The organism is Bradyrhizobium sp. LB11.1 (genome assembly GCF_040549385.1).
In the GTDB taxonomy this organism is placed as follows: domain Bacteria; phylum Pseudomonadota; class Alphaproteobacteria; order Rhizobiales; family Xanthobacteraceae; genus Bradyrhizobium.
Genome location: NZ_JBEPTH010000007.1, coordinates 56644 through 169040 on the forward strand (window position 1 = coordinate 56644; position 112397 = coordinate 169040).

Annotated in this window: 112 protein-coding genes and 1 pseudogene (2 of these 113 only partly in view); 59 read left to right on the plus strand and 54 right to left on the minus strand. The window is 63.6% G+C overall.

All coding sequences use genetic code 11. From position 1 onward, the window contains the following. Both hutH and hutU read left to right on the plus strand, forming a co-directional pair. Positions 1-836: the 3' portion of a histidine ammonia-lyase gene (gene hutH, locus ABIA96_RS19540; RefSeq protein WP_354138676.1), read on the plus strand. 724 nt of this gene lie to the left of the window's left edge; 836 of the gene's 1560 nt are visible here — the last part of the coding sequence; its start codon lies off the left edge, out of view; it ends in the stop codon at positions 834-836. Positions 837-846: 10 nt separating this feature from the next. Next, complete coding sequence (gene hutU, locus ABIA96_RS19545; protein ID WP_354138677.1) at positions 847-2517, plus strand: urocanate hydratase; 1671 nt, start codon at positions 847-849, stop codon at positions 2515-2517. On the opposite strand, the gene ABIA96_RS19550 is transcribed toward hutU, so the two are convergent. Then, positions 2518-3138 (minus strand): TetR/AcrR family transcriptional regulator, encoded by a 621-nt coding sequence (locus ABIA96_RS19550; protein WP_354138975.1) that lies wholly within the window; start codon positions 3136-3138, stop codon positions 2518-2520. It abuts the gene before it with no gap. A 252-nt stretch (positions 3139-3390) separates the two neighbouring features. On the opposite strand from ABIA96_RS19550, the gene ABIA96_RS19555 reads away from it, so the two are divergent. The 8 genes from ABIA96_RS19555 to ABIA96_RS19590 are packed head-to-tail and all read left to right on the plus strand — an operon-like array spanning position 3391 to position 11777. After that, a complete protein-coding gene (locus tag ABIA96_RS19555) occupies positions 3391-4251 on the plus strand; it encodes an FAD binding domain-containing protein (protein ID WP_354138976.1) in 861 nt (286 codons plus the stop codon). Continuing rightward, positions 4248-4784 (plus strand): (2Fe-2S)-binding protein, encoded by a 537-nt coding sequence (locus ABIA96_RS19560; RefSeq protein ID WP_354138678.1) that lies wholly within the window; start codon positions 4248-4250, stop codon positions 4782-4784. Before ABIA96_RS19555 ends, ABIA96_RS19560 begins: the two co-directional genes overlap by 4 nt. Then, entirely contained in the window at positions 4781-7156 is a 2376-nt protein-coding gene (locus tag ABIA96_RS19565; RefSeq protein ID WP_354138679.1) for a xanthine dehydrogenase family protein molybdopterin-binding subunit, read from the plus strand. Before ABIA96_RS19560 ends, ABIA96_RS19565 begins: the two co-directional genes overlap by 4 nt. A 34-nt stretch (positions 7157-7190) precedes the next feature. Continuing rightward, positions 7191-8432, plus strand: coding sequence for an ABC transporter substrate-binding protein (locus tag ABIA96_RS19570; RefSeq protein WP_354138680.1), 1242 nt, complete (start codon positions 7191-7193; stop codon positions 8430-8432). 10 nt (positions 8433-8442) lie between these two features. Further along, a complete protein-coding gene (locus ABIA96_RS19575; RefSeq protein ID WP_354138681.1) occupies positions 8443-9318 on the plus strand; it encodes a branched-chain amino acid ABC transporter permease in 876 nt (291 codons plus the stop codon). Next, positions 9315-10313: a branched-chain amino acid ABC transporter permease gene (locus tag ABIA96_RS19580; RefSeq protein WP_354138682.1), complete on the plus strand. Its 999-nt coding sequence runs from the start codon at positions 9315-9317 to the stop codon at positions 10311-10313. The genes ABIA96_RS19575 and ABIA96_RS19580 overlap by 4 nt, the downstream gene beginning before the upstream one ends. After that, positions 10310-11065 (plus strand): ABC transporter ATP-binding protein, encoded by a 756-nt coding sequence (locus tag ABIA96_RS19585; RefSeq protein WP_354138683.1) that lies wholly within the window; start codon positions 10310-10312, stop codon positions 11063-11065. The genes ABIA96_RS19580 and ABIA96_RS19585 overlap by 4 nt, the downstream gene beginning before the upstream one ends. After that, positions 11058-11777: an ABC transporter ATP-binding protein gene (locus ABIA96_RS19590; protein WP_354138684.1), complete on the plus strand. Its 720-nt coding sequence runs from the start codon at positions 11058-11060 to the stop codon at positions 11775-11777. Before ABIA96_RS19585 ends, ABIA96_RS19590 begins: the two co-directional genes overlap by 8 nt. Before the next feature lie 185 nt (positions 11778-11962). Here ABIA96_RS19590 and blaBJP read toward each other — a convergent pair whose 3' ends face one another. Together blaBJP and ABIA96_RS19600 are read right to left on the minus strand one after the other, a co-directional pair. Continuing rightward, positions 11963-12853 carry a BJP family subclass B3 metallo-beta-lactamase gene (gene blaBJP / locus ABIA96_RS19595; RefSeq protein WP_354138685.1) on the minus strand — a complete coding sequence of 297 codons (891 nt, stop codon included), beginning with the start codon at positions 12851-12853 and terminating at the stop codon, positions 11963-11965. A gap of 67 nt (positions 12854-12920) precedes the next feature. After that, positions 12921-13067, minus strand: coding sequence for a hypothetical protein (locus ABIA96_RS19600; RefSeq protein WP_354138686.1), 147 nt, complete (start codon positions 13065-13067; stop codon positions 12921-12923). A 50-nt stretch (positions 13068-13117) separates the two neighbouring features. Here ABIA96_RS19600 and ABIA96_RS19605 point away from each other — a divergent pair, with 50 nt between their 5' ends. Then, complete coding sequence (locus ABIA96_RS19605) at positions 13118-14434, plus strand: alpha/beta hydrolase (protein ID WP_354138687.1); 1317 nt, start codon at positions 13118-13120, stop codon at positions 14432-14434. Between the two features lie 14 nt (positions 14435-14448). On the opposite strand, the gene ABIA96_RS19610 is transcribed toward ABIA96_RS19605, so the two are convergent. From ABIA96_RS19610 to ABIA96_RS19620, 3 genes are all read right to left on the minus strand, one after another. Then, complete coding sequence (locus tag ABIA96_RS19610) at positions 14449-14733, minus strand: TonB-dependent receptor plug domain-containing protein (RefSeq protein ID WP_354138688.1); 285 nt, start codon at positions 14731-14733, stop codon at positions 14449-14451. 63 nt (positions 14734-14796) lie between these two features. Then, positions 14797-15780, minus strand: coding sequence for a hypothetical protein (locus ABIA96_RS19615; protein ID WP_354138689.1), 984 nt, complete (start codon positions 15778-15780; stop codon positions 14797-14799). 161 nt (positions 15781-15941) lie between these two features. Continuing rightward, positions 15942-16226, minus strand: coding sequence for a hypothetical protein (locus tag ABIA96_RS19620; RefSeq protein WP_354138690.1), 285 nt, complete (start codon positions 16224-16226; stop codon positions 15942-15944). 355 nt (positions 16227-16581) lie between these two features. On the opposite strand from ABIA96_RS19620, the gene ABIA96_RS19625 reads away from it, so the two are divergent. Further along, positions 16582-17388 carry an ABC transporter substrate-binding protein gene (locus ABIA96_RS19625; RefSeq protein WP_354138691.1) on the plus strand — a complete coding sequence of 269 codons (807 nt, stop codon included), beginning with the start codon at positions 16582-16584 and terminating at the stop codon, positions 17386-17388. On the opposite strand, the gene ABIA96_RS19630 is transcribed toward ABIA96_RS19625, so the two are convergent. From ABIA96_RS19630 to ABIA96_RS19640, 3 genes and pseudogenes are all read right to left on the minus strand, one after another. Then, the gene (locus ABIA96_RS19630) at positions 17362-18060 is read right to left on the minus strand and encodes an ABC transporter permease (RefSeq protein WP_354138692.1); all 699 of its coding nucleotides are present in this window, start codon (positions 18058-18060) and stop codon (positions 17362-17364) included. The genes ABIA96_RS19625 and ABIA96_RS19630 overlap by 27 nt on opposite strands. Beyond that, positions 18057-18320 (minus strand): annotated as a pseudogene (locus tag ABIA96_RS19635) (ArsC/Spx/MgsR family protein); the annotation flags it as partial. The gene ABIA96_RS19630 and the pseudogene ABIA96_RS19635, both read right to left, overlap by 4 nt. 280 nt (positions 18321-18600) lie before the next feature. Continuing rightward, positions 18601-19911 (minus strand): NRAMP family divalent metal transporter, encoded by a 1311-nt coding sequence (locus ABIA96_RS19640; protein ID WP_354138693.1) that lies wholly within the window; start codon positions 19909-19911, stop codon positions 18601-18603. 561 nt (positions 19912-20472) lie between these two features. Between ABIA96_RS19640 and ABIA96_RS19645 the strand changes: the two genes are divergently transcribed. The 19 genes from ABIA96_RS19645 to ABIA96_RS19735 all read left to right on the plus strand — a co-directional run bounded on the left by ABIA96_RS19645 (position 20473) and on the right by ABIA96_RS19735 (position 35212). Beyond that, positions 20473-21324 (plus strand): 3-hydroxybutyryl-CoA dehydrogenase, encoded by an 852-nt coding sequence (locus ABIA96_RS19645; RefSeq protein WP_354138694.1) that lies wholly within the window; start codon positions 20473-20475, stop codon positions 21322-21324. 134 nt (positions 21325-21458) lie between these two features. Next, positions 21459-21923: a group III truncated hemoglobin gene (locus ABIA96_RS19650; RefSeq protein ID WP_354138695.1), complete on the plus strand. Its 465-nt coding sequence runs from the start codon at positions 21459-21461 to the stop codon at positions 21921-21923. 263 nt (positions 21924-22186) lie between these two features. Continuing rightward, a complete protein-coding gene (locus ABIA96_RS19655) occupies positions 22187-22840 on the plus strand; it encodes a QcrA and Rieske domain-containing protein (protein WP_354138696.1) in 654 nt (217 codons plus the stop codon). Positions 22841-22977: 137 nt separating this feature from the next. Further along, the gene (locus ABIA96_RS19660) at positions 22978-24702 is read left to right on the plus strand and encodes a methanol/ethanol family PQQ-dependent dehydrogenase (RefSeq protein ID WP_354138697.1); all 1725 of its coding nucleotides are present in this window, start codon (positions 22978-22980) and stop codon (positions 24700-24702) included. Between the two features lie 233 nt (positions 24703-24935). Then, positions 24936-26168 (plus strand): tyrosine-type recombinase/integrase, encoded by a 1233-nt coding sequence (locus tag ABIA96_RS19665; RefSeq protein ID WP_354138698.1) that lies wholly within the window; start codon positions 24936-24938, stop codon positions 26166-26168. Positions 26169-26386: 218 nt separating this feature from the next. Continuing rightward, on the plus strand, positions 26387-26713 hold the full coding sequence (locus ABIA96_RS19670; protein ID WP_354138699.1) for a helix-turn-helix domain-containing protein: 327 nt from the start codon (positions 26387-26389) through the stop codon (positions 26711-26713). Further along, positions 26710-27003: a hypothetical protein gene (locus ABIA96_RS19675; protein ID WP_354138700.1), complete on the plus strand. Its 294-nt coding sequence runs from the start codon at positions 26710-26712 to the stop codon at positions 27001-27003. The genes ABIA96_RS19670 and ABIA96_RS19675 overlap by 4 nt, the downstream gene beginning before the upstream one ends. After that, on the plus strand, positions 27000-27497 hold the full coding sequence (locus ABIA96_RS19680; RefSeq protein WP_354138701.1) for a hypothetical protein: 498 nt from the start codon (positions 27000-27002) through the stop codon (positions 27495-27497). The genes ABIA96_RS19675 and ABIA96_RS19680 overlap by 4 nt, the downstream gene beginning before the upstream one ends. A 336-nt stretch (positions 27498-27833) precedes the next feature. Then, the gene (locus tag ABIA96_RS19685) at positions 27834-28790 is read left to right on the plus strand and encodes a hypothetical protein (RefSeq protein ID WP_354138702.1); all 957 of its coding nucleotides are present in this window, start codon (positions 27834-27836) and stop codon (positions 28788-28790) included. A 184-nt stretch (positions 28791-28974) separates the two neighbouring features. Beyond that, positions 28975-29337 (plus strand): hypothetical protein, encoded by a 363-nt coding sequence (locus tag ABIA96_RS19690; RefSeq protein ID WP_354138703.1) that lies wholly within the window; start codon positions 28975-28977, stop codon positions 29335-29337. Between the two features lie 167 nt (positions 29338-29504). Then, on the plus strand, positions 29505-29792 hold the full coding sequence (locus ABIA96_RS19695; protein WP_354138704.1) for a hypothetical protein: 288 nt from the start codon (positions 29505-29507) through the stop codon (positions 29790-29792). After that, positions 29785-29994, plus strand: coding sequence for a hypothetical protein (locus tag ABIA96_RS19700; RefSeq protein WP_354138705.1), 210 nt, complete (start codon positions 29785-29787; stop codon positions 29992-29994). The genes ABIA96_RS19695 and ABIA96_RS19700 overlap by 8 nt, the downstream gene beginning before the upstream one ends. Beyond that, positions 29991-30170 carry a hypothetical protein gene (locus ABIA96_RS19705; RefSeq protein WP_354138706.1) on the plus strand — a complete coding sequence of 60 codons (180 nt, stop codon included), beginning with the start codon at positions 29991-29993 and terminating at the stop codon, positions 30168-30170. The genes ABIA96_RS19700 and ABIA96_RS19705 overlap by 4 nt, the downstream gene beginning before the upstream one ends. A gap of 466 nt (positions 30171-30636) precedes the next feature. Further along, positions 30637-31317, plus strand: a complete 681-nt coding sequence (locus ABIA96_RS19710) for a hypothetical protein (protein ID WP_354138707.1) — start codon at positions 30637-30639, stop codon at positions 31315-31317. A gap of 99 nt (positions 31318-31416) precedes the next feature. Beyond that, complete coding sequence (locus tag ABIA96_RS19715; protein WP_354138708.1) at positions 31417-33831, plus strand: hypothetical protein; 2415 nt, start codon at positions 31417-31419, stop codon at positions 33829-33831. Positions 33832-33874: 43 nt separating this feature from the next. Continuing rightward, positions 33875-34138 (plus strand): hypothetical protein, encoded by a 264-nt coding sequence (locus ABIA96_RS19720; protein ID WP_354138709.1) that lies wholly within the window; start codon positions 33875-33877, stop codon positions 34136-34138. Then, positions 34135-34641, plus strand: coding sequence for a DUF5681 domain-containing protein (locus ABIA96_RS19725; protein WP_354138710.1), 507 nt, complete (start codon positions 34135-34137; stop codon positions 34639-34641). The genes ABIA96_RS19720 and ABIA96_RS19725 overlap by 4 nt, the downstream gene beginning before the upstream one ends. Next, on the plus strand, positions 34638-34985 hold the full coding sequence (locus ABIA96_RS19730) for a hypothetical protein (protein WP_354138711.1): 348 nt from the start codon (positions 34638-34640) through the stop codon (positions 34983-34985). Before ABIA96_RS19725 ends, ABIA96_RS19730 begins: the two co-directional genes overlap by 4 nt. Then, positions 34982-35212: a hypothetical protein gene (locus ABIA96_RS19735; protein ID WP_354138712.1), complete on the plus strand. Its 231-nt coding sequence runs from the start codon at positions 34982-34984 to the stop codon at positions 35210-35212. Before ABIA96_RS19730 ends, ABIA96_RS19735 begins: the two co-directional genes overlap by 4 nt. Positions 35213-35315: 103 nt before the next feature. Here the strand turns inward: ABIA96_RS19735 and ABIA96_RS19740 are convergent, their stop codons facing one another. The 7 genes from ABIA96_RS19740 to xoxF5 form a co-directional block, all read right to left on the minus strand. After that, a complete protein-coding gene (locus ABIA96_RS19740; RefSeq protein ID WP_354138713.1) occupies positions 35316-35579 on the minus strand; it encodes a hypothetical protein in 264 nt (87 codons plus the stop codon). A 52-nt stretch (positions 35580-35631) separates the two neighbouring features. Continuing rightward, positions 35632-37944, minus strand: coding sequence for a xanthine dehydrogenase family protein molybdopterin-binding subunit (locus tag ABIA96_RS19745; protein WP_354138714.1), 2313 nt, complete (start codon positions 37942-37944; stop codon positions 35632-35634). 1 nt (position 37945) lies between these two features. Next, the gene (locus ABIA96_RS19750) at positions 37946-38398 is read right to left on the minus strand and encodes a (2Fe-2S)-binding protein (protein WP_354138715.1); all 453 of its coding nucleotides are present in this window, start codon (positions 38396-38398) and stop codon (positions 37946-37948) included. Between the two features lie 611 nt (positions 38399-39009). After that, complete coding sequence (gfa, locus tag ABIA96_RS19755) at positions 39010-39570, minus strand: S-(hydroxymethyl)glutathione synthase (RefSeq protein ID WP_354138716.1); 561 nt, start codon at positions 39568-39570, stop codon at positions 39010-39012. A gap of 33 nt (positions 39571-39603) precedes the next feature. Continuing rightward, a complete protein-coding gene (locus ABIA96_RS19760; RefSeq protein WP_354138717.1) occupies positions 39604-40713 on the minus strand; it encodes an S-(hydroxymethyl)glutathione dehydrogenase/class III alcohol dehydrogenase in 1110 nt (369 codons plus the stop codon). Positions 40714-40774: 61 nt separating this feature from the next. Beyond that, on the minus strand, positions 40775-41263 hold the full coding sequence (locus tag ABIA96_RS19765) for a c-type cytochrome, methanol metabolism-related (RefSeq protein ID WP_354138977.1): 489 nt from the start codon (positions 41261-41263) through the stop codon (positions 40775-40777). A gap of 111 nt (positions 41264-41374) precedes the next feature. Then, positions 41375-43180: a lanthanide-dependent methanol dehydrogenase XoxF5 gene (gene xoxF5 / locus ABIA96_RS19770; RefSeq protein WP_354138718.1), complete on the minus strand. Its 1806-nt coding sequence runs from the start codon at positions 43178-43180 to the stop codon at positions 41375-41377. A gap of 516 nt (positions 43181-43696) precedes the next feature. Between xoxF5 and ABIA96_RS19775 the strand changes: the two genes are divergently transcribed. Continuing rightward, positions 43697-44665 (plus strand): helix-turn-helix domain-containing protein, encoded by a 969-nt coding sequence (locus ABIA96_RS19775; RefSeq protein WP_188104829.1) that lies wholly within the window; start codon positions 43697-43699, stop codon positions 44663-44665. A gap of 84 nt (positions 44666-44749) precedes the next feature. Here the strand turns inward: ABIA96_RS19775 and ABIA96_RS19780 are convergent, their stop codons facing one another. The 4 genes from ABIA96_RS19780 to ABIA96_RS19795 form a co-directional block, all read right to left on the minus strand. Continuing rightward, entirely contained in the window at positions 44750-45772 is a 1023-nt protein-coding gene (locus ABIA96_RS19780; protein ID WP_354138719.1) for an FUSC family protein, read from the minus strand. A 232-nt stretch (positions 45773-46004) separates the two neighbouring features. Further along, positions 46005-46931, minus strand: coding sequence for a substrate-binding periplasmic protein (locus ABIA96_RS19785; protein ID WP_354138720.1), 927 nt, complete (start codon positions 46929-46931; stop codon positions 46005-46007). After that, positions 46928-47281, minus strand: a complete 354-nt coding sequence (locus tag ABIA96_RS19790) for a c-type cytochrome (protein WP_354138721.1) — start codon at positions 47279-47281, stop codon at positions 46928-46930. Before ABIA96_RS19790 ends, ABIA96_RS19785 begins: the two co-directional genes overlap by 4 nt. A 13-nt stretch (positions 47282-47294) precedes the next feature. Then, positions 47295-48959, minus strand: coding sequence for a methanol/ethanol family PQQ-dependent dehydrogenase (locus ABIA96_RS19795; protein ID WP_354138722.1), 1665 nt, complete (start codon positions 48957-48959; stop codon positions 47295-47297). A gap of 332 nt (positions 48960-49291) precedes the next feature. Here ABIA96_RS19795 and lanM point away from each other — a divergent pair, with 332 nt between their 5' ends. The 4 genes from lanM (at position 49292) to ABIA96_RS19815 (ending at position 51180) form a co-directional block, all read left to right on the plus strand. Continuing rightward, the gene (gene lanM, locus ABIA96_RS19800; RefSeq protein WP_354138723.1) at positions 49292-49684 is read left to right on the plus strand and encodes a lanmodulin LanM; all 393 of its coding nucleotides are present in this window, start codon (positions 49292-49294) and stop codon (positions 49682-49684) included. Positions 49685-49853: 169 nt separating this feature from the next. Continuing rightward, positions 49854-49934 (plus strand): pyrroloquinoline quinone precursor peptide PqqA, encoded by an 81-nt coding sequence (pqqA, locus tag ABIA96_RS19805; protein ID WP_012029362.1) that lies wholly within the window; start codon positions 49854-49856, stop codon positions 49932-49934. Positions 49935-49959: 25 nt separating this feature from the next. Beyond that, positions 49960-50865, plus strand: a complete 906-nt coding sequence (locus tag ABIA96_RS19810) for a DUF6662 family protein (RefSeq protein ID WP_354138724.1) — start codon at positions 49960-49962, stop codon at positions 50863-50865. Positions 50866-50970: 105 nt separating this feature from the next. Continuing rightward, positions 50971-51180, plus strand: a complete 210-nt coding sequence (locus ABIA96_RS19815) for a hypothetical protein (RefSeq protein ID WP_354138725.1) — start codon at positions 50971-50973, stop codon at positions 51178-51180. 4 nt (positions 51181-51184) lie between these two features. On the opposite strand, the gene ABIA96_RS19820 is transcribed toward ABIA96_RS19815, so the two are convergent. The 4 genes from ABIA96_RS19820 to ABIA96_RS19835 are packed head-to-tail and all read right to left on the minus strand — an operon-like array spanning position 51185 to position 53957. Next, positions 51185-51538: a hypothetical protein gene (locus ABIA96_RS19820; protein ID WP_354138726.1), complete on the minus strand. Its 354-nt coding sequence runs from the start codon at positions 51536-51538 to the stop codon at positions 51185-51187. Positions 51539-51585: 47 nt separating this feature from the next. Next, a complete protein-coding gene (locus ABIA96_RS19825; RefSeq protein ID WP_354138727.1) occupies positions 51586-52296 on the minus strand; it encodes an ABC transporter ATP-binding protein in 711 nt (236 codons plus the stop codon). Next, positions 52286-53023, minus strand: coding sequence for an ABC transporter permease (locus ABIA96_RS19830; protein WP_354138728.1), 738 nt, complete (start codon positions 53021-53023; stop codon positions 52286-52288). Before ABIA96_RS19830 ends, ABIA96_RS19825 begins: the two co-directional genes overlap by 11 nt. A 1-nt stretch (position 53024) precedes the next feature. Continuing rightward, positions 53025-53957: an ABC transporter substrate-binding protein gene (locus tag ABIA96_RS19835; RefSeq protein WP_502918841.1), complete on the minus strand. Its 933-nt coding sequence runs from the start codon at positions 53955-53957 to the stop codon at positions 53025-53027. 135 nt (positions 53958-54092) lie between these two features. On the opposite strand from ABIA96_RS19835, the gene ABIA96_RS19840 reads away from it, so the two are divergent. Then, positions 54093-54452 (plus strand): hypothetical protein, encoded by a 360-nt coding sequence (locus ABIA96_RS19840; RefSeq protein ID WP_354138730.1) that lies wholly within the window; start codon positions 54093-54095, stop codon positions 54450-54452. 200 nt (positions 54453-54652) lie between these two features. Here the strand turns inward: ABIA96_RS19840 and ABIA96_RS19845 are convergent, their stop codons facing one another. Beyond that, a complete protein-coding gene (locus tag ABIA96_RS19845) occupies positions 54653-55471 on the minus strand; it encodes a quinoprotein dehydrogenase-associated SoxYZ-like carrier (RefSeq protein WP_354138731.1) in 819 nt (272 codons plus the stop codon). Positions 55472-55523: 52 nt separating this feature from the next. Further along, entirely contained in the window at positions 55524-56450 is a 927-nt protein-coding gene (locus ABIA96_RS19850) for a quinoprotein relay system zinc metallohydrolase 2 (RefSeq protein ID WP_502918836.1), read from the minus strand. 150 nt (positions 56451-56600) lie between these two features. Here ABIA96_RS19850 and ABIA96_RS19855 point away from each other — a divergent pair, with 150 nt between their 5' ends. Beyond that, positions 56601-57482 (plus strand): substrate-binding domain-containing protein, encoded by an 882-nt coding sequence (locus ABIA96_RS19855; protein WP_354138732.1) that lies wholly within the window; start codon positions 56601-56603, stop codon positions 57480-57482. Further along, positions 57479-58036, plus strand: a complete 558-nt coding sequence (locus ABIA96_RS19860) for a PQQ-dependent catabolism-associated CXXCW motif protein (RefSeq protein ID WP_354138733.1) — start codon at positions 57479-57481, stop codon at positions 58034-58036. Before ABIA96_RS19855 ends, ABIA96_RS19860 begins: the two co-directional genes overlap by 4 nt. A 131-nt stretch (positions 58037-58167) precedes the next feature. Here the strand turns inward: ABIA96_RS19860 and ABIA96_RS19865 are convergent, their stop codons facing one another. The 6 genes from ABIA96_RS19865 to ABIA96_RS19890 form a co-directional block, all read right to left on the minus strand. Beyond that, the gene (locus ABIA96_RS19865; protein WP_354138734.1) at positions 58168-58467 is read right to left on the minus strand and encodes a copper-binding protein; all 300 of its coding nucleotides are present in this window, start codon (positions 58465-58467) and stop codon (positions 58168-58170) included. A 135-nt stretch (positions 58468-58602) separates the two neighbouring features. Beyond that, positions 58603-59217: a hypothetical protein gene (locus ABIA96_RS19870; protein WP_354138735.1), complete on the minus strand. Its 615-nt coding sequence runs from the start codon at positions 59215-59217 to the stop codon at positions 58603-58605. Beyond that, positions 59214-60062 carry a lanthanide ABC transporter permease protein PedC gene (locus tag ABIA96_RS19875; protein ID WP_354138736.1) on the minus strand — a complete coding sequence of 283 codons (849 nt, stop codon included), beginning with the start codon at positions 60060-60062 and terminating at the stop codon, positions 59214-59216. Before ABIA96_RS19875 ends, ABIA96_RS19870 begins: the two co-directional genes overlap by 4 nt. Then, positions 60059-60865: a lanthanide ABC transporter ATP-binding protein PedB/LutE gene (locus tag ABIA96_RS19880; protein WP_354138737.1), complete on the minus strand. Its 807-nt coding sequence runs from the start codon at positions 60863-60865 to the stop codon at positions 60059-60061. The genes ABIA96_RS19875 and ABIA96_RS19880 overlap by 4 nt, the downstream gene beginning before the upstream one ends. Continuing rightward, positions 60862-61821, minus strand: coding sequence for a YVTN family beta-propeller repeat protein (locus tag ABIA96_RS19885; protein ID WP_502918837.1), 960 nt, complete (start codon positions 61819-61821; stop codon positions 60862-60864). The genes ABIA96_RS19880 and ABIA96_RS19885 overlap by 4 nt, the downstream gene beginning before the upstream one ends. A gap of 8 nt (positions 61822-61829) precedes the next feature. Next, the gene (locus tag ABIA96_RS19890; RefSeq protein WP_354138739.1) at positions 61830-63011 is read right to left on the minus strand and encodes a lanthanide ABC transporter ABC transporter substrate-binding protein PedA1; all 1182 of its coding nucleotides are present in this window, start codon (positions 63009-63011) and stop codon (positions 61830-61832) included. Positions 63012-63138: 127 nt separating this feature from the next. On the opposite strand from ABIA96_RS19890, the gene ABIA96_RS19895 reads away from it, so the two are divergent. Then, positions 63139-63642, plus strand: coding sequence for a DUF3280 domain-containing protein (locus ABIA96_RS19895; protein WP_354138740.1), 504 nt, complete (start codon positions 63139-63141; stop codon positions 63640-63642). A gap of 176 nt (positions 63643-63818) precedes the next feature. Here the strand turns inward: ABIA96_RS19895 and fghA are convergent, their stop codons facing one another. Next, positions 63819-64664, minus strand: a complete 846-nt coding sequence (fghA, locus tag ABIA96_RS19900) for an S-formylglutathione hydrolase (RefSeq protein ID WP_354138741.1) — start codon at positions 64662-64664, stop codon at positions 63819-63821. Between the two features lie 88 nt (positions 64665-64752). Next, positions 64753-65373 (minus strand): response regulator, encoded by a 621-nt coding sequence (locus ABIA96_RS19905; RefSeq protein WP_354138742.1) that lies wholly within the window; start codon positions 65371-65373, stop codon positions 64753-64755. Positions 65374-65558: 185 nt separating this feature from the next. Between ABIA96_RS19905 and ABIA96_RS19910 the strand changes: the two genes are divergently transcribed. After that, positions 65559-66917 (plus strand): histidine kinase, encoded by a 1359-nt coding sequence (locus ABIA96_RS19910; RefSeq protein ID WP_354138743.1) that lies wholly within the window; start codon positions 65559-65561, stop codon positions 66915-66917. Positions 66918-67096: 179 nt separating this feature from the next. After that, positions 67097-69565 carry a TonB-dependent receptor gene (locus ABIA96_RS19915; RefSeq protein ID WP_354138744.1) on the plus strand — a complete coding sequence of 823 codons (2469 nt, stop codon included), beginning with the start codon at positions 67097-67099 and terminating at the stop codon, positions 69563-69565. A gap of 93 nt (positions 69566-69658) precedes the next feature. Here ABIA96_RS19915 and ABIA96_RS19920 read toward each other — a convergent pair whose 3' ends face one another. Genes ABIA96_RS19920 through ABIA96_RS19930 form a run of 3 tightly spaced genes read right to left on the minus strand, consistent with a single transcriptional unit; the run spans position 69659 to position 73182 of the window. Beyond that, a complete protein-coding gene (locus ABIA96_RS19920; protein WP_354138745.1) occupies positions 69659-70684 on the minus strand; it encodes an ABC transporter permease in 1026 nt (341 codons plus the stop codon). Next, positions 70681-72198, minus strand: a complete 1518-nt coding sequence (locus ABIA96_RS19925) for a sugar ABC transporter ATP-binding protein (RefSeq protein ID WP_354138746.1) — start codon at positions 72196-72198, stop codon at positions 70681-70683. The genes ABIA96_RS19920 and ABIA96_RS19925 overlap by 4 nt, the downstream gene beginning before the upstream one ends. Positions 72199-72228: 30 nt before the next feature. Beyond that, positions 72229-73182, minus strand: a complete 954-nt coding sequence (locus ABIA96_RS19930; RefSeq protein WP_354138747.1) for a sugar-binding protein — start codon at positions 73180-73182, stop codon at positions 72229-72231. 547 nt (positions 73183-73729) lie between these two features. Here ABIA96_RS19930 and ABIA96_RS19935 point away from each other — a divergent pair. The 4 genes from ABIA96_RS19935 (at position 73730) to ABIA96_RS19950 (ending at position 77742) form a co-directional block, all read left to right on the plus strand. Continuing rightward, positions 73730-74137 (plus strand): hypothetical protein, encoded by a 408-nt coding sequence (locus ABIA96_RS19935; RefSeq protein ID WP_354138748.1) that lies wholly within the window; start codon positions 73730-73732, stop codon positions 74135-74137. 155 nt (positions 74138-74292) lie between these two features. Next, complete coding sequence (locus ABIA96_RS19940; protein ID WP_354138749.1) at positions 74293-75756, plus strand: GH1 family beta-glucosidase; 1464 nt, start codon at positions 74293-74295, stop codon at positions 75754-75756. 168 nt (positions 75757-75924) lie between these two features. Next, complete coding sequence (locus ABIA96_RS19945; RefSeq protein ID WP_354138750.1) at positions 75925-77157, plus strand: acetyl-CoA C-acetyltransferase; 1233 nt, start codon at positions 75925-75927, stop codon at positions 77155-77157. Positions 77158-77439: 282 nt separating this feature from the next. Then, the gene (locus ABIA96_RS19950; protein ID WP_354138751.1) at positions 77440-77742 is read left to right on the plus strand and encodes an HU family DNA-binding protein; all 303 of its coding nucleotides are present in this window, start codon (positions 77440-77442) and stop codon (positions 77740-77742) included. Positions 77743-77812: 70 nt separating this feature from the next. On the opposite strand, the gene ABIA96_RS19955 is transcribed toward ABIA96_RS19950, so the two are convergent. The 4 genes from ABIA96_RS19955 to ABIA96_RS19970 form a co-directional block, all read right to left on the minus strand. Next, positions 77813-77968, minus strand: coding sequence for a hypothetical protein (locus ABIA96_RS19955; protein ID WP_354138752.1), 156 nt, complete (start codon positions 77966-77968; stop codon positions 77813-77815). Between the two features lie 4 nt (positions 77969-77972). After that, the gene (gene lon, locus ABIA96_RS19960; protein ID WP_354138753.1) at positions 77973-80366 is read right to left on the minus strand and encodes an endopeptidase La; all 2394 of its coding nucleotides are present in this window, start codon (positions 80364-80366) and stop codon (positions 77973-77975) included. Positions 80367-80374: 8 nt separating this feature from the next. Next, positions 80375-80758 (minus strand): Hsp20/alpha crystallin family protein, encoded by a 384-nt coding sequence (locus ABIA96_RS19965; protein ID WP_354138754.1) that lies wholly within the window; start codon positions 80756-80758, stop codon positions 80375-80377. A 188-nt stretch (positions 80759-80946) separates the two neighbouring features. Further along, positions 80947-81516, minus strand: a complete 570-nt coding sequence (locus tag ABIA96_RS19970) for a YciE/YciF ferroxidase family protein (protein WP_354138755.1) — start codon at positions 81514-81516, stop codon at positions 80947-80949. Between the two features lie 148 nt (positions 81517-81664). On the opposite strand from ABIA96_RS19970, the gene ABIA96_RS19975 reads away from it, so the two are divergent. The 9 genes from ABIA96_RS19975 to uraD all read left to right on the plus strand — a co-directional run bounded on the left by ABIA96_RS19975 (position 81665) and on the right by uraD (position 90565). Beyond that, positions 81665-82288 carry a MarC family protein gene (locus tag ABIA96_RS19975; protein ID WP_354138756.1) on the plus strand — a complete coding sequence of 208 codons (624 nt, stop codon included), beginning with the start codon at positions 81665-81667 and terminating at the stop codon, positions 82286-82288. Between the two features lie 172 nt (positions 82289-82460). Further along, positions 82461-83114 carry a class II aldolase/adducin family protein gene (locus ABIA96_RS19980; protein ID WP_354138757.1) on the plus strand — a complete coding sequence of 218 codons (654 nt, stop codon included), beginning with the start codon at positions 82461-82463 and terminating at the stop codon, positions 83112-83114. A gap of 12 nt (positions 83115-83126) precedes the next feature. Next, positions 83127-84914: a chloride channel protein gene (locus ABIA96_RS19985; protein WP_354138758.1), complete on the plus strand. Its 1788-nt coding sequence runs from the start codon at positions 83127-83129 to the stop codon at positions 84912-84914. Positions 84915-85029: 115 nt separating this feature from the next. Next, positions 85030-86349 carry an alpha/beta hydrolase gene (locus ABIA96_RS19990; protein WP_354138759.1) on the plus strand — a complete coding sequence of 440 codons (1320 nt, stop codon included), beginning with the start codon at positions 85030-85032 and terminating at the stop codon, positions 86347-86349. A 141-nt stretch (positions 86350-86490) separates the two neighbouring features. After that, positions 86491-86886 carry a hypothetical protein gene (locus ABIA96_RS19995; protein ID WP_354138760.1) on the plus strand — a complete coding sequence of 132 codons (396 nt, stop codon included), beginning with the start codon at positions 86491-86493 and terminating at the stop codon, positions 86884-86886. A gap of 1065 nt (positions 86887-87951) precedes the next feature. Continuing rightward, a complete protein-coding gene (locus ABIA96_RS20000; RefSeq protein WP_354138761.1) occupies positions 87952-88230 on the plus strand; it encodes a hypothetical protein in 279 nt (92 codons plus the stop codon). Between the two features lie 90 nt (positions 88231-88320). After that, positions 88321-88734 (plus strand): DUF3830 family protein, encoded by a 414-nt coding sequence (locus ABIA96_RS20005; protein ID WP_354138762.1) that lies wholly within the window; start codon positions 88321-88323, stop codon positions 88732-88734. Then, positions 88735-89670, plus strand: a complete 936-nt coding sequence (gene puuE / locus ABIA96_RS20010) for an allantoinase PuuE (RefSeq protein ID WP_354138763.1) — start codon at positions 88735-88737, stop codon at positions 89668-89670. A 7-nt stretch (positions 89671-89677) separates the two neighbouring features. After that, a complete protein-coding gene (uraD, locus tag ABIA96_RS20015; RefSeq protein ID WP_354138764.1) occupies positions 89678-90565 on the plus strand; it encodes a 2-oxo-4-hydroxy-4-carboxy-5-ureidoimidazoline decarboxylase in 888 nt (295 codons plus the stop codon). On the opposite strand, the gene ABIA96_RS20020 is transcribed toward uraD, so the two are convergent. Together ABIA96_RS20020 and ABIA96_RS20025 are read right to left on the minus strand one after the other, a co-directional pair. Beyond that, a complete protein-coding gene (locus ABIA96_RS20020; RefSeq protein WP_354138765.1) occupies positions 90562-93288 on the minus strand; it encodes a molybdopterin-dependent oxidoreductase in 2727 nt (908 codons plus the stop codon). The two genes, uraD and ABIA96_RS20020, sit on opposite strands and share 4 nt — an antisense overlap. Beyond that, complete coding sequence (locus tag ABIA96_RS20025; RefSeq protein ID WP_354138766.1) at positions 93285-94112, minus strand: FAD binding domain-containing protein; 828 nt, start codon at positions 94110-94112, stop codon at positions 93285-93287. The genes ABIA96_RS20020 and ABIA96_RS20025 overlap by 4 nt, the downstream gene beginning before the upstream one ends. Positions 94113-94266: 154 nt before the next feature. On the opposite strand from ABIA96_RS20025, the gene ABIA96_RS20030 reads away from it, so the two are divergent. Continuing rightward, a complete protein-coding gene (locus ABIA96_RS20030) occupies positions 94267-95616 on the plus strand; it encodes an 8-oxoguanine deaminase (RefSeq protein ID WP_354138767.1) in 1350 nt (449 codons plus the stop codon). Between the two features lie 100 nt (positions 95617-95716). Here ABIA96_RS20030 and ABIA96_RS20035 read toward each other — a convergent pair whose 3' ends face one another. The 4 genes from ABIA96_RS20035 to ABIA96_RS20050 form a co-directional block, all read right to left on the minus strand. Continuing rightward, positions 95717-96793, minus strand: coding sequence for a BMP family ABC transporter substrate-binding protein (locus tag ABIA96_RS20035; protein WP_354138768.1), 1077 nt, complete (start codon positions 96791-96793; stop codon positions 95717-95719). Between the two features lie 79 nt (positions 96794-96872). Further along, the gene (locus ABIA96_RS20040; protein WP_354138769.1) at positions 96873-97790 is read right to left on the minus strand and encodes an ABC transporter permease; all 918 of its coding nucleotides are present in this window, start codon (positions 97788-97790) and stop codon (positions 96873-96875) included. Then, positions 97777-98868 (minus strand): ABC transporter permease, encoded by a 1092-nt coding sequence (locus tag ABIA96_RS20045; protein WP_354138770.1) that lies wholly within the window; start codon positions 98866-98868, stop codon positions 97777-97779. Before ABIA96_RS20045 ends, ABIA96_RS20040 begins: the two co-directional genes overlap by 14 nt. Beyond that, positions 98852-100423 carry an ABC transporter ATP-binding protein gene (locus ABIA96_RS20050; protein WP_354138771.1) on the minus strand — a complete coding sequence of 524 codons (1572 nt, stop codon included), beginning with the start codon at positions 100421-100423 and terminating at the stop codon, positions 98852-98854. The genes ABIA96_RS20045 and ABIA96_RS20050 overlap by 17 nt, the downstream gene beginning before the upstream one ends. A 521-nt stretch (positions 100424-100944) precedes the next feature. Here ABIA96_RS20050 and ABIA96_RS20055 point away from each other — a divergent pair. Further along, positions 100945-102051 (plus strand): hypothetical protein, encoded by a 1107-nt coding sequence (locus tag ABIA96_RS20055; RefSeq protein ID WP_354138772.1) that lies wholly within the window; start codon positions 100945-100947, stop codon positions 102049-102051. 176 nt (positions 102052-102227) lie between these two features. On the opposite strand, the gene ABIA96_RS20060 is transcribed toward ABIA96_RS20055, so the two are convergent. The 6 genes from ABIA96_RS20060 to ABIA96_RS20085 form a co-directional block, all read right to left on the minus strand. Then, positions 102228-102710 carry a nucleoside deaminase gene (locus tag ABIA96_RS20060; RefSeq protein WP_354138773.1) on the minus strand — a complete coding sequence of 161 codons (483 nt, stop codon included), beginning with the start codon at positions 102708-102710 and terminating at the stop codon, positions 102228-102230. 70 nt (positions 102711-102780) lie between these two features. Then, positions 102781-104313 (minus strand): ABC transporter ATP-binding protein, encoded by a 1533-nt coding sequence (locus tag ABIA96_RS20065; protein ID WP_354138774.1) that lies wholly within the window; start codon positions 104311-104313, stop codon positions 102781-102783. Then, positions 104310-104993, minus strand: coding sequence for a biuret amidohydrolase (gene biuH / locus ABIA96_RS20070; protein WP_354138775.1), 684 nt, complete (start codon positions 104991-104993; stop codon positions 104310-104312). Before biuH ends, ABIA96_RS20065 begins: the two co-directional genes overlap by 4 nt. Positions 104994-105004: 11 nt before the next feature. Then, the gene (locus tag ABIA96_RS20075; protein WP_354138776.1) at positions 105005-105931 is read right to left on the minus strand and encodes an ABC transporter permease; all 927 of its coding nucleotides are present in this window, start codon (positions 105929-105931) and stop codon (positions 105005-105007) included. Between the two features lies 1 nt (position 105932). Then, entirely contained in the window at positions 105933-107045 is a 1113-nt protein-coding gene (locus ABIA96_RS20080; RefSeq protein ID WP_354138777.1) for an ABC transporter permease, read from the minus strand. Continuing rightward, positions 107042-108154, minus strand: coding sequence for a BMP family ABC transporter substrate-binding protein (locus tag ABIA96_RS20085; protein ID WP_354138778.1), 1113 nt, complete (start codon positions 108152-108154; stop codon positions 107042-107044). The genes ABIA96_RS20080 and ABIA96_RS20085 overlap by 4 nt, the downstream gene beginning before the upstream one ends. A gap of 403 nt (positions 108155-108557) precedes the next feature. Between ABIA96_RS20085 and ABIA96_RS20090 the strand changes: the two genes are divergently transcribed. Together ABIA96_RS20090 and ABIA96_RS20095 are read left to right on the plus strand one after the other, a co-directional pair. After that, positions 108558-109817 (plus strand): allantoate amidohydrolase, encoded by a 1260-nt coding sequence (locus ABIA96_RS20090; RefSeq protein ID WP_354138979.1) that lies wholly within the window; start codon positions 108558-108560, stop codon positions 109815-109817. A gap of 99 nt (positions 109818-109916) precedes the next feature. Then, complete coding sequence (locus tag ABIA96_RS20095; RefSeq protein WP_354138779.1) at positions 109917-111290, plus strand: hypothetical protein; 1374 nt, start codon at positions 109917-109919, stop codon at positions 111288-111290. A gap of 10 nt (positions 111291-111300) precedes the next feature. On the opposite strand, the gene ABIA96_RS20100 is transcribed toward ABIA96_RS20095, so the two are convergent. Next, a protein-coding gene (locus tag ABIA96_RS20100; RefSeq protein ID WP_354138780.1) for a dicarboxylate/amino acid:cation symporter crosses the window boundary here: on the minus strand, positions 111301-112397 show its 3' portion. The gene runs 223 nt beyond the window's last position; 1097 of the gene's 1320 nt are visible here — the last part of the coding sequence; the start codon falls outside the window, past its right edge — the gene reads right to left on this strand; the stop codon is at positions 111301-111303.

Below are 112397 nucleotides of genomic sequence, written 5' to 3' on the forward strand. Positions count from 1 at the left end.
CCGAGATCCAGGTGCTGCGCGGCCATCCCGGGCAGGTCGCCGCGGCCGCAACGCTGATCGCGTTGCTCGACGGCAGCGATATCCGCCTGTCGCATCTCGAAGGCGACGAACGCGTGCAGGACCCCTATTGCCTGCGTTGCCAGCCGCAGGTTGCGGGCGCCGCGCTTGACCTGATCACGCAGGCCGCGCGCACGCTGATCGTCGAGGCGAATGCCGTCACCGACAATCCGCTCGTGCTGGTCGAGACCGGCGAGATCGTCTCCGGCGGCAATTTCCACGCTGAGCCGGTGGCCTTTGCCGCCGATACGATCGCGCTTGCACTCTCGGAGATCGGCGCGATCAGCGAGCGGCGGATCGCGACGTTGGTTGATCCCGCACTCAATTTTGGCCTGCCACCGTTCCTGACGCCGGACCCCGGCATCAATTCCGGCTTCATGATCGCCGAGGTGACGGCGGCTGCACTCTATGCCGAGAACAAGCAGCGCGCGGCTGCCTGCTCGATCGATTCAACGCCGACCAGCGCCAATCAGGAAGATCACGTCTCGATGGCTGCTCATGCCGCGCGACGTCTCTCCGACATGGCCGACAATCTAGCCGCGATCTTGGGCATCGAGCTTCTGGTTGCCGCGCAAGGCATCACGCTGCGGGCTCCGCATGCTACGAGCGCGCCGCTTGTTGCCGTGATCGCCTTGCTTCGCGAGCAGGTGCCCGCGCTCGGTGCTGACCGTTACATGGCCGGCGATCTCGCCAAGGCCGCCGCGCTGATCGAAGCCGATGCACTGCCGGCCGTGGCGCTCGCTGCGCTTCCAACTGATCCGTTTCCGAGACTTGACTAAGAGGGTCCCCATGAACCGCCGACTGGACAACGACCGCACCATCCGCGCTCCCCGCGGTAGCGAGATCAGCGCCAAGAGCTGGTTGACGGAGGCGCCGCTCCGCATGCTCATGAACAATCTCGATCCTGATGTCGCGGAGCGTCCGAGCGAACTCGTCGTCTATGGCGGCATCGGCCGCGCCGCGCGCGACTGGGAGAGTTTTGACCGGATCACAGCCGCGTTGCGCAAGCTCGAGAATGACCAGACGCTGCTGGTTCAGTCCGGCAAGCCGGTCGGCGTATTCCGCACCCATGCCGATGCTCCGCGCGTGCTGATTGCGAACTCCAACCTCGTGCCGCATTGGGCGACGCTCGACCATTTCAACGAGCTCGACCGCCAGGGCCTGATGATGTACGGCCAGATGACCGCGGGCTCGTGGATCTATATCGGCAGCCAGGGCATCGTGCAGGGCACGTACGAGACCTTCGTCGAGGTCGGTCGTCGTCATTATGGTGGCAGTCTTGCCGGTAAATGGATTCTCACGGCCGGTCTCGGCGGCATGGGCGGCGCGCAGCCGCTGGCGGCGACCATGGCGGGCGCTTCGATGCTTGCGGTCGAATGCCAGCCCAGCCGCATCGAGATGCGCCTGCGTACTGGCTATCTCGATCGCCAGGCAGCAACCCTCGACGAAGCGCTTGCGATCATGGCGGAAGCTGCGCAGACGAAGAAGGCGGTTTCGGTCGGCCTGCTCGGCAATGCCGCTGAGATTTTCCCCGAGCTGGTGCGCCGCCGTGTCAAGCCCGACATCGTCACCGACCAGACCAGCGCGCATGATCCGATCAACGGGTATTTGCCGAAGGGTTGGACGCTCGCCGATTGGGAGGCCAAGCGCACCTCCGATCCGAAGGCGGTGGAGCGTGCGTCGAAGACCTCGATGGTCGAGCACGTCCAGGCCATGCTCGATTTCCATGCGCAGGGTATTCCGACGCTCGACTATGGCAACAACATTCGCCAGATGGCGCAGGACATGGGCCTCAAGAATGCGTTTGATTTCCCCGGCTTCGTGCCCGCCTATATCCGTCCGCTGTTCTGTCGCGGCGTCGGCCCGTTCCGCTGGGCCGCGCTGTCAGGCGATCCCGAGGACATCTTCAAGACCGACGCCAAGGTCAAGGAGTTGATGCCCGACGACAAGCATCTGCACAATTGGCTCGACATGGCGAAGGAGCGCATCAAGTTCCAGGGCCTGCCGGCGCGGATCTGCTGGGTTGGGCTCGGCGATCGCGATCGGCTGGGTCTCGCCTTCAACGAGATGGTCGCGCGCGGCGAGTTGAAGGCGCCGATCGTCATCGGCCGCGATCATCTTGACAGCGGCTCGGTGGCCAGCCCGAACCGCGAGACCGAGGCGATGAAGGACGGGTCCGATGCGGTATCCGACTGGCCCTTGCTCAATGCGCTGCTCAATTGTGCCAGCGGCGCGACCTGGGTGTCGCTGCATCATGGCGGCGGCGTCGGCATCGGCTATTCGCAGCATGCGGGCATGGTGATCGTCGCCGACGGCACGCCGGAGGCCGCCAAGCGCATCGAACGCGTGCTGTGGAACGATCCGGCCAGCGGCGTCATGCGCCATGCGGACGCGGGCTACGACACCGCGATCGACTGCGCCCGTGCCGAGGGGCTCGATCTGCCGAGCCTGGCGAAGTAGTCAGTCGCGCACCAGGAGCATGGGCATCGTGGTCTTCGCGCCATCCATGAACGTCTGGACGGCATCGCGCACGATCGCGTCGAGATCGGACGGGATCGGCGTCTCGTAGACGAATTTGCGGATGGCGAGATAGAAGATGCGGCCGTGCAGGCCCCAGAACAGCTCGGTCTCGCGTTCACCGAGCGGATGGGCCTTCGCATCTGGCAGCTTCAAATCGTGGCGCAGCTCGGCCGCCGCGGGCTCGATGATCTCGCGGCGCACGATGTCGAGATAGCGGCCGGTGATGCCGAACGACTTCATGCCGGACGAGACGAAGATCCGCACCCAATTGTATTCGAACACGCGTTCGACATAGTCGAGATAGAAGCGTGTGAGCCGCGCCTCCAGCGAGAGTGAGCGGTCGCGGATCAGAGGGCCCCAATCGGGTGACCAGCGGCTGAGATAGACCTCCTGGTAGACCCGCTCGATCAGCGCTTCCTTGCTCGGGAAGTGGCGATAGATCGCCGAATGAGTGATGCCCATGCGCTTGGCGAGCTCGCGGGTCTGGCCCTCGAAGCCGCGCTCGGCAAAGAAGCGGATCGCCTCGTCGAGGATTGCGCGCTCGCGGTCGGCCGCGCGCATGTTGCGGCGCTTTGGCGCGGTCGCCTCGCGCGTCTCGGTCCGCCGCCGCGGTCGTTTTGCCGTCTTCTGCGTCGTTTTCGCCATTGTGCCGTGAATCGCGATCTCTTCTGCCTTCTTAGCCTAAAGGTGCATTTGTGACCAAATGGTCATTTCCTGTTGACCGCTCTCCGGCGGCGTGTCAGGATTTTGAGACCAGATGGTTACAAATCTGGCATCCCGGCTGATGAGCCGATGGATATTGAGGAAACAGCGGTGAAGGCGAGGGCTTTCAGCTATTTTCGTGCTGCGACGATCGACCAGGCGCTGGATGCTCACGCGCGCGCTGGCGACGACGCGCGCTTTATCGCCGGCGGCCAGAGCCTCGTGCCGGTACTGTCACTGCGGCTGCAGGCGCCGCGGCTTCTGATTGACATCACCCACATCGACGAGATGCGCGGCGTCCGGCGCGAAGGCAGTTACTTGCGCATCGGTGCGCTAACGCGCCACTGCGAGATGCTCAGCGAGCCGTTGATCGCCGAGTTCGCGCCGTTACTGCACGCCGCGGCGCCCTTCGTTGCCCATCCCGCGATCCGCAACCGCGGCACGTTCGGTGGCAGCGTCGCGCTCGCCGACCCCGCGTCCGAATTTCCCGCGATGACGCTGGCGCTCGATGCAGAGATCGAGATCGCCGGCTCTTCGGGCACCCGGCGCGTCAAGGCCGACGACTTCTTCCTCGATCTGTTCGAGACCGCGTTGCAGCCCGGCGAGCTGATCACCGCGGTCCACGTTCCGCTGTTCAAGGCCGATCAGCGCTTTGCGTTCGACGAATTGGCGCGCCGGCGCGGCGACTATGCGCTGGTCGGTTGCGGCATGCTTGCGACTTGCACAGGCGACCGCATCGACGGCATCCGCATATCCTTCTTCTCGGTCGGCAATACGCCGACACGCGCGATGGGAGCGGAAGCCGCCCTGATCGGATCGAGCCTGGACGCCGAACGTATCGTCGCCGCACAGGCCGCGCTCGAACGCGATCTCGCGCCGCCGGACAGCGATGAGGTTCCGCCCGCCATGCGGCTGCATCTCGCGCGCGTGCTGCTGGGACGCCTGCTCGGGCGTTTGAAGGAGGGCGCATGAGCGGCTTTGACGAGAGCCTGCTGGACGACAATGAGGCGACCATGCGGGTCCGCTTCATTGTGAACGCCCGCAAGGTCGCCTGCGAGGTCGCACCGCGCGAGACGCTGGTCGATTGCCTGCGCAACGCGCTCGAGCTGACCGGGACCCATGCCGGCTGCGAGATGGGCGCCTGTGGCGCCTGCCTGGTGCAGCTCGACGGCCGCGCCGTGCATTCCTGCCTGATGTTCGCCGTGCAAGCCGATGGCGCGAGCATCAACACCATCGAGGGCCTCACCGAGAGCGGCGTGATCGCCGATCTCCAGGCCGAATTCCATCGCCGCAATGCGTTGCAATGCGGCTTCTGCACCCCGGGCATGCTGGTCAACGCGCAGGAGCTACTCTCGCAGGTGGCGCGGCCGAGCCGCGAGGACATCCGCGACGCGCTATCGGGCAATTACTGCCGCTGCACCGGCTATGAGGCGATCGTCGATGCGATCGACGCGGTGGCCAAGGAACGTACGAAGGCACGCAGCACAAGCGGAGGCGCAGCATGAGCGCGCCGCTGACCTCGCTCGACCGTCCGAACTCCCATATCGGCCGCTCCGTGCCGCGGCCCAACGCCAAGCGGCTGTTGGCCGGGCGCGGGCGTTACATCAGCGACCTCAGGCTGCCGCGCATGCTCTATGCCGCGTTCCTGCGCAGCCCGCATGCGCATGCGAAGATACTTGCCATCAACACTGACGCGGCCCGCGCGCTCGAAGGCGTGCATTTCGTGGCGACGGGCGCTGATCTCGCCAAGCTATGCACGCCCTGGATTGGGACGCTCGACCATTTCAAGGGCATGACCTCGGCGCCGCAATTGCCGTTGCCGCTCGATCGCGTGGTCTGGGCCGGGCAGGCGGTGGTCGCGGTGGTCGCCGAGAGCCGGGCGGTTGCCGAGGATGCGCTGGAGCTGATCGATGTCGACTACGAAGACCTTCCTCTCGTCGTCGACATCGACGCTGCGCGCCAGGCCAACGGTCCGCTGATCAATCCCGGCAGCACTAACAATGTCTGCTTCCGCAGTCAGCTCGACAATGGCTCGGTCGACGATGCCTTCGCGCATGCCGCCCACGTGGTGGAAGAAGAATTCACCTTCGGCCGCCACACTGCGGTGACGCTGGAGCCGCGAGCCATCGTCGCCGACTACGATCCTTCTGCCGGCATGCTCACCGTGCATCACGCCACGCAGACGCCGTATCAGTTCCAGGATCTCTATTCGCGACACTACGGCATCCCAGAGCCCCGCGTTCGGGTGATCGCGACCGACATCGGCGGCTCCTTCGGGATGAAGCTGCATGTCTATCACGAGGACATGGCGGTGGTCGGCCTCTCGATCCTGCTCGGCCGCCCCGTCAAATACGTCGCCGATCGCATCGAGTCCTTTGTCTCCGACATCCACGCTCGCGACCATCGCGTCCGCGCCCGCATGGCGCTGGATGCCAAGGGCGAGATCCTGGCGATGGACGTGCTGGACTTGACCGCGATCGGCGCCTTCTCGACCTATCCGCGCACCAGCGTGGTCGAGGGCAACCAGGTGATCCGCCTGATGGGTGCGCCCTACCGCTTCAAGAACTATCGCGCCACGCTGGAAGTGATCTTCCAGAACAAGGTGCAGACCAGCCAGTATCGCGCCGTCGGTCATCCCATCGCCTGCGCCGTTACTGAGCGGCTGGTCGACATGGCAGCAAGCAAGATCGACCTCGATCCCTTCGCGATGCGCGCGCAGAACGTGATCGCCGACGATGCCTATCCGCAGACCTCGCCGACCGGCTACCGCTTTGAGGCGCTGTCGCATCAGGCGTGCTTGAAACGCTTGTACGAGATGATGGACTATGACGCGCTACGCGCCGAGCAGGCCGACTTGCGCGAGCGTGGTGTCTATCGCGGCATCGGTATTGCAACCTTCGTCGAGATCACCAATCCCAGTCCGGCCTTCTACGGCGTCGGCGGCGCGCGCATCTCCTCGCAGGACGGCGCTATTCTCAGTCTGACGCCGTCGGGCGAAGTGCGCTGCCTGATCTCTGTCACCGAGCAGGGGCAGGGCACCGAGGCGATCATCAGCCAGATCGTCGCCGATCAGCTCGGCCTCGCGCAGGAACACGTCAAGGTCATCACCGGCGACACGGAAGTGACGCCACATGGCGGCGCCACTTGGGCCTGCCGCGGCGCCGGCATCGGCGGCGAAACCGCGCTACAGGCGACGCGAGCGCTCAAGCGCAACATTCTGGAGATTGCCGCGCTCATTCTTCAAGAGCAGCCATCGGCGCTCGACATCGTCGATGGCCAAGTGGTGGACGCGGCGACCCAGAACCAGCGGATGCCAATTTCCGAGATCGCCCGCATTGCCTATTTCCGCTCCGACACGCTGCCACCGGGCACGCAGGCGCAGCTCACGGTCAGCCATCACTTCGCGCCGCAGGGCTATCCCTTTGCCTTCACCAACGGCATCCAGGGCTGCTCGCTGGAGGTCGATGTCGAGACCGGGTTCATCAAGCTGTTGAAGCACTTCATCGTCGAGGATTGCGGCCGCGTCATCAATCCGATGCTGGTGGACGAGCAGCTCCGCGGCGGCATCGTGCAGGGGCTGGGTGCAGCTCTGTTCGAGGAGTGCCGCTACGGCGACACCGGCCAGCTCACGAACGGTTCGCTCGCCGACTACCTCGTTCCGATGCCGATGGAAATGCCGGACATCATGATCGCGCATGTCGAGACGCCAACGGCCGACACCGAGCTTGGCGCCAAGGGGGTTGGCGAGGCGGGCACGGCGGCCGCGTCAGCCTGTGCGCTTAACGCCGTCAACGATGCGCTCACGCCGTTCGATGCCACGATCAATTCGATTCCGATCACGCCCGTAAAAGTCCTGACCGCCCTGAAGCGTTTCTAGAAAAAACCCTTGAAAAAGACACCTGGAGGAAATCATGTCAAAATCCGGTTCGACCCCGAAAATAACCCGACGCACGACTCTCGCAGGTCTGTCGGCAGCCGCGGCCCTGCTTGCTATGCCCCGCCTCGGCCGCGCGGCGGATGAAACGATCCGCATAGGCTTCCCAACGCCGCTTACCGGCCCGTTCGCAGCGGAAGCACGCGACCAGGTCAAATGCGCCGAGCTCGCAGTCAAACTCGTCAACGACAAGGGCGGCATTGGCGGCCGCAAGGTCGAGCTGCTGGTGCGCGACGACAAGCTCAATGCCGGCGAAGCCGCGACCCGCACGCTGGAGCTGATCGAGAAGGACAAGGTTCATGCCGTGGTTGGCGCGCTCTCCAGCGCGGTGCAGCTCGCGGTCAACGAGGTCACCCGCGCCCGCGGCGTGATTTTCGTCTCGATCAGCCAGTCCGACACCATCAACGAGGTCAAGGATTTCAGCAAATACACCTTCCACGAGGCGCTGAACCCGCACATGACGACCGCCGCTGTGGCGGGGCAGACGCTGAAGAAGGGCATGAAGGTCGCTCATCTCGTCGCGGACTATGCCTACGGCCATGAGATGCTGCGCGGTTTCAAGCGGGCACAGACTGCGATCGGTGCGGACAACGTCGGCGAGATCCTGCATCCGTTTGGTGCCGCTGATTACTCGACCTTCATGCCGCGCCTGATGTCGATGCGGCCGGACGTGCTCTGCATCTCCAATTTCGGCCGCGACCAGGCCAACGCGATCAAGCAAGCCGTCGATTTCGGCGTCAAGCAGCAGATGAAGATCGTGGTCCCCGTGATCCTGCACAACCAGCGTCTCGCCGTCGGCCCCGACGTGTTCGAGGGCGTGGTCGGCGGCGCGAACTATTATTGGGGCCTGGAGTCGCAGAGCAAGTCGGCGGCCGCTTTCAACGCGGCGTTCAAGGGTGCCAATGGTGGCGCGATCCCGACTGATTACGGCGCCTACGGCTATTCCGGCGTCGGATCGTTGCTGGCAGCGATGCAGACCGCGGGTGGCACCGACACCGACAAGGTCGTCGATGCCCTGGAGAAACTGCAATATGATCTGACCAAGGGCCCGCAGCATTACCGCAGATGCGACCACCAGTCGGTGCAGTCGGTGCTGGTACTGGAGTCCAAAAAGAAGTCCGCCATGGCGAACGACAACGATCTGTTCGCCATTCTCGCCAACGACACGGGCTCGGACGATATGCTGCGCAGCTGCAGCGAACTCGGCCACGCCACCTAAGTCTTAACCGATGGACCTGTCGCTGATCATCATGCAGCTTCTCTCCGGGATCGCCCTTGGGGCGGTCCTGGTGATCACTGCGCTCGGATTGACGATCGTGTTCGGCATGCTCGGGGTGGTCAATTTCGCCCATGGTGCGCTGTTCATGATCGGGGCTTATGCGGGGCTTTATCTTGCCTCTCTCACCGGAAGCTTCTGGTGGGGATTGCTGCTGGCGCCCATCCTGATGGGCGCCTTCGGCATGCTGATCGAGTTCGTCCTGATCCGCAGGCTCTATGGACGTTCGATCGACGATCCGCTGCTGCTCACCTTCGGCCTCAGCTACATCCTGGTCGAGGGCGTACGGATCGTGTTCGGCAGCGACGGCATCCCGTTTCCGACCCCGCCGCAACTGGTCGGCGTGCTCGATCTCGGCGTCGGTTTCTTTCCCCGCTACCGTCTGTTCGTCATTGCGCTGGTGGCGGTGGTGCTGCTGGTGCTTTGGTTGACGCTGGAGAAAACCCGCATCGGCCTCATCGTGCGTGCCGGCGCGCGCGATCCCACCATCATGCAGGTGCTCGGCGTCGATATCGGCCGGGTCTGGCTTGCGATTTTCGGGCTTGGCGTCGGGCTCGCCGCGCTCGGCGGTGTGCTCGCAGGTCCCATGCGCAGCGTTAATCCGGAGATGGGCTCGCTGGTGCTGGCGGAGGCCTTTGTGGTGACCGTGATCGGCGGACTAGGCTCGATCGTCGGCGCCGTCGTCGCCGGCCTTATGGTCGGCATTTCCATCAGCCTTGTCGCATTGTTCGCGCCAGAAATGGCGACCATCGTCATGTTCGCGCTGATGGCGGTGGTGCTGCTGATCCGCCCGCAAGGCCTGTTCGGCGTGAGAGGGAGGACCGCGTGACGGTACCATCGAGCGGCGAAGCGGTCGCCAAACCTTCGTCCAGCGGGCTCGGCTGGCTTCTCGAGCAGCGCGTGCTGCTGTCAATCGCGGTACTGGCCGTGCTGCCATGGCTGCTGCCATCGCAGGCGCTGGCCGTCAATGTGCTGATCTATGGCGTCGTGGTGATGGGCTACAATTTGTTGTTCGGCTACACGGGACTGCTGTCGTTCGGCCAGGCGGCGTTCTTCGGCGCCGGTGCCTATTTTACGGGAATTGCGATCGGCCGCTATGGCGTGCCCTGGTTCGCGGCGGTGCCGATCGCCATGCTCCTCAGCACCTGCCTTGCGGGGGCGATCGGTATTGTCTCGACGCGCACCCGCGGCATCTATTTCTCCATGGTGACGCTCGCGCTGGCGCAGCTCGTTTATTATATCGCGCTCCAGGCCTCGTCCTTCACGGGCGGCGAGAATGGTCTGCGCGGCTTCACCGTCGACCACATCAGCCTGTTTGGGCTCCCGGTCAATTTCCTCGACCCCGTCAACAAATATTATGTGCTGATGGCTCTCGCCGCCCTGGCCATGTGGTTCCAGTCGCGCATCCTGAACTCGCCGTTCGGTGCGGTGATCGAGGCGATCCGCGAGAACGAGCAGCGGGCGCGGGCCTGCGGCTACAATGTCGAGCGCAGCAAGCTGATCGTATTCATGCTGTCGGGGGCGATCTCCTCGCTTGGCGGCTGCATGCTGGCGCTGCATCTGTCGATCGTGCCGCTCGACATGCTGCACTACCAGACCTCGGGCATGATCGTGATGATGGTGCTGCTCGGCGGCGCCCGCAGCTTCTTTGGGCCCTTCGTCGGCGCCGCCACGTTTCTGATCCTGGAGGACGTCATCTCGGTCTGGACGCCGCATTGGCAGCTCTTTGTCGGGACGATCTTCGTGCTGTTCGTGCTGTTCCTGCCCAAGGGCATATGGGGGACGCTGCTCGACACGCTCGGCATCGGAAAGACGCGGCCATGAGCGGTGAGCTGCTTCGCGCCGAAGGGATCGGCAAGCACTTTGGCGGCTTCGTCGCGCTCGAGGGCATTACCGTGTCCTTTGCGGTGGGACAGCTCACCTCGATCATCGGGCCGAACGGCGCCGGCAAGAGCACCTTCTTCAACATCCTCTCTGGCGCGCTGACGCCGACCTCGGGAAAGCTGCATTTCCGCGGGCGCGAGCTGAACGGCTTGCCGCAGCACCGCTTTGTGCATCAGGGTATCTCGCGCTCCTACCAGATCACCAACATCTTCCCGGACCTGTCCGTGCACGAGAATGTGCGCGTGGCAGCGCAGGCGCTCACGGTGAGCTACGACATCTGGCGCAACCGCGCGCAGCTGCCGGAGCTCAATGCCAAGGCCGATGCCGCGCTCGACGCGGTAGGGCTACTCGGCAAGCGCGGCGCGCTGGCAAAATTCCTGTCGCATGGCCAGCAGCGGGCGCTGGAGATCGCGATCGCACTGGCCTCCGAGCCGGAGCTGTTGCTGCTCGACGAGCCGACCGCCGGCATGGGGCCGGAAGAGACCAAGGACATGGTCGCGCTGCTTGAGCGGCTCGCCGACAGGCGCACCGTGCTGCTGGTCGAGCACAAGATGAAGATGGTGCTGGGCCTGTCCAAGCGCGTCGTGGTGCTGCATCACGGTCGGCTGCTGGCGGACGGCGCGCCCGACGAGATCAGGAGCAATCCGGAGGTCCGCCGGGTTTATCTCGGACAGAGTGAAGGCTATGGCTGAGACCGCGCTGCTCGAAATCAATGATCTTCACGCCTGGTATGGTGCGAGTCACATCCTCCACGGCATCTCCCTGCACGTGAAGGAGGGCGAGGTGGTTGCGCTCGTCGGTCGCAACGGCGCCGGCAAGACCACGACCCTGCGGACGATGATGGGCCTGATGCCAAAAGCGACCGGCCGCGTGCGCTTTGCGGGCAGGGAACTGCTGCCCCTGCGCGCGCATCAGCGCTTTCATCTCGGCCTCGCTTACGTGCCCGAGGAGCGCCGCGTCGTGCCCGGCCTCTCCGTGCGCGAGAATCTTCGGCTCGGCCTCGTCGCCGCCGGCCGCGAGATCGAGGAGCGCGCCGCGATCGACGAGATCGCCGAGACGTTTCCGCGGCTGAAGGAGCGGCTCGACCAGGAGGGCGTGACGCTGTCCGGCGGCGAGCAGCAGATGCTGGCCATCGCCCGCGCGCTGATCGCCGACCCTAAGATGATCCTGCTGGACGAGCCCTCGGAGGGCATCATGCCGGTGCTGGTCGAGGAGATGGGCGCGCTGTTCCGCCGCCTGCGCGACGCAGGTAAGACGCTGCTGCTGGTCGAGCAGAATGTCGAATGGGCCTTACGCCTGGCCGACCGCGCCGTGATCATCGATCAGGGCGAGGTCGTGCACGAGAGCAGTGCTGCCGCGCTGCTCGCGGACAAGGATATACAGGAGCGCTATTGCGCGGTGTGAGTCCTCAGGCAACAACCTTGGCCCTGCGCGCGACTTCCCCGTCGAGCCGCTGCCGTTCGTTCGCGAGGTAGTCGTCGATCGCAGCGCCCGGCATGGGTTCTGAGAAATAACAACCCTGGATGAGATCGCGTCCTCGGCCGCGTACATCTGCCAAGTGTCGCTGCCAAGTGTCGCGGCGGCGGCCTTCACTTTGCTGACTGAAGCGCAGCCGTCTGTTTGGCGAGCGCCTGGTCGAAGGCCTCCGACAGGCCGGTGGCGTAGGTCGCAAGCTCACCCGGCTTCACGAACGGATTTGGCGTCTCGCTCTTGATCTGCTGGGCGCGCTTGTCGTGCATGCCATAGACCTCAGGGTGCGGCCCGAGCAGCACGTCGATCTTCATCGCCTTGGCCTTGGCGAAGGTCGCGCGGTAGTCGTCGACGATGCCGGGATAGGTCGGCTGGCCGACCAGCCGGTTCAGCGCAACGGTGCCGCTGCAGAAGAACAGCACCTCGCGGTCCTGGCCGCCGTCCTTCACTGTCATCTCCCAGCTGGTGCAGCCCGGCGAATGACCGGGCGTTTCGTGCGCCGTCAGTGTGGTGTCGCCGAGCGTGACCTTGTCCCCTTCCTTCACCGCCCGATCGACCTTCACCGGCGGAAAGCCGAGGTCCGCGTTCTTCTCGTCGCCGGGATAATAGCCGCCTTCGAGCAGCGCCTTGTCGCGCTCGCCGGCGACGAGTTGCGCCCCGGTGTCCTTCTTGATTTCGGCAAAGCCGCCGGTGTGGTCGAGATGGGCATGGGTGTTGAGAATGATCTTGATGTCGGCCTCCTTGAGGCCGAGCTTGGCGATGTTGTCCTTGATCATGCCGGTCGACTGCCGCATCGCGGTGTCCATCAGGATCAGCCCCTGCGACGTCTTGATGACATAGACGGCGATGCCGTCAGTGCCGACGTAATAGATGTTGTCGATGAGATGGAACGGCTCGAACGGCGCGGTCCATTTCACCATGACCGCCGCCAGGAAGTCCTTGATGGTCTGCGCCTGCGCAGCTGGTGCGAAAAGTGCCAGCGCGCAAAGCGCGGCCGTGAGCCTTCTCATGGATTGTCCTCCCTGATGTTGTTGTCTTGCGACCGCGGGTGAGGCCCGCCGATCGACCAGCCGCACGCTAGATGTTGCGCGATGCCGCAGCAACGGCTGCACGCGCGAAAAACTCCGCGTCATGCGCGGAATAATAGTCGCTGTCCGGTTTGAGCATGGCGGCGCTTTTTGCAATGCGGGCTATCGCGTTGACCGCGCCCGGGCCGCCCGTCATACTTTTGCTTCAAGACGGGCCAGCAAGACCCGTCATCACCGGGAGCTCACATGGCTAGATCATTATCCGTCCTCGCGGGGACGCTGATTTCCGTCGTCTCCTTCACTTCGATCGTATCGGCGCAGCCGGCTTGCGTGACCCAGAACATGGCCGTGCCGCCGGGCGCCAACAGCACCGACAAGGCGGCGCCCTTCTTCATCGACACCACCGGCCTCGACTTCAAGACCGCGCCGCCGACGCGCGATCCCTCCAACCCCAATTATCCGCGCGCGACCGAGCTGCCAGACGGTACGCTGCCGCCGCCGGGTGCCGAGGGCAATTTCATCATCGGCCCCACCCACAATCCGGCGCCCGAAACCATCGCGAAAGAGGGCGTGCCGCGCGGTACGACCAAATCCTTCACGCTCTCGTCGAAGGAGAGCACGATCTACAATCCCGGCCTGATCCGCGACGACGTCGCCGGCTGCACCAATTCCTCGATCATGACGACCGTGACCGCGCCGGACGACAAGTCCAACATGATCGTCACCACCAGCCATCCCGGCATCTGGTCGCGCACCATCGACGTCTATGTGCCGGCGCAATATGTACGCGGCACCGAGGCGCCGTTCATCGTGGTCGGCGACGGCGGCTCCGCTGCCTACAAGGATCTCGCCACCACGCTCGACAATCTGATCGCGCAGCGGCGCGTGCCGCCGATGATTGCGATCCAGATCGGCAATGGCGGGCAGGACGCGCAGGGAAGCCAGCGCGGCCGCGAATATGACGCTGTGTCGGGCGCCTATGCGCAATTCGTCGAGCGCGAGGTGCTGCCGCTGGTTGAGGCCAACGCGGACGTCAAGCTGACCAAAAATCCCGATGGCCGCGCCACCATGGGGCTGAGCTCGAGCGGCGCTGCGGCCTTCACCATGGCGTGGTTCTATCCTGATCTCTATCACCGCGTGCTGGCGTTCTCGCCGACCATGGTCAACCAGCAATGGCCGCATGATCCGTCACTGCGCGGCGGCGCCTGGGAATATCACAGCGCGTGGACGGGGCCGGCGAGCCCGAACCTGATCTCGAAGGCGGGCGTGTTGACGCCGGCCGAGCCGCCCGGCGTGCCGCTGATCGTCGCCGCGCCGACCAAGCCGATCCGCTTCTGGTACTTCGGCGGCGACCAGGACCTCTACTATCCCAATCCCACCATTCCCGATGGCATGCACGACTGGACCCTATCGAACGAGCTGATGGCCAAGGTGCTGGCGGAGAAGGGTTACCACTACCAGTTCCTGTTCGTGCGCAACGCCAAGCATGTCGATCGTCCCACGATCGCGCAAACGCTGCCGGCCGCGTTGGAATGGGTCTGGAAGGGCTATCCGATCCCTTGAGCGCGAAGCGCAGCTCAGCGCCCGATCGTCACCCCGGCGGTCGAGCGCATGGCGTCACGCAGGCTCGTTGCGTTCATGTCGTCGAGCGCCTGACGCGTCAGCACGGTGGTCTGGCCGGGCGTGTCGAGAATGGTCTCGCCGCGCGAGGACGAGAGCCGGTTGGCCTTGTAGGGGGCAGCCGGATCGGTGGCGGGCGGTGCCGCATGGACGTGGCGTGCCCGTTTTCCGGACGCGGCGAGCGCGCCTTGTGAAACGCTGAGAGCGGCGATCACGATCAGGCTTTGCAATTTTGCGGACATGCGATCTCCCATATCCAGGGCGTCAGCTTAGCATATCGGGAGCGTCATCGCAGAGGAAAACGATCAGGCGAGGGCGGGCTGGCGTTCCAGCAGGGGCTCGCGGGTGCGATCGGCACCACGCGGCTCGGCGAGCCGGGTGAAGCTGCGCTGGCCCGCATGCACGGGTGCCTCGACGATCACGCCTTCGCAGACGATCTGGCCGCCGAGCATCTTGAATTCGAGCTTGTCGTAGCGCGGCATCGTCTCGCCGGATTCGGGCGGCAGCAGCCCGATGCGCCCCTGGATATTCAGCGTGGCATCGCCGGTGCCGTGAAGCCGCGGATTCCACATCCTGATCCCGGTCTCGGCCCAGCGTTGCCGGATCAACGCGGTGCGATCGGCGGGCTCCACGCTCTTTGCAAGAGCCTTCGGCGCGCTGGGGTTCATCGGGGCGGGCGATACGGGCGCCGTATCCGGTTCGATCTCTGCGGCGACGCCGGGAGCGGGCTCGCTGTCGATGCTCGCCTCAATGACGACAGGCGCGGAGGTTTCGGTGTCGACCAAGACAGCGGGCGTCTCGACGGCGACGACCGGTTCGCTTTCGACGGAAACGGTAGGTTCGTCTTCGGCGACGAGCTCGGAGGGCGCAACCGGAACCGTCGCCGTCTCGGCAGGCGTGATGAAGACTTGCTCGGCGACGACCGGTTCAACATCGACCAGGAGTTCCGGAGGCGCATCGCAGCTGATGACGGGCTCGCGAGCATCGACCGCCCCGGCCTCGATAGACGAGACCGGCGCCTCTTCCACAATTTCGGGTTCGACAGTCTTAAGAAGTTCCTCAGGCGGATCGCTGCTGATGAGTTCGGTAGCATCAACCGGCTCGCTCTCATCCTCAACCTGAGAGGGCAGAAGCTCTTCCACGACGACAGGCTCTGCCTCTGCCGGTGTCTCCAGGGATGAATCCTTGCCAACACTGATATCAATCGGCGCCACGTCGAGACTGCCGCTGTGCGGCGGAGGCCGAAGCCGGTTGAACGCCCATTTCACCGCAGAGATGCGGCTCAGCAACGATATCAGTCTCGAAAGCACTGGGAGTTGTCCAAGAGGTACGCAGGCCGTAGGCAATCGCTGATTCGCCAGCAATGTGAAAAATTGCCCCGGCCGTCACACCCCTGTCAATCTGGGCGGGACCAATTGCAGAACATCTGCACAGCCTCGCGCCATAGCGTTCATTCGAAATGCATCGAAGCCAGCGGATCTTCGTCGCGATCCGGCTGGTGCGTTGACGCAAGCGGGATGGCCGCGTGCCCCGCTCTGCGGATATGCGAATGCGCGAGGGCGTGCTTGTGGGCGAGCGCCATGGTGAGCGCTTCGCATTCCGTTGGTTCGCCGCCCCACGCGCAGTCGATGCCTGGAGACTGTTCAGGCCAGGCCTGCGCCGGGCCAGCGATCGCAAGCGACAAAATAAGCCGCAAGGCGGCGACGATGCTTGTCTTTGTCATGGCACGCTCCAAACCGTTCCATCGACTGGATCAGGTGGAACGGGCGATATTCCGCGCCGCTGCATGATCGCGCCGCAGTTCACGCGGGTTTCAACGGCCGTGAGACAGGCGTGAGGGCCTTCCCTTTCGCAACCGGTTTGTTTGGCAACCCGGATGCGACAAGCACCGCCGCGGCGTTCTGAGCTGCCGCGCCTAGGATGCCCGGGAAGGCCCAGCTCGACGAGGTCTCAGCCATCATCGCGAAGCTGCGACCGCCATGACGTCATGCGGTACTGCCCCCGGTCGCCGATCCCTGCACCGAACGTCGGGCTTTCCAGCATCCTCCTCCCCGCCTAGTTTGGAACATCCGGGGAGTGAGGACGACGCAATGAAGAAGCTTGCCGCCATCGCAGCGGTTCTGATCTGGTCGACATGCGCCTACGCGCAGGACCGCGCCATCACCGTGGCCTCGACGACGTCGACGGAGCAGTCCGGCCTGTTCGGCCATTTGCTGCCGCTGTTCTCCAAGGCCGAAGGAATTGAGGTGAAGGTCGTTGCCGTTGGCACCGGCCAGGCACTGGACATCGGGCGGCGGGGCGATGCCGACGTGGTATTTGTCCATGACAGGCCGGCCGAAGATAAGTTCATTTCCGAAGGGCAGGGCGTGAAGCGCTTCGACGTCATGTACAACGATTTCATTATCGTCGGTCCGAAGAGCGACCCTGCAAAAATTGCCGGCGGGAAGGATGTCGCTGATGCCTTGCGCAGAATCGCGGCAGCAAAGGCGCCGTTCATCTCGCGCGGAGACAAATCCGGCACGCATGCCGCCGAACTGAGGTTGTGGAAGGAAGCAGGCATTGATGTCGCCGGAAAGGACAGCTGGTATCGCGAGATCGGTCAGGGCATGGGGCCCGCGCTGAACATGGCGTCGTCGTCGAACGCCTACCTTCTGTCAGACCGCGGCACTTGGCTGTCGTTCAAGAACAGAGGCGAGCTTGCAATCCTGACCGAGGGCGACAAGCGGCTATTTAATCAGTACGGCGTCATGCTGGTCAATCCGGCAAAGCATCCGAATGTGAAGGCGAAGGATGGACAGGCCTTGATCGACTGGCTGATCTCGCCGAAGGGGCAGGATGCGATCGCCGGCTACAAGGTCGGCGGCGAGCAGCTATTTTTCCCCAACGCGTCCCACTAGCAGGAAGGCGACGGTCGAAACCGCGACGCTGAGCGCGAGCAGGATCAGCCCGAGCCCGAGCGCTAGCGGCAGGTCGCCCTTGCTGGTCTCCAGCGCGATCGACGTCGTCATTGTGCGGGTAAAGCCGCGAATGTTGCCGCCGACGATGATGATAGCGCCGACCTCGGCGATCGCACGTCCGAACGCCGCCAGAAAGGCCGTCAGCAGCGAGGTTCGGCCGAGTGCGAACAGCAGGCCAATGCTACGCAACGTCGACAGCCCGTCGATCCGCGCGAGGTCGCCGTATTCCGCCCACAGCAGGCTTGCCGGCCGGTGCACCAGCGCAACCACGATCGGCGTCGCCAACAGCGTCTGCGCGATCACCATGGCTGTTGGTGTGAACAGCAGGCCGGCCGCCCCGAGCGGACCGGACCGCGACAACATGAGATAAAGCGCGAGCCCGACCACGACCGGCGGCAGGCCAAGCAGCGCATTGGTCAGCACGATGACGACCTGCCGCCCGCGAAAGCGGGTGATCGCAAGCAGGGCGCCGAATGGGGCGCCGATCAGGAGTGCGACGATGCTGGCAGTCAGGCTGACGCGCACCGACAGCACGACAATGCCGAGCAGCTCAGGATCGGCTTCGCCAATCAGCGTGAACGCGGCAACGATGGATCGTGCGAAATCGTTCATCCGGCCCGACACGGTTGCGACGGCAGCAGGTCGAGCGCCAGCTCGGAGGGAGGGCAAAGCCTCACGCGTTTCGGCGTGACCACGATCGGCCGGTTGATCAGGATGGGATGTGCCATCATTGCGTCGAGCACGTGATCGTCCGTCAGTGCCGGGTTGTCGAGCCCAAGCTCCGCATAGGGCGCAGCCTTCTCGCGAACTGTCTGGCGCAGCGAAATCTCCATGCCGGCGATCAGCTGCCGCGCTGCGCGTGACGGCGATGTCGTGGCGGATAGATCTCCTGGAGTTCGTTGGTCAATCTGATCCACCATCATCGGGTAAAGCCATCGGCCGACCTTGGTCTTCGTCCGGCGTGTGTGCTGAATCTTACACACAAGTCTTTACCGGTTCCATGCGGAATTCAGCCCTTGAAAGCTTGAACTGAACGTGTCCCACTCGTCGTGGATGAGCGGACTTGGGTCGATATCGAGCGCAGCGCTGAAGTTCTAGAGCATGATCCGGAAAAGTGCGCAGCGGTTTTCCGACAAGACCATGCTCAATAAACTAGGACACGCCCATGAACATGGTGGCGACCATGCCGACGATGCAGAAGGCCATCGCAATCGTCGACGCCCACCCCAGCCAGTACAGCGGTCCGGTGACCACGAGCTCGCCCATCACCTTCGGCTTCCGCACCAGCAGCATCAGGATCACCATGACTGGCGCTGCGAGTACGCCGTTGACGACCGCACTCCAGTACAGCGCCTTGATCGGATCGATCGGCGTGAAATTCAATCCGATGCCGCAAAGACCTGAAAGGCCGAGCACCGTATAGAAGGCGATCGCCTCCTTGGGCTTGCGGGAGAGGCCGACTTTCCATCGGCGGCCTTCACCGATCGCATAGGCGGTCGAGCCCGCGAGCACGGGGATCGCGAGCAGGCCCGTGCCGATGATGCCGAGCGCGAAAATGAGCTCCGCGAACGGACCGGCAATCGGCTTGAGAGCTTCCGCCGCCTGCGCCGAGCTCTGAATGTCGGTTTTGCCCTGCGCATGCAGGGTCGTGGCCGTGGTGATGATGATCGAGATTGCAATCAGATTTGAGAACGCCATTCCAATCAGCGTGTCCAGCCGGATGCGGCGGAACTCTTCGCCTGCCGTCGAAGCATCTTTCTTCAGCGGGGCCTTTTTGTCGTCGATCCGCTGCTCTTCGGCTTCCTGCGAAGATTGCCAGACGAACAGATATGGCGAGATCGTCGTGCCAAGGATGGCAACGAGCGTGGTGAGGAATGCAGCGTTCCAGCTCACCTGCGGAATCAGGAGGCCCTTCAACGCCTCGGTCCAGGGGACTTTCACGACGGCAAGCGCGATGACATAGGCAAACAGGCTGAGTGTCAGCCATTTCAACACGGCGACGTAGCGGTCGTAGTTGAAGAAAATCTGGGCAAGCACCGAGGCGCCACCGAAAATCACGACATAGACGATGCCGGGACCGCCGATCAGCAGCTTGAGAGCATCTGCCATCGCACCGAGATCGGCTGCAATATTGATGGTGTTGGCGGTGAATAGCAGGACCACGAGGCTCCAGACATAGGCCGCACCGAAATTGCGGCAGACATTGCCCGCAATGCCATGGCCCGTGACGCGCCCGATCCGAGCCGAGATTTCCTGGATTGCGGTCATGAGCGGATAGGTCAGGAGCATGGTCCAGCCGATCCCGAAACCGAGTTGCGCGCCGGCCTGGCTGTAAGTCCCGATACCTGATGGATCGTCGTCCGAAGCGCCCGTAATCAGCCCCGGCCCGAGCGTGGAAAAAAAGTTGCGAAAACGAAAGATCCCGCGCTTCTGCAGCTTTGGTCCAAGCGCCGACGTGTCCATTGCCGCTCCTCAGCTCTGCCTGTGCGACATAACGGAGCGAGTTGCCCCGAGTTCCAGACTCGGAACACCGTCGAGCACTATTTGGGTTGCCGAGGTCTTTGCTTCCCGGTCGATGGCGCAAACCAGCCCGCGCGCTTGTCAAGCCGCCATTCCAGAATATTCCTATTTCCAGAAATCCGGAAATTGCGCATTCATCTGGCCCGGCACGGTGGACGGATCGCGAGTCGTCCGGTACGTGGGCGAGTTGCGGTGAATGCGGGCTTGCGTCGGCACGCGAAGGCCGGGAGCAGGGCGAGCGGAGGATTGAGTCGAACCTCCTGAGCGCTCGACCGCGCGTGACGAACGGCGCGGGCGGCATACGGTAAAAACTCGGGCCGAAACGGCCGCGAGACCGCGAAATCATGCCCTTGCAAGGGGAAGGCGACTTTATTCTCGCCACGGATGCGTTAAGGAAGAGCCTGGATGCGGTGCAGCACTCGGGCGGCCGCGGATCGAAATTTAGGCCAAATCGGGCAGGCCGCCGTCGCGGCCGGGCCCGCTGAACGAGAAGGACGTCAGGCTATGATCAATACCGTTGGCATCATCGGAGCAGGGACCATGGGCAACGGCATAGCCCAGATCTGCGCCGCGGCTGGGCTTTCGGTCGTGATGGTCGACATCTCCGATGCGGCGGTGAGCCGCGGTGTTGCGACCGTCGGCGGCAGCCTCGAGCGCTTGGTCAAGAAGGAGAAGATGTCTGCGGCCGATCGCGATGCGACGCTCAAGCGCATCACCGGCACGACGGACCGTGCCAAGCTTGTCGATTGCGATCTCGTCATCGAAGCCGCAACCGAGAACGAGGAGCTCAAGGTCAAGATCCTGAAGGATCTGTGCGCCACGCTGTCGCCGCGCACGCTGCTCGCGACCAACACCTCGTCGATCTCGATCACCAAGCTTGCCGCCGCGACCGATCGCCCCGATCGCTTTATCGGCATGCACTTCTTTAACCCGGTTCCGGTGATGGCGCTGCTGGAGTTGATCCGCGGCTTGCAGACTTCGGACGACACCCACGCCAAGGCGCTCGATTTCGCCCAGCGCGTCGGCAAGGTGGCGATCACCGCGAAGAACAGCCCAGGCTTCGCCGTCAACCGCATCCTGTGCCCGATGATCAACGAGGCGATCTTTGCGCTCCAGGAGGGCATTGCGACCGCGGAAGAAATCGACGTCGGCATGAAGCTTGGCTGCAACCATCCGATCGGGCCGCTGGCACTGGCCGACCTCGTCGGTCTCGACACCATGCTGTCGGTGATGGAGGTCTTTTATAAGGGCTTCAACGATCCTAAATACCGTCCGGCCCCCTTGCTCAGGGAAATGGTCGATGCCGGCCATCTCGGCCGCAAGACCGGGCAGGGCTTTTACACGTACGGCGCCTGATCGTGCCGCGGACGACGGGCTTTAGCGCCCGGCGTTCGATCTCGCAATTTGCGCTGCGACAAAGACGTCGCGCACAATTGGCCCGACAATGTCGAACGGACGGCTCGCGGGAACAACAAGCGGAAAACGAAGGTATGTCTGATCGACTGAAGGCCGAGCGCGAGGCGGCGGCCGAACGGCGGAATCTGCTGACCCAGGATGCGATCGAACGCACCGGGATCACCGAAGAGATGATCGGGGAACTCGTCACCCGCTTCTACGGACGCGTCCGCGAGGATGCGTTGCTCGGGCCGGTGTTCGCCGTCGTGCAGAATTGGGACGAGCATCTCGCCAAACTGAGGGGGTTCTGGTCATCGGTGGTGCTGATGAGCGGCCGGTACCATGGCTCGCCGATGCGGGCGCACATGCCGCTCAGCCTGGTCGGCGATCATTTCGACCGTTGGCTCGACCTGTTCGAGCAGACCGCGCGCGAGGTCTGTCCGCCGCCGGCAGCTGCGCTTTTCATCGACAGGGCGCGACGCATCGCCGACAGTTTTGAGATGGCGTCGGCAACCATCGCCGGCCGCATTGCGTCGCCACGTCACGTGCTCAGGTCTTGACGGCGGCTGATCTGCCCGCAAAACGTGCAGTTGTACCGCCTCAAAGTTGTGCTGCGCGCCAATAGCGCGCTGCACCAATTCCCACATCATCGGTCTGATCTGCAAAATCATCATGCGGATCGCGCGGCATGACGTTGAAACGGCAAAAACGCGTTGGCATGCGTTCAATCGTGTTCAATCAAAGCGAGTAAAGCCATATTGATGCGCTGCGGCGCCAATTCTTCGCCTTCATTTCGGCAGAGTCCCAGCGCCTGCTACTGTGCATGTCACGCGCATCATTCAGCATCACTTCATCATCCACCGACAGCATTGCGGAATTCGGAGCCGATGCAAGCGCGGAGCAAACGCGGCGAACGCTGCTGCTTGGTGCACTAGCCACCACGGCCTGTCTCGGGTGTTCCGCACAGACGCGTGCGGGCGAAGATCCGCCGGGCTCCGACGAGCGGCCGCAGAAGGGCGATCTGCTCGTCTTCTCCGAAGGTGACAAAGAGGGAAAGCTCATCGCTGCGGCTGATCTGCCGGCCGGCGGTCCGCCGGTGCATGCCTGGCCGCAGGATCCCAAGACATCGGTGGTGCGCAGCGCCTCGCGGCTCAACGCGATCCTGATCATCAGGCTCGATCCCGCCGAGCTCGACGAGCAAACACGCGCACGCGCCGTCGACGGCATCATCGCCTATTCGGCGATCTGCGCTCATGCCGGCTGTCCTGTCACCGCCTGGGTCAAGAGCGATGTCGGCGACAAGGAGGTCTTCAAGTGCGTGTGCCACAACTCTGAATATGATCCCCGTTCGGGCGCGCAGGTGGTGTTCGGGCCGGCGCCGCGTCGGCTCGCCGCGCTGCCGCTGGCGTTGGCTGACGGCTCGCTCAGTGTCGCGGGCGGTTTCATCGGAAAGGTAGGTGGCGCGCAGCAGGGATGACGGTGCGGGATGTGCCCGCCTCACGAGAGGCCGCATCCGCCGAGGGGCGGGCGCCGGGACGAACGACAAGAATTCAAAACAAGAATTCAATCGGATGAACAAGGGGAACGTCCATGAAAACGTCCAAGGAATCGTCCATGGCCAAGAAGCAAGCATTGCTATCCGGCTTCGTCGCCTTCACGTGTCTTGTCTCGACCGCCGCGATAGCCGGCCCGGTCGAGAGCTACGCGCCAGTCACTCAACAGCGCCTGGAGAATCCGGAACCCGGCAACTGGATGCTCTATCGGCGGACCTATGACGGGCAGGGTTATAGCCCGCTCGACCAGATCAACACCTCGAATGTAAAAGACCTGACGCCGGTCTGGACGTTTGCCACCGGCGTGGTCGAAGGCCACGAGGCGCCGCCGATCGTCAACAATGGCGTGATGTTCGTGGCGACTCCGATGGGGCAGGTGATCGCGCTGAACGCGAAAACCGGCGATGAATATTGGCGCTACAAGCGGCAGCTCCCTGACGATCTGTTCCAGCTTCATCCGACCAGCCGCGGCGTCGGCCTGTGGGAGGACAAGCTCTATCTCGCCACCACCGACGACCATGTCGTCGCGCTCGACGCCAAGACCGGCAAGGTGGCGTGGGACACCAAGGTGCAGGATTACAAGAAGGGTCAGTACATGACCCTGATGCCGCTGATCGTCGACGGCAAAGTCATCGTCGGCGGGTCCGGCGGCGAGTTCGGCGTGCGTGGCTATATCGCCGCCTTCGATGCCAAGGACGGCAAGGAATTGTGGCGGACCTTCACCATTCCCGGCGAGGGCGAGCCCGGTCACGAGACCTGGCAGGGTGACGACTGGAAGAATGGCGGCGGCTCGGCCTGGATGACCGGCACCTACGACAAGGAGACCAAGACGGTCTATTGGGGGGTCGGCAACGCCGCGCCGTGGCCCGGCGAGATGCATCCCGGCGACAATCTCTACACCTCGTCGGTGCTCGCGCTCGATCCGGGCAACGGCAAGATCAAGACCTATCACCAGTACCACCAGAACGATTCCTGGGACTGGGACGAGGTCGACGCGCCGATGCTGATAGACCTGCAGCGCGACGGCCGCAGCGTCAAGAGCCTGGTCCATCCTGGTCGCGACGCGATCTTCTGGGTGCTCGAGCGGACGCCGACCAAGATCAACTACATTGCCGGCTGGCCGTTCGTCGCAACCGACGTCTGGAAGGGTATCGACGAGAACGGCAAACCGATCCTCGATCCCGCGCACAAGCCGGTGGTCGGCAAACGTGTCGAGTTCTGTCCGTCGCTGTGGGGCGGCAAGGACTGGCCGTCAGCGGCCTACAGCCAGAGGACCGGCCTCGTCTACGTGCCCGCCAACGAGAACTTCTGCGGCGGCTTTACCGGCGAGAAGATCCCGCTCAAGCCGGGCGAGCTGTGGCTTGGCACCAAGCCGGAGGATATCGGCCTGAAGACCAAGCCGGGCGCCGATCATTTCGGCGAACTCCAGGCCTGGGATCCTGCGACCGGCAAGAAGGTGTGGCAGCACAACTTCCCGAAGTCGCAGATGTTCGGCTCGGTGACGGCGACCGCGGGCGATCTCGTCTTCGCCGGTGGCACCAATGACCGCAACTTCCGCGCCTTCAACGCCAAGACCGGCGAGCTTTTGTGGGAGCAGAAGACCAACTCCGGCATCATGGGTATGCCGATGTCCTATGAGATCGACGGCACGCAATACATCGCAATCCAGTCGGGCTGGGGCGTCGACGCGCAGCGCATCCAGGATGCACTCGCGACCAACAATATCGGCATCGAGTCCAACGTGCCCCAGGGCGGCGTGATCTGGGTGTTCGCGCTGAAGAAATAAGCTCCGCAGGCGGATCGAAGACGGCGGAGCGCGTGGGGGCAAATGCGGCGGACGGCAACGTCCGTCGCACCCCTTGCCGCACACGTCCGCACCGGTCCGATGGTGCGCTTGTTACCACTGTCATTGCAGGGGTTTTTTCCACCATCAGTCTTTCGCCGTCCGTAGGCGTTCGCTACAAGCGGGACCATGCGCATGGGAAGGCGCTGGGGAACGCTGCAGGGAGAACGACGACGATGGCTCGCAAGATCAACCGACTCAACGCGCGCGCGGTGGCGACGCTGAACAAGCCCGGGCGGCATGCCGACGGCGGCAATCTCTATCTGTCGATCTCGCCGAACGGCGGACGAAGCTGGGTGTTCATGTATCGATGGCACGGCCGCACCGTTGAGCTGGGTTTCGGATCAGCGCGTGACGTCACCCTGGCCCGCGCTCGCGAGCGCGCCACTGAGGCGCGAGCGGCCATTGCCGAAAGGGTCAATCCGAAGGGCATCAGGGTGGCCAGCGCGGGCGTCACGTTCGGCGAGGCGGCCGATCAGCTGATAGAGGCCATGCGACCGTCATGGCGCAGCGCGAAGCACGCGGCGCAATGGGTGATGACGCTGAAGACGTATGCAGCACCGCTGCGCCGGCTGCCTGTTGATGCTGTCTGCACCGATGACGTGCTGGGGGTGCTGAGGCCGCTCTGGAACGCGACGCCCACAACAGCGGGGCGCGTGCGTGGCAGGATTGAGCGGGTGCTCGACGCCGCCAAGGCGCAGGGGTTTCGCAGCGGCGATAACCCTGCCCGGTGGCGTGGGCATCTGGATCAGCTATTGCCGAAGCGACAGCGCATCACGCGCGGCCACCATGCCGCGATGCCGTACAGCGAAGTCCCGGCCTTCATCATCGACTTGCGGGCGCGCGAGGCTGTCGCAGCGATCGCGCTGGAATTTGCGATCCTCACGGCGGCGCGGTCCGGTGAAGTGCTGGGAGCGACATGGCCGGAGTTTGATTTTGACGGCGCACTGTGGACGGTGCCGGCGTCGCGCATGAAGGCCGGGACTGAGCACCGCGTGCCGCTGGCTGCACGAGCGCTGGCGATCGTACGGGAGATGCACGAGCTGCGAACCTGCGAATACGTTTTTCCGGGGTACAACGGCAGGCGGGCGCTATCGGCGCGGGCGTTCGGGCAGGTGCCCAGCCGCATGAACATCGAGGGGGCAACGGTGCACGGCTTCCGCTCCAGCTTCAGGGATTGGGCGAGCGAGCAAACCACCTTCAGCGGCGAGGTTTGCGAGATGGCGCTGGCTCACACGATCAGGAGCGTGACCGAACGGGCCTATCGACGGGGCGACCTGCTCGACAAGCGCCGCGAGTTGATGGCCGCGTGGGGGAGCTACTGCGCCAAGCCGCCGGCCAAGGTGATAGAGTTCGCAGGCCGCGAGGTGACAGTGATCGGCAAGCATGGGTTTGCGTTCGGCTCATAGCGGGGCGCGGATCATGTGTCCGCCGTCACCGGCGCGCGGTACCGCTTGATTTGCAGGGGGGCGCCGCGCGCGCCCGGCACCGTCCCCAGTATCCTCCCCAGCTTTGACAGCCGGGGCGATCCTTTCTAGAACGTAGCCGTCCAGAAGGCTTTGCCGCCCGTCATGCCAGCCCGCCCACCGAGGCGCCGGCCGCGCATGAAGATGTCGCAGGCGCACCTATGGACGTTCCCCTGACTGAAAAGCTCGCGCTCAACATCCGCGAGGTGACCGCGCTGACCGGCGTGTGTCGCACTGAACTGTACGAGGCCATTGCGGCCGGCGCGTTGCTGGCGCGGAAGCGCGGCGCGTCGACGCTGGTGCTGCAAGCCGATCTCCGCGCCTGGCTGGACCGGTTGCCGGCCATCGGGCCCAGCGGCGCTGGCAAGGCCGCTGGTGCGGGCGAGGCGGAGCCGGCTGCCGAGATGGGTGCCGCGCCCGCGCCCGCACCAGCAAGCCGCCGCCGCCGCCGTCTGGAGCTGATTGCAGCCGGAGGGCAACGCACATGAGCGAAGCCGTCGAGCTGGTGACCGATTTGAATTCCGACTTTCGCGTTGTCACCTTGCCGATAGCACCATGGCGACGGGCCAAGGTGTGGAGCCTGCAACAGCGCGTGGCCCACTGCGTGGCCGGTGACTTCTGGGAAGGCAGGGGATTGGCGCGGACCGCGGAGAAGCTGCGCGAGCTTGTTCGAGGCCGTGCCGGGCCTGTTGATCCGTTGGCTGCTGCTGTCCTGGCCGCGTTGCCGGTGCGCGTCGATATCCCCGCAGCCGTGAAGCCGAAGCGCCGGGTGCCATGATCAAAGCAGCCGAAAGAACCTGCATCGAGTGCGGCGCCCCGTTCCTGAAGAGCGAGCGGCCAGTTCGAACAATCACATGCTCCGAGGCATGCGGAAAAGAGCGGCACCTAGCGAACAAGCGCAAGTCGCTGCGGGAGTGGCGCCGGCAACGAAGGGAAAGATCCCCGGCAGCACCGGGACCGGCATCGCTGGCACCGCTGGCGCCGCGCCAATGCGATTTCTGCTTTCAGATGTTCACGCCAGCGACGGGAAGTCACCGCGCCCGCCGCTGTTCTCCGGAATGCCGGCGAGCTTTTGCGCGCCGATACCTGCAAGAGCTGCGCGGCCGCGATCCTGGCTGGCGAGAGCGGTCGCGTCTGGATGAAGCGGCGCGTCGTGCCGCTCGCAAGGCGTATCGGGAGGCTCGAGAAATCGAGCTGGCCAACCGTGCCGCGCAGCCGCTCGCGCCGGAGGCCGCGGAATATTTCCGCGTCTATCATGGCATCAGGTTGTGAGCGCGCCATCGCTGTCGCTGGGTAACAAGCGAAACGCACAGAATGGCGCTTGGTAGGATGATGGCGCCACCGTTGATAGTAAAGCACACCGCCGCGCGATCGACGATCTACAGGGTAACAAGAAATATGGTTTGTCTATCGCGCGCGTGATTCATGCGATACAAAAGAAACGGCCTCACAGTGTGCAGACTGCAAGGCCGTTTGAAATGCCCGATGATGCTTAGCAGGCGCGATCGGACACAAGACGGTAGTTAGGGCATCCGCCGACTCGCCGTCAAGAGTCTGGTCTTCCACCTCGAAAATTTCATCGGCCCGCAACATTGAAGGCGGCCGAACGTGTCTTCTGATCTGCACCACCGCACTACGCCGAAGCGCGCGCTGCTCGCCCGCTGCCTGCTCAAAGAGGCAAGGGACATATTCGCCTATCGCGGCTGGAAGCAGTTGCCGCAAACGGAGCGCGGCCGGGCGATCCTGATCTGGGGCGCCGATCATGCTTGGCTGGCATCATCAGGCAATCCCAAGCGCAGCGTTGAACGATGGTGCAAGCGTTGGGCGCCATGGCTGACTGATGCCGAGCTGCGGGCGCTCATCGCCGACACCGTGACATCGAACAAGCGCTGGTCCACCGACCAGTCCGCCATTGTGCTGGAGATTTCCCTCGCCGAACGCACGGCGCGCAATCTGCGCCACATCGGCGCCAACGATGACCCGAACTATGACGCGCGCCGCAGCATCAATCGCCGTAAGACTGCCGAACGGTCGCGCAAGTACCGTGCGAAGCACAGCACCGGAGCGAAACCCGGTAGGCCCTCGCTCAATCTATCGCCGGATGAAAGGATCGCGAGGCAGCGGGAACAGAAAGCGGCGAGTGCGAGACGACGACGCGCGACGGAAAACCCGTCACGTCACTTAAAGGAAATAGATCGCGTGACGGAGTTAAATTCTACGCACAGCCCGGCATCGCCGCGATCTCGCCCCGTCGACATAGAAGCTCCGGCATCGCCGCGGACACCGTCGCATCGCCAAGCCTCTTGCCTTAACCAACCGCAGGAACAGCAGGCCATCGTTTCCGACGTTGCCGCCGATCATGCGGCGCCGAACGGTCTTGAACGTGAGCGGCTCCAATCGCGGGAGCGCGCGCGGCTGCACCTCAATGAGGTGATGGCGCAGGTGATGTGCTCCGACGATCCGGCAAGCTGGCAACCGCGTTTAATTGCCGCGACCAGTGAATGGCGCAGGCATAGCCTTCTCGACGACGACGACCACGCGCACGCATATGAGCCGCGCGGATGACCTCCTCTCCGCCGCATGGGTGGCGATGCTTGCTGAAACTGTCGTGCGGTTGCGTGGGGGCTCTCGACCGTTCCCCAGCAAAGGCCCCATCGGCGCGCAACTGGCGATGCGACAAGCGACTGCGCCGCTGTCGTGCTCTCCGAACTCAGTGTAAATACTTCAGCATTAAACAGGGGCGACCACCATGCCGGTAAAATCCTTACTGACGATCAACGTCGTTGCGGCTCTGGTGCTGTCTCTCTTCTTCACGTCGTCGGCGCGGGCTCAATCCGGAAACGACCCGGTTTGGGCCAATAGCGCCGAAGGTCAGGCGCTCGTTCCGTGCAAATTCATCACAGCGACCGTCAACATCAAGCGGTATGTTTGCATAGAGATGGTCAGCGAGGCATTCGCACTCAGCCAGAAATTCGGCACCGTGCCTCGCGAGAGATTGGTGAGCCAGTGCGAGGTTAGTTTGGCGAAGAGGCTACCAGGCAGAGACGGTCCATCGTATCACAATGCCTGCACCGACCTCCTGTCACTGATGAACTACGATCTTGTCCGCTGATCTGGGAGTCTTTGTTGGACACATTAAATTTTCAGTGGGAGTCTAATGTTGGACATAGGTTGGACGTTCTAATTTTGCAACTTGCGCGATTCGCTCTATAAAAGGCGGACCTGACCGGTGCTACGAACACCAGCCAGGCCCTAACTCTAACCAGATGGGTTATCATCATGGCCAAAGCTGCATCGGACATTAGGTCCGAACACCCGACATTTCCACCCTTCGCGCTCTTCGTCTTCATGACCTCTCTCCGCGAGGAGATCGGCGCGCGCAAAGTCGCTCGCACGGCCGAGCGCCTGCCAAGGTACGTCGAGCGCGATTGTAGTGGAAATCTATCCTTCCGCGTCGACCGCTCCCCGCGCGTTCGGCTGCCGAACGATCCGACGACGTCGGAATTTCGCGCCGCGTATAACGCGGCCTTGGTCGATGCAATCGCAGCGGAGGACGACCATGAATGAAGCAATCACCGTCGAGCGCCTGGAGCGCGCTGTCGCTCTGGCCGCGTATCTTGTGGGGCTGGACGGCCCTAAAAGGGTCCCTCTATTCGAGAGGTTGGAGCGCGAGCTGACGGCGATGCGACAGACCGAAGACGCGATGGATCGCGCGAGGCGGTTGCTGGAAAACTTGCGCTCTCCGATGCGGATTGGAAACGGACGATGACTGAACCTGTAACGATCGAGCGCCTTGAGCGCGCGCTCGCGCTCTGTGCGCATCTTGTCGTGCGCGATGGTCCGGTGGTGGTCCCGCTGTTCGAGAGACTGGAGCGGGAGCTGGCCGCGATGCGGCAAACCGAAGATGCCATGGGGCGGGCCAAGCGGCTACTGGAGGCCCAATGAGCCGGGTATCGGTGTTCACAGCACCGCGCCCCAACCATAACGGTTCCAGTAAGTAAAAAAATGAAAGAGGCCCCGGAGATGATCCGGGGCCTCTTTACGTTGGGCGGAAACCAACTCCGCCGCACAGACGGCGCGCCGCGCTTCAATTGCTGTTGATCGCGTTGGTCTCGTTCTGATTCGTCGACATCGCACGTGCTCCGATGTTGAGACGGACTCCGATGAGCCCTCACAAAAACAGAACCGCCCACGCTCGGGAGATTAAGTCGAGCATGGGCGGCCGAGACACTGCAACAACCACACGCGCACCATGCATCAACCGATCAGCCAATGCAACGCGATCTAGTTGTTACCTCTTGTTACCGCTTACCCCTTGAATTGCAGTGTTTTCGCGCACGATCTAAAATTTTCCGCTATGGTTCAGCCACACAGGGACCGCAACACTCACAGACTCAGGATTGAAAAAACCATGAACGAAGAGCAGCTCAAGACCATCATGGCCGCGTTGGACGAATTGCGCACCGGCTTCACCGCGATAGCAAAGCGTTGCGACAGCCTCGACGCCAAGCTTTCCAAAAAGGACAACGAAGAAGAAGCGGCCGAACGCGTCGCAGCCGACTCGGTGTCGCGCGCCGAATTCCGCGCGCTTTCGGATCGCGTGAACGGCGTCACCATCAAACAGATGGAGCGCACGCCGGGCGATCGTGATGCTCTCGCAGAGCTGCAGGCCCGCGCTGATGTCGCTTATCGTGCGCTCGGCGAAGGAACGGCGCCCGCCCCGCACCAAGGGGAATCCGTTGTGGACTTCGCTTGTCGGATTCACAGGCCGCTTCAAAAGCATTCAAGTCGCTTTGCCAAATCGGAACTGGCTGTGATCGCGCGCGATCCGGCCACCTTCAATACGGTGCTGGACGGCATCCGGAGCGACGCTTATCAGCGCGGTCTGAACCCGGTTGATCTGGCGCCGTATATTTTTAGGGAAGTCAAAACCCAGGGCGCTGGCGGGCATCAAGTGACCAGTTTCGTCGGAAGCCGCGGTACATTCATAGGCGCCATGGCCCGCCCAGTTCGAAAGATAGTTGGCTTCCACAACGAACCCCGCCTTGGTCGCCCTGGCGTCCCCTCGTCATCCGGCGGGGCGTTGAACTAGCGAGCGCGATCAATCTTCGAGAAGACCAGGGCCACCGGCACCGCTGCCGGTGGCGTCTCGATTCCTAACGTCGAAACGAACGTCCACTGGGGCACAAAAATGGCCGCACCAATCTATCAATTCGCGAACAACGCAAACACGATCTTGCGCGCACTCAGGCTTTCTCTTCTCGCGCTGGCTTTGTCGGGCCAGATTGCTTTTGCTGCTGGGCCTGGCGGCGGAGGTCCAGGGCCGAGCCCGGCGCCAAATCCGTGGATCGTCCTCGGTCCATCTATCACTTACAGCAATGGTAGCGTTTTGCTCCCCCAGGGCGTTACAGGCGGCGATAAAGGCATCGGCAGCATCAACATCGCCGGCAATTACTACATCAACGGTGTGAGCATCGGCTCTCTCCCTTGCGCGCAATGCGCGGTGAAGAATGCCACCAACACCTTCAGCGCCAATCAGATCATCAACATTAATGGCGGGGCTACGCCGGCCGCCCAAAGCGGCATGATTCTGCAAGGCGTCGCAGCTTCCGCAGCCACGGGCCGCGTCGAGATCGATACCTTTGGCGCGGCCACCATCGTGACCGGCGTCCGAGCCAATGGCACCTTGGCGTCACCGACAACGTTGGTGGCCAACGATGAGATCCTTTCGCTCAACGCGTGGGGCTATGACGGCACGTCGCGCGCCGGACCGGCAGGAGCGGTTCGCCTCTATGCCGGCGCGACGTGGTCGAACACGAGCCACCCAACCTATATCGATTTTTCGACGACGATTGCCGGGAGCACGACCCTTACATCGCGCGGGCATATGGAAAACGATGGAGGCTTGACCTGGCCATCAACCGTGATTGGCGGCAGCAAGGGCAGCGGCACCATCAACGCTAGTGCGCTCTATGCGGCTGGCGCGCAGGTACCTGCCGGCCCCGGCGCTGCCGTGGTCGGAAACATCGCCTATTGGAGCAACACCAGCGCCTCTACGCTCGCGGCGGCGCCTGCATTCCAGGCGGCAAATCCAGGCAACGCGGCGCTGTACTCGATCATCGCCAGTCCTGGCGCCGGCAACGGCGTGTGGAATGCGATGACGGTATCGATCGGTGCTGCGCTGAGCACGGCCGAGCAGTTCGGGGCAACCCGATTGCAGCAGGCCATCGTGGGTACGGCCACTATCGACGTCGCCGACACCACCGCAAGCGCCTATGGCGTGACAGGATTTGGAAAATCGAACTCCGGTTTGAACGCCAATATCATCGGTGTTGGCGGTTGGGGCTTCTGCAACGGCACGAATTCGAGTTGTTGGGCCGGTGCTGATTCCACCCACAATCTGTCGCAGATCGTGACGAACGGCGGCCATGATGCGAATTCCCAGATCGGTCGAGAGATCGACATGAATATCTGGAAAAAGGCCGCAGGAGCTGAGCCAGTCATCGGTCAGCTCCAGGGCCTCCTGATCACCGGTAGCGGCGATTCGACAACCAACCAGGGCGACGCCATCCTGATCAACAAGTTGAACGTTAACACTGGCGCAAAGTGGTCAAACGCCTTCAACAGTGAAGCTGGCGCTGCTGTGAACGCGTTTGTCGTCGGACCTGTCGCTTCCAGCGGCACAACGCTCAATTCGCAGAACCTCATTTTCCAAGGCGTGAACGGTTCTGGCGCTATCCTCACGTCCACGATTTTTGCTGATGGCGGCGGCGATATTTTCGTCAGGTCTCCGACGAGCGGGTCTGTCGTTCTCGGCGACTCTGCCGGAAACTACTTGGTGACAAGTCCGGGCGTCGGCGGAGCTAAGATCACGTTTCAAGCACTCAACGGAGGCTCGGCCGGCATCATCAAGAATGATACGGCCGGCAATCTTTCGTCCGTTGCGCAAGTGGCCGTTGCACAGGGTGGCACGGGCATCGGCAGCGGCACAAGCGGCGGCATCCCATACTTCAACAACACAAGCACGATGGCATCCAGCGGGCTTCTGGCTGCTAATGCGGTCGTCGTCGGCGGCGGTGCCGGCGCGGCTCCGGCTACGGTCACCACCGGAACAAGCGTTATCACTGCTCTTGGTGTGAACATCGGGTCGACCGGATCTATGTTGTTGCAGGGAAGCGCCGCTGCCTTGAACGCAGCGCCTGGCAACCCAACCGGGACCACCAGCCTCAGCCCGACTGCAAAGATGATGGGCCTGGGGTCGACCTGCGTCATCACTCCCGTGCGCGGCACGCGCGTCAGGTTCACGATCACCGGCTCGATCAACAACAACACGGCCGGCGATACGGCGACTTACCGCCTCGCCATGGGCGCCGGAGCTGTTCCAAACAATGGTGACGCGGCGACCGGGACCACATTCGGCAGCGCCGCAGTTGTCACGAACCCGGCATCGGGAGGTGGTGCAGTATCTCTGCCCTTCACCGCAACCGGTCTTGGAACGGGCCTCACCCCTGGGTCGGCATATTGGTTCGATATGCAGATTGCCGCGATCACAGGCGGCACCGCCTCGATCCAATCGCTGGGATGCGTGGCAGAAGAAATGCAATAACGGAGAATTCGAGATGAGACCTTTTATCGCAGCGGCGATCTCGGTGATCGCGACCACCGCGCTGGCTCAGATGCCAGACCAGATCGGGAAAGCCGCACAGGTTTGTGCGGCCCATCGCCTTCCGATAGCGAAAGGCCCGGTCAGCGCGCAACGCTTCTGGCAGGACGGTTGGGAACGTTGCCAGAAGGTTGTCCAGACCGTCGCCGATTGGGAGCGCTTCAACAACGGAAATGATTCCACGCCTACCGTAGCGCTCTCCGATCAAGACAACGAGTGGATCAAATCGATAATCGCGGACGTGAAATGACCGACCTTTCTGCCATGGCCAACATCATCGCACTCGCCCCTCCAGACGATGCGCCAGCACCGCCGGTACCGGTAAACAACAGGTCGAAAACCGGACGTTTTCAAAAAGGAGCGGCCAGCGCCAATCCATCCGGCCGGCGGAAAGGCACACGGAACCGCCGGACACTCTTGATCGAGGCCATGACGGAGGACGACCGCTCGGACATCGTCGCCAAGATCATCAGGCAGGCCAAGCGCGGGGACCGGGCATCGCAAAAACTAATCGTTGACCGTATCGAACCACCGCGCAGGGGGCGCGCAGCGCCGTTCCCGCTGCCGGCAATCAAAACCACCGGTGACGTCGTGGCCGCACTGCAAGCCATCACAACGGCGATGGCTGCCGGCCAACTGTCACCGGCTGAGGCTGTCGAGATCAGCGCTGTCGTCGAGTTGCAGCGGCGCGCCATCGAGACTGCCGAGATCGAAACCCGCCTGAAGGCGATCGAACAAAGGATCGAACAATGAGCGACATCGAGAAGAGACTCGCGGCAATCGAGCGCAAGCTCAACATGCGGCTCGCGCCAGACGGAAAGCCACCGTTCCGAATTCTGCTCATTGAGGGCGGATTGCCGGGGCCGATAAATTTCGCCTATGCGGGCGAGACCCGGTGGGAACGCGATGACAGCGAAGAGCTGGAAGCGTTTGTCCAGCGGACCGCGCAAGCCGCCCTGGCCGCAGGCGAGGCAAGGCTGAACGTTGGCGGGTTGCCGCGAAGTGACGAACTGGAGAGGTTTGGAAGCTTCGAGGAATGGTGGGCGACGATCGCGCCGCACTATTCGGACGTTCCGCCGGTGGAGCCGCGCCGATGAGCGAGGCGGAAGAGGCTCCGGCCAAGCGTAAGCGCATACGGCAGCGCACTTACGATGCGAAGGGCCGCCAGCTTCACCAGTTCAAAGACACAGGGCCGCCTATCGACGAACGGGACTTCAAGCCCCGCGTCTACGGCGATCCTGATCAGGCCCTTGCCGCTGCCTTCACCAAGGCGGGGGCTGACTATGGGGGCGCTCTGCCGCCCGGTGCACTGGGGAACGGTTAGGGGACGCGTCCCGGGCTGGTCGGCTGTAGCATTGATATTGCTACAAATTATCGACCTTAGCGGCGGACGGCAACGTCCGCCGCATTTTGCGCGCGACCCTGGCCTACTTGCCCTCGCGTTCGACCTTGTCCTTTTCTTTCTGATTCATCTCCCGAATTTTGGAATCGGTGCTGCTCTGCCCGGTGGTCTGGGTCGTGGAGGCGGGTGGAGCGCTGGCGTTGGGAAGCGAATTCTGCTCCGGCGTGGTGGGCCGCGTCGCCGTAGTCGGCGGCGTGGCGGTGTTGCCCTGGGCGAACGCGGTGGCGGTCGTCAAAAGAAAGGCGCTCGACAGTAGCGAGACTGCGAGCGCCCTTGGGATGTCTGTCATCGATCTGCTCCTGTCAGATCGATGGAAACGGCGCGAGCCGTCTAGTGTTCCGTTACGCCTCCAATTGCTTGCCGAGCGGCAGCGCGCGGATGCGCTTGCCGGTCGCCGCGAAGATCGCGTTCATCAGCGCCGGTGCGAACGGCGGCACGCCGGGCTCGCCGACGCCGCTCGGCGGAGTGTCTGATGCGGGCGGAACGATGTAGACATTGGTCACCAGCGGAGCCTCGTCGATCCTGACGACCTGGAAGTCGTCAAAATTCTTCTGCTCCACCTTGCCGTCCTTGAAGGTGACCGCGCCATATTTGGCGAGGCTCAGTCCCATGATCGCGGCGCCCTCGATCTGCGAGGCGATGCGCTCGGGGTTGACATAGGTACCGCAGTCGATCGCGGTGTCGACCCGCGGCACAGTCAGCTTGCCCTTGTCATCGACGGCCACCTCGACGATGGTCGCGATGTAGCTGACGAAGCTGCGGTGCACGGCGATGCCGAGGCCGTGGCCCTTCGGAACCTGCCGGCCCCATTCGCCCTTCTCGGCGACCAGCTCGACCACCTTGCGCAGGCGCGCGGTGTCGATCGGGTAGCTGTCATAAGGCTCGCCGTAGTTCCAGAGGTCTTTGACCGCCGGCTTGACGATGCGGGGACTTCCAATCAACGAAAGGAGCGTCTCTTTCTGGTCGCGCCCGGTCGCATTCGCGATTTCGCCGACCATCGACTGCACCGCGAAGGCACGCGGGATATTCGAGACCGAGCGGAACCAGCCGATGCGGGTGAACGCCGCGGCTTCCGGGTTCTCGCAAGAGATGTTGGCGATCTCGAACGGCATGTCGACAAGCCCCATGCCGAGCTCGAATGCTGCTGCGTGCTTGGCGCCCGCTGCGAAGGTCGAGGCGATGGTCGGCGCCACACTGCGGTGGCGCCAGGCGATCACCTTGCCGTCCTTGTCCAGTCCGGCCTCGATCCGCTCGACCGAGACGGTGTGCAGGAAGTCGTGATGAAGGTCGTCCTCGCGCGTCCACTGCACCTTCACGGGCGTACCGAGCTCTTTCGACAGCAGCGCTGCCTCGAGCGCGAAATCGCATTTCGACTTGCGGCCGAAACCGCCGCCGAGCAGCGTGACATTGACGGTGACATTGTCCTCGGGGATGCCGAGTGTCTTGGCGACGTCCTCGCGGGTACCACCCGGGCTCTGCACCGGCGCCCAGATCTCCGCCTTGTCACCCTTGACGTCGGCGACCGCGACCGGCGGCTCCATGCTGACATGGGCGAGGTGCGGCAGATAATATTCGCCGGTCACGACCTTGGCGGCGGTCTTCAGCGCGGCGTCGGCATCGCCCTCCTGGCGCACGACGAGACCGGGCTTGCGCGCGGCCTCCTCGAGTTCCTTGCGGTAGGCGACCGAGTCGTACTTGCCGTTGGCGCCGTCGTCCCAGACGAGCTTCAGCGCGTCGCGGCCCTTGATCGCAGCACCGGTGTTGCGCGCGATCACCGCGACGCCGCCGAGCGGCTGGAACTTCGAGGGCCACGGCCAGCCGCGCACCTGCATCACCTTCTCGACGCCGGGCACTTTCAGCGCCGCGTCCGGATCGAACGAGGTGAGCTTGCCGCCGGTCACCGGCGGGCGCGCGATCACGGCGTATTTCATCCCGGGCAGGCGCACGTCGGCGCCGTAACGGGCCTTGCCGGTGGTGATGTCGTGGAGATCGACGATGCCGATCTGGCCCTTGCCGAGGTAGCGGAAGTCCTTGGGGTCCTTCAGCTTGAGGCGTTCGATGCTCGGCACCGATTCCTTGGCAGCGTCCGCCGCGATCTCGCCGAAGCCGAGCTTGCGTCCGCTCGCGCTGTGGACGACCTCGTGATTGACTGCCTTCACTTCGGTGGCCGGCACGCCCCAGCGCTTGGCTGCGGCCTGCTCCAGCATGGTGCGGGCAGAGGCGCCGATCTGGCGCATCGGCATCAGATAGTGCCGCGTGCTGCGCGAACCGTCCGTATCCTGGTTGCCGAACTTGACCTCGTCGCCATGGGCCTGCTCCACCTTCACGCGTGCCCAGTCGGCCTCCATCTCCTCGGCCACGACCAGCGGCAGGCTGGTGCGCACGCCGGTGCCCATCTCGGAGCGGTGGGCGAAGATGGTGACGGTGCCATCAGGCGCGACCGCGACGAACACGCGCGGATCGACCACGACGCCATGCGGCATCTTGCCGGCACCGGTCTCATAGGCGAAGGCCTGGCGCGTCATCACGGGGGCGGCGAGCACGAAGCCGCCTGTGACGCCGAGCCCCTTCAGGATGCTGCGGCGCGAGATCTTCTCGACCTTGATGTTCTTCTCGAAGCCTCGAAGCTTCCGGGGATTGTCGATGAAATTCATGTCACACTCCCGTCGATGCGAGATGGACCGCGTTCTCGATGCGCTGGTAGCAGCCGCAGCGGCAGATGTTGCCGGACATCGCCTCGCGGATCTGGTCGTGCGACGGCTTCGGATTTTCCAGCAAGAGCGCCGCGGCCTGCATGATCTGGCCAGCCTGGCAGAAGCCGCATTGGGGAACATTGACCTGGCGCCAGGCCTTCTGGACGGGATGATCGCCGTCCGGATGCAGCCCTTCGATCGTGGTGACCTCGCGTCCGGCGACGTCGTTGATCGACGTGATGCAGGAGCGCACCGCCTCCTTGTCGACGATGACGGTGCAAGCGCCGCACAGGGCCTGGCCGCAACCGAACTTGGTGCCGGTCAGCCCGGCCTCGTCGCGCAGGAACCAGAGTAGCGGGAGATCCGGGTCGCCGTCCCAGCTCTGTTCCTGGCCGTTGATCTTTACCTTGATCATGATCGTCCCTCGCTCTTCATAAGCTCGATGATTTCAGGATTTGCCGATCTCGATCGGCGAAATGGTCCGTACGTCGTGCCGCCGCATCTCCGCCCGTTATCCTCCGCGGGCAAATCCCGGCAGGAAGCTCGAATGCGAATCGTCATGTGCGGATGTGCTCGATACCTCCCGTTTTGTTCTTAATTGATTGAATGTCGCGCGGCATCATCACAGCGAAATCGTAGCAGAAATCGCGCCGGGCCAGCGTTCACAGCCCGGTGTTCTCGATGGGAAAAGATTGCAACGAAGGTTGTCAAAAGCAGGGCGCGGCAACAGGTAGCGCGTTGCACAATTACAGAATCTGAGGCGCGGTGAAAAAAGCTTCGTCCGCCAGAGGGACTGTGCGGACGAAGCAGTAATCCTCAGTCGAGGGAGGGAGAATCGCAAGACGCGCTGACTTCAAGCAAGAAGAGGGCGGCACTGCGCAGTCATTCAGAGACCAGGACTGAGGGAGCGGAACGCGCTCGCATACGCAAAGTGCACGGGCGACGAACTCGCCGCAAATCATTCGAGAGCTGTCCGTTCCCTTGCTGGCGACCAGCGCGGGAACGGACAATTTCTGGCGGCTTTGCTCAGGCGGCCTTGGCCTTTGCCACGTGGGTCGCGATCGCATCCATCAGTGCCGGCGACAGGCAGTCATAGGGCTCGAGGCCGATCTCCTTCAGCCGCGAGCGAATGCCGGCCATCTGCTCGGGCTTCACACCCGATTCGATCACCGAGGAAACGAAGGCGGCGAATTGCGGCGCCTGCGAGCCCTGCTCCTGGAATAGCTCCGGATGGATGAAATCGAGCCCATAGAACGGATGGTTCTTGTTCTCGATACGGCCATACATATGGGTGCCGCAGGCCTTGCAGGCGTGGCGCTGGATCACTGCAGACGCGTCGACGATCTGAAGCTTGTCCCCGTTCTCGAGCACGGTGACGTTCTGGCGCGGCACCACTGCAACGACAGAGAAGTTCGCACCCTGCGGCTTCCAGCACTTGGTGCAACCGCAGGCGTGGTTATGCGCCACGTCGCCCTTGATGCCGACTTTGACCTGGTGGTCCTTACATTTGCAGGCGAGTGTGCCGCCGGCAAAATGGCCGGTGCCTTGTTTGAGACCGTTGTCGATCGAGGGATGCAGTGCAGTCATGGGTCGATCCTCCTTGGGTATGACGCTTGCGAGCTAGAACACGACGACTGAACGAATAGATTTCCCCTCATGCATCAGATCGAAGCCCTTGTTGATGTCTTCGAGCTTGAGCGTGTGGGTGATCATCGGGTCGATCTGGATCTTTCCGTTCATGTACCAGTCGACGATCTTCGGCACGTCGGTGCGGCCGCGGGCGCCGCCGAAGGCGGTGCCGCGCCAATTACGGCCGGTGACGAGCTGGAACGGGCGGGTGGCGATCTCCTTGCCGGATTCGGCAACGCCGATGACGATCGATGTCCCCCAGCCGCGATGGCAGGCTTCCAGCGCCTGGCGCATCACGGTGGTGTTGCCGGTGCAGTCGAAGGTGTAGTCGGCGCCGCCGTCGGTCAGGGTGACAAGGTGCGGGACGATGTCGCCGGTGATCTTCTTGGGATTGACGAAGTCGGTCATGCCAAACCGGCGGCCCCATTCCTCCTTGGAGTCGTTGATGTCGACGCCGATGATCTTGTCGGCGCCGGCCATCTTGGCGCCCTGGATCACGTTGAGGCCAATTCCGCCGAGGCCGAACACGACCACGTTGGAGCCCGGCTCGACCTTCGCGGTGTTGACGACGGCGCCGACGCCGGTGGTGACGCCGCAGCCGATGTAGCAGCTCTTGTCGAAGGGGGCGTCCTCGCGGATCTTCGCCACCGCGATCTCCGGCAGCACCGTGAAGTTGGAGAAGGTCGAGCAGCCCATGTAGTGATAGATCGGCTTGCCCTTGTAGGAGAAGCGGCTGGTGCCGTCAGGCATCACGCCCTTGCCTTGCGTCGCACGGATCGCGGTGCAGAGATTGGTCTTCTGGCTCAGGCAGCTTTTGCACTGCCGGCATTCCGGCGTGTAGAGCGGAATGACGTGATCGCCCGGCTTTACCGAGGTCACGCCTGCGCCGATCTCGCGGATGATGCCAGCGCCCTCATGGCCCAGGATCGACGGGAAGATTCCTTCGCTGTCGAAACCGTCGAGCGTGTAGGCGTCGGTATGGCAAATGCCCGTCGCCTTGATCTCGACCAGAACCTCGCCGGCCTTCGGCCCTTCCAGATCGACCTCGACGATTTCGAGCGGCTTCTTGGCTTCGAAAGCGACGGCGGCACGTGTCTTCATCGGTAACTCCTCAAATTCTCGCAGGATGCCGAGTCTTAGGTCTCGGCCGGGCTCCAAACGTTCACTTCCTGCCCATGCACGAATCTTCATTCTTGGTATAGGCGTCGTTCTTGTCCTCGTGTTTACCCGGACGGGCGCGACCCCAGGCCTCGTTGGAGCGGGCGCGCAGATAGACGTAGAGATCATCCATGTAGCAGGCGACGTTCGGATTATCGCCGAAGGCCGGCATCACGTTCTCCGCGGCAGTCGAGATGTTCTTGCGGCCGGAGGCCACGACGCCGAGAAAATCGGCATAGCTCATCGTCTTGAGCGAATCCTTCAGTGCGGGCGCATAGGTCGAGCCCATGCCATCCGGGCCATGACACACATGGCAGTCCGAGTGGTAGCGGCGGTATCCGGAATAGGTGTACCAGTCGACGGAGTCGCCATTGATCTTGTAGGTCGGGTTACCGTCCTTATCGAGCCATTCGCCAGTTTCGTTCTGCTTGACGGCGGTCGGGTCACCCGAGCCGTCCGCGACAGCAATTCCTCCGGACGCAACGAAGATCATCGCAGCAATGATAGAGCAGATTTTACGCAAGAGGTGTTCCTCGAAGGCGTTCGGTGGAGACGAGCCGGCGCGTGGAGTTGATCCACGCGCCGGAGCGATACGAAGGTGAGGCTAGTTCGCCGGCAGCGAGAACACGGTCAGCGTGCCGCCGAGTGCCGTGTAGTTGCTGAGCGCGGCGTAGCCACCGACTGCGCCGAGACCTGCGGTCGGATCGGTCAGGCCTGCTGCCAGACCGATGCCGGCCCAGCCGCCCACGCCGGAGAGCACTGCGACATACTGTTTGCCGCCGTTCTCATAGGTGGTGACGTTGCCGATGATGCCGGAGGGAGTCTTGAACTTGTAGAGCTCCTTGCCGGTCTTGGCGTCGACTGCCTTCAGGTAGCCTTCGAGCGTGCCGTAGAACACCACACCGCCGGCGGTTGCGAGCGCACCCGACCAGACCGAGAACTGCTCCTTGTTCGACCAGACGATCTTGCCGGTCTTGCCGTCCCAGGCGATGAAGTTACCCATATTGGTATCGCCCTGCGGCGGATACATCGAGAGCGTCGCCCCCACATAGGGCTGGCCCGCGGTGTAGCTCACCTTGAACGGCTCGTAGTCCATGCAGACGTGGTTGGTCGGAACATAGAACAGTTGCGTGTCCGGCGAGTAGGCCGCCGGCTGCTCGTCCTTGGTGCCGAGCGCGGCCGGGCAGATGCCCTTCACGTTGTGATCTTCGCCGGCCTTGTCGGTCGAAGCTGCGTCGAGCACCTTCGGACGGCCATAGGTGGCGGAGTTCTTGTCCATGTCGACGCCGGAGGTCCAGTTCACCTTCGGGTCGTACTTCTCGGCGACGAGCAATTCGCCGTTGGTGCGATCGAGCGTATAGCCGAGGCCGTTACGATCGAAATGCGTCAGCAACTTGCGCGGCTGGCCGTTGATCGACTGGTCCGAGAGGATCATCTCGTTGACGCCGTCATAATCCCATTCGTCATGGGGCGTCATCTGATAGACCCACTTGGCCACGCCGGTGTCGGGATTGCGCGCCCAGATCGTCATCGACCATTTGTTGTCGCCGGGACGCTGCTTCGGATTCCAGGTCGAGGGGTTACCTGATCCGTAGTAGATGAGATTCAGTTCGGGATCGTAGGAGATCCAGCCCCATGTCGCGCCGCCTCCGATCTTCCACTGATCGCCCTGCCAGGTCTTCAGGCTGGAATCCTTGCCGATCGGCTTGCCGAGCGCGGTGGTCTTGTCGTCGACCAGAAGCTGGTCATCCGGCCCTTCCGAATAGCCGCGCCAGGCGATCTTGCCTGTCTTGATGTCGTAGGCGGTCATGTGGGCTTGAACGCCGAACTCGCCACCGGAGATGCCGACCAGCACCTTGTCTTTGACGACCATCGGCGCCGAGGTGCCGGTCTCGCCCTTGCTGGCGTCGCCATTCTTCGCGCTCCATGCAACCTGGCCGGTCTTGGCGTCGAGCGCGACCAGGGTGGTGTCAGCCTGATGCAGGAATATCTTGCCGTCGCCGTACGCCAGACCACGGTTAACCGTGTCGCAGCACATCACCGGGATGACGTTCGGATCCTGCTTCGGCTCGTACCTCCAGACGATCTTGTTCTCCTGCGAAAGGTCAATGGCGTAGACCTTGTTCGGGAACGGCGTATGAACGTACATCATGTTGCCGATGATCAGCGGGCCGCCTTCATGGCCGCGCAGCACGCCGGTCGAGAAGGTCCAGGCGACCTGGAGCTTGCCGACGTTTTGTGCGTTGATCTGGTTCAGCTTGGAATAACGGGTATTGGCGTAGTCGCCCGTCGGCATCACCCAATCTTTCGGGTTCTGCGACATCTTGATCAGCTCATCATTGGCTGAGGCGCCGCCGACAGCGAGAGCCGCCGCGGAGCCAAGTAAGGTCGCCAGTAGCACCTTGCGCATAGTCATTCCTCCGTTGATCTCGTTTTATTGTTTCCGAAGCATTGCTCAATCGCCGGGCTTTGAGTCCAGCGTCTGCTCGTGCAGGGCGGTCACGTTTGGGACCAGAAACGATGCTGTGCTGTTTCCTCCTCCTGGATGAGAGCTACGGGTCCACGTGCAGGAGCGGCCCGTTCTTTTTGTTCCTGCAGCAATCCCTAACGACTTCGCCATCGGGAAACTTGCCCAAGAGTGAACCCGCTTTGCTCGACAGCGCACGAATGCGAAGTTTTTGATTTTGCGGTAGCGAATTCAGCGGCTTCCATGCGGCTCGGCGCCACGCTCAGCGCTCAGGTTCCCCTTGACGGCGCTGCAACTAAGGCGGAGGATTAACTTCCAAGAGTGGCAATGGAACGATGGCGCTCGTTTCAAAAGACCGCCCGAATTTGAGGTAAACGTCACGCAATCAAGGCTGAGGGCTCCGGCAGCGCTGGTCGCGATTCGCGTCGAATCTCCTGACAACACCCAGCGGCTGGATTAATGTCCGACACAATTCATACGCTCTCGACGACAGGACTGACGCCGAAGCGGCAGATCCAGAGTTGGATCGACGGGCTGACGAGTCTGTGCGGACACTTCGATGTCGATCCGCTGGAAGCGTCATCGCTCGAAGGGCGCATCGACTACACCAGCGTTTCGCGTCTGAAGCTCTGTCAGATCGAGGTCAGCCAGCATCGCATCGCGCACACACTGGCGCGCGCCAAGGCCAATGAACATCCCTACATAAAAATTCACTTCCAGACGTATGGCGTATCGTATTTCGAGCAGGAAGGTCGCCACATCGAGCTGAACCCGGGCGACATCATCGCCTATGACGTCTCCTGTCCGCATCTGATCGTCAGCCCCGCCTTCACGCGCCACGACGTGGTGATCGTGCCGAAGGCGCTGCTGCGCGATCGCGGCTTCCCGTCGCAGCGCATGCCGGCCTGCAAGCTGTCGGCGAAGACGGGAACGGGACGGATCGCCCATGATTTCGTCCATGCCACGTTCGACGAGGCGGCGAAGCTCTCGGCCAACAGCGCGGTCGGCGTCGCCGATTCGCTGATCGACCTGTTGCTGCTGCCGCTGCGCGAAGCCGACACGATGTTCGATCGGGTCGGGCCCGAGGCGATGTATGTGCGTGCCCAATTTTTCATCCGTGAGCATCTGCGCGATCCTGATCTGTGCATCGACCAGATCTCCGCGGAGCTCGGCTGCTCGAAGCGCTATCTGCACATGTTGTTCTCGGAGCGCGGCACCACGGTGAGCGATTACATCTGGCAGGCGCGTTTGCAGAACTGCCGCCAGGAGCTCGAGGCCCACGCGGGCAAGACCATCACCGACGTCGCGTTCTCCTGGGGCTTCTCCAGCTCATCGCATTTCAGCCGCGTGTTCCGGAAATATTTCGGCGTGGTGCCGTCCTCGATCCACAAGGCGCAGCAGGGCGCCGTTGCCGCGGACGAGAATTAGGCCGCGCAGGACGGCGCGTCGTTGTCGCCGGTCATTCATTTGTCTCGAAGGTGTTGCATTGCGTGGCTTCGCCATGGCTGCGCCTTATCCCGATGACGGGGCTCTCCGCACCACACGCTGCCAGACGATATTGGTCAGGACGACGGCGATGAGACCGAATGTGCCGCCGATGATCACATTGGCAACGCGCTCCTCCGCAATTCCGCTGGCGCCGCCGGCAAAGGATGCAGCGACCGCAATGAAGAAACAGCGTAGGCCGAAGCCGACGATATAGCGGGAGAACGAGATCAGCGTGAGCGTCGCCGCGAGAACCGCAAGCGCATAGCCGACGCGGTTTTGCGTCAGCGCGAGGCCGGCGAGGAAGCCTAAGGGCACGCCGACGAACGCGCCGATGGCGCGTTGCTTCAGCTTGTCGGTGGAGGCGGAGAGATCGCCGACCACGACACTCGCGGCCGACCACATCACCCATTGCCCCTGCGCAAGATCCAGAATCTCGACCAGCGCCGCCGCGGCGAACACCGCCGTGGCGGTGGCCGCTGCCGGCAGCAGCCACTCGGTGGCCGGCGATCCGAACGACGTCGCGGCGTTGGCGCGCCGCCGCTGGTCGTAGATCTGGATGCCGCAGACCAGCGCCAGCGCAACCGGAGAGGAGAGGATGATGATGCCGGCGTGTCGGAACGCTTCCGATGCGCGCACGCCCTCGCGTACCTCGCAGGCAAGATAGACGGCCGGAATGAACACCCAATTGCCAAGCGTGCGGAAGTGCTCGCCATGGCGTGTTGCCGCGACCGCAAGGAAGCCGGTGAGCGCTGTCAGGACGACGAACAGTGGCTTGATCGGGGCCGCAAGGAAGAGCGCGGCGAACGCCAAGAGGATCGCAAGGTAGTGCCACGCGATCACTTTAGGCGGAAAGTGCAGCCGCAGCGCGGGAATGAGCAGCGACACCGCGATCAATCCCAAATTCAGCAGCGCCGTCTCGCGCAAGACGAAATAGGCGGCAACGAACGGGCCGACGACGATCAGCGCGCGCAGGAGCTCGCCGGTCTTGATTTCCCGGGAAAGAAGATCGCGCAGGCCGGCGGAGGGTGGGATGCTGGGGACGTTCACTGGGCACCGATGGGCGGATGAAAGGTCCGCATCATACGGATCGGGCCGCAGCCAGGCGAGTCAATGTCGCTGCTCCCCACTCCGTCATTGCGAGGAGCTCTTGCGACGAAGCAATCCAGAAACCCTCCCGGAAAAGAGTCTGGATTGCTTCGCTACGCTCGCAATGACGACGCTGATGCAACTGTGCGCGAAGACTTCAGCTTCGTGCGTCCGAGACACGAGAGCGTCTCCGTCACCGCTGAATGATCTTCGTCCAGACGTCCCCGAGGATCGCGGGCTCACGCGGCTGCAGATAGGTCAGGCCTGCTTGTTTGCCGAGTTCGGCGATTTTGCCCTGGGCCGCAAGATCCGTCAGCGCCTTGTTGGCGGCCTCGATCAGGGCAGGATCGCTGGCGAGCCCGACATAGCCGCGATTGGCGCCGATCGGATAATAATAGCCGGACGCCGTGATCGCCGTGTCGGGACGCGCGGCGCGATGTGCGTCGTAGCGCGCGAGATCGATCAGGGTCGCATCATAATCGCCGCGATCGAGCGCGCCGAGGAGGTCGTCGCGGGCGGGCACGAGATGGGTGATGCTGTCGATCAGCCGTCCCTTGTCGAAGGTCATCAGGATGGCGTCGCCGAGGGATCCGCTTTCGATTGCGAGGCGCAGGCCCGCGAGGTCGCCGATATCGCTGATCTTGCGGTCGCGCGCCTTCGGCCCGAGCACCACTGTCATCGGCGAATAGACATAAGGCCGGCTCGGCGCGAGCTCGCCGAGCGCGACGCGGCGGCGCCGGTCATCGCGCGTGGCGCCCGCGAAATCCGGCAGGCGCGCCGTCTTCAGGCCGGGCTTGACGAGGGAATCCGTCGTCAGCGCGTAGCCGCCAACCAGTGAGCAACGGCCGTCGGACAGCAGCGCGTTGGCCTCGAGCTGCGGGCTCGAATCTTCATCCAGCTTGCTCTCGAACCACTGGATCCTGAGTGGACGTCCCATTCGGTCAGCGACCGCCTGCGCCAGCAGCACGTCGAAGCCCGAATCCGGCTTGCCGCGGTGATGCGCCGAGAGCGGCGGGTGGTCCTCGTCGAGACAGATGCTCAACGGATCGGCCGCCCACGCCGCTGTCGCCGGTGCTGCGAGCATTATGGTGAGACCGAGTGCTGCCAGCCGACCTCTCATGGCTTCCTCCGGCTCGAGATGAAGGCCCAGAGATTTCCGATCTCGTCGTCGTTCAAAATATCGCCCCAGGGAGGCATCTTGTTGTTCTTGCCGTTCTTCACGGTGGTGACGAAGCGCGTCTTGTCGTTGGGAAAGGCGCGCAGGTCCGGCGTGATGGTGCCGGAATTCATCATGTTGGGGCCGTGGCAGTGCGAGCACTTTTCGGCATAGGTCGACTTGCCATGGTCGATCTGCGCCTGCAGCGGATTGCCGTTCGAATCATCCGCGGCACGAACGGTCGCCGCAAGCGCGACCGTCAGCACCGCGACGGTGGCGAGGATCGCCACCGTCCTGTGAGGTATGTCTTTCAACGTGTCTTGCCGCTTACTGCTTGACCGCAAAGACCCACAGCGAGCCGCCGGGCGGCACCTTGGCCAGCCGCTCGTCGCCGGAGAACAGCGAGTAGACGCCGCCATAGCCGCTGGTCACTGCGACGTATTGCACGCCGTCCTGCTGCCAGGTCACCGGCTGTCCCTCGATCCCGGAGCCGGTCTGGAACTGCCAGAGCTTCTTGCCGGTGTCGGCGTCGAAGGCCTCGAACTCGCCGGTCAGCGCACCCGTGAACACGACGCCGCCCGCGGTCGACAACACGCCGGAGAAGCGCGGGATGTCGCTTGCCGCCTCCCACTTCGCCTTGCCGGTCATCGGATCGATCGCCTTCAGATGGCCGCGCGCGCCGTCACCCCATTCCCAGGGATCGGTGAGGTCCATGCCGAGATACCATTCACCCTGCTTGAAGGTGACCGGCTCCGACTTGTACTTGCCGCCGAAGGCGAGCGTGTTGGCGTAGGCGAGGCCGGTCTGCGGGTTGAACGACATCGGCTCCCAGTTCTTGCCGCCGAGGATCGACGGATAGACGGTGACCTTCTTGCCCTCGCGCGCATCCTTGACGACATCGGTTTCCATCGGGCGGCCGGTCTTCAGGTCAACGCCGGTTGCCCAGTTCACCTTCACGTAAGGATTGGCCGCGAGCAACTTTCCGTTGGTGCGGTCGAGCACGTAGAAGAAGCCGTTGCGGTTGGCATCCATCAGCACCTTGGTCGGCTTGCCGTCGACGTTCATATCGGCGAGGACCATCTCGGCCACGGAGTCATAGTCGAACGGATTGTTCGGCGAGAACTGGTAGTGCCACTTGATCTTGCCGGTCTTGGGATCCATCGCCAGCACGGAACAGGTGTAGAGATTGTCGCCGGGGCGCACGGCCGCGTTGAACGGACCGGGATTGCCGATACCCCAATAGACCGTGTTCAGCTCGGGATCATAGGAGCCGGTGATCCAGGTCGAACCGCCGCCGAGCTTCCAGGTGTCGCCCTTCCAGGTGTCGCCGCCGGGCTCGTCCGGCGAGGGGACCGAATGGGTGCGCCAGAGATGCTTGCCCGTTGCCGGATCCCAGCCGTCGATGAAGCCGCGGGTGCCGAACTCGGCGCCGGAAATGCCGGTGATGACGACGCCGTCGGCAACCAGCGGCGCGACCGTCATCGAATAGCCTTCCTTGATGTCGGCCGCCTTCTGCCGCCACAGCTCCTTGCCGTCCTTGGCGTCGATCGCGATCACGTTGGCGTCGAGCGTGGTGCGGAATAGCTTGCCGTCGAAGAGAGCGGCGCCGCGGTTGATGATGCCGCAGCAGACGATGCGCGGTGTCTCGGCCGGATATTCGATCTTGGATTTCCAGATCTGCTTGCCGGTCTTGGCGTCGACCGCCATGGTCGCATTGTGAGAGGTCACGTAGATCACGCCCTGGTACACCAGCGGCTGCGATTCCTCGCTGCGATCGTCGTTGAAGGAATAGTTCCAGACCGGGACGAGGTTCTTGACGTTGTCCTTGTTGACCTGGTTCAGCGTCGAGAAGCGCTGGAGATTGTAGCCCATCCCGTAATTGAGAACGTTCGACGTATCGGTTGCGCCTTTGACCAGTTGATCGGTCGTCTGTGCGCTCGCAACCGAGCATGCGGATATGACGAGGCTCGCGGCCATCGCAAAACGTTTCATCCGTTCCTCCCAATACGCGCGCCTTTTGGCGCTGCGGCAGCAACACTCGGTCCGAATGCAAAACCCGTCAATACGAAAGTCGAAAGCGCGCGGCCGATATGTTGGACGCCAGATGCCAGGCTTCACGCGGTAATCTTCGAGGATTTTTATTCGTCTTGCGCGAATGCGCTGCAGCAATTTCCACCGTGCGAAGATTGACGCAGCGCGAAATTTTGGCGCGACCCGGTCCCGTCGCGCGTGAGCATGACAATTCGACTTGAACCGACTTGGGCGTGCGGACTTATGTTGTCGCGATCCCCTGCGAATCGGGGCTCATGATCAGGGAGGTCTCAATGATATCGCGTCGCTCAGTTGCGCTTGCGTTCACGCTTGCCGTGTTGTCCGGTCCGGCCTGGTCGGTATCCGGCGGCGCCGTCAAGATGTTCGACACCGACAATGACGGCACGCTCGATCTCGCCGAGGTGAAGAAGGCGGCAGCGGCACTGTTTGCAAAGCTCGATCCCGATCACGATGGGACGCTCGATGTGCGCGAACTGCACGGACGGTTAACGGCGAAAGAACTCGCCGCTGCCGACCCCGATCATGATGGTACGTTGACGCTCGACGAATATCTTGCCGTGGTCGAGCAGCGCTTCAACGCGGCGAATCCTGACAAGGATGGAACGCTGGATGCGAAGGAGCTGAATTCGCGTGCCGGTCGCTCGCTCCTTCGATTGTTGCGGTGAGGGCGGCTGTGCTTGACTGGGAGCGAAGGCGATTTGCCCGAGAGTGATCTGTGCGCGTGTCACACGCCAGTTCGCTGTGTTCGTGGTCCGATTCCAGACTTGCGCGGTGACTGAGGCAGCCCTAGGTTTTGCCGGCGCGATGTCGCGCTCAATACTTGGGGAGACCCGAATGGCTTGGAAAGCTCCGAAGATCGTGGAAGTGCCGGTCGGCATGGAAATCAACATGTACGCCTGCGCTGCGCGCAAGTAAGACTGACGAACCTGCTGCGGCTTCGATGGCAAACGCCGTCGAAGCCGTGATAGTATCGGGGATGCGCGCGAGAGCCCATCTCTTCTGGACCATAGCTGCCTGCACGCTTGCGCTCGTACCGGCGCGCGCGAGCGCCGAAGAGGGGTTCGACACCGAGCATATTTTCGGCTTCACGATCGGCAGCGATGTCGGCAATCCCGGCGAGCGCGAACTGCAGACCCAGACGACGGGACGGTTCGGCAAGGGCGGCGGCACTTATCGCGCCATTGGCCAGGAGGTCGAGATCGAAATCGTGCCGCTGCCGAATTTTCGCATCGAGGTCGGCAGCACCGCCACGTTGCACGACATCACCGGCGTGCCCGATATCAATGATCGCCGCCAGTTCAATTTTCAGGGCCTCTCGCTCGACCTGCGTTATCGTTTGCTCGACCGTGAGAGCGCTCCGTTCGGGTTGACGATCGCCTCCGAGACCCATGGCGATCGCATCGACGAGATCAGTGGTGCGAAAGGGCGGATGTACGGCACCGACTTCACGCTCGCTCTCGATTGCGAGCTGATCCCGAATTTCGTGATCGGCGCGTTCAATCTGATCTACCAGCCGGAATGGGCGCGCTTCGAGGTGTCCGGGCTGTCCGAAAAGAGCTCCACCATCGGTGCCGCCTTCGCCGGCATGGTGCGCGTGAGCCCAAATGTGCTGCTCGGCGGGGAGATGCGCTACTTCCGCCAATATGAGGGCATCGGCCTCGGCGAGTTCTCAGGCCAAGCCCTGTTTGTCGGGCCGACCGCCTATTTCCAGCTCTCCGAGCAATCGCGACTCACGTTGAGCTGGAGCATGCAGGCCTGGGGGCGAGCGGCCGGATCAGGAGGTAATCTCGACCTCGTCAATTTCGAGCGCCATCAGGCAAGATTGGTGTTTGGAATTAACTTCTAGCAAAACGGGTTCCTTGCCATTTCTCACGCGTGTTTGAAACTTTCCCGCTGCGCCGAACGTAGCCTTTCGTGCTAATCTCAATCGCCCTGCGCGAGGATTCCCGGCATGAACCCGATCGACCTGGTGGTGACTGTGTGTGCGGTGCTCTCGCCTGCGACCTGCGAGGAGCAGCATCTGGTGTTCAACTATGCGGGGTCGCCGACGCAATGCGCAATGGCCGCGCCGCCCTATATCGCGCAATGGGTCGGTCAGCATCCGAAATGGCAGGCGGTGCGCTGGCGTTGCGAATATCCGCACCCGAACGACAAGGCGTGACGCGCTACTTCGTGCAGTCCTTCAGATCCTTGTCGGCGATCGAGAACACCGCGTCTGCCCCGATGTCGATGTCGCGGACCACGCACTGCCTTGAACTGGGATAGCTGACCTTGGCGTCGTAGCGACCGGGCTCGACCCCGGTGATGCGCAGCCGCTCGTCGTGGTCGACTTCCTTATCCTTGTCGTTCAGGCACTGGTTCGGACCCCAGTCGGTCTTGCCGGAGGGTGCAAGCTGGAATCCGGAGATCGTCTCGCTCGTCAGATTCCAGAGACGGATGCCTTTGCCCTTGGTTTGCGCAAGCGCCGCGCCCGGCATCGCGACCAACAGGATGCCGATGGCAATCAGCGCGCGCCGCATGGTGACCTCCCTCGACAATCTCGTTGGGTCCAGTTGACCACGAGTTCTCATTTCGATTCAAGCGGCAAGGCTGCGAGCTCCGCCCTGATCCTGGCAAGCTCGGCCTCGCTGCGCTCCGCGCGCGGGATCGCAATCGGCACCTCCTGCACGATGCGCGCCGGGCGCGGCGACAGGAAGAACAGGCGGTCGCCAAGGCGGATCGCATCATCCAGGCTGTGGGTGACCAGCAGCGTCATCACGGAACGGCTAGCCACCAGCGTCGCGATCTCGTCGCGCAATCGGCCGGCGAGCGCGTCGTCGAGTGAGGCGAGGGGCTCGTCGAGCACGAGCAGGTCGGGTTCCACTGCAAAGGCGCGGGCCAGTGCGACGCGCCGGGCGAGGCCTAGCGACAATTCTCCGGGAAAATGGCTGCGATGCGCGTCCAGCTCCAAAACTCTGAACAGCTCAGCGAGCTTCGCGTCGGTGACGTCAGGCGCAGCTAATCGCACGTTCTGCTCGACCGAGCGCCACGGCAGTAGCCGAGGCTCCTGGAACACCATGCCGATCCGCGCCTGCGGCGGACGCGCGACGTGGCCGTCGAAATCGTGGTCGAGCCCGAGGATGATGCGCAGCAAAGTGCTCTTGCCGCAGCCGGACGGGCCGATCAGCACGCCGACCTCGCCGGACTGAAGCGCGAATTTGACCGGCGCCAGCACCTCGTGCTTCTCGCCCGCGGCACTTTTGAACGTTTTGCCTGTGATCTCGACCTCAAGCCGCACGGGGCCGCCACCGCGTTGCGCGGGCCTCGAACGGCTGCACCAGTGCCGTCTCGATCACGAGCACGACCGCGGCGAATGTCAGGGAATAGGCGAGCAGCCGCGGCGTATCGAACAGCTGAAAGGCAACGCCGATCTCGAAGCCGACGCCATTCGGCCGTCCCAGCAGCTCGGCGACCAGCACGATCTTCCACACCAGCGACAGGCCGGAGCGGGCGGAGGCCGCGATATAAGGAGCGAGCTGCGGCAGCACGACGTGGCGGAACGCGCGCCAGCGCGGCATTGCGAATACGGCCGCCATCTCGTCGAGCGAACGGTCGAGCGCACGCGTGCCCTCGCGCAAGGTGACGACCGCGGTCGGCAGCTTGTTGATGGCGATGGCAGCGATGGCCGCGGCCTCAGTGAGCCCGGCCCAGATATAGGCCAGTACGATCACGACCAGCGCGGGCAGGTTGAGCAGCAGGATCAGCCAGGGATCGCCGAGCCGGTCGGCGAGTTTGACCCGCCCCATCAGATAGCCGATGGCGCTGCCGAGCGACATCGCCAGCACAAAGGAGAGAGCGACGCGCGCAAGCGTAGCGCCGAGATGCAGGAACAGCGCGCCGCTCGCAGCTTCCGCGATGATGACGTTGAAGACGGCCGGCGGGGAAGGCAGCTTTGCGCCGCCGACGAACAATGCGGCGGTCCACCAGATCACGAGAAACAGAGCGAAGGAGAGAAGTCGCAGCATCTCAGTCTCCGGGGACTGCATGATAGAACGTGCCGGGATCGAGCTCGGCTGCCGGTCCGACCAGGTCGCGACCACCAATCCCAGCCAGCACACGATAGAGCACGCGCGCATCCGCCTCCTCATCGGAGATGCTCCGGCGCGGAATTCCGTCGCGATAGCGATCGCGATAGGTCTTCAGCATGGCCGGATCGCTCGCGCCGGTGAGTGGGGCGATCTTGTCCCAGGCCGCATCCGAGGTGACCAGCAATTGTTTGGCCTTGCGGGTCATGGCGATGAAACGCGCCAGGGCGTCGCGATGGCTCGCGGCCCAGCCCTCATCGAAGACGTAGCCGACGGCGGACACCGCGCCCTTGGCGCCGAGTTTCGGCAAAATCTCTTCGATGCCGGCGAGGCGCCGAAAACCTTTGGCCTCGAGCTGGGCGCAGAAATTCCAGAAATTCAGGCTCGCATCCATCTCGCCGTCGAGCGCCTTGGCGGCGATCAGAGGCGGCGCGCCATAGACGATCGTCGCATCCGACTTCAGGTCGATGCCGTCCTGCTTCATCCGCGCCTGCAGCAGCAGCCAGCTCTTGTCGATGGGGCCGCCGCCGACGGCGAGCTTGCGGCCCTTCAGATCGGCAAGCGTCTTGATCGGCGAGGCCGCGGGCACCATCACGGCGCCGAGCGCGCTGGAATAAGGATAGAAGGTGAGCTTGGCGCCGAGCGCGCGCTCGCGCGACACCCAGAGCCAGTCCGACAGCATGATGTCGGCATTGCCGGCGCGCAGTGCGATTTTGCCGGCCTCGGGGCTCGCGAGCTCGGTGACTTCCAGCGCCAGATTGGCCTCCTTGTCGAGCCCGGCCTCGCGGATGGTCGCCAGTTCCCAGGAGAACGTTCCGGTCTTCTGCACCGCCAGGCGGATGGTGTCCGCGGCGTGGGCGGCCGAGCCCAGCATCAGCGCCAATGTCGTTGCGAGCGCCAATATTCGTGCCAAAACTCTCATCACCTTGTGAGCCATTTCCTCGAAGGGAGTGCTTTTCAGGACAATAGGCATAGCATAGCTTCCATCGCAACCAGCGGGAGGACGCTCATGAGTTTTGCGGGACAGGTACGACCGATTGTCGCCGCTGTGGTCGTGCTCGCGGCGACCGTCTACGCGGCCCGGGCCGAGGAAGCCAATGATTATCCCACGTCGGCGCGCGCGGAATATGTCTATGGCTGCATGAAGGCCAATGGCGAGACGCGGCAGGCGATCGAGCAATGCTCCTGCTCGATCGACGTTGTCGCCTCGATCGTCAGCTACGAGCGCTACGTCACCGCCGAGACCGCGCTCAGCATGTCGCAGGTCCGAGGCAATCTCGGCACCCAGTTCCGGACATCAGAGCAGGCGAATTCGGCTGTGAATGATCTGCGGCGGGCGCAGGCGGAAGCCGAGGTAAGGTGCTTCTAGAGCTTGCTGCGTAGACGGTGCCCTCTTCCTTCTCCCCTTGTGGGAGAAGGTGGCGCGAAGCGCCGGATGAGGGGTATGTCTCCTCATACTCAGACATTTGATGGCGTCGCTCGCGGAGAGGTACCCCTCACCCGTCTCGCCGCTGTGCGGCGATCCACCCTCTCCCACAAGGGGGGAAAATCAGCGCGAGCCTTAGGAAACTAAGTGCCCGGCTTCTCCACGTCCCACTCATTGCGGAACACGTGCCCGTCCGTGTCCTTGGCTTCCGCGCGAAAGCGCTTCGCGCCGTTGGAGACATAGGTGAAGCGCAGATTGGGATCTTCCGAGATCGAGATTCCGCCTTCCATCGACAGCACGGGGCTGTCGTCCTGCGTCAGCTTCAGCTGGTTGATGAAGAAGGCGGGAATATAGAGCTGCGTGACCTGATCCATCTGCAGGCCGGAATTATTGGGATGGCCGATCATGATCTGCGCTTCGCGGATGCGGCTCGCCGGCGCTTCCTCGCGCGCGAATTGCCGGTAGCGCATCTGGCCGCGGTGGTTCTGCGCCTCCTCCGCGTTCTTCCCCGCCGGGGCCGAGCAGCCGCCGGAGGCCTTCACATAGGTCTTGGAAACATAGAGCTGGCCGTCGCTGAGCTCGGCAACCGCATGTACGTCGGTATAATTGTTGACGCGCACACGGGTGGAGATCTCGGTGACGTTGGCATCCGACCCGAGTTCGAATTTCGCGGCCATCGGCGCCGGATTGCGATCGATCACCAGTGTGATCGAGCGGATGCGGCGGGCATCGCCCGGTGACAGCTTGCTGCGCAGGGTGACGGGTACGATCGCCGCATCCTCGGCGCGATAAGGCATTTCGATCGCGATGACGTTGCTGCCGTCATTCATCGGACGGCTGTTGAAGATGTCCTGCACCAGGCCCGGCCAGGGATCGTACGCCTCTTCGGCACTCGCCGGCACGGCAAAGACGATGCCGAGGAGCGCGGCAATCAGGGGCAGGGGGCGTATGCATCCCGTCATGGTTATGGTCCCGTACGGACGAAGCAGTTATCCGACTAGCGTAGCGCGCCCGCTACTCCCATTCAATTTCAGAAAATGCTGCGGTTGCGTTGCGCGCGTTGTAGTCGTCGAACAGTTCCCAGTGCGACCGCTCGGTTGCAGCCGCCTTATCGGCGGCGGTCCGGATCGGCTCTCCCTTCTTGTTCGAGGCACGAACGTCCGACAGCAGCGTCGAGAGATAACGCCGTTCGTCAGCCAGCGCGCCAGGCCATTCGCTCACAGGGCCGTGACCGGGAATGACGCGCACCGCCGGAACCGTCTCCAGCTCTTTCAGCAGGGTAAGCCAGCCGCGGATGCTGCCATCCATCACCGGAACGTGGCGGAGAAAGACCAGATCGCCGGCAAACAGCGTCTTCGTCGTCTCGTCGAATACCGTCAGATCGTTGTCGCTGTGCGCGGCCGGCCATGCCCGCAAGGTCAGCCGACGCGATCCGAGATCGAGCGTCATGGCGTCCTTTACCAGTACAGTGGGCGGCACGATCTTTACGGGATCGATCAGTTCGCCGCCCATGATGCGCTTGAAATTGTCGAGATAATACGGCCCGCGCGTCGCCAGCGCCTGCGGCAGCTTGCTGTGGCCGACGAAGCTCGTTCCGTCGGCGACGAACGCGCCATTGCCGAAAACATGATCGGGATGGCCGTGAGTGTTGATGACATAGCGGATCGGCTTCTTGGTGCGGGCGCGCACCGCGGCCAGAAGCGCCTCGCCTTCACGAAGGCTGCCTCCGGTATCGATCACCGCCACCGCATCCTCGCCGACAATGAAGCCGACATTGGCAATGTCGCCCTCGTTCTCGCGGGTCATCAGGGCAATGGTCCCGGAGTGCACGAAGATTCCTTGTGCGACTTCGCTCACAGGCAATTCGGTTGCCCCAGCGCGTGCTAGCGTCGCGAGTCCGAGCAGCGACAAGGCTGCGATCTTTGATGTGAGGTGCGACACTTTTCCGCCTCAGTTCAGGGTTTGCGCATTGCACTGCAACACAACAAACCAACGCCAGGTTTGGTAGAACATGGTGCGTCCATGCGTTGCATGGATAGCATTCGGACGAGTTGCATGGATAGCATTCGGACGAAATGAGGAGGAAGCGCGATGACGGAGGCCGGACGACATCGTCGCTGGTTGTTTTCACTGTGTCTGATGACGGCGTCTTGCGTGATCGGTGACGCTGCCGTCGCGCAGACGACTGATAGTGGAGATCTCTCGTTCGAGCTGGTCGACCCCAAGGTGCTGCGCGTCTGCGCCGATCCGCGCAATCTGCCGTTTTCCAACGAGAAGGGCGAAGGGATCGAGAACAAGCTCGCCGAGCTGTTCGCGGACAAGCTCCAGAAGAAGCTCGACTACGTGTTCTTCCCGCAGGCCACGGGCTTTGTGCGCATGACGCTGGGTGCGCATCGCTGCGACGTCATCATGGGGTTTCCGCAGGGCGACGAGCTCGTGCAAGGCACCAATCCTTACTATCGCACGTCGTATGCGCTGGTCGCGAAATCAGGCGGCGGACTTGAAGACGTCGACACGCTCGAGGACGCCAGGTTGAAGGGCAAGCATGTCGGCATCGTCGCCGGCACGCCGCCTGCGACCAACATGGCACTCGCCGGCCTGATGGGCGATGCCAAGCCGTATCCGCTGATGATCGACACGCGCTACGACAATTCGGCGCAGGCCATGATCGATGATCTCGCCGCTGGCAAGATCGACGCCGGCGTGCTGTGGGGACCCATGGCGGGGTACTACGCCAAGAAGGCCGGCTCGCTGCACGTGACGCCGCTGGTGAAGGAAACCACCGGTCCAAAACTGGTCTATCGCATCGGCATGGGTGTACGTGCCGCCGACCAGAATTGGAAGCGGCAGCTCAACAAGCTGATCCAGGAGAACCAGGGCGAGATCAACAAGATCCTGATCGATTTCGGTGTGCCGCTGCTGGACGAAAGCGATCGGCCACTTGGCGCGGAGGCGGCTAAGAAGGCGCCATGAGATGGCCTCTTGCCGCAGCGCTCGTCGCCGCCATGTTGGCGGCGCCGCTCTTGGCGCAGCAGCAGGAGCCGTTTGAGCCCGAGGGCTATCGCACCGATAACTACCGCGCGCCGGTTCCGGCAACGCTGGAAGGCGCACGCGTGCTCACGACCGCTGAAGTGGAAGCGATCTGGCGGTCGAAGAGCGGTGCTTTCATCGACGTGCTGCCGCGTGCGCCGAAGCCGAAGAACCTTCCCGCAGGCACGGTGTGGCGTGACATGCCGCGCAGAAACATCCCGGGCAGCATCTGGCTGCCTGACACCGGCTATGGCGCGCTGGCTCCGGCCATGGACGATTATCTTCAGCGCGGTTTCATACAAGCCTCGCACGGCAACAAGGCCACGCTGCTCGTGATCTATTGCCTCGCCGATTGCTGGATGTCCTGGAACGCCGCCAAGCGCGCGCTGGCTTACGGTTATTCCAACATAGCCTGGTACCCCGAGGGGACCGACGGCTGGGAGCATGCTAAGTTGCCAACGGAAGACGCACAGCCGGAGCCGCGGCCGGAGCAGTAGTTGTTGTCGTCATTGCGAGCGCAGCGAAGCAATCCAGAGTCCCTCCGCCGAAAGATTCTGGATTGCTTCGCTGCGCTCGCAATGACGATGTGGGTAGAGCTTCGTCAACGAAGCGCGACGAAAGCCTAGTCCTATTGCTTCTGCAACTTCGTCAGCGTGCCCGTGCCATCCGCATCCGTCGCGGTGTAGGTCACCCTATCGCCGGCGTGGACGGCATCCAGCATCACGGCGTCCTTGGCCTTATATTGCTGGAGCGCGCCGGCGCCGCCCGTACTGCCGCCGACCGTGCCCTTCTGCATCTGCTGTATCGAAATCGTGTTGTTGAGCCGATTGATGCTGGTGACCATTCCGGTCATGTCGTCAGCAAATGCGCTGGATGCGAGCATGGTGATGGCTGCAGCGCCTGCGAAGATGAATTTTGCTGTTCCCATCGAGGCCTCCCGGCGTTCGAGATTCACGGGACAAGCAATCCTAGTTCGATTTGGTTCCGGCAGAAAGCGCTTCCAACATTAACGATCGCGTTGATATTGCGGGAACTTTTACGAAAGCTGTCAACAGGGCTGACGCTATTCCATTTCCTGCTGGATGACACGGCCAAGCGCGAACAGGCGCTGGTCGATCGTGGTGGGAACCTCGCAGACGAAGCGCACCACCTTGCGGCGATCCTCGAAGATGCGAGTCTCCCAGATCAGCTGGTTGCTCATGGCATCGACCTTGGTGTCGTCGCGCGGCGTTGCGTCCTGTAGCGCCTGGAGCTGGACGGTCTCCTCGCGAATCTTGTCGGCCGCCTCGCGTTGCTTGTGGCTGACGCGTTCGAGCCCGCGCATGACCTGGGAGCGCTGGGCATTCAGCGTGTCGAAAAGGCCGGCGAACAACAGCTTTGCGCTGGCGGTCTTGTCGGCGGCCGAGCCCGCGAGATACTCCTTCACCGACTTTTCGGCTTCGTCCAGCGGCGTCTTGCGTGCCGCGAGCTTCGAGACCAGCGCGCTGACCTTGCTGTCGTCCTTCCACTTGCTCTCGACATCGTCGAGCGCAGGACCGGCCCAGACCGCGGCGAGCGAGATGTCGGGCACCTTAGCCTGTGCACAGGGCCAGTCGGGATAGCGCGGATCGGCTGCGCGTGCGGCCGTGCCCGATACCGCGAACGCAAGAGCCACAACGGCAAACGTCCGAACCATCATCCTTCGCCTCCCGCAGGCCCACGCCGCGCCAGCCCTCGCGACGGATCATAGGCGAAAATCGCGCCGACCATGAAGATGATTGTGCAAGCTCCGACCACGGCCAGCGAGATCCAGTTGATCTGCCCATACAGCGCGAAGCGGATCAGCTCGACCGCGTGGGTGAACGGATTGGCCTGGCAGACATAGTAGAGATATGGGCTGCCCTCCTGTACCCGCCACAGCGGGTACAGCGCTGAGGAGGCAAAGAACATCGGGAAGATCACAAAATTCATCACGCCGGCAAAGTTCTCCAGCTGCTTGATGCCGGAGGAAATCAGCATGCCGAGCGAGCCCAGCATCAGCCCGGACAGGATCAACGCCGGCAGCACGGTAAGATAGCCGATCGGGGGAGGCGTAATGTCCCAGAACCAGGCGATGATCAGGAACGCATAGACCTGGAGCAGCGACACCGCGGTGCCCGCGAGCAGCTTGCAGAACAGCAGGAATCCGCGCGGCAGCGGGCTCACCAGCAGCGTGCGCATATTGCCCATCTCGCGGTCATAGACCATCGAGAGCGAGGACTGCATGCCGTTGAACAGCTGGATCATCGCCATCAGCCCGGGCGCGATGAAGACCTCGTAGAGGATGTAGGTTTCGTAGGGCGGTATGATGGAGATGCCGAGCACCTGGCGGAAGCCGGCAGCGAAGATGAACAGCCAGACCAGGGGCCGCACCAGCGCCGAGATGAAACGCTCGCGCTGATGCAGGAAGCGCAGCCCTTCGCGCCAGACGATGCCGGTCAGGCAGGTCATGTACTCGGAGGTTGAGAAGCCGCGCGGCGCGTCGCGCGTGGCGATGCTGCTCATGCGCCTCCTCCCAGCATCGTCTGCGCGCCGGTCAGGCGCATGAAGGCGGTGTTGACGTCCTGCGCGCCGGCCTCGGTGACGACGCGGCTCATCGGGCCCTGCGCCAGCACCTTGCCCTGGTGCAACACCACGAGGTCGTCGCCGGCCATGATCTCGTCGAACAGATGCGTGGCCCAGAGCACGCCGATGCCTTGCTCCGTGACGAGCTGGCGGACGTGGCTGATGATGTCGGCGCGCGCCTTGACGTCGAGACCGACGGTCGGCTCGTCCAGCAGCAACAGCCGCGGTCGATGCAGCAGCGCGCGGGCGATCTCCAGCCGCCGCATCTGGCCACCGGAGAGATCGCGCACCTTGCTGCCGGCGCGGTCGGAGAGGCCGATGCGCGCGAGCAGCTCGGCGCTGCGCGCGGCCGCCTCGCGACGGCTTATGCCGTGGAGGGCTGCGTGATAGAGCAGATTCTGCGTCAGCGACAGATCGAGATCGAGCGTGCGCGGCTGGAACACGACGCCGAGCAGGCGCAGTGCCTCGCCCGGCGTGCGGCTGATGTCATGGCCGAAAATGCCGACGCGGCCGGTCTGGATGCCGAACAGCCGCGTGATCAGCGAGAACAGCGTGCTTTTGCCCGCGCCGTTAAGGCCGAGCAGGGCGGTGAAGCTCGCAGGCTGCACGTTGAAGGAGACGTCGATCAGCGCCCGGCGCGGGCCGTAAGAATGGCTGACGCCATCGATTGACAGCGCCGGCACCGCGGCCGGATCAGGCCGTAGCGTCTCGCGTGGTTCGGCGATGGGAGCAGGGCTGGTCATGGCGCGATCGTGATGCCCCAGGGCAGTTCGCCCACCTGAATGGTCTTGATCACCTTCTGCGCGGCGACGTCGATGACGGAAACGTCGTTCGACACGCCGTTGGTGGTGAGCAGATATTTCTCGTCCGGCGTGAATGCCATGTGCCAGACCCGCTGGCCCACCAGCAGATATTTCGTCACCTTGCGCGTGGCGGTGTCGACCACGGCAACGCGATTGGCGGGGCCGAGCGCGACGAAGGCGGTCTTGTCATCCTTGGTCATGCCGATACCGACCGGCTGGATCGCCTCCTTCCTCAAACCTGGAATCTCGAAATTGACCTTGCCGATCACCTCATGCTTGTTGGGATCGATGATCGACACTGTGCCGCCGATCTCGGACGACACCCACAATTCGGAGGCGTCGTGCTTGAATTCGGCAAAGCGCGGCCGCGGATCGACCAGCACGTTGGCGACGATCTGGCGCGACGATGTGTCGATGAAATGCGCCATGTTGGTCGTCTCGGAGGTGTTAATCAAAATCTTGCCGTCGGGGCTGATGGTCATGCCCTCGGGCTCGACGCCGACCTGGATGTCGCCAAGGCGGGCGCGCTTCTCGAGATCGATCACGGTCACCGTGTTGTCGTTCTCGTTGGCGACATAGAGCGTCTTGCCGGCAGCATCTTGAGTGAACAGCTCGGGGTCGGGACCGGAGGGCAGGGTGTCCACCACTCCTTGCGTCTTGGCGTCGATGACCTGGATGGTGTCGTCGTCGCCGACCGCGACCATCACGAATTTGCCGTCGCGGGTGAACTCGATGCCCCGCGGGCGCTGGCCGACCTTGATGGTCTTGGTCACGGTCCAGCTCTCGGTGTCGATCACCGACACCGTGTTGCTCTTTTCGTTGGAGACATAGGCCACGAAGGCATGGGCGGGCGCTGCCGCGAGCACCAGTCCGGACAGCAATCCGACACGCAACATCCGTATTCTCATTTTAGCTTGCATTTGCTCTCCGGGCGATCGTAGCCGAGCGTGTCGAGCTCGGAGACCTGGTGCAGAAACCCTTCCTGCGGCGACACCGACACCACCATGCGGCCGTCGACCAGCAGGATCGGCTGGCGCAATTGGAGATTCCAGTCGCGCAGTGTCAGCCTGGTGCCCTTGAAGGCGGCGACCTCGAAATTCGGCCCCTTGATGAAATCGGTCACCTTCTTGACGTTGCCGGAATTGGTGCGCGAGGCGGCCTCGCCGATCATCCGTACTGCCGTCCAGACCTGCATGTCGAGCGCGGTCATCCGCCGCGCGTTCAGCTTCGTGAAGCGGTTCTGCATCTGCGTCGCGCCCCATTGATCCTGCGCGGCGTCCCAGCTCCGCGGCACCAGGCCGGCCGAGCCCGCGACGGGCCGCGGATCCCACGTGCGGTAGGGCAGATAGGCTGCGAACACTTCGCTCTCGTCGGCGGCGACCAGCACGTCGTAAGCGGGAGCCTGTTGCGTGAACACCGGCATCTGGCGCTGGATCAGCGTCACGCCGGAGTCCGTGCGGCGCGCGCCGCCTTTGTCCTCGAACGTGCGCTCCTGCACGATCTTGGCACCGAAGCGCGTGGCGGCCCGGCGCAGTGCATCGGCGTAGAGCTTGTCCTCGTCATGCGAGCCGACCACGAGCAGCCAGCGCGACCATCGCTTCCACACCAGATACTGGCCGAGCGCATCCGCCAGCATCGACCGTGTCGGCGCGGTGTGGATCACGTTGGCGCGGCAATCGGCCTCGCGTAGCCGCTCGTCGATGGCGCCGGCGTTGAACAGCAGCGTGCCGCGATCACGCAATGCGTCGGCCACTTTCAGAAGCGCATCGGCTGGCAGGTCGGCGATGATGAAGCCGTTGTGCTCAGCGAGCGTGGATGCGGCTTGGACCGGGTCCTCGCCCTCCTTGACGCGGCGCTCTTCCAGCGTGAAGCGCTGATTGAGGAATTTTCCGGTGGTGTTGTTATCCTCGATCGCGAGCTTCGCGCCGGCAACGCCGTCATTGTCCGCGGGCTGCTCAACCAGCGACAGCGTCGATCTGGTGCCGGCTACACCGAGATAGCCGACGCCGATCGTGACCGGGTCGGCCGCGAGCGCTTGCATCGCTGCCAGACACAGGCCGATCGGGCCGAGCAACCATCGGATCATGCTTCCTCCCGACGTTCTCCCCGGCTTGACCGCCGGTGGAGAATTGTCTCTCTTGAAGCATGACCGATTTGGCAGGGCTTGCAACCCCGCATTTGGTCATCGCGACACGACAAGCGGAATCACGATCATGCGAGCACTCATATGTTTCGCGGCTTTGCTGCTGACGGGTTCGCCGACGCTCGCCGCTTCGCCAAAGCTAGCCGTGTTCGATTTTGAGCTGATCGACACAAGCCTGCCCGGCGAGTTCTACGGCTCGAAGCCGGAAGAGGTGCGGCTCGCGCATATCAGCGACCAGCTGCGCAAGGAACTAGCAGATTCAGGCCGGTTCCAGATGCTCGATATCGCGCCGGTCAGGGATGCTGCACATCACGCCAATCTGCAGGCCTGCGGCGGCTGCGATCTCAAACTTGCCGGGCAACTCGGTGCCGACCTCGAAATCACCGGCATGGTGCAGAAGGTCTCGAACCTGATCATCAATCTGAACATCTATTTGCGGGACGTGAAGACTGGCAAGATGATCACGGCGGCCAGCGCAGACATGCGCGGCAACACGGATGAATCCTGGTCGCGCACGATGAGCTATCTGATCCGCAACCGCCTGCTGGCGCCGAATTACGGCAAGCCGGAGTAGATCCTTCTCTCCGCGAGTCGAGAATCGTAGGGTGGGCAAAGGCGCACTTGCGCCGTGCCCATGATCAATCAATAATTCGAGAGAAATCGTGGGCACGCTTCGCTTTGCCCACCCTACTACGATACTGCGGTCGCGGAGAGATCCCCCTCATCACAGGGGGGAGAAGGGAGGAAAAATCACCCCTTCAATCGCTCTGCATGCCAGTGCAGATGGTCGCTCATGAACGTCGAGATGAAGTAATAGCTGTGGTCGTAGCCCGGCTGACGCCGCAGCGTCAGCGGGATGTTGGCCTTGGTGCAAGCCGCCTGCAGCAGCTCCGGCTTGAGCTGCTCTTTGAGGAAATTGTCGGCCTCGCCGACGTCGACGAGGAAGCCGGAATATGTCGCGCCGTCCTCGATCAGCGCCACCGTGTCATGGCTGCGCCAGGCATCTTTGTTCGACCCGAGATAGCCGGTCAGCGCCTTGATGCCCCAAGGCACCTGCGACGGCGCAACGATCGGGGCGAAGGCGCTCGCCGCGCGATAGCGGTGCGGGTTGCGCAGCGCCACGGTCAGCGCGCCGTGGCCGCCCATGGAATGGCCCATCACCGATTGCCGCCTGGCATCGACGGGAAAATTTCCCGCCACGAGTTTGGGCAGCTCGTCGGTGACATAGCTCCACATGCGATAATTGCGCGCGAACGGCGCTTCGGTCGCATCGACATAGAAGCCGGCGCCGAGGCCGAAATCGTAGGCGTTGTCGGCGTCGCCCGGCACGTCGGGTCCGCGCGGGCTGGTGTCGGGGGCGACGAAGATCAGGCCGAGCTCGGCGCAGGCTTTGCGGAATTCGCCCTTCTCGGTGACGTTCGCATGGGTGCAGGTGAGGCCGGAGAGATACCAGACCACGGGCAGCTTGGCGCCGTCGGCATGCGGGGGAACATAGACCGAGAACACCATGTCCGTCCCGGTCGCCTGGCTCGCATGGCGATACACGCCCTGGACGCCGCCATAGGATGTATTGGTCGAGACAGTCTGGATCGTCATGCCGTTTTGCTCCGTGGCATCTCACCACATCAAGAATGCAATGCCTGTGTGACCGAATTAGTGCGGGCGCGCAAACTCTGACCCAAGATCAGGCCACGCCGCTGTCGATCGCGAGCCGCACCAGCTCGACCGAGGTCTTCACCCCGAGCTTCTGGCGCATGATCGAGGAGGTGTTGGCGACCGTCTTGTAGGACGATTGCACCAGCCAGGCGATCTCGGACAGGCTTTTTCCCGCGCTGAGTAACCGTAAAATCTCCATCTCGCGCGCATTCAGCTTCGACAACGGGCTCCGCGCCAGCGTCGGTCCTGCGAAAGCGATGCTACGGGCGATCGCGCTCGGAAGGTAAGTGCCGCCGCCGCCGACGGTGCGGATCGCCTCGACGAGATCGTCGGGATCGCCGGTCTTGGAGACGTAGCCCTTGGCGCCACACTCGATCGCGCGCGCCGCGAAGGCCGGGTCGTCATTCATGCTGAACATGATGATGCGGGCCTCGGGCGCGCGCTCGAGGATGCGGCGCGCCAGCTCGAAGCCGGACACGGTTGGCAGGTTGATGTCGATCACGCAGAGATCGGGGCGCTCAACGATGAAGATGCACTCGCCATCTTCGGCGTCGGCGGCCTCCAAAATCTCGATCTCGCCTTCGTCGGCCAGCACGGCACGGCAGCCGGAGGCAACAATGGGATGATCGTCGACGATCAGAATGCGCATAGGCGTTCCCCGCGACAGCGCCCACATGTTTTGCGCCGCATGATTCCGGATGAGACAGACAGGCATCTCATGTCGGGTCATGCAACCCGGCCGGGATTGCTGTACGCTTTCGATTAGATATCGGGCGCTTCGTCTCTGTCAACGCCATCGGACAGGCGGGCGAACCTTCGTGGGGTAGGCGAACAATGTGGCAAAATCTATCCTTGCGCGGGCGCATCAACCTCCTGCTGGCGCTGCTGCTTGCACTCGGGCTCGCCGTCAACATCGCCCGCCAGGTCGCGGAGGCCGGTCCCCGCGTGCAGGCCGAGGACCAGAGCGTGATCCGGCTGGCGCGCGAATTCATCGAGATGATCGTTGCCGATCTCAACGAGGCACCCGATCCCGATGCCAGGCTGGACCAGATCGCGCGCGACCTGAACCGTCTGCGCCATGTCAGCATCGCGCTCCGGGACGCCAGCGGGAACCCGCTGACGCCGCCACGGCCGGATGCCGATGACGACACGCCCGGGCCGCCGGTTTGGTTCGTCAGCCTGGTTCATCCTGAGCAGACCGCAGTCGGCGTGCCGGTCTCGGTCCATGGCAAGCCCGGTTCGCTGGTCATCACCTCGCATCCCAATGACGAGATCGCCGAGATCTGGGACGCCATCGTTACGCAACTCGAGGTCGGCTCAGCCATCGCGCTCGTGCTGTTCCTGGTGATGATGACGGTCGTCGGCAGGGCCCTCGCGCCGCTCGAGTCCCTCGCGCAGACCATGGCCGAGCTGGAGAGTGGTCGCTACGACGCGCGCGTGACGCCTGGCGGCGCGCCTGAGCTCGCCGCGATCTGCACCAAGCTTAATCATCTCGCTGCGACCCTGGGCGAAGCGGTCGAGGACAAGCGGCGGCTTGCCGAGCGCGCTGTGTCGCTCCAGGACGTCGAGCGCAAGGAGATCGCGCGCGAGCTGCACGACGAGTTTGGACCTTATCTGTTCTCACTGCGCGCGCATGCCAGCGCGCTGGCGAAGCTCGCCGACGGGCGTGCACCAAGCGCAGATGCCGTGAGAAAGCACGGCGGCGCCTTGCTCGAACAAATCAACGCGCTGCAGCAGTTTACCCGTCGTGTGCTGGAGCGGTTGCGGCCGGTTGGTCTTGCCGAGCTTGGCCTCGGCAAGGCGCTGGAATCGCTGTCGCGGCTGTGGCGGGAATCGCATCCTGACGTGACGATCGAGACCACGATCTCGCCGGCGCTTGGGATCACCGGGGAGACTGCCGACCTCACCATCTACCGTGTCGTGCAGGAGGCGCTCACCAATGCGTTCCGCCACGCCGGCGCGACCGCGATCAACGTGCTGATCGAGCCGGCGGAGCAGCCGGGCCGCGACGGTCGCGGCTGTGCCCGAGTGCGGGTCAGCGACAACGGCCGCGGCATGGAGCCGGGCCAGAAGCTTGGCTTCGGTCTCGTCGGCATGCGCGAGCGGATTCTGGCGCTCGGCGGCACGCTCAACGTCGCCTCAGGCGAGGGCGGCGTCACCGTGGAGGCGCTGGTTCCGACCGCGGCGGTCTGATCGCGGCCGGTTTGATCGGGAGGATTCCCGATCGGGAAAAATTCCCGATTTCGTCGGGAAAACGGGTGCGGAGAGTGCCCGACCTTTTGTGGCTGGTGCATGAGCCGCCGCCGAATACACTCATCACAACCAAACGGCGAAAACCAAAACAGCCGAAGGTTACGGGTGGAGCGATGGGAATGGGCAGGCCGGGACACGCGCGAATTCTGCTGATGGCCTCGGTCTCGACGGGGTTGGTGTCCGGCCTCGGTTTCGCGACGAACGCAGGTGCGGCGCAGGACGAGGAGACCAACGTCCAGAACTTGCCCGCGGTCGAGGTGGTGGCGCCGCAGCCAACCGCACGGCGCGCGCCTTCGCGGACAGTACCTGCGCGGACCGCAGCGAACTCCGACAAGCCGAAGGCTGGCCGGATCTATGTCTACCCGACATCGCCCGGCACCGGCAGGGGTCTCGATGTCGACAAGGTTCCGTCGGCGATCAACGCCGTTGACGCCAACCAGATCAAGCGCACCGGCTCGCTCAACGTCACGGATGCGCTACGCGACAACATCGCCGGCGTCAGCATAAGCGAGGTCACCGGCAACCCGTTCCAACCGAACGTGGAATTCCGCGGCTTTGTCGCTTCGCCCGTAACCGGCACGCCGCAAGGACTTGCGGTGTACCAGAACGGTGTTCGCATCAACGAAGCCTTCTCGGACGCCGTCAACTGGGACCTGATCCCGACGGCGGCGATCAGGTCGGCGACGCTGGTGACCAACAACCCCGCTTTCGGCCTCAACGCGCTGGGTGGCGCGATCAATCTGCAAATGAAGGATGGCTTCACCTATCAAGGTGCTGAGCTTGATGTGATGGGCGGCTCGTTCGGCCGCATCCAGGGCTCGGCGCAATGGGGCAAGCAGGTCGACAAGAACTACGGCATCTACGCCGCGCTCGAAGGCCTGCACGACAACGGTTTCCGCAACTTCTCCCAATCCGACGTGCGGCGCTTCTACAGTGATGTCGGCTACAAGGCCGGCGACAGCGAATTCCACGTCAATATGGGCGTCGCCAAGAACGATTTCGGCGCCAGCGCCACGGTTCCCGCCGAGCTGCTGAATAATTATTGGGGCGCGACCTACACGACGCCACAGACCAGCTCCAACCGCGTCGGTTATCTCAACCTGACCGCCAAGGCCGACGCGACGCCGACCTGGACACTCGAAGGCACCGCGCATCTGCGCAGGTACGAGCAGAAGATCGTCGACGGCAATCCGACCGACGTCGGCGAGTGCACGGCGGACGCGACGCTGCTGTGCTTCGGCGACGGTGCGACGCCCGCGAACGGCACGAATGGCCTCCAGCTTGGCAATCCCTTCGCGTCGGGCACGATCCTCGGCGAAATCGACCGGAGCTCGATCCGCTCGACCACCTTTGGTGTATCGGGCCAGGCCACCAACGCCGATCAGTTGCTCGGACACGACAACCGCTTCGTGATCGGCACAAGCTACGACGCCAGCGTCACGCGCTACGATGCCACTGCCGAGATCGGTTCGATGGGCGAGAACTATCTCGTGAGCGGCAGCGGTCTCTTCCTGGGGCCGACCGGCACGATCGATACCGGCTTTGCCGGTCCCGTCTCGCTGCGGACTGTCAATCAATATAACGGCGTATACGCGATGGATACGTTCAACGTCACGGACGCCTTAGCGATCACCGGCGGAGGCCGCTTCAATGTGGCGCGCATCTCGCTGGAGGACCAGCTCGGCACTGCGCTCAACGGCGACTACACCTATTCCCGGTTCAATCCGGTGATCGGCGGAACTTACAAGATCACGCCCGGGCTGACCGCCTATGCCGGCTATTCGGAGGCCAATCGCGTGCCGACGCCGCTGGAGCTCGGCTGCGCCGATCCGAACAATCCTTGTCTCATCGCGGCGTTTCTGGTCTCCGACCCGCCGTTGAAGCAGGTCGTCTCCAAGACCGTCGAAGCGGGCCTGCGCGGCACCAAGGAGCTGAACATCGGCACGCTCGGGTGGAAGATTGGCGGCTTCCGCGCCACCAACTACGACGACATCCTGGCTGTCCCCGCTCCGGGCCGGACTGGCTTTGGCTATTTCACCAACGTCGGCAGGACACGTCGGCAGGGGCTCGAGGCGGAGGTCAACATCAAATCGCCGACGCTTCAGTTCCAGGCGAGCTACACCTTCGTCGATGCCCGCTTCCTTGATGCATTGACGCTCGGCTCAGACAGCCCGTTCGCCGATGCCGATGGCAATATCCAGGTCTTGCCTGGCAACCAGATCCCCGCGATCCCCCGCCACCGCATCAAGGTCGGGGTCGACTATGCCGTCACCGACGAGTGGAAGGTCGGCGGCAACGCGCTGTTCGTCTCCAGCCAGTACCTCGTTGGCGACGAATCCAACCAATATTCGAAGCTGCCGTCCTATACGGTCTTCAACCTCCACACCTCCTATCAGGTGACCAAGACCGTTCAGCTCTATGGCAAGATCGACAACATCTTCGACAACCGCTACGCCACCTACGGACAGTTCTTCGACACCACCGCGCTGCCGAACTTCGCGAATGGCGGCAACAATTTCAACGACCCGCGCTCGCTGAGCCCGGCAAGGCCGCGCGCGTTTTACGCGGGGGCGCGGGTGACGTTCTAGATACCTTCGCAGCCGAGACGTCCTCTATCGAGCCTGCCAAGGCGCCCTTTGTCGGAGGACCCGTGACGCGCCGCTGCGCAAGCCGTTCGCCGCTCACTCCACCTTCACCCGCTCGAGCGGGGCAGCCGCGACGCTCGTCTGCCCCCGGCCCTTGGCCGCACTCACGCGGTGCCGGCGCTGCGCCAGATACTGATCGCCGAGCACTCCGGCCAGGATCACCGTTCCCATCACGGCGAAGTTGAGGGAGCTCGGTATGCCCAGGAGGTTGACGAGATTCTGCAGCACCTGGAGCAGCACGGTGCCGAGCACGACGCCGATGATCGAGCCTTCGCCGCCGCGCAAGGAGCAGCCGCCGAGCACGGCCGCGGCGATGGCATAGAGCTCGTAGAACGAGCCGTGCACGGCCGGCGAGATCGAGCGAGTGTACATCGCGAACAGGACTGCGGAAAACGCGGTCAGCCCGCCGCAGATGACATAGGCCGAAATCATCACGCGCTCGGAGCGGATGCCGGAATAGCGCGCCGCCTCCTCGTTCTTGCCGACCGCGTAGAGATAGCGGCCGAACACCGAGCGGTGCAGCAGCACCCAGGCCACGCCGGCGACGATGACGAGCGCCACCGCGCTATGCGGCAGCGGAAAACCCAGCACGTTGGTGCGACCCGCGGTCAGCCATTCCAACGTCGGGAAGCTGGTGCCGAAGCCGAAGCCCGCTGTCGCATCCTCGGTGTAGTAGCGCGCGGCACCCCGATAGATCAGAAGCCCGCACAGCGTCACCACGAAGGGCTGGATATGCATCCGGGTGACGAGCGCGCCGTGCACGAGGCCGATGACGAGCCCGCCTGCGATGATCATGGCGAAGGCGAGCATCCAATTGACGTCGTGATTGACGATGAGATCGATGAAGAGAACGCCGAGCAGCGCGATCACCGATCCGACCGAGAGCTCGATCCCGCCGATGATGATGACGAAGGCCTCTGCGATCGAGAAGATGCCGAACATCCCGACCTGGTTCAAGGTATTGGAGAGATTGCCGACGTAAAGGAAACGCGGATTGATGAAGGCCACGACCGCGCCGACGACGAGGATCAGGACCAGGAGGCTCAAATCTTTCTTGTTCAAGGAATCCTCACCTCAACCGCGTGGCCGACGGCCAACTGGAGCACATTGTGTTCGCTGAACTGGCTGCGATCAAGGAAGCCCGAGATCGCGCCCTCGTGCATGACGGCGATCCGGTCGCTGACCCCGATCACCTCCTCCATGTCGCTCGAAATCATCAGGATAGCGACGCCGGCGTCGGTCAGACGGCGCAGCATCTCGTAGATCTCCCGCTTGGCGCCAACGTCGACGCCGCGCGTCGGCTCGTCGAAGATCAAGATCTTCGGACGCATCGACAGCCATTTGGCAAGCACGACCTTCTGTTGATTGCCGCCGGACAACGAGCCGACGGTGGTTCCGACGTCGGGCGCACGAATATTCAACCGCTCGCGTTGCGTCTGCGCGTTCTCGGTCTCCTGCGCGGTGTTGACCAGGAAGAAGCGCAGGTAGGAGGATAGATCCGGCAGCGAGATGTTTTCGGCGATGGACACGTCGAGCAAGAGCCCGGAGCCCTTGCGGTCCTCCGGGATCAGGTAAATGCCGTGGTCGATCGCTGCGCGCGGGCTCGCGATCCGGATCGGGTTGCCCTCGAGCCTGATCGCACCGCCGCGCAAGGGATCGACACCAAAGATCACCCGCGCCAGTTCGGTGCGGCCGGAGCCGACGAGGCCAGCCAGCCCCAGGATCTCGCCGCGGCGAACCGACAAGCTCACCGCCCGGTCGGGATAGGTTTCGGTGATGACGTCGACGATATCGAGCACGGCGGCCCCCGGCGGTGCAGCCGGCGGCATGTAGAGCGATTTGAGATCGCGTCCGATCATCAGCCGGATCATCGCCGCCGGCGACAGTTCGGCACGTGTCAGCGCACCGACCATACGCCCGTCACGCAGGACCACCGCGCGGTCTGCGCATTGCATCACTTCGTTGAGGCGGTGGGTGATGAAGATGATGCTGACGCCGTCGGCCTTGAGGCCGGCGATGACCCGCATCAGCCGGTCGGTCTCGGACAGCGTGAGGCTCGAAGTCGGCTCGTCCATGATGACAAGACGCGCCTCGAGCGACAGCGCCTTCATGATCTCGACGAGCTGGCGCTGTGCCAGCGACAGATCGGCGAGCGGCGCGTCCGGCGCAAAATCGGCACCCAGGCGGTCGAGCAGCGGCTGCGTCTTCGCGTAGAGCGCCCTGCGGTCGATCAGCCGCAGCGGGCCGCCATGCACCGGCTCGCGGCCGATGAAGACATTGCTGGCAACGTCGAGATTATCGAAGAGATTGAGCTCCTGATGGACGAAGGCGGTGCCCGCCTCGATCGCATCCGCAACCGTGAGCGCAGGCCGCTCGGCGCCGTCGACGCGGATCGTGCCGCCGCTCGGTTCGACCACGCCGCCGAGTACCCGCATCAAGGTGGATTTGCCGGCGCCGTTTTCGCCGATCAGGGCGATCACCTCGCCCGGCGACACGGCAAGGCCGACGTGGTCGAGTGCGACCACGCCGGGATAGCTCTTGCTGATATCGACCAGTTCGAGAAACGGCTCAGGCATTGACGCTTGCGGGCAACGCCCGCACGCCTCCTACTTCTTGAGCATCGTCTTCATCGAGGACATGAAGTCGTCGACATTGGTCTTGTCGATGACCTTGCCGGGCACGATGATGATGCCGTTGCCGGGCACGCCGGACTTGTCGCCCCCGAGGTACTTCGCCATCAGCTTCATGCCCTGATAGCCCCACTCGAACGGCTGCTGCACGACCGTGCCGGCGATGGCGCCTTCCTTGACGCCGCCGAGCGTGATCGGATCCTCGTCGAAGCCGATGATCTGGATCTTGTTGAGCTTGCCGGCCTCCTTCAGCACTTCGTAGATGCGCGGCGTGTTGTAGGAGTAGAATCCGACCATGCAGCTAACGTCCGGCATAGCGGCGAGGATGTCCTCGACGTTGCGCTTGGCGCGGGTCTGGTCGATCTCGTCGCCGCGGACGTCAACGAGCTCGACCTTCGAGCCCTTGATCGTTTCCTTGACGCCCTCGATGCGCTCGCGGGCGTTGTCGGCGCCGGGAAGGCCGACGAAGCCGACGCACTTGCCACCGTTCGGCAGCGCCTTGAGCATGAGCTTGCCGGCGTCCTTGCCGAGATCGACGTTGGAGGAGCCGATATAGGCGATGCGCTTCGAGTTCGGCGCGTCGCTGTCTGTGGTGAACAGCAACGTCTGCGAGGCGATCTTGTTGAGATGCTCGACCTGATTCTTCGGATCGACCGCGCTGACCATGATGCCGGCGGCGCCGGCCGCGACGAGGTCGTCCATCATGCGCTGCTGAACGGCAGCGGCCGCCTGCTCCGGATATTTGAGCTGGAGGTCGTAATTGGGCAGCTCGACTTGGGCTTTCTTCACGCCGGCCTCGGCGATCTTCCAGAAGTCGGATGCGCCGTTGACGACGAAAGCCAGAACCTTCTTGTCCGCCGCATCGGCCGAGCCGAGACCCAGAGCCATTGCGAACGCGACAGATACACCTGCAATCAAGAGACGCTGCATGTCATCCTCCCCTTGTGCGGTTAGCCCTTGAGAAGGCCAACTCTGCTTGAGCCCGAATTGGGCGCATGCCTCACCTTCCACGCAGGTCGGCCGCCATCCGCATCATTGCGGCAGGGACGGGGGTCACCAACCGGCCCGCGAGGTGAAATGAGGCACGTACCTCACCGTAGCAAAGGCACGCCGGGCGTGCAACCGGAGGCTACGTTCGCGCGAAATCGACGCTTTGCGAGCGTTTACCCGGTTAGAACCATAGCGAATGATCCGAAATTTCAACGCAACGACCTGGTTGTCTTCGCGCCGGTATGCCGGCGGGCCATCCGATGACAGAGCGCCGGTTGAGCGAACGGGAATTGCAGATCGCGCGTTATCGGCTCTGGAGCGGGAGGTCACCGATCTGCGGGCGGCGTCGCTGCTTTGCAGCATTATCAGGGAGCCTGAAGCCGAGCCGCGAGGCGACTTACCGGATTGGCACGGGCCGCGTCGTTAACTGGTTCTTAGCGCTAATCATGCGGATGATCAGCGCGGGAAGACCGGGGAGACTGCTCCCATGCTGAAGGATGGTACCTACGCGGCGTGGTACAAGACGCCGCTCGACCAGGGCACCGGCATCGTCCATGTCGCAGACGGCCGGATTTGGGGCCGCGACAGCCTGATGACGTATCATGGTTCCCTAGAGGTCGATGGCGATCGCTTCACCGCGACTGTGTCGACGAAGCGTCACACTGATGGACGTATCACTGTCTTCGGCGTCTATGATGAACTGACGCTGGACATCGAGGGCACGTGCCCCGGCAAGATCGCGACCTACACGGCGACGACCGGGCAGGCAGAGGGAGTCGTCCTCCAGGGAACGCTCATTCTGACGGAACAGCCGGCGGCGGCACCTGAACGAACCGGGCAGGTCCCGGCGTTCAATCCCGCCAAACTTCCGAAGCTGCCGAAACGCCCGCGCTGATCGCAGCAACGACTGCAGCGCGCCGCTTCGCCTGCATCGACATGGCGCGCCCCGGACCGCGCAATTCTGCATCCTCAAGCTTCGGTGCCGGCGCTTTTCAAAGCGCCTGCGCCCCGTCATTGTGCCGCCGCATCAATCATCTCGGGGCAGCATCAATGTCGGACAAGGTCTCGCGTCGCCAGTTCGCGAAAATCGCGGGGCTGTCCGCAGCCGGAATGACGGGTCCCCTGGAACTCGCCGACGCCATGCCCGTAGCAGTGCGACGTAGCGCCGGCGGCTTTCCGCAAAATTTCCTCTGGGGCACGGCGACTTCGTCCTACCAGGTCGAGGGCGCGGTCGACGAGGACGGGCGAGGGGCCTCGATCTGGGACAAGTTCGTTCGCATCCCCGGCAAGATCGAGGACGGCACCACCGGCGACCGCGCCAACGAGCACTATCACCGCTACAAGGACGATATCGCGCTGATCAAGCAACTCGGCTGCAAGGCCTATCGCTTCTCGGTGGCCTGGCCGCGGGTGTTTCCGGACGGCGACGGCAAGCCGAACCCGAAAGGGCTCGACTTCTACAATCGCCTGGTCGATGAGCTTCTGAAGAACGGCATCGAGCCGTGGCTGACGCTCTATCATTGGGACCTGCCGCAATCGCTGCAAGATCGCTTCGGCGGCTGGCGCTCGACCGAGACCTGCAAGATCTTTGGCGACTACGCAGCCTATGTTGCCGGGCACCTGACCGATCGCGTCAAGAATGTTTTCACGCTGAATGAGAGCGGTCGCTTCGTCTATTTCGGCTACGGCATCGGCATCGACGCGCCGGGCCTGACGCTGCCGCAGGCTGAAGTGAACCAGATCCGGCACAACAGCGCGCTCGCGCACGGGCTCGCGGTGCAGGCGGTTCGCGCCCATGGCCGGCGCGGCACGCGCGTGGGTCCGGCCGAGAATATCGATGCCTGCATTCCCGCGATCGATACGCCCGAAAACGTCCGCGCCGCCGAGATCGCGCTGCGTGAGATGAACGCCGGCTATCTCAACGTCATCATGACTGGCCGCTATACGGACGCGTTTCTGAAATACGCGGGCGCCGACGCACCGAAATACACCGACGCGGAATTGAAGATCATCTCCTCACCGGTCGACTTCCTGGGCCTCAACATCTATGCGCCGCAGCACTACATCGTTGCGTCGGACCAGGGCGCGGGCTTCATGCCGCTGCCCATCCCAAAGGCCTTCCCCCACATGAATTCGGACTGGCTCCGCGTCGGCCCCGAGACGATCTACTGGGTGCCGAAGCTGGCTGCAAAAATCTGGAAGACGAATGCGATCTATATCAGCGAGAACGGGACCTCCGGCGACGACCAGGTGACGCAAGACGGCAAGATCTACGACACCGACCGTATCATGTATCTGCGCAACTACCTCGCGCAGCTTCAGCGCGCCACCGCCGAGGGCGTGCCGGTGCGCGGCTATTTCCTCTGGAGCCTGATGGACAACTTCGAATGGGTGTTCGGGCTCAACAAGCGTTTTGGGCTCTATCACGTCAATTTCGACACCCAGGTGCGCACGCCAAAACTCAGCGCGAGCTTTTACCGCAACGTGATCGCAACCAACGCGGCGGGTGCGTGATGGTATTTTCTCCCTTGCAGAGACTCCCCCGCACCCGAATTTTCCGCTGCGCGTAAAATCCGGCCTTTCCCCGCAACCGGGAGAGGCGAAGTGAAGGCACCGCACATTGACTCCGCTCTCCCCCTGATTCAAAACCGCCTCAACACTCATAAAAAGAGGATAACGCCCATGACCGACGCGCTGATCATCGATGCCTGCCGCACCCCGCGGGGCGTCGGCAAGGCCGGCAAGGGAGCACTCTCCGGCATTCATCCGCAGCAGCTTGGCGCGACCGTGCTGCGCGCGATGGCCGATCGCACCGGCATCAACACCGCCGACGTCGACGACATCGTCTGGGGCTGCAGCGCGCAGGTCGCGACGCAAGGCGGCGATCTCGGCCGCATGTCAGCGCTCGATGCTGGCTATGACGTGCGCGCCAGCGCGGTGACGCTGGATCGTTTCTGCGGCTCCGGCATTACCAGCGTCAGCATGGCGGCATCCTCGATCATGGCGGGCGCTGAAGACCTCGTCATCGCCGGCGGTTGCGAGATGATGTCGATGGAGGGACGCCGTGGCGGCGGTCCGATGATGATGGACTCCGGCAATCTGCGCCTGCGTGCGCGGCATCCGCAATCGCATCAGGGCGTTTGCGCCGATGCGATCGCGACTCTGGAGGGCATCACGCGGCAGGACGTCGATGCGCTCGGGCTGGAAAGCCAGAAGCGGGCAGCGCAGGCGATTGCCGGCGGTCACTTCAAGAAGAGCCTTGTGCCCGTCCATCGCGAGGACGGCAGCCTCGCGCTGGACCATGAAGAATATCCGCGGCCGCAGACCACGATGGAAGGCCTCGCTGCGCTGAAGCCGGCATTCCCCGCGATCGCCGACTATGCGCTCGACGACAAGGGCACGACCTATCGCGGCCTGATCCTGCAAAAATATCCGGACCTGAACATCGACTTCATGCATCACGCCGGCAACTCGTCCGGCGTCGTCGATGGCGCCGCTGCGATCCTGCTGGCTTCGCCGTCCTACGCCAAGGCGCATGGTCTCAAGCCGCGGGCCCGCGTCGTTGCGATGGCGAACATGGGGGACTCGCCGACCCTGATGCTGAACGCGCCGGTGCCGGCGACGCGCAAAGTGCTGGCGAAGGCGGGGCTCACCGTCGACGACATTGATCTCTTCGAGATCAACGAGGCCTTTGCGGTCGTTGCCGAAAAATACATCCGCGATCTCAAGCTCGACCGTGCCAAGGTCAACGTCAATGGTGGCTCGATCGCGCTCGGCCATCCCATCGGCGCGACCGGCTCGATCCTGATCGGCACCGTGCTCGACGAGCTCGAACGGCGCGACCTCAAGCGTGGTCTCGTCACCATGTGCGCGGCCGGCGGCATGGCGCCGGCGGTCATCATCGAGCGCATCTAGCCTTATTTTTCGGGGTGAATCGCGACCGGCCTCCGACAAAGAGGCCGGTCGTCGCTTGTCGAAAGCATCGAATCAGCATTAGCAAGGCGGCTTGCGGGCCTTTGAAACAAGGCAAAAACCGCTGTCCGAGGCTTCGTCCGCTCAGGAAGTAGCTAAAAAGCAGGGGGTTTCTGCCGCAGGGGGCCAAAAAGCCCGCAAAAACCGTGACAAAACTGTGCAGAAGGCTATAGGCCTTCGCCGGTTGGTCTAATATGCAACCGGCAACGAATCAGAGGAGACACGATGCCAACCCAAATGTCCAAATCGCAGTTGATCGAAAAGATTGCGACCGTCACCGAGCTTTCCAAGCGCGACGTCAAGAGCGTCATGGAGACGCTGACCGACGTCGGCCACAAGGAGCTCAAGAAGAGCGGCCTGTTCCTGGTGCCGGGCTTCGCCAAGTTCGTCGTCATCAAGAAGCCCGCGACCAAGGCGCGTAAGGGCACCAACCCGTTCACGGGTGAAGAGATGATGTTCAAGGCCAAGCCGGCCCGGAAGATCGTCCGCGCCCGCCCGGTCAAGGCTGCCAAGGATGCCGTGGCCTGATAACGCAAAGGCCCCCTCGATGAGAGGGGGCCTTTTGTAACGAGCGACGTAGGGGCCGATACGGAGGGGATCAGCCCCTGCGGCGCTTGGCCCGAACCGGGATCGGCTGAAGCCGCGGCTCGGGTCCTGCCAGCGCATCGCGCACCCGGTCGATGACCCTATCGAGCAGCTGGCGCAGCCGCTGTGTCGTCCGCGATCGCTTTGCTTCTTCCAGCAGTTTCTTCATCGCATCACTCCGCCGCTTCGACCTTGGAGTCGACGTTGGCCTGGACCGGCTCGAGCGCTGCGGCGATGGCCTCGTCGACGCGCTCCAGCCAGATGAATTCGAGGTTGTCCCGCGCGCTCTTCGGGATGTCGTCGTAATCCCGCTTGTTGCGCGCCGGCAGCATCACCCGCTTCAGTCCGGCGGCGGCCGCAGCCACCACCTTCTCCTTGATGCCGCCGACCGGCAGCACCAGGCCACGCAACGAGATCTCGCCCGTCATCGCCGTGTCGCTCCTCACCGTGCGATTGGTGAGCAGTGACGTCAGCGCCGTGAACATCGCCACACCCGCGCTCGGGCCGTCCTTCGGGGTCGCGCCCGCAGGGACGTGAACGTGGATGTCGCTCTTCTCGAACAGCGTTTGATCGATGCCGAGCTGCGTGGCTTTGCTCTTCACCAGCGTCATCGCCGCCTGCACGCTCTCGCGCATGACGTCGCCGAGCTGGCCGGTCAGGATCATGCCGCCGCGGCCGGGCACGCGCGAGGCCTCGATGAACAGGATGTCGCCGCCGACCGGCGTCCAGGCAAGGCCGGTGGCCACGCCCGGAATGCTGGTGCGCTGCGCGATCTCGCCTTCGAAGCGCGGCTGGCCGAGCACGGTGCCAATGTCGTTCGGCGTCACCACGACCTTTGCAGCCGTGCCTTCGGCGACCTGCACCGCGGCATGGCGAAACAGCTTGCCGATCTCGCGCTCGAGGCTACGCACGCCGGCCTCGCGGGTGTAACCCTTGACGACCAGCTTCAGCGCCTCCGGCTCGATCTCGGCCTGCTCGGCAGTCAAGCCGTTGGCCTCGAGCTGCCGCCGCACCAGATAGCGCTTGGCGATCTCCAGCTTCTCCTCCTCGGTGTAGCCGGCAAGGCTGATCAGCTCCATGCGGTCCAGCAGAGGACCCGGAATCTGGTCCAGCATGTTGGCCGTCGCAATGAACACCACGCGCGACAGGTCGAAGGGCACGCCCAGGTAATTGTCCCGGAACGTCCCGTTCTGCTCGGGGTCGAGCACCTCCAGCATCGCAGCAGAAGGATCGCCCTGCACGCCGCGGCCCATCTTGTCGATCTCGTCGAGCATCATGACGCAGTTGCGCGTGCCGGCCTTCTTGATGCCCTGGATGATGTTGCCGGGCAGCGCACCGATATAGGTGCGCCGGTGGCCGCGGATCTCGGCCTCGTCATGCACGCCGCCCAGGCTGACGCGCACGAAAGGGCGATCCATCGCACGCGCGATGGATTGGCCGAGCGAGGTCTTGCCGACACCGGGCGGGCCGACGAAGCACAGGATCGGGGCCTTGCCCTGCGGCGCCAGCTTGCGCACCGCCAGATATTCAATGATCCGGCTCTTGATCTTCTCCAGCCCGAAATGATCGGCATCCAGGATGCGGCGCGCTTCCTTGATGTCGATCGGCTTCTCCGCGGGCAGCGCCCACGGCAGCTCGATCAGCCAGTCGAGATACGTGCGGACCATGCCGGATTCACCGGCGGCCTCGGGCATGCGCTCGTAGCGGCGCAGCTCCTTCCTGGCATGCGCATCCGCCTCCGGCGGCATGTCGGCCTTGGCGATCGCAGCCGTCAGCTCGGCGACCTCGGCGGCCTTGCCGTCGCCTTCGCCCAGCTGCCGTTGAATGGTCGCCATCTGCTCGCGCAGGATTGCCTCGCGCTGCCGCTCGTCGAAGCTGGCGCGGGTCTTCTGGCCGATCTCGTTGCTGATGCGCAGCACCTCCAGCCGCTCAGCCAGGTGCTTCGACACCTTCTCGACGCGCAGGGCGAGATCGATGGTCTCCAGCACCTCCTGCTTGTCCTGCGGCTTGATGTCCATGAACGACGTCGCCAGATCCGCCAGCGCGCCGGGCGCGGTGGTGCTCTGGAACATCGCGACCAGCTCGGGCGGCGCCTGCGGCAGCAGTTCGGTCGCCTCGATGGCCAGGCGTTGCAAGTTCAGCGCGCGCGCCTCGATCTCCGGCGAATTCGTTGTCGGCTCGGGGATCTGCTGGATGCGCGCGGCCGGGAATGGCGTCCCCGGCAGAAAGTCGAGGATGCGCGCGCGCTGTACGCCCTGGCAGACGATGTGATGCGTGCCGTCGGGCGCGGTGATGTAGCGCACGATGTTGGCGATGGTCGCGACGCGATAGAGATCGTCCGGACCGGGCTCCTCGGTCTCGGGGCTGCGCTGCAGGACGATGCCGATCGGCCGCTGCTCGCGCAGCGCCTGCTGCGCGGCGGCGACGGACTTCGGCCGCGCGATCGCGATCGGCGCGATGGCGCCGGGGAACAGCACCATCTCGCGCACGGGGATGATGATCAGTGCGTCTTCGGGAATCTTCACGTCAGGATTGGTCTGTTCGGTGTTCATCTGTTCGGTGGCCATGATCGACCTCAGGATTTGGCGAGGCGCAGTGCGACGCAGCCGTCCATCACGAAGCGGCTGATGGCGTAGCGGCCAAGGGGCAATGCAATGCGGCGCTCAAAACGCCCCTGCGGCAGCTCGAGCCGGTGGATGCGGGCGTTGCGAAGCTCCGGCGGAAGCGTGCGCTGGCCGGAGATGATCAGCACGCCGTCCTGGATCACCGTCTCGACATTGTCCGGATTGACGCCGGGAAGCGCGACCAGGATCAGGAGTTCATGCTCGGTTTCGAGTACGTCGATCGGCGGCTCCCAGCAGGCCTCCTGACGACCGAACTGCTGACGCAGCCGTTCGGCGCGGGTCAACGAGTCCAGGGCTTCGGACAGCATCCAGTCGAGAGGATTTTTAGGTTGCATGGCAAAAACTCGGGGAAGGCGCTGCGGTTGGAAAACGAGGATATGGGGATGGTTCCCACAAATTCCAGCATCGCGCGTTTGGAGCATGCCTGGCCTCCAAGCCGGAGGAGGCCCCTTGCGCTCAGACGCATCGACGCCGCGGAGACGATCCGCGGCGCCGGAGGCAACAATTGAGCGGAATTCTGAAGTCAGGCGGCGGCGCGGTATTCTTCTTCCGCTTCGAGGTTGATGACCGACGTGGCGAGTTCGGACAGGGTGTGGTCGGTCGCCTCTTCCTCGTCCAGCGTCGCCTGAAGCAGCCTTGCCGCGTCCGCCATGCCGAGCTCCTCGGCCCAGGTGCGCAGCGTACCGTAGCGGGAGATCTCGTAATGCTCGACGGCCTGGGCTGCCGCGAGCAGGCCGGCGTCGAGGGCAGGAGCGTTCTTGAAATCCTTCATGATCTCGGCGCCCTCGTCGGTGATGCCGTTGATCGCCTCGCACGGCTTTCCGCGCGCGGGCTTGCCCAGCATCTTGAAGATCTGCTCAAGCCGTTTGACCTGACCCTGCGTCTCCCGCAGATGCTTGTTGAAGGCGGCGGCAAGGTGCTTCGAATGCGCGGCCTTGGCCATCTTGGGCAGCGTCTTGATGATCTTGTTCTCCGCGTAATAGATGTCCTTCAGCGTCTCGTGAAACAGGTCGCTCAGCATCTTCGGCGCCTGACGCGGGCGGCGCGCCGCGGTCTTTTTCTTGTTCGCACGTTTCTTTGCTTGTTTAGCCATAAGTCCTCCTCATGAGGCGACACGGGAAGGCATGCCCTTCCTCAATCCTCGGGCGATAAAGACTCTTCGACAGCAATTGTTCCTCGCGAAGGCCCTCGCGAGCCGCTATGCCTTGCCGTCTGACCACGTCCGGCCGAGACGCACACTCATGCTCGACTTCGCCCTGTCCGCCTTCGTCACATTGCTGCTGGTGGTCGACCCCGTCGGCCTTGCGCCGGCCTTTCTGGCCGCGACCGGCGGCATGCCCGACAAAATCAAGCGGGTGGTCGCGTTGCGGGCGCCGCTGATCGCGGCCTCGATCCTGGTCGTGATCGCGCTGGCCGGAAACTGGCTGCTCCGCCAGCTCGGGATCGGCATTCCCGCGTTCCAGATCGCGGGCGGGCTGCTGCTGTTCGGCGTGTCCTATCAGATGATTTTCGGTGACCGGCCGCATCGCGAGGCCCGGGAGGCCGACAAGGCGACCGCGGAGCATGCCTCCGATGTCGCCGTGTTTCCGCTCGCCATCCCCATGATGGCCGGTCCCGGCGCGATCGCGACAACGCTGCTGCTGGCGGGCAATGCCGGCTATGGGGCGAAGCTCGCGATCATTCTCGCGGTTGTCCTCTCGGTGTGCCTGATCTGCATGCTCTGCTTCATCTCGGCGAGCCTGATCGCACGGACGCTCGGGCGCACCGGAAATGCGGTGCTCTCGCGCGTGCTGGGCATGCTGCTCGCGGCCTATTCGGTGCAGTTCGTGATCAACGGAATCGTGGCCGTCCGGGCAAGCCTGTGATAGAGCTGCGGCAATCTGTTAATCTGTTGATATTACAGTCGATTTTGTAGCTCGGCGGGAATGCCGGCAAGTCAGCGCCTGATCCGGGCCGCTTTCGCTTGCACTGCCATATTGCTTTGACGTACTTCCGGTCTAACAACGTCCATCGCCAAGAAGTCGAGAAGAAATCGAGATGTCGATGACAGCGGACGAGCTCGACAAGAGACAGGCCATCATCGACGCCTGCCGCCGTATGAACGCGCTCGGCATCAACCAGGGGACCTCTGGCAATATCAGCGTGCGTTTTGGCCATGGGCTCCTGATCACGCCCACCAGCGTGCCCTATGACGGCATGACGCCGGATCAGATCGTCTTCATGGCGATGGACGGCTCGCATGCCCCCGACCAGAAGCCATCCAGCGAGTGGCGTTTCCATCTGGACATCCTGAAGGAGCGCGCCGACGTCGACGCCGTCGTGCACGCCCATCCGACCTATTGCACCATCCTGGCGATCATGGGCCTCGACATCCCGCCCGTGCATTACATGATCGCGGCCGCAGGCGGCGACAGCATCCGCTGCGCGCCTTATGCCACCTTCGGCACGGCGGAACTGTCCGAGCATGCGGTGCGCGCGCTGGTCGGCCGGCTCGCCTGCCTGCTCGACCATCACGGCATGATCGCGGTCGGCAAGACGCTCGACAAGGCAATGTGGCTCGCTGTCGAGGTCGAGACGCTGGCGCGGCAATATCACGGCTGTCTCCAGATCGGCAAACCGCCGCTGCTGTCGAGCGCCGAGATCGAGCGGGTCCGCCATCGCATGGCCGGCTACGGCATGTCGGAAGGGTAGGGCTGGCAGACGGTGTTCGCGCGGATCAGATATTTCGTCGACGGCAAGGGGACGAACCGCACCATGGTTCGGCTGCGCGCGCTCCTGCGCAGCAACGAGTTCTACCTGATCCCGCTGGCGCTCGTGATCGGCACGCTGGCCGGCGCGGTGGTGACGCTGATGGCCGAGATCGCGCAGATCGCGCATATGTGGATCTACGGCATTCCCGTCGATGTCCGCCTCTCCGCCAATGCACGTGTCAGTCCCTGGGCAGCCCTGCTCGCGCCTGCGCTCGGCGGCCTGGTGCTCGGCATCATGGAATGGTGGCGGCGGCGGCTGAAACTCTCGAGCGCGGTCGACCCGATCGAGGCCAACGCGCTGCGCGGCGGCAATCTGTCGATGCGCGACAGCGTCGTGGTGTCGAGCCAGACGCTGATCTCGAACGGCTGCGGCGCCTCGGTCGGTCTCGAGGCCGGCTACACCCAGATCGGCTCGGGCATCGCCTCGCTGTTCGGTAAATTCTTCAACCTCCGCCGCAACGACCTCCGTTTGATCGTCGGTTGCGGCGCTGCGGCGGCGATCGCGGCGGCGTTCGGCGCGCCGATCACCGGCGCGTTCTACGCCTGCGAGCTGATCGTCGGCGTCTATTCGGTCGGCAGCGCCGCCCCGATCCTGGCGGCCTCGCTCGCGGGCGCGCTGACCGCGCAATGGCTCGGCGGCGCGCCTTACTCGCTCGAAATCCCTAAAGTCAGCGCCGTCGGCGTCGAGCAATATCTGGCGCTGATCGGCCTCGCGCTCGTTACCAGCGGCGTCGGCATCGCCGTGATGCGCTCGTCCTCGAAGTTCGAACGCCTGTTCAAATGGCTGCCGGTCTGGCTGCGCCCGGTGATCGGCGGCCTCATCGTCGGCAGCTTCGCCATCGTCACGCCGCAGGTGCTGGCGGCCGGGCACGGCGCCATGGTGCTCGATCTCTTCCACGACATGACGATCGGCCTGATCGCGATCATCATCGCCTTGAAGGTGACGGCCTGCCTGATCTCGCTGGCGTCCGGCTTCCGCGGCGGTCTCTTTTTCGCCTCGCTGTTCGTCGGCAGCCTGATCGGAAAGTTCTTTGCCGCTGTGCTGCTGCTGATCAGCCCGAACTTTGTGATCGATCCGCTGGTGGCGATGTTGACCGGCATGGCCACTCTGGGCGTCGCCATCGTCGGCGGTCCCTTGACCATGTCGTTCCTCGTGCTCGAGATGACCCGCAATGTCGATGTCACCGCCGTGGTGCTGGCCGGCTGCATCGTCACCTCGATCTGCGTCCGCTTCATGTTCGGCCACTCCTTCTCGACCTGGCGCCTGCATCTGCGCGGCGAAACCATCCGCAGCGCCAACGACGTCGGCTGGCTGCGCAACCTCACCGTCGAGCGTCTGATGCGCTCCGACGTCGGCAAGGTGCCGTCGACCACCACCATCGCCGCCACGAGGGGCGAATTCGCGTTGGGATCGCGGCCCGGAATCGTCATCGTCAACAATGTTGACGAATATGTCGGCCTCGTCCTGCTGCCTGACCTTTTCTCCAGCGACCTCGACGCCATCGCCGACGACATCCAGATCATCGAGCTGGCGCGCCTGACCGAGATCGTGCTGATCCCGGAAATGAATGTGAAGAGCGCGATGGCGGTGTTCGACGAGGCCGAGGCCGAGATGCTGGCGGTGGTCGATTCCACCGATAGCCGCAAGGTGGTCGGCTTCCTGACCGAGACCTTCGCCCGCCGTCGCTATGTCGAGGAAATCGACAAGGCCACGCGCGGCGTGCTGGGTGCGCTGTCGTAGGCGCCCAAGTTGACGCTGGCACGCGCAGCGGACTTGCCAGATCGTTCACAACCTCTAGGCTAGGGACGGATGGCAGGGCTGGTGCCTGGCCGCCTTCAGCGACGAGGGCCGTGCGATGTCGGACACGCTTCGCCTGTTGCTTGCCTTGCTCGAACTCGGGCCCCGGTTCAAGGATCTGCTGGGCGACAAATGGCCTGCTTACGGTGAGGAACTGCAGGAGCTCGCCGGGCGCGCCGGCCAGGGCGAAGATCCGGGCAAGCTTCGTCAGTCGCTCGACCTGTTGGTCGTGCGGCTGCTCGCGGAGCCGCCGGCCGTGGATCTTGTCGAGCTCGTGATGACAGACATGGCAGCGCCCGTTGCCACCAGGGAGACCGTGACCCGTCGCGGTCGGGTGTCGCCGCCCATCGTCCCGGATACAGTCCGGCCGACCACGGATGAGGCGACCGGAATTGTCACGATTCCCGTCTTCTACGGCACCGACCGCGCCCGGGGCGACGAGACGCCGGCGCGTTACTTTGGCGGTGCGCGCGGCACGCTTTCCCTGGGGATCGCGGAGGTCAGTGTGCCCACGCGCGGCCGCGACCTCGGCGAACTTACCAGCCCCAGCTGGTGGCACTTCGAATTCTCGGCCAATCCCGAGAAGCACGTGATTCTCAAAACCGTCGGGCCGCTTGGCCGGGACGCCTTCGTCACGAGCCTGAAGAACTCGCTGGCGGTCGCGAACGAGCACGACGTCCTGATCTTCGTGCATGGCTTCAACGTGACGTTCGAAGATGCGGCGCGCCGGGCCGCTCAGCTTTCAGTGGATTTGAAGTTCGCAGGCCAGACGCTGCTGTATAGCTGGGCGTCGGCCGGGGATACGAAGCAGTACACCGTGGACGAGAGCACGATCGACTGGTCGTGCGATCATTTCGAGGCGTTTCTCCAGCTCGCGCTCGGCGAGATCGGCGCCGGCAAGGTTCACATCATCGCGCACAGCATGGGCAATCGCGCGGTCATCAACACGCTCGAGCGCGTCACGTCGTGGCAGTTGCCGGCCGGCGCCGCCAAGCTCGGTCAGATCATCCTTGCCGCGCCCGACATCGACCGCGACCGCTTCGTCCAGCTCGCTGCAAAATTCAGAGGCTGCGCCGCGCGCGTCACGCTCTATGCCTCGTCGCGCGACGTCGCGCTGCTGGCCTCGAAATTCGTCCACGGTTATCCCAGGGCGGGCGAGGCCGGCGATGCCCTGACGGTCGTCGACGGCATCGATACGATCGATGCGTCGCTGGTCGATACCAGCCTGGTTGGTCTGCACCATTCGTATTTTGGCGAGAAGCGCTCGATCCTGAACGACATGTTCAATTTGATCGCGCAGCAACTCGCACCCGACCAGCGCTTTGACCTCCAGGCCTCAGGTGATGCGCTCCGGAAATACTGGAGCTACCGGGCGTAAGGGGCGCGCGACCGCGTTCACTCAATTTGGTCCAATCGTTCAAAGCGCGGCAGATTGCCGCGATCACGAAACCCTTTCGGTGCTTTGTGCGTTATCCGTTGTTTCGGTATCTCTTCTTTGGCGAGAACAGAGGACGTTAGGATGAGTGACAGGTTCGTGAATTCGAGAGTTGGCCGTAGCGCGGCGCTGGCCGCGTTCGCCAGTTTGGCCATGGTCGCTGCGGCGGTATCGCCTGCGGCCGCCGCGTCCCCGATGCCGGACAAGGCGCCGCCCGCGACGGCCGCGGTGGCAGGGCAAGGTTCATCCAGCGCGACCGATCTCAGCGCCGCGCGGCGCCATCACCACTACCGGCGCGGACCGAACGCTGCGGGCCTTGCCTTCATGGGCGTCGCGGCCGGTCTGATCGGTGGCGCGATCGCCGAGAGCCGGCGCCAGGACTATTACGACAACTACTATTATGGCGGCGGTCCGCGCTATTATGGGCCGGGGCCCGGCTACGGCTACTATGGCGGGCCGCGCTACTACAATCCGTACTGAGGGTTGTCTCGCGGGCGAAACAGCTGCATAGGCTGTCAATCCCTCCCTGTAAAAACATTCCGCTTTACCGAAATTCGGAAATCGCGTATATGTCGCCCATCCCGGCTCATCCTTGAGGGGCGATCGTACGTCGTCACTGATTGCGAGCTGGGCTTGCGGTGGACGCGGCAGCGTCGGCACGAGGGGTGGCGGGCAGGGCGGGTAGTCCCTGTGAGCCCGAAACCGCGTGTGGATGAGCGGCGCTGTCAAGTTCGTCTCGCTGACATTTCGATGGCTACGTGCACGATGCCGTCGAACCCTGTGGCGGCTGGCGAACGCGCGTACGGCAAAACCGTGTGGTCCTGGCCGTCGTTGCTACGGTCAAGCTTTTCGCGGAGGTGCGGAGCGCCCAACCGGGTCAACTGCATTGCTGATCTGCGAGGCGAGGGAGGCCAGAAGGAATTCGGCTCCCGGGAGAGCACGGCATAAGCCGTCAACCCATCGCGCAGGGAAGGCCGAGTGATTGGCTACACCTGTATGCTGCTGTGCGGTTTTTCTGCGCTACATTTCGCGCAGCGGACCGCGGGTGCCGGCTGGCACCCGGTCTTCCCTGCGCCCTCTTGGATAAGAGGGTAGAGAGATCAAGCAAAGCTCGGGCGAAACGCGCCGCGAGGGCGGGAAGGCGTGCCTGCGATTCAAAATGCGATCTGGAGAACGGAGATGTCACCCCTTGCTCCGTCATTGCGAGCGTAGCGAAGCAATCCAGAATCCCTCCGCGAAAAGACTCTGGATTGCTTCGCTGCGCTCGCAATGACGGGGAGAGGCCCGTGCGACACACTCCGCCCTCGTGCCCCGGACGCAGCGCAGCGTCTCTTCGACGGTGCGCTGCAGAGCCGGGGCCCATGTCTCCCAGCAATCCGCGTGGCTTCTGGGTCCCGGCTCTGCGCAGCAGCGTTGCACGCTGCAGCGCGTCCGGGACACGCGATGGGGCGGCTAAATATTCGGCAATCGTTCCCGCCCGGCCCGATGGACTTGACCTTTGCAATCCGGTTGAATGGGCCAATCGAGGTTTCAGGCGCGACAACGATGTCGAGATATCTGCTGGTCCTGCTTTTGATCGCCTCGCCGGCTGTGGCGCAGGTGAAACCTGCTTCCAAAACCTCGGTGGCGCATCCCGACCCCTGCGCGCCGATCGGACGCACCGCGGACGGCAAGCTGGTCTACTCCATGAAATGCGAGAGCCTGCCGGCGCCTCCGCCGCCCCCGCCGCAGGCGGAACTGAAGCAGGCTCCAGCGCCGATCGTGGAGCCCGAGCCGGAGGTGCGGCGGAGCGGCCTGTTCGGCTGGTCTTACGACCGCAGGTGAGGGCCCAGCGCCACTTGCGCGAAGCCCGCTGGAATGCTCTTTGCTTGCAAGTTACCCGTGGGACTACGGCCTCCGATCCAGAGAGATGAGATGAGCAAACTCGTTATCCGCGCCGGTGATTTCACCTTCGATGCCCGTTTCGAGGAGCAGGCGGCGCCCAAGACCGTTGCGGTGTTCCGCAAGGCGTTGCCGTTCGAGAGCCACATCATCCATGTGCGCTGGAGCGGCGAAGGCGTCTGGATGCCGCTCGGCGATCTCGATTTTGGCGTCGGCTACGAGAACCACACCAGCTATCCCGCGCCCGGGCAGATCATCCTCTATCCCGGCGGCATCAGCGAGACCGAGATCCTGATGGCCTATGGCGGCGTGCATTTCGCCAGCAAGATGGGCCAGCTCGCCGGCAATCACTTCATCACGGTGACCTCGGGCCTGGAGAATCTCGCGACGCTGGGCAAGAGCGTGCTTTGGAAAGGCGCGCTGCCGATCCGCTTCGAGGAAGTCTGAGTGACTGATATCAGCTACCCGCGCGATCTCCGCGGTTACGGCCGCAATCCGCCGCATCCGCAATGGCCCGGTAACGCGCGGGTTGCGGTGCAGTTCGTCGTCAATTTCGAGGAAGGCGGCGAGAACAACATTTTGCACGGCGACCGCGCGTCGGAAGCGTTCCTGTCCGACGTGCTCGGTGTGCAGCCCTGGCCGGGCCAGCGCCACGCCAATATCGAATCCATGTTTGAATATGGCTCGCGCGCCGGCTTCTGGCGGCTGTGGCGCATGTTCATTGAACGCAAATGGCCGACCACCGTGTTCGGTGTCGCCACCGCGCTGAAGCGCAATCCGGAAATCGTCGCCGCGATGAAGGAGCAAGGCTGGGACATTGCGAGCCACAGCCTGAAATGGATCGAGCACAAGGACATGACGGAAGCGCAGGAGCGCGCCGAGATTGCCGAGTCGATCCGCGTCCACACCGAGGCGACCGGTTCGCGGCCGCTCGGCTGGTACACCGGGCGCTCCTCGATCAACACCAACCGGCTGCTGATGGAGGAAGGCGGTTTCCTCTATCTCTGCGATTCCTATGCCGACGATCTGCCCTATTGGGTCAAGGGTGCGGGCGGCAAACAGCTCATCATTCCCTATACGCTCGATGCCAACGACATGCGGTTCATCAATCCGCAAGGGTTTGCCGAAGGCGAACAATTCTACACGTATCTGAAAGATGCGTTCGACGTGCTCTATGCCGAAGGCGAGACCGCGCCGAAGATGATGTCGGTGGGGCTGCACTGCCGTCTCGCCGGCCGGCCGGGCCGCGCCGCAGGCCTGATCCGCTTTCTCGACTATATCGGCAAGCACGAGCGCGTCTGGGTGCCGACGCGATTGCAGATCGCGGAACACTGGCACGACAAGCATGCGGGTCTTGCCGACAACGCTTTCGAGATCGGATAGGGAAGCAATGTCGCATATCGCCTTGTCTGATCTCAATGTCGCGAGCTTCGACGATTTCGTCGCCGTACTTGAAAACGTGGTCGAATATTCGCCTTGGATTGCCCAAGAAGCCGCGGCGCGCCGTCCGTTTGCCGGTATCAATCCACTGTTCGACGCGATCAAGGCGGCAATCGCGAGCGCTGAGCCTGAAGTGCAATTGGCGCTGATACGCGCACACCCCGACCTCGCCAACAAGACCCAGCGCGCAGCGGGACTCACGCCTGACTCGAGTGCCGAGCAGAACAGCGCCGGTCTCGACCGTTTGTCGGACACAGAATATGCAGCCTTCGAGCGGGCGAACAATGCGTATCGCGAAAAATTTGGCATCCCCTATATCGTCTGCGCGCGCCGGCACACCAAGGATTCCATCCTGCGGGACTTCGAGGCGCGGCTGCAGAACATCACCAAGACCGAGACACGCCGCGCGCTCGAGGAAATCTCTCGTATCGCTGCGCTGCGGCTCGATCAGCTTGTCAGCGCCGACGACAAGCTGAAGGTGCACGGCCGGCTCTCGACGCATGTGCTGGACAATCACGCCGGCAAGCCCGCGCCCGGGATTGCGGTCGAGCTGGTTGAGCTCGCCGCGCTCGGCGAGAGCCGCGTGATCGCACGCAGCGTCACCAATGCGGATGGCCGCACCGACCAGCCGCTGATCGGCGGCCGTCCGCTGCCGATCGGGCGCTACGAGCTCCGCTTCAGCGTCGCCAAATATTACGCCGGGCGCAACGTGCAGCTCCCCGATCCGCCGTTCCTCGACGAGATCCCGCTGCGCTTCGCGATCAGCGAGCCCGAGGGACATTATCACGTGCCGCTGCTGGTGACGCCCTGGAGCTATTCGACGTACCGCGGGAGCTAGTCGCCGAACTTGTCGTGCAGGGCCGGAAACAGCCGGTCCGGCTTGAAGGGCGGCGCGGTGAAGCGGATCCCGGTGGCGTCCGCGATCGCGTTGCCGAGCGCAGCGGCGACCGGATTGTAAGGGCTCTCGCTCATCGACTTCGCGCCGAGTGGTCCGATCGTGTCGGAGGTCTCGGCGAAGAAAACTTCGGTGCGCGGTACGTTCGCGAAGGACGGCAGATGGTAGTCACGGAATTTTGGATTGGTGACGCGGCCCTCCGCGTCGATTACCATCTCCTCGTAGAGCGCCGCACCGAGGGCCTGCGCAACGCCGCCCTCGACCTGGCCGCGGCACTGCATGGGGTTGGCGACAACGCCCGCATCCGCGGCCTGCACGCTCCTGAGAATCTTGATCTCACCGGTGGCCTTGTTCACTGCGACGCGAAAGCCGTGCACGTTGAAGCCGACGGAGCGCGGCGTTCCCCCGGAATTGCCGTGAGCGGCGAGCGGCTGACCGGTTTCGCGCGCGAGCTTCGCCAGCTCGGAGAAAGACATCCGCCGCACGCCGCTGACGACGAAATCGCCCTCGAGCGTGCAAGTCCCGGCAGCGCAAAGCCATGCGTTAGCGGCGGCCGCCTTCAATTCGGTCGCAAGCAGCGTGGCCGCGGCCTGCGTCGCCTTGCCGGCAACGAAGATGCCCGTGCTGCCATAGGCGCCGGTGTCGTGACCGCCATGGGCGGTGTCGGACTGGCGCAGGCGGATCCTGTCGACTGTGGTCGCGAGAACCGTCGCGGCGATCTGCCGGTGCACGGTGCTGGTGCCGTTGCCGAATTCGGCGGTGCCGACGGTGAGATCGAAGCCACCATCGTCGTTGAGCACGAGCATGGCATCGGCGATATGGCCCGCCGGCGGCACGGTGTCGATCATGGTCAGCGCGACGCCGTCGCCGATCAGCCATTCCGGCGACAGTTTGAGCTGCGGCTGATCGACCTGCATCGCGCGCTCGACGAGGTCGATGCATTGGTCGAGCCCGTAGGAGCCATAGAGCACGTCGTGATATTCGGATTCCGGCGGCGACAGCATGGGATCGCCGAGTCTGATGATATTACGGCGGCGCATGTCATAGGAGCTGATGCCGAGCTGTCTCGCCAGCTCGTCGATCGCAGCTTCCACCGCAATGACGGTCTGGGGCAGGCCATAACCGCGAAACGCGCCGGCGGGCACCGTATTGGTGTAGACGACGAAGCCGTCGACCCGCTTGTTCGGGCAGTTGTAGACGGCAATGGACTCCGACACCGCGTGGAACATCACGGAGCTGCCGTGATTGCCGTAGGCGCCGGTATTGGAGAGCACGTCGAGCTGCAGTGCGGTGAGCTTGCCGTCGGCATCGGCGCCAGCCTTGATATGGACCCGCATCGGGTGCCGCGTCGACGTCGCGATGAACTGCTCCTCGCGGGTGAGCTCGAGCTTGACGGGACGGCCCGTTTTCAGCGCAGCGAGCGCCAGAATATCCTCGACCAACATCTCCTGCTTGCCGCCAAAGCCGCCACCGACGCGCTCGCAGAACACGCGGACCTTGTCTATGGGAAGCTGGAAGATGTCCGAGAGCGCGCGCCGGGTCAGGAACGGCACCTGCGTCGAGGTGCGAACGTTGAGCACACCGGCATCATCGAGCCAGGCGAGGCCGCCATGGGTCTCGAGCGCCGCGTGCTGCACACGGTGGCTGTGGAAGGTGGCCTCATACGTGACGGCGGATGTAGTGAGCGCCGAAGCGACGTCGCCAAATTCGCCATGCGTCTCCGCGACGAGATTGCGCTGCGCGTCGGCAATGCGGTCCGCGGTGGTGCGTTCGGGATGAACGATCGGCGCGCCCGGCATCATCGCCTGTTCAGGATCGATCAGCGCGGGCAAGATCTCGTACTCCACCTTCAGTCGGCGGCATGCCTCCTCGGCCGCGCCTTCACTCTCCGCGACCACGGCGGCGACCTTCTGGCCGATGAAGCGGACGACGTCATCAAGGATGCGGGTGTCGTCGGGGTCCATCCAGTCCTTTTCGTGCCGCGCTGTCGAGAACAGCACCGAAGGCGCATCCTCATGCGTCAGGACCGCGTGGACGCCGGGGACGGCCATCGCCGCCGATCGGTCGATCGCGACGATCCTCGCGTGCGCATGCGGGGAGCGGAGCAGCTTGATGTGCAGCAGGCCGTCGATTTCTGTGTCGAACGTATAGCGCGCCGTGCCGCGGACGACGTCCGGGCCCGCCGGCGCCGGCAGGCTGCGGCCGAACGCGCCGCCGGCCTCGACGCTCTCCTCGACATTGCTCGTGCCGTGGATTGCGTCCTCGATCGCGCGATAACCGGTGCAGCGGCAGATGTTGCCCTTCAATGCGGCGCCGAGATCGGTGCGCTGCGCCTGGTTCAGCGAGGCGCAGGTCAGGATCATGCCGGCAGTGCAGAAGCCGCACTGGAACCCCTGCGCGTCGAGGAAGGCCTGCTGCATTGGATGCGCGCCATGCACGCCGCCGAGACCTTCGATCGTGGTGACGGCGCGCCCCTCCGCGCGAAACGCGGGGATCAAGCAGCTATGCACGGGCTCGCCGTCGAGCAGCACGGTGCAGGCGCCGCAGTCGCCGGCGTCGCAGCCTTTCTTCACCCCGAAATGACCGAGCTCGCGCAGGAACGTGCGCAGGCATTGGCCCGCGCGCGGCGTTTGCGGAAAGCTCGTGCCATTGACCTCGAAGCTCATGGCGGCGTTGCATCCAGGAGCTCGGCGCGGATCTCCTCGGCGAGCCGCAACGTCATGTGCTTGCGCCAGAACGGCTTGCCATGAATGTCGCTGTGATAGAGATCGTCGGTGATCTTCTCGGCGATTGCCGTGCGAAGCGCGTTCGCGTCGGGCGGCTTTGGAAGGGACAACTGGATCGGGCGTACCGTCGATGCGGTCACAGTCAGTTTCAGCACGTCAGCGCTGTCGAGGCTTCCGATCAGAAGTGCTGCGGAGCGGCCGCCGGATGCGAGCGAGATCTGGCGAAACGCGGAGCGGCGCTTCAGCGCGGCAAGTGGAATGTCGACCTGCCGCAGCAGGTCCCCCGACGAGAGTCGGTTGCTCTGGTTGCCCGTGACGAATTCGGCGACGGAAATCGTCTGCTCGCCACCGCCGGCCTTCCAGATGGTGCAGACGCCGTCGAGCGCGGCGGTGAGCGAGATCATCGGTCCTGCCGGCAGCGCCATGCAGAGATTGCCGCCGACCGTCGCCGTCTTCCAGATTTTGAAAGAAGCGAGAAAAGCGCGGCAGCATTGGCTGATCAGCGGTGCTGCGAGCCAGTCGGTCGGACAGGTGAGCGCATCGAGTTGCGAGATCGTGCAGGTGGCGGCGATGCTGAGGTGGCGGTCGGTGATCGCCAGGGCCGGCCATTTCAGATCAGTGAGATCGATCAGCCGTGTGAGCCGGACTTGGGGCTCCGAGAACAGCCAGGTGCCGCCCGCGAGCCAGGCATCACCTGGCGTCCAGACGGGCAGCTGTGCGCGCGTTTGCGGATGGGCGACCGCTGTGATGGTATTCAAGTCCATGGCTGCGACAACGCCTGCGCCGGGTGAAATTGGCCTGAGGGAAAGTCTTGCAAGACCAGCGCCAAGTGGCAACAACAAGTCGCAGCAGTAACGCTCTCGGGATGGCCTCTGCCTTGCAGGCCATTCGTTAGCCAGGGCGAGGAGAAACAGGATCATGAGCGACGCAAAGCCGATCTGGATCAGGGATCCCCTGGCCATCCTCGCGGACGGTGCCGGGCGCGGGATCGTCGTCAAAGACGGTCGCATCGTTGAACTCGTACCGGCTGCTGGGACGCCGGCGACCGCAGATGTCACGGTGTTCGATGCGCGCGAGCACGTCGTACTGCCGGGCCTCATCAACACCCATCATCACTTCTACCAGACGCTGACGCGGGCGCTGCCGGCGGCGATGGACCGCGAGCTGTTTCCCTGGCTGCAGGCGCTCTATCCGGTGTGGGCGAAGTTGACGCCGGAGTCGCTCGAACTCGGCGTCACCGTGGCGATGTCCGAGCTGCTGCTGTCGGGCTGCACCACCACGACCGATCATCACTATGTCTTCCCGGCGGGGCTTGAAGAGTCCGTCGACATCGAGGTGGGCGTCGCAAAGCGGCTTGGCGTGCGCGTGCTGCTGACGCGTGGTTCGATGAACCTGTCGCAGCGCGACGGTGGCATGCCGCCTGACAGTGTCGTGCAGGACGAAGACACGATCCTCGCCGACAGTGCGCGCGTGGTCGCAAAGCACCATCAGCGTGGTGCGGATGCGATGGTGCAGATTGCGCTGGCGCCGTGCTCGCCGTTTTCGGTGACAACGTCATTGATGCGCGCCACCGCCGATCTCGCTGGCAAGCTCGACGTGCGCCTGCACACCCATCTCGCCGAGACCGAGGATGAGAACAAATTCTGCGAGCAGATGTACGGCTGCCGCCCGCTCGACTATCTCGAGCAGTGCGGCTGGCTCAACGCGCGGACCTGGCTCGCCCACGGCATTTTCTTCAACGCCGACGAGATGCAGCGGCTCGGCAAGGCCGGGACCACCATCAGCCATTGCGCGTGCAGCAACCAGCTGCTGGCGTCCGGCTGCTGTCCGGTGTGCGAAATGGAAGAGGCCGGCGTCGGAATCGGCATCGGCGTCGACGGCTCGGCCTCCAACGATGGATCGAACCTGATGCAGGAGGTGCGTGCCGCCTTCCTGCTGCAGCGGGCGCGCTACGGCGTGACCAGGGTCAGCCACAGGGATGCGCTGCGCTGGGCCACCAAGGGCTCGGCGGCGTGCGTTGGTCGGCCGGAACTCGGCGAGATCGCGGTCGGCAAGGCCGCCGACCTCGCGCTGCTCAGGCTGGACGAGCTGCGCTTTTCCGGCCATGGCGATCCGCTGGCCGCACTGGTGCTGTGCGGGGCGCATCGAGCCGATCGAGTGATGGTGGCGGGGAATTGGGCCGTGATCGACGGCGCGATCCCGGGGCTGGACGTTCCGGACCTCATCCGCCGGCACAGCACCGCGGCGCGGGCGATGCACGCGGGATGAGATAGAAGGAGGGGGCGACCACAAGTGCCGGGTGCTTCCGGCCACCCCCTCCGAACCTCCTCCGGAAGGAGCAGGTGATATAGTCAAAGCAAGAAGCGTGCTACTTGCCCGGCAGCTTGTCGTCGATGCCTTTGACGTAGAAATTCATGCCGAGGATCTGGCCGTCGGCGAGATTGGCGCCGCCCTTGCACTCGATCTCCTTGCCGTCCTGCCCAATCACCGGGCATTTGAACGGATGCAGCTTGCCGGCGATGATCGCGGCCTGGGCATCCTCGGCGATCTTCTTCACGTCGTCAGGCATGTTGGTGTACGGCGCCATCGCGAACATGTGGCTGTCGAGGCCGCCCCAGCTGTCCTCGGATTTCCAGCTGCCGTCGAGCTCCGCCTTGACGCGGGCGATGTAGTAGGGGCCCCAGGTATCGAGGATTGAGGTCAGCTGGGTCTTGGGCCCGAACTTGATCATCTCGGAGTCCTGGCCGAAGGCGAGCTTGCCGCGTTCGCTGGCGATCTGCATCGCCGCTGGCGAATCCGTGTGCTGCATGATGACGTCGGCGCCCTGGTCGATCAGCGCCTTGGCGGCGTCGGCCTCCTTGCCCGGATCGAACCAGGTATTAGCCCAGATGATCTTGACCTTGATGTTCGGGTTGATGGTCTGCGCCGCGAGCATCGTTGCGTTGATGCCGGAGACGACCTCGGGAATCGGGAACGAGCCGATATAGCCGAGCACGCCGGACTTCGACATCTTGGCAGCGATCAGGCCTTGAATGTAGCGGCCCTGATACCATCTGGCCGAATAGGTCGACATGTTCGGATTACGCTTGTAGCCGGTGGCGTGCTCGAAATGCACGTTCGGATATTTCTTGGCGACCTTCAGGGTCGGGTCCATGTAGCCGAATGACGTCGTGAAGATCAGCTTGTTGCCGGCGCGGACGAGCTGCTCGATGGCGCGCTCGGCGTCGGGACCCTCCGGTACGTTTTCGAGATAGGTGGTCTCGATCTTGTCGCCGAGCTCCTTCACCAGCGCCTGGCGGGCGAGTTCGTGCTGATAGGTCCAGCCGAGATCGCCGATCGGGCCGAGGTAAATGAAGCCGACTTTCAGCTTGTCGGCGGCGGAGGCTGCGCTGACGCTCCCGGCGAGCAGAAGGCCGGCAGCCAGCGCAAGAAGTGATTTCCTCATCATCAATCTCCAAACGTCGGGGGAAAGCCACGATTTGCAATGTGCGCGCCCCATCGCGCACGCTGCGGGAATGAAAACTCTAGCGGTCAGGCACGAACACGGTGCCGAGCGCTGCTGGCGCGGTCGAGCCGCCGGTGCGCGCGCTGGACAACAGGACCAGCACGATGACGGTCGAGAGATAAGGCAGTGCCGACATGAATTGCGAGGGAATGCCGACGCCCCAGCCTTGCGCATGCAGCTGCAGGATTGTGACCGCGCCGAACAGATAGGCGCCGACCACAAGGCGGCCCGGCCGCCAGGATGCGAACACGACCAGCGCCAGCGCGATCCAGCCGCGGCCCGCGGTCATGCCGGGAATGAAGAACGGCGTGTAGGCAAGCGGTAGATAGGCCCCGGCAAGCCCGGCACAGGCGCCGCCGAACATCACGGCGAGGGTGCGAATGCGCAGCACCGGATAGCCGAGCGCATGGGCGGACACGTGGTTGTCGCCGCAGGCACGCAGGATCAAGCCCGCGCGCGTGCGGTAGAGGAACCACCACACGGCGATGATGAGTGCGATGGAAAAATAGACGAAGGCGTCTTCGCCGAACAGCACGCGGCCGATCAGCGGAATGTCGGTGAGCCCTGGAATATTGAGATGGATCGCTGGCGTGATGCGTTCACCGACGAAGCCGGCGCCGATCAAGCCGGAGAGACCGACGCCAAAAATGGTCAACGCGAGCCCTGTCGCGACCTGGTTGACTGCGAGCCCGAGTGCCATCAGCGCGAAAATCAACGACATCATCGCGCCCGCAATGATGCCGAACAGCGCGCCGATGAAGATCGATCCGGTCAGCCATGCGCCGCCAAAGCCGCAGGCGGCGCCGACGATCATCATCCCCTCGACACCGAGGTTGAGCACGCCGGAGCGTTCGGTCACGAGCTCGCCGGTGGCCGCGATCAGGAGCGGCGTCGACGCCGCGAGCACCGACAGGATGATGGCTTCAACCAGTTCCACGGGTCACCTGACGGTTCGGAAAGACCAGCTTGAAGCGGTAGAGAATGAGGGAATCGCAGGCGAGCACGTAGAAGAGCAGGATTCCCTGGAAGACCTTGGTGACGTCCAACGGGATCTTCATTGCGATCTGCGCCTGTTCGCCGCCGATAAAGGTCAGTGCGAGAAAAAGGCTTGCAATTAATATTCCAAGCGGGTTCAGCCGTCCGAGGAATGCGACGATGATCGCAGTGAAACCGTAGCCCGGTGAGATGCCGGGCTGGAGATGTCCAACGGGACCGGCAACCTCGATGATGCCGGCGAGGCCGGCCAGCGCGCCCGACACCGCGAAGGTCAGGATGATCAGCTGATCGGCGTTGAAGCCGCCGAACCGTGCGGCGCGCGGCGCGGCACCGACGACGCGAATCTCGAACCCCTTGATGGTTCGCCCGAGCAGGATCGCAGCGGCCGCAACGACCAGCAGGGCTATGATCGAGCCGAGATGCAGCCGGCCGCCTTCGATCAGCAACGGGACGGTTGCCACCGGATCGAACTCGGCCGTGGTCGGGAAGTTGAAACCATTCGGGTCACGCCAGGGCCCGCGCACGAGATAATCCAGCAGGAGGTCGGCGACATAGACCAGCATCAGGCTGGTCAGGATTTCACTGGCGCCGAACTTCACCTTGCAGATCGCCGGGATCAGCGCATAGAGCGCGCCCGCGGCTGCGGCCAGCACGAGCATTGCCGGCAGCACCCAGGCGCCGGCGTCGGTGCCTTGCGTCTTCACCGCAATCCAGCTTCCAGCGACAGCACCAATCAGGAATTGGCCTTCGGCGCCGATGTTCCAGGCGTTGGCGAGGTAGCAGAGCGACAGCCCGATCGCGATCATCACCAGCGGCGTCGCCTTCACCGCGATCTCCTGGAGCGAATAGCCGTCGGTCAAGGGCGCGATGAAATAGACTTGCAGGGCGAGCAGTGGATTCTTGCCGAGGATTGCGAACAGGATGGTCATGGTCGCGATCGTCAGGCCGATCGCGATGAGCGGCGAGACGAGCGCGATCGCGTTGGAGCGCTCAGTGCGCTTCTCAAGCACCAACTGCATGCGCGGCCTCCTTCGGCTCCAGGCTGCTGCCGCCCATCAACAGGCCGAGCTTTTCGCGTGTTGCGTCGCGCGTGGCGAGCGGCTCCGACAGGCGGCCGTGGAACATCACGGCGATACGGTCGGCGATTTCGGCGAGCTCGTCGAGATCCTGGCTGGTCACCAGCGCCGCGGCGCCTGCGGCTGCGAGATCCAGCAACGCCTGGCGGATGACGGCGGCCGCACCGGCATCGACGCCCCAGGTCGGCTGGCTCACCACCAGCACCGCCGGGTTGCGCAGGATCTCGCGGCCGACGATGAATTTTTGTAAGTTCCCGCCGGAGAGGGATGCTGCTTCCGGGTCGCGCTTGGCCTTGCGCACGTCGAAAGTTTCGGTCGCCTTGTCCACGGTGTTCAGCGTAGCCGCGGTGTCGATGAAGCCGTGATTGACCATGCCGCTGGCGGCGTGTCCCGTCAGCAGCGCATTCTCCGAGAGCTTCATGCGCGGCGCGGTGCCGTGGCCGAGCCGTTCTTCGGGCACGAAAGCGGCGCCGAGCTTGCGCCGCTTGGTGATCGAGAGATGGCCGGCGGCGATGCCTTCGATCACCACCGTGCCGGGATCCTTCGACAGCCGTTCGCCGGACAGTGCGGCGAACAGCTCGTCCTGGCCGTTGCCGGCGACGCCGGCGATGCCGAGAATTTCGCCGCCCTTCAGCTCGAACGAGATATGCTCCAGCCGCACACCGTGCGCCTCGCTAGAGGCGAGCGAGAGATCGTTGACGACCAGCCGCGGGATCGTAGTCTGCCGGCCAGCGGCCGCCTTCACCTCCTTGATTTCGCCGCCGACCATCATGCGCGCGAGCGAGGCGGCGGTCTCGAGCCGGGGATTGCAGGTCTGGATCTTCTTGCCGCCGCGCAGGATCGTGGCAGTGTCGCAGAGCCGCTTCACCTCCTCGAGCTTGTGGCTGATGTAGAGGATGGCGCGGCCTTCGGCCTTGAGCTGCTCCAGCACGATGAAGACCTGGTCGGCCTCCTGCGGCGTCAGCACCGAGGTCGGCTCGTCCAGGATCAGGAATTTCGGATCCTGCATCAGCGCGCGGACGATCTCGATGCGCTGGCGTTCGCCGACGGACAGTTGCCAGACCTCGCGCTTGGGATCGAGCGGCAGTCCATAGGTTTTCGACACCTGCTCCAGCCGCGCCGACATGTCCTTGAAGGATTCCTTGCCGTCGAGGCCGAGGGCGACGTTCTCGGCGACGGTGAGATTGTCGAACAGCGAAAAGTGCTGGAAGACCATCCCGATACCGCGGCTGCGCGCCTCGGAGGGGCCGGACAGCACGATTCGATCGCCCTGCCAGCGGATCTCGCCGGCAGAGGGCTGGATCAGCCCATAGATCGCCTTCACCAGTGTCGATTTGCCGGCGCCGTTCTCGCCGAGCAGGGCGTGGATTTCCTTCGGCCGGATGTCGATATCGATGGAATCGTTGGCGAGGAAGTCCCCATAGCGCTTGGTGAGCCCGACCGTCCTGAGCAACGGGGACTCGCCGGAATGCAGGCCGTTAGGCGTCGGATCTAACATTCGCTGATGCAGCTGCGCTGGCATGGGATGAAGTGCCTCAATAGTGGGCTAGTTTGAACCGCCGCGTAAGGTGTGAAAAAGCGTCATCCCTTGCTCAACGCTTCGGCAGGAGGGCAGTCGCGCGCCGCACGCGGCGGCTGTTGCAAATTTGTGACGGTTCAAGCCAAATCGGAACCCGCTATGCAGGCTTGACGTGAAGTTGAGCAAAGCCGCGCCATCGCTGCGTAAGCATTTCGCCCTCACGACGACGGGCCGTCTTCGACATTCGCGTTTGGGTTCTTGCGTCGACGCAAAGACAAACGGAATCAAACGGGAATGTTCGGCAATGGCGTCTCCGGTGTTGCCGACGGCCGCTGATGGCGCAGCACCAAACCCCTCAAAATTCCCTGGTGAAATGCGGCGCGCTGCCGAAACAAGCGGCACGCCCTGAAAAAAGTTGAGGCTTCTCACCTCGGGACTTCGGCGCAAGGGTCGCACCCAAGGGACGTTCATTGACGTGTCCAAACTTGGGGGTATTGAGGATGTCGTTTCGTTTCAAGGCAATTGCAGCAACGGCGCTGTCACTTGCTACGCTGGCCATCGGTGGCTGGGCTCACGCTGCGGATCTGCCGGTCAGGGCGGCCAAGAAGGCGCCTGACCTTCCCTTCTTCCTGGTGATCGACAACCGCGTGTCGTTCTCCTGGATGCCGAAGGGCACCGACCCCGGCATGTGGAGCGTCCGCCCGGATGGCAGCATCAACGGCACCACCTCCAAGCAGGTCTACTCCTTCACTCACTTCGACCTCTGGGCCTACGGCACCAACTTCTTCACGATCTCGATGTTCAAGTCGGGACATAATGACCCTGCCGCGCCCTGTACCGCACCGGGCGCGACCATCACCGGCGGCGTCGGCGATTGCGCCGGCGCGACCGAGATCTACGGTCTGTTCCGCTCGACCTTCGGCTGGAACGAAATTTTCAACACGAAGGCCTTCACCATGGGGCCGCTGCACAACATCTCGTTTGAAGTCGGCATGGACGCGAATACCGAGAACAATTTCCTTGCGCCCGCAAAGCGCGACGTCGTCGCCGGTCTCCAGTTCGCCTTCGACCTTCCCTACAAGGGCTATATCAACGTCGCTCCGTTGATGTACTGGGAGTTCCTGAATCACAACGCCTTCACGCAGTGCGGTCTGTTCGGTGCGGGCGTCGCCGGCGTGACCTGCAACTCCGACGGTAATGTCAGCTACAACCCGACCTGGGCCGTCGAAATCAACTACTATATGGACCTCGGCTTCCTGCCGCCGAACATGCAGTTCTGGTCGATCAGCGGCCGCGCCGGCTGGTACGGCCCGAAGGGCGACTCGAACGGCCTATCTGCGCTCTCGGGTATCGGCCGGTTCTCGACCGCCTCGAAGACCGAGCTGAACAGCGAACCGATCCGTCTGACCTTCGACGCTTCGAAGGCGGCTTGGGGTGACAAGTACTCGCACTTCGTCGACCTCTGGGTCGCCTACCGCTACTGGCAGAACAAGTTCGGCCTCGACCACAACGCCATGCCCGGGGTCTGCACTGTCGCGGCGACCGGCCAGAGCACGAAGAGCTGCACCGAATCCACGGTCTACGGTGGCGTCACTGTGAAGTTCTGATTGCCAGAGATCCAGGTTCGGATGACGCCGCGCAGGAATGCGCGGCGTCATGCGCGTTTTGCGGAGAACAACGCTGCCGTAGGGTGGGCAAAGCGGAGCGTGCCCACCACATTCAGATGGTGGGCACGGCGCTTCGCGCCTTTACCCACCCTACGATTCCGAGTTTGTGGGGGCTTCTACTTCCACACGCCGTCGTGCAGCGCTTCAGCTTCGGCTTCGAGCAGCGGCCCGACGACCTCGGTCGGCCGCTGGCCGCTCGCAAACACCTCACGGCAGGGTAGATCGAGCGTCGGGTTCTCCGGATGATTGCCGGTGACGCCGCGCAGGCGGTGCTCGCTGAGGCCATAGACGACGCGGCCGATCCCGGCCCAGTAGATCGCGCCAGCGCACATCGCGCAGGGCTCGGCGGAGGAATAGAGCGTCGCGGCCGCCAGAACCTTACGGCTGAGCGTGCGGCACGCTACTGTGGCGGCCAGGCGCTCGGCATGCGCGGTGCCGTCGTGGTTCGGCGTGTAGCCGTTCTCGGTCTCGATCAGCACCTTGCCGTCATCGCCAACGACGATGCAGCCGAAGGGATGGTTGCCATGCGTAAGGGAACTGCGGGCGACCGCGAAGGACAGACGCAGGAGGTGCTCGTCGCGTTCGCTTACGCCGTCCATCGATGCTCCCAAAGCATGATCCGGAAAAGTGTGCAGCGGTTTTCCGAAAAGATCATGCTCAAACGATTAGTCAGTGTCCCGCCATGTGGCGGCCGACCTCGGTGAGATCGGCTTCGCTGGTCCGTGATTCATACACGAATTCGCCGTGGAACATCACCACGAGCCGGTCGGAGAGTTCGAGCAATTCGTCGAGGTCTTCGCTGACCAGTAGCACTGCGGCGCCGCGGTTGCGCGCAGCCATGATCTCTGCATGGATCTGCGCCACCGCCGCGAAGTCGAGACCGAAACAGGGATTAGCCGCGATCAGCACCTCGACGTCGCCGCCAAGCTCGCGTGCGAGCACGGCGCGCTGGACGTTGCCGCCCGACAGCGCCGAGATCGGCGTATCGGGCGTGCGGGTCTTGATCTTGTACTGCCCGATCTTCTTCTTCGCATCGTCGCGGAAGGCGCCGCGGTTGAGCCACCAGCCGCCGCTGGCGAAGGGCGGCCGGTCGAATTCGCGGAAGGCGATGTTGTCGGCGACACTCATGCCGCCGACGCAGGCGTTCTTCAGCGGCTCCTCGGGCAGGAGCGACATCTTGTGGCGCCGCATCTCTTCGCGGCTGGCGTGATAGGGATCGCCGGCGACGCGGATCTCACCCCCCTCCGCGACGCGCTGGCCGGCCAGGAGTTCGACCAGCTGGCGCTGGCCGTTGCCGGAGACGCCGGCGATGCCGACGATCTCTCCTGCACGCACGGTGAGCGAGACGTCATGGACGGCGATGGCGCCGGCATCGTCGAGTGCACGTACCTTTGCCAGCTCCAACCGCGCCTGGCCGGCTTCGCCAGTCCGCGGCGGCTGCACGGTCAGCTCCTCGGCGCCGATCATGGTGCGCGCCATCGCGTCCGGCGTCAACTCGGCGACCTTGCCGGCACCTGCGAGCTTGCCACGGCGCAGGATCGTGACCTCATCGGCGAAGGCCATGACCTCGCGGAACTTGTGCGTGATCATCAAAATGGTCAGTTCGCCCCTGAGGACCATGTCGCGGAGCATGCCGAGCACTTCGTCAGCTTCGGCTGGCGTCAGCACCGAGGTCGGCTCGTCCAGGATCAGGAAGCGGTGCTTCAGATAAAGCTGCTTCAGGATCTCGCATTTCTGCCGCTCGCCGGCCGAGATGTCGGAGACTTTTGCGGAGAGCGGCACCTTGAAGGGCATGCGCGCCAGGAAGGCCTCGAGCTCTTTCATCTCTTTCGGCCAGTTCACTACGGCCGGCACGTCATCACGGGCCAGCACGAGGTTCTCGGCGACCGTCATGACCGGCACCAGCGTAAAATGCTGGTAGACCATGCCGAGGCCGAGCGCGTGGGCATCCTTCGGGTTGGCGATCGCCTGCTCGCGGCCGCCGACGAGGATGTCGCCTTCGGTCGCGTGGTAATAGCCCATGATGCACTTGACGAGGGTCGACTTGCCGGCGCCGTTCTCGCCGAGCAACGCATGGAACGAGCCCGGCCGCACCTTCAACTCGACATTGTCGAGCGCCAGGAAGTCGCCGAAGCGCATCGTCATGGCGATGGCGTCGATGCCAAAGGCGCCCGACGGCGGAGGCAGTTCGCCGATGATCACGAAATCGCTCCGATGAAAGCGTCCGACGTCGAGACCGCGCCGAACACGCCGCCCTGCATCTTGATCATCTTGAGCGCGTGGTCGTGATTGCTCTTGTCGGTCGCACCACAGCAATCGTGCAGCAGCACACATTCGAAGCCGCGATCGTTGGCCTCGCGCATAGTGGTGTGGACGCAGACGTCGGTGGTGATGCCGGTCAGCACGATGTTCTCGATGCCGCGCAGGCGCAGGATCAGGTCCAGATCGGTGGCGCAGAACGAGCCCTTGCCGGGCTTGTCGATAACAGGCTCGCCCGGCAGCGGCGCAAGCTCTTCGATGATGTCCCAGCCGGGCTCGCCACGCACCAGGATGCGGCCGCACGGGCCGGGATCGCCGATGCCGGCGCCGATCTGGCGCGAGCGCCAGCGCTTGTTGGCGGGCAGATCCGAGAGATCGGGGCGATGGCCTTCGCGGGTATGGATGATGTGAAAACCCTGTTTGCGCATGGCCGCGAGCAGCTTCTTGATCGGCTCGATCGGCGCCCGCGTCAGCGACAGGTCGTAGCCCATCTTGTCGACATAACCGCCGATGCCGCAGAAATCGGTCTGCATGTCGATGATGATGAGCGCGGTATTCTCCGGACGGAGATCACCGTTATAGGGCCACGCATAGGGCTCGGACTTGATGGTGCGCTCGGGCATGATTTCGCTCTCTAGCGGGTGATCGACAATTCGGCCGGGGCTCCGGTCAGCGTGCGTTTCGGCGAGCAGGTGATGATCATGATCGCCAGCGTCAGGATGTAGGGCGCAGCGTTGAAGAGGTGATAGCCGGAGGTGACACCGACCGATTGCAGCGCGGGCCCAAGCGCCGCGGCGCCACCGAAAGCGAGCGAAGCCCACAGGCAGAGCATTGGGTCCCAGCGTGCGAAGATCACGAGCGCGACGGCGGTGATGCCCTGACCCGAGGAGAGGCCCTCGTTCCAGCTCCCAGGATAGAATAGCGACAGGAAAGAGCCGCCGATGCCGGCGAGGAAGCCGCCGACCATGGTGGCGCGCAGGCGGATCAAGAGCACGGAATAACCCATCGCGCGTGCGGCGTCCGAGCTTTCACCCGCGGTGCGGATCAGGAGGCCCCATCGCGTGGTGCGGAACGCCCAATGCAGGATCGGCGCGAGTGCGGCGCCGATCAGGAAGAGGACGTTGACACGCAGCGCGGCGCGCACTTGCGGGATGTCGCTCCACCAGCCGAAATCGATCGCTGGCAGCCGCGGCGCGGTGGGCTCAATCAGCGGCTTGCCGAGATAGAAGGCTAGTCCAGTGCCGAACAGCATCAATGCGATGCCGACCGCGACGTCGTTGACGCGCGGTAGCGAGCAGATGCCGGCATGCAGCGCGCCGAGCAACGCGCCGGTGATGCCGGCGGCGAACACGCCCAGCCAAGGTGATCCCGTCAGATAGGAGATGCCGTAGGCGCTCATTGCGCCCATCACCAGCGTGCCTTCGAGGCCGAGATTGATGCGGCCCGAGCGCTCGGTAATGCACTCGCCGAGGCTCACGAACAGGAAGGGCGTGGAGACGCGGATGGCGCCGCCGAGCACGGCGAGCGGGACGGTCCAGAGTCCGATTGATCCGTCTGCCATCTCAGGATTTTCCTTTCAGGAAACCGATACGGCCGTAGAGCGCATCGCTCGCCAGCACGAAGACGAAAATGATGCCCTGGAGCACCAGCACGGATGCGTCGGGCAGTCCCAGGCGGCGCTGCAACAGGCCGCCGCTGGCGCTGATGCCCCCGAGCAGGATTGCGACAGGAATGATGGCGAGCGGATTTTGCCGCGCCAGGAAGGCAACCAGGATGCCGGTGAAGCCATAGCCGGCAGCGAGATTAGCGTTGGTCCGGCCTTGCACGGCGGCAACCTCGACCATGCCGGCCAGGCCCGCCGCGCCGCCGGCCAGAAAGCAGATGGTCAGGATGAGCTTGCCGACGCCGAGGCCGACGATTTTGGCGGCGCGGATATTGCCGCCTGCAACCCTCGCGGCGAAGCCGAACACGGTGTGATAGATCAGGATGTAGGCGGCGATCGCGGCGATCAAGCCGAAGACGAGGCCCCAATGAACATCGGTGCCCGGGATCGAGCCGATCATGTTGGCTGCACCGATCTCGCGGGTCGACGGTTTGTTGAGGCTCGCGGGATCCCGCATCATGCCTTCGACGAGATGATTGAGGATCGCGAGTGCGATGTAGACCAGCAGCAGGCTCGAGATCGTCTCGTTGACGCCGCGATACTGCCGCAGCGCGCCTGCCAGCATGATCCACAACCCACCGCCGATGACGCCGGCGACGACCATGGCGATCTGCACGACGAGCGGAGGCATGCCCTGAAGCAACAGTGCGGCACTGGTCGCCGACAGCGCCCCGATCAGCAACGCGCCTTCGCCGCCGATGATGACCATGCCGAGTTGCGCCGGCAGCGCCGTGCAGAGCGCGGTGAGGATGAGAGGCGCGGCACGCGTCAGCGTGTTCTGCCAGGAGAACCAGGTGCCGAAGGCGCCGTAGTACATGTAAAAATAGAGATCGAGCGGGTTCTTGCCGAACATGGCGACGAAGATGCCGAAGATCATGAGCGCGCCTGCAAGCGCCGCGCCCGGGATCAGGATGTACTCGATCGTGCCGCCGTGGCGCTGGAGAAAGCCGGGAGCGGCGGCCGGGGCAACTGTCCCGACCGCCTCGGCAGAATCCGCCGCTTCCGCTGTCACGAAGTCGCTCCGATCACGCCCTCGACGAGATAGTCCATCTTCTCCAGTTCGGGATCCTTCTGGCCGCGGTCGGTGCCAGCCGCGATCACCGTCTTGCCCTTGTTGTCGACCAGTCCACCCTTGAAGATGGCGTAGCCGTCCGCGGACAGGAATTTCGCCTTGACCTCGTCAGCGTGCTTGCGAGCTTCGGCAGAAACCGCTTCGCCATAGGGCGAGGTCTTGACGATCTCTTCCTTGAGGCCGCCGCGATAGAAGTTCGGAATGCTCTCGCCAGCGGCGATCATCTTCACGAACTTCGGATAGAGCGCTTCCCAGTTCCACTCGGCGCCGGTGAGGTAAGCCTTCGGCGCGAGCGGGGACTGGTTGACGTGATAACCGCACACCATGGCGCCGCGGCGCGCCGCGTTCTCGACCATGGTCTTCGGACCGTCGACATGGCAGGTGAGCACGTCGACGCCCTGGTCGATCAGGCTGTTGGTGGCCTCAGCTTCCTTGACCGGCATCGACCAGTCGCCGGTGAAGATCACCTGCGTGGTGGCCTTCGGATTGGCAAGCTTGGCGCCGAGGGCGAAAGCGTTGATGTTGCGCAGCACCTGCGGGATCGGCTTGGCGGCGACGAAGCCGAGCTTTCCGGTCTTGGAGCTGTAGCCGGCGACGATGCCCGAGATGTACTGGGCTTCGTCGATATAGCCGAAATAGCTGCCGGCGTTCTTCGGGTCCTTGTCGCTCCAGAGCCCGCCGCAGTGCTCGAAGCGCAGCTTCGGGAACTTGGTGGCCATCTTGACCACGTGCGGATTGTAGTAGCCGAACGAGGTCGGGAATAGCAGGCTGGCGCCGTCGAGGTTGATCATGGACTCAATCGTTTTCTCGACCGCGTCGGTCTCCGGCACCTTCTCTTCCTCGACGACCTTCAGGCCGGGAATCTTCTTCAGCGCCGCGGCGCCTTGCGCGTGCGCCTGGTTGTAGCCGTAGTCGTCACGCGAGCCGACATAGATGAAGCCGACGGTCGTGTCGGCCGCGAAGGCCGGACGGGCGCCGGCCGCCGCGCCGAGGGTGAGGGCGGCACCGCCCTGCAACAAACGACGTCGTGAAACCCTGCCAAAATCCATTGCTTGCTCCCCTTGGCGGCTGAACCGCCTTAATCTCGCGGCTGCGCCGGTCTGGCGGAGCCCGGGAGGAATGTCGCAAGCTTCGTGCCAGAGGCTATGGAGCGAGCATTTATCTATAAGTAGATGAAAAATATTGTATATTTATGATTCAGTCATCCTGATCAGGAAACTGGCAGATTAAATAATGAGCAGTATTGTTGGGTTGTATGCAATGTTGTTGAGCAGTTCTAACCGGCTCTCACACGTGCACGAAGGGGAGGGGGCGATCGGTCGACCACCAGCATTCATGCTAACCAGGCGCTGACATGAAGTGGTGCCGGCCGCCTGCATTCGCTGGCACCGAACTTGTATCGATTAGGGTTGCGACCGCTGCGCGGTCTCCAGGATGGAAAGCTTGACCGAGATGGCTGCCGTGACCGCCGTTCAACATGCATCGCTCGGCGAGGAGATCGTACGTCGGATTAGCGAGCTCACGGCGATCTCGGAAGAAGACGGCAAGCTCACCCGTATCTATCTCACGAAGGAACTGCGCACGGCCTCGGATCTCATCCTTGGCTGGATGCGCGAGGCCGGCATGAGCGCGCATCTCGACGCGATCGGCAATGTCTGCGGCCGCTACGAAGGCGAGCAGCCGGGTGCACCCTGCCTGATGCTCGGCTCGCATTACGACACGGTGCGTGACGCCGGCAAATGGGACGGACCGCTGGGCGTGATCACGGCGATCGCCTGCGTCGCCAACCTCAACCGCCGCGGCAAGCGGCTACCGTGTGCGATCGAGGTGGTCGGCTTTGCCGATGAAGAGGGCGTGCGCTTCGCCTCGACCTTGCTCGGAAGCCGTGCGGTGGCCGGCACGTTCGACGAGAGCGTCTTGAACACGCGCGACCGCGACGGCGTGTCGATGCGCGATGCGCTTATCAAGTTCGGCCTCGACCCTGACCATATTGGCGCAGCCGCACGCACACGGCGCGAGTTGCTGGCCTATCTCGAATTGCACATCGAGCAGGGGCCGGTGCTGGAAGCGCGGAGTCTCCCTGTTGGTGTCGTCACCGCGATTGCGGGCGCGACGCGGCTGGCGGCGCGGCTCACCGGCATGGCTGGTCACGCCGGCACGGTGCCGATGGCGCTGCGCCGTGACGCACTCGCAGGCGCCGCGGAATGTATCGGCGCAATCGAGCAATTTTGTCGCACCGACGAGAACGGGTTGGTCGGTACCGTTGGCTACATCCAGGCGGGGCCTGGAGCGACCAACGTCATTCCGGGCGAAGTGTCCTTCACCATCGACATGCGCGCGCCAACCGACATGCATCGCAAGCGCGCGGTGGCCGATGTCGTCAGGCAGATCGAGGCGATCGCAAAGCGCCGGCAATTGGTGCTTCAGCTCGATGTCACCCATGAGAACCGCACCGCGCCTTGCGCGCCCTGGCTGAAAGATCAGATCGCACAGGCGATCGCCGCCGAAGGTTTCTCCGCCTTCGAGCTGCCGAGCGGAGCAGGGCACGACGGCATGGCGATGATCGATATCGCTGATGTCGGTATGATCTTCGTGCGCTGCCGCGGCGGCATCAGCCATCATCCGGATGAGCATGTCGAGCTGGCGGACGCCGATGCCGGCGCGCGGGTGCTGCTCAGGGTAATCGAGAATTTCAGGCTGCGGGACGGGTAAGCCCGCCCCGCAAGTCACGGGGTCGAGATACGAATCAGGCAGGGCTAAAATGGCGACTGCCCAGCACCGGGATCACCAGACATCAGCCGACCGACACAGATGAACAGCGATATCTCCCTTCCAGCCCATCGAGAGAACCGATTTTACCAGGGTACGGTTGCGACCTTTGTCGCCAACGCGCTCCAGGCCGTGAATTTTCTCGGCGATCGGTTCCTGAGACAATCGCCTCATTCGTTGTCGGCCATCGAGGATCTTTATCGGCACTCGATGAACAGCGCTTTTTCGGTGACCGAGGCCTTCCTCGTCACGGGCGCGCCGCACGCCTCCGCCTACTACCCGCGCGACTTCGCCTGGTTCTATCCCGATGTCCTCGACCCCGAGACCATCATGGATGCACAGGATGCGGTCCGCCGGGTACGCCTGCTCGAAAAGAGTGTGCGGCTCTTGCTGGAAGCTGTTCGCGCCGACGTCGTCACGACGACCATCGTTCCCGCGGGACGCGGCCGGTATCTCGGCGTGAACTATTTTTCGCGTCCCGCGGATACGCTGCTCGGCATTCTCGCCGGCCTCCAGCAGATGCTCTCCGCCGAGGAGCGGGCGTCGTCCTGTCTGGCGATGTCGCAATGCGCGCATGCCGGCCGCCTGTTGCTGGCCGAATATGGCGGCGATCTGAAGCGCGCGATCCTGAAGCTCGCAAGCGAGCTGGAGCCATTCGACGCTGACGGCACCAGATATTTGCTCTGCGACGCCGGCGGGCCTCGCTCTGCGGCAACGGACACCCGCGCCGAGCGCCGGCGTTTCGTCACCAATGCCTGCGTCTACACGACCTTCGTGTGGGGCGTGCAGCTCGGTGTGGTCGACGAAAACGAGCTGAAGCGGCTGCTCGGGCGCGACCTCGCGCAGTACAAGCAGGACCTGCTCCGTCTGTTCGGCAAGGACGGCTATATCAGGCATTCGCTGGATGGGCCGGCCGGCACGCCGGTGTCCCTGGTCGCGCTGGATTTCGTCAGCGTGCATCGCGGCTTTTGGGACATGAACGATGCGAGCGAGCGCGCCTTGTTTGCGGCCACGACAGGTTTGATCATCGCCGAGCCGCGCTTCCGCATCCCCAGCACATTCCACTTCCTGGTATCGGCCGATAATCCGCGGAACAAGATGATCCACAAGATTGCGGCGCCCGCCTATCAGGGGCGCTCGTCATGGCCGACGTTCAACGTTGAGTTCGCGGACCGCATGATGGACTTTGACGAGTTCGGGGGGAGCGAGACCTACCGCGCCTGCGCGCAAGGGATATTGAAGGACATTCGCACCGCGACCGAAGTCCACGGCGGTTATCAGGAACTGATCTCGGAGCAGGGGCTGAAGTATCGCACCTGGGCCTACAAGGGCGCGGTCGCCCATTCCTGGTTTCCGCGCTTCCTGTCGGTCTGGAGGAGGGCGTACGGAGCGCCGCTCCTCCGGTGGAATGACTGATCCGCGGGCGTTATCCCTCGGTCACGTCCACCAACTCGCCGCCCTCGAGAACCTTGGCTGCCTTGGCGCGGTCGAGGTCGCCTTCCCACGCGGCCACGACGACTGTCGCCACGCAATTGCCGATGAGGTTGCCGACTGCGCGGGCCATGCCGATGAACCAGTCGACCGACAGCACCAGTACGAGACCGATGGCTGGAATGCTCGGCACCGCGTTCAGCGTCGCAGCCAGGATCACGATCGCCGAGCCCGGTACGCCGTGCGCGCCCTTTGACGTGATCAGGGAGACACCCAGCACCAGCAGGAGATCACCGAAGGACAGTGGCGTGTTGGTGGCTTGCGCGATGAAGACGACAGCGAGCGTGAGATAGACCGAGAAGGCGTCGAGGTTGAAGGAATAGCCGGTCGGAATGACCAGGCCGACCACGGAATCCTTCACGCCCATGCGCTCCAGCTTCTTCATGATCTGGGGCAGCACTGCGTCGGATGAGGCAGTCGCAAGCACGATCGTCAATTCCTCGCGCAGGTAAGCGAGGAATTTGAGGATGTTGATTCCAGCGAGCGCCATGACGCCGCCGAGCACGCCCAGCACGAAGATACCGACCGAGACGTAGAACAGCATCACCAGCGAGACGAGCTGCTTCAGCGATCCGACGCCGTATTTCCCGACGGTGTAGGCGACAGCACCCAATACGCCAAGTGGAGCAACCCGAACAATAAGGCCCATGACGCGGAACAGCACCGTGGACGCCGCATCGATCATCGAGGTGACGAGCGCACCCTTCTCGCCGCCGACCAACGCGAGGCCGACTCCGAAAAGCACGGCGAAGAACAACACCTGGAGTACGTCGTTGCGCGACAGCGCATCGAACGAGGTGGACGGGATGACGTTGAGCAGGAATGAACCGATGCCCGCACCCTGCAGCTTGTGGGCGTTATCGGCATAGGAGTTGAGCGCCTTGGCATCCAGCGTTGACGGATCGATGTTCATGCCGTGGCCGGGACCGAAGGCGTAAGCCAGGATGAGCCCGACCAAGAGCGCGACCGTTGTCATCGTCTCGAAATAAAGCAGCGCCTTGACGCCGACACGGCCGACCTTCTTGAGGTCGC

Coding starts and splice junctions, on each gene's coding strand:
- ABIA96_RS19970 (WP_354138755.1), bottom strand. CDS start 81,516: ATGGCTAAACAAGCAAAGAAACGTGCGAACAAGAAAAAGACCGCGGCG.
- ABIA96_RS19745 (WP_354138714.1), bottom strand. CDS start 37,944: ATGAATTTCATCGACAATCCCCGGAAGCTTCGAGGCTTCGAGAAGAAC.
- gfa (WP_354138716.1), bottom strand. CDS start 39,570: ATGACTGCACTGCATCCCTCGATCGACAACGGTCTCAAACAAGGCACC.
- ABIA96_RS19860 (WP_354138733.1), top strand. CDS start 57,479: ATGAGATGGCCTCTTGCCGCAGCGCTCGTCGCCGCCATGTTGGCGGCG.
- pqqA (WP_012029362.1), top strand. CDS start 49,854: ATGGCTTGGAAAGCTCCGAAGATCGTGGAAGTGCCGGTCGGCATGGAA.
- lon (WP_354138753.1), bottom strand. CDS start 80,366: ATGGCCACCGAACAGATGAACACCGAACAGACCAATCCTGACGTGAAG.
- ABIA96_RS19760 (WP_354138717.1), bottom strand. CDS start 40,713: ATGAAGACACGTGCCGCCGTCGCTTTCGAAGCCAAGAAGCCGCTCGAA.
- ABIA96_RS19570 (WP_354138680.1), top strand. CDS start 7,191: ATGTCAAAATCCGGTTCGACCCCGAAAATAACCCGACGCACGACTCTC.
- ABIA96_RS20035 (WP_354138768.1), bottom strand. CDS start 96,793: ATGAGGAAATCACTTCTTGCGCTGGCTGCCGGCCTTCTGCTCGCCGGG.
- ABIA96_RS19820 (WP_354138726.1), bottom strand. CDS start 51,538: ATGCGGCGCGCGCTGATTGCCATCGGCATCCTGTTGGTCGCGATGCCG.
- ABIA96_RS19945 (WP_354138750.1), top strand. CDS start 75,925: ATGACCGACGCGCTGATCATCGATGCCTGCCGCACCCCGCGGGGCGTC.
- ABIA96_RS19950 (WP_354138751.1), top strand. CDS start 77,440: ATGCCAACCCAAATGTCCAAATCGCAGTTGATCGAAAAGATTGCGACC.
- ABIA96_RS19565 (WP_354138679.1), top strand. CDS start 4,781: ATGAGCGCGCCGCTGACCTCGCTCGACCGTCCGAACTCCCATATCGGC.
- ABIA96_RS19865 (WP_354138734.1), bottom strand. CDS start 58,467: ATGGGAACAGCAAAATTCATCTTCGCAGGCGCTGCAGCCATCACCATG.
- ABIA96_RS19855 (WP_354138732.1), top strand. CDS start 56,601: ATGACGGAGGCCGGACGACATCGTCGCTGGTTGTTTTCACTGTGTCTG.
- ABIA96_RS19665 (WP_354138698.1), top strand. CDS start 24,936: ATGGCTCGCAAGATCAACCGACTCAACGCGCGCGCGGTGGCGACGCTG.
- ABIA96_RS19575 (WP_354138681.1), top strand. CDS start 8,443: ATGGACCTGTCGCTGATCATCATGCAGCTTCTCTCCGGGATCGCCCTT.
- ABIA96_RS19840 (WP_354138730.1), top strand. CDS start 54,093: ATGAGTTTTGCGGGACAGGTACGACCGATTGTCGCCGCTGTGGTCGTG.
- ABIA96_RS20090 (WP_354138979.1), top strand. CDS start 108,558: ATGGCTGCCGTGACCGCCGTTCAACATGCATCGCTCGGCGAGGAGATC.
- xoxF5 (WP_354138718.1), bottom strand. CDS start 43,180: ATGCGCAAGGTGCTACTGGCGACCTTACTTGGCTCCGCGGCGGCTCTC.
- uraD (WP_354138764.1), top strand. CDS start 89,678: ATGTCGCATATCGCCTTGTCTGATCTCAATGTCGCGAGCTTCGACGAT.
- ABIA96_RS20055 (WP_354138772.1), top strand. CDS start 100,945: ATGTCGTTTCGTTTCAAGGCAATTGCAGCAACGGCGCTGTCACTTGCT.
- ABIA96_RS19750 (WP_354138715.1), bottom strand. CDS start 38,398: ATGATCAAGGTAAAGATCAACGGCCAGGAACAGAGCTGGGACGGCGAC.
- ABIA96_RS19765 (WP_354138977.1), bottom strand. CDS start 41,263: ATGATCTTCGTTGCGTCCGGAGGAATTGCTGTCGCGGACGGCTCGGGT.
- hutU (WP_354138677.1), top strand. CDS start 847: ATGAACCGCCGACTGGACAACGACCGCACCATCCGCGCTCCCCGCGGT.
- ABIA96_RS19740 (WP_354138713.1), bottom strand. CDS start 35,579: ATGACAGACATCCCAAGGGCGCTCGCAGTCTCGCTACTGTCGAGCGCC.
- ABIA96_RS19640 (WP_354138693.1), bottom strand. CDS start 19,911: ATGGACACGTCGGCGCTTGGACCAAAGCTGCAGAAGCGCGGGATCTTT.
- ABIA96_RS19890 (WP_354138739.1), bottom strand. CDS start 63,011: ATGATCCGATGGTTGCTCGGCCCGATCGGCCTGTGTCTGGCAGCGATG.
- ABIA96_RS19930 (WP_354138747.1), bottom strand. CDS start 73,182: ATGCAGCGTCTCTTGATTGCAGGTGTATCTGTCGCGTTCGCAATGGCT.
- ABIA96_RS20095 (WP_354138779.1), top strand. CDS start 109,917: ATGAACAGCGATATCTCCCTTCCAGCCCATCGAGAGAACCGATTTTAC.
- ABIA96_RS19625 (WP_354138691.1), top strand. CDS start 16,582: ATGAAGAAGCTTGCCGCCATCGCAGCGGTTCTGATCTGGTCGACATGC.
- fghA (WP_354138741.1), bottom strand. CDS start 64,664: ATGACGATCCAGACTGTCTCGACCAATACATCCTATGGCGGCGTCCAG.
- ABIA96_RS19675 (WP_354138700.1), top strand. CDS start 26,710: ATGAGCGAAGCCGTCGAGCTGGTGACCGATTTGAATTCCGACTTTCGC.
- ABIA96_RS19735 (WP_354138712.1), top strand. CDS start 34,982: ATGAGCGAGGCGGAAGAGGCTCCGGCCAAGCGTAAGCGCATACGGCAG.
- ABIA96_RS20075 (WP_354138776.1), bottom strand. CDS start 105,931: ATGGCAGACGGATCAATCGGACTCTGGACCGTCCCGCTCGCCGTGCTC.
- ABIA96_RS19810 (WP_354138724.1), top strand. CDS start 49,960: ATGGCAAACGCCGTCGAAGCCGTGATAGTATCGGGGATGCGCGCGAGA.
- ABIA96_RS19695 (WP_354138704.1), top strand. CDS start 29,505: ATGGCCAAAGCTGCATCGGACATTAGGTCCGAACACCCGACATTTCCA.
- ABIA96_RS20000 (WP_354138761.1), top strand. CDS start 87,952: ATGTCGAGATATCTGCTGGTCCTGCTTTTGATCGCCTCGCCGGCTGTG.
- biuH (WP_354138775.1), bottom strand. CDS start 104,993: ATGCCCGAGCGCACCATCAAGTCCGAGCCCTATGCGTGGCCCTATAAC.
- ABIA96_RS19845 (WP_354138731.1), bottom strand. CDS start 55,471: ATGACGGGATGCATACGCCCCCTGCCCCTGATTGCCGCGCTCCTCGGC.
- ABIA96_RS20020 (WP_354138765.1), bottom strand. CDS start 93,288: ATGAGCTTCGAGGTCAATGGCACGAGCTTTCCGCAAACGCCGCGCGCG.
- ABIA96_RS19910 (WP_354138743.1), top strand. CDS start 65,559: ATGTGGCAAAATCTATCCTTGCGCGGGCGCATCAACCTCCTGCTGGCG.
- ABIA96_RS19710 (WP_354138707.1), top strand. CDS start 30,637: ATGAACGAAGAGCAGCTCAAGACCATCATGGCCGCGTTGGACGAATTG.
- blaBJP (WP_354138685.1), bottom strand. CDS start 12,853: ATGAGAAGGCTCACGGCCGCGCTTTGCGCGCTGGCACTTTTCGCACCA.
- ABIA96_RS19815 (WP_354138725.1), top strand. CDS start 50,971: ATGAACCCGATCGACCTGGTGGTGACTGTGTGTGCGGTGCTCTCGCCT.
- ABIA96_RS19875 (WP_354138736.1), bottom strand. CDS start 60,062: ATGAGCAGCATCGCCACGCGCGACGCGCCGCGCGGCTTCTCAACCTCC.
- ABIA96_RS19835 (WP_502918841.1), bottom strand. CDS start 53,957: ATGCTGGGCTCGGCCGCCCACGCCGCGGACACCATCCGCCTGGCGGTG.
- ABIA96_RS19650 (WP_354138695.1), top strand. CDS start 21,459: ATGTCTGATCGACTGAAGGCCGAGCGCGAGGCGGCGGCCGAACGGCGG.
- ABIA96_RS20005 (WP_354138762.1), top strand. CDS start 88,321: ATGAGCAAACTCGTTATCCGCGCCGGTGATTTCACCTTCGATGCCCGT.
- ABIA96_RS19935 (WP_354138748.1), top strand. CDS start 73,730: ATGCTGAAGGATGGTACCTACGCGGCGTGGTACAAGACGCCGCTCGAC.
- lanM (WP_354138723.1), top strand. CDS start 49,292: ATGATATCGCGTCGCTCAGTTGCGCTTGCGTTCACGCTTGCCGTGTTG.
- ABIA96_RS19700 (WP_354138705.1), top strand. CDS start 29,785: ATGAATGAAGCAATCACCGTCGAGCGCCTGGAGCGCGCTGTCGCTCTG.
- ABIA96_RS19995 (WP_354138760.1), top strand. CDS start 86,491: ATGAGTGACAGGTTCGTGAATTCGAGAGTTGGCCGTAGCGCGGCGCTG.
- ABIA96_RS20085 (WP_354138778.1), bottom strand. CDS start 108,154: ATGGATTTTGGCAGGGTTTCACGACGTCGTTTGTTGCAGGGCGGTGCC.
- ABIA96_RS19955 (WP_354138752.1), bottom strand. CDS start 77,968: ATGAAGAAACTGCTGGAAGAAGCAAAGCGATCGCGGACGACACAGCGG.
- ABIA96_RS19830 (WP_354138728.1), bottom strand. CDS start 53,023: ATGCTGCGACTTCTCTCCTTCGCTCTGTTTCTCGTGATCTGGTGGACC.
- ABIA96_RS19880 (WP_354138737.1), bottom strand. CDS start 60,865: ATGACCAGCCCTGCTCCCATCGCCGAACCACGCGAGACGCTACGGCCT.
- ABIA96_RS19560 (WP_354138678.1), top strand. CDS start 4,248: ATGAGCGGCTTTGACGAGAGCCTGCTGGACGACAATGAGGCGACCATG.
- ABIA96_RS19600 (WP_354138686.1), bottom strand. CDS start 13,067: ATGACGGGCGGCCCGGGCGCGGTCAACGCGATAGCCCGCATTGCAAAA.
- ABIA96_RS19795 (WP_354138722.1), bottom strand. CDS start 48,959: ATGAAACGTTTTGCGATGGCCGCGAGCCTCGTCATATCCGCATGCTCG.
- ABIA96_RS19885 (WP_502918837.1), bottom strand. CDS start 61,821: ATGTTGCGTGTCGGATTGCTGTCCGGACTGGTGCTCGCGGCAGCGCCC.
- ABIA96_RS19990 (WP_354138759.1), top strand. CDS start 85,030: ATGTCGGACACGCTTCGCCTGTTGCTTGCCTTGCTCGAACTCGGGCCC.
- ABIA96_RS19715 (WP_354138708.1), top strand. CDS start 31,417: ATGGCCGCACCAATCTATCAATTCGCGAACAACGCAAACACGATCTTG.
- ABIA96_RS19915 (WP_354138744.1), top strand. CDS start 67,097: ATGGGCAGGCCGGGACACGCGCGAATTCTGCTGATGGCCTCGGTCTCG.
- ABIA96_RS19980 (WP_354138757.1), top strand. CDS start 82,461: ATGTCGATGACAGCGGACGAGCTCGACAAGAGACAGGCCATCATCGAC.
- ABIA96_RS19940 (WP_354138749.1), top strand. CDS start 74,293: ATGTCGGACAAGGTCTCGCGTCGCCAGTTCGCGAAAATCGCGGGGCTG.
- ABIA96_RS20060 (WP_354138773.1), bottom strand. CDS start 102,710: ATGGACGGCGTAAGCGAACGCGACGAGCACCTCCTGCGTCTGTCCTTC.
- ABIA96_RS19590 (WP_354138684.1), top strand. CDS start 11,058: ATGGCTGAGACCGCGCTGCTCGAAATCAATGATCTTCACGCCTGGTAT.
- ABIA96_RS19585 (WP_354138683.1), top strand. CDS start 10,310: ATGAGCGGTGAGCTGCTTCGCGCCGAAGGGATCGGCAAGCACTTTGGC.
- ABIA96_RS19660 (WP_354138697.1), top strand. CDS start 22,978: ATGGCCAAGAAGCAAGCATTGCTATCCGGCTTCGTCGCCTTCACGTGT.
- ABIA96_RS19905 (WP_354138742.1), bottom strand. CDS start 65,373: ATGCGCATTCTGATCGTCGACGATCATCCCATTGTTGCCTCCGGCTGC.
- ABIA96_RS19630 (WP_354138692.1), bottom strand. CDS start 18,060: ATGAACGATTTCGCACGATCCATCGTTGCCGCGTTCACGCTGATTGGC.
- ABIA96_RS19775 (WP_188104829.1), top strand. CDS start 43,697: ATGTCCGACACAATTCATACGCTCTCGACGACAGGACTGACGCCGAAG.
- ABIA96_RS19965 (WP_354138754.1), bottom strand. CDS start 80,758: ATGCAACCTAAAAATCCTCTCGACTGGATGCTGTCCGAAGCCCTGGAC.
- ABIA96_RS19645 (WP_354138694.1), top strand. CDS start 20,473: ATGATCAATACCGTTGGCATCATCGGAGCAGGGACCATGGGCAACGGC.
- ABIA96_RS20050 (WP_354138771.1), bottom strand. CDS start 100,423: ATGTTAGATCCGACGCCTAACGGCCTGCATTCCGGCGAGTCCCCGTTG.
- ABIA96_RS19730 (WP_354138711.1), top strand. CDS start 34,638: ATGAGCGACATCGAGAAGAGACTCGCGGCAATCGAGCGCAAGCTCAAC.
- ABIA96_RS19975 (WP_354138756.1), top strand. CDS start 81,665: ATGCTCGACTTCGCCCTGTCCGCCTTCGTCACATTGCTGCTGGTGGTC.
- ABIA96_RS20045 (WP_354138770.1), bottom strand. CDS start 98,868: ATGCAGTTGGTGCTTGAGAAGCGCACTGAGCGCTCCAACGCGATCGCG.
- ABIA96_RS19550 (WP_354138975.1), bottom strand. CDS start 3,138: ATGCGCGCGGCCGACCGCGAGCGCGCAATCCTCGACGAGGCGATCCGC.
- ABIA96_RS19705 (WP_354138706.1), top strand. CDS start 29,991: ATGACTGAACCTGTAACGATCGAGCGCCTTGAGCGCGCGCTCGCGCTC.
- ABIA96_RS19605 (WP_354138687.1), top strand. CDS start 13,118: ATGGCTAGATCATTATCCGTCCTCGCGGGGACGCTGATTTCCGTCGTC.
- ABIA96_RS20025 (WP_354138766.1), bottom strand. CDS start 94,112: ATGGACTTGAATACCATCACAGCGGTCGCCCATCCGCAAACGCGCGCA.
- ABIA96_RS19785 (WP_354138720.1), bottom strand. CDS start 46,931: ATGAGAGGTCGGCTGGCAGCACTCGGTCTCACCATAATGCTCGCAGCA.
- ABIA96_RS19895 (WP_354138740.1), top strand. CDS start 63,139: ATGCGAGCACTCATATGTTTCGCGGCTTTGCTGCTGACGGGTTCGCCG.
- ABIA96_RS19870 (WP_354138735.1), bottom strand. CDS start 59,217: ATGATGGTTCGGACGTTTGCCGTTGTGGCTCTTGCGTTCGCGGTATCG.
- ABIA96_RS19655 (WP_354138696.1), top strand. CDS start 22,187: ATGTCACGCGCATCATTCAGCATCACTTCATCATCCACCGACAGCATT.
- ABIA96_RS19670 (WP_354138699.1), top strand. CDS start 26,387: ATGGACGTTCCCCTGACTGAAAAGCTCGCGCTCAACATCCGCGAGGTG.
- ABIA96_RS19725 (WP_354138710.1), top strand. CDS start 34,135: ATGACCGACCTTTCTGCCATGGCCAACATCATCGCACTCGCCCCTCCA.
- ABIA96_RS19690 (WP_354138703.1), top strand. CDS start 28,975: ATGCCGGTAAAATCCTTACTGACGATCAACGTCGTTGCGGCTCTGGTG.
- ABIA96_RS19680 (WP_354138701.1), top strand. CDS start 27,000: ATGATCAAAGCAGCCGAAAGAACCTGCATCGAGTGCGGCGCCCCGTTC.
- ABIA96_RS20030 (WP_354138767.1), top strand. CDS start 94,267: ATGAGCGACGCAAAGCCGATCTGGATCAGGGATCCCCTGGCCATCCTC.
- ABIA96_RS19610 (WP_354138688.1), bottom strand. CDS start 14,733: ATGTCCGCAAAATTGCAAAGCCTGATCGTGATCGCCGCTCTCAGCGTT.
- ABIA96_RS19925 (WP_354138746.1), bottom strand. CDS start 72,198: ATGCCTGAGCCGTTTCTCGAACTGGTCGATATCAGCAAGAGCTATCCC.